Source organism: Vitreoscilla massiliensis, from assembly GCF_001457815.1.
Taxonomy (GTDB): domain Bacteria; phylum Pseudomonadota; class Gammaproteobacteria; order Burkholderiales; family Neisseriaceae; genus Vitreoscilla; species Vitreoscilla massiliensis.
Map to the genome: position 1 here is coordinate 1 of NZ_LN898220.1, position 115,343 is coordinate 115,343.

Consider the following 115,343-nt stretch of genomic DNA (forward strand, 5'->3'; position numbering starts at 1 on the left):
GCTGTTTCGTTGCTGTGTCAGCAGCGAAGAAGCCGAATCTTACGCACATTCCCCATAGCCGTCAACACCTAAAGGCAAAAAGATTAAAGGAATTTGACCACATATCTGATTTACAAAGGATTTTAAGGAGAAAGAATTTTAGAAAGCAAACGGACAACACCAAAATCCTCGCGGTAACACGGAAGAAATACTAAGAATATGAGGAAATATATTGGGGAAAAGTGAAATTGAAACCCAAAACAAGTAGATTAAGTACAAAACGGATACCTTAGATGTCACTCAATACCAGAAGTAATCCGTCTTAATACCAGAAGCAACCCACTTGAGCTTGATACAAATGAACACATAAGCGGCCTGTAAATCCCGAAGATTGATTTACAGGCCGCATCTCGATGTTTCATACATATATATATAGATATTCAGTTGCACATACAGAATACATACCAAACATCCATAACGTTTCTATCACCCATGTATCAATGAAGTGGCCTGTAAATACGGTTAGGACATTTACAGGCCGCATATTTATACACCCTGATTATAGGTACAAGTTCAAAGCAACAACTCATCCATAAACCCATCCTATTATGGAAACAGCGTGACTGACACTCATATTTCAATCTATTCAAACCAGCGCATCTGCGTCACAACCTTACCCCCTCAAATAGACACAAAACACAGACCAAATCATTCAGGAGTATTTTCACTACAGGCTCAGCACTCAGAGTCTGCTTTAACAATTTCACGACAGCACATCTACATCTATATGTACATGGTTTATACAATATAAGAACACACCCTACACGCCAACCTATCCAACCTCAAAATAACGCGAATCCAATAATAAAGCGGCCTGTAACAACTACAGGCCGCTTAAAACTGCTGTGACTAGCGATTCAATCAACGAAATCAGTATCTAGGATGGCTTACAAAACACGAGCACGGACGGCTTTGCCTTTGATTTTATTGTCTTGCAACATTTGCAAAGCCAAGCCAGCGGCGGAGCGTTTTACCGCCACAAAACTCCAAATATCGTGCACTTGAATTTTGCCCACATCATCGCCGCTGATTTGTTTGCTGGCAGTCAATGCACCAACGATGTCACCAGGACGCAGTTTGTTCTTTTTGCCGCTGTCCAATTGCAAAGTCGCCATTTTCGGTTTGGTTGGCTTGGTTTGCAAAACAGCAGCATCGGGCAGAGGCTGGGCTTCTATTTTCAAACCCAAGCCTTCTTCTAATGCAATCATGCGCAACGCATCGCTGTCGGCATACAAACTTAAGGCCACGCCTTGTTGACCAGCGCGGCCAGTACGACCGATGCGGTGGGTGTGGGTATCGGCATCGTGCGCCAATTGGTAATTGAATACCGCATCGACGCTGCTGATGTCCAAACCACGCGCCGCCACATCGGTGGCCACCAACACACAAGCGCTGCCATTGGCAAATTTCACCAAGGCTTGGTCACGCTCTTTCTGGTCCAAATCGCCGTGCAAGGCCAACACGCTGAAGCCATACGACGTCAACAAATCAGCCACTTCTTGGGTTTCACGCTTGGTGGTACAAAACACAATGCTGCTTTGACCTTGGTATTGCAATAACAACAAACGCAACGCCGCCATGCGCGCATGGTTATCGCTCACTTGAAAAAATTTTTGCTCTATGCTGCTGTTGTCATGTTGCTCTTCCACTTTGATGTGCACAGGCTTGTTCAACAAACGCGCGCTCAAAGCAGCAATGGAATCAGGATAAGTGGCACTGAACAACAAGGTTTGGCGTTTTAATGGCGCTTTGGCAATAACGCTATCAAGTTCAGTTTGAAAACCCATGTCGAGCATGCGGTCGGCTTCGTCCAACACCAAGCAACGCAAGTCGTCCAAATTCAAACGGCCTTGGTCCAAATGATCCATCACCCGACCCGGTGTGCCAACAATGATGTGGGCACCGTGTTCCAAAGACGCAATTTGTGGACGTATCGGTGCGCCGCCACACAAAGTCAAAATCTTGATGTTATGGATGCTGCGCGCCAATTTGCGCAATTCCGCCGACACTTGATCGGCCAATTCACGCGTCGGACACAATACCAAGCTTTGCACACGATAATACTTCACATCCAATTGTGCCAAGATGCCCAAACCAAAAGTCGCGGTTTTACCCGAGCCAGTCTTCGCCTGTGCAATCACGTCTTGACCAGCCAATATCGGCGGCAACGCCTGCGCTTGCACCGCCGTCATGGCGCTGTAGCCCAAATCATCCAAATTACTCAATAAAGCCTGCGGCAACGGCAGGCTTGAAAATGCATTGTTACTCATCACTAATATACCCTCTCCATTCAACATTGCTCTCAAACAACATCGAAACCAGATGATTCTAAAAAATTAAATTACCACAGTATATTCACACAATTAACCCAACATACCCACCTAAAAGCAAATCAAAATGACCATTTAAGCAGTTGATTTGGCGGCAATTTAATCGCATTAAAATACTCTGCAAGATTAAATATGTAGCGTGACAAAAAGATTGGTGACGGTATGATTGATATTACCAACACAAGAATGAATATTTTAAGAGCCAAACCCTTGCAAACAGAACAATGCACACTAAATGGCAATGTCACCACTTTTCAAATGAAATAACAGGATGACAATGAAAACAAAGCCCTGTAAGAACAGGGCTTTGTTTGTATTTTGGCGGAAGCGGTGAGATTCGAACTCACGGAGGGGTATAAGCCCTCGACGGTTTTCAAGACCGTTGCATTCAACCGCTCTGCCACGCTTCCGTCTTGAGAGCGTGAATAATACGTTAATAAGACAACCTTGACAAGACAAATCATCAGACAATATCACAAAAAATTTTAAGTTGCTTGAAACTGCATTCAATTTATATTGATTTACCATCAAGAAGCAAAGCCTCACCAAACACCACTAAGCATATTGGCTATTTACAATAAAAAGCTGACATTGTACATGTTCACGCCTTTTATGACGTGAAAATAGCAATGTGACTTCACCTATACCACCTATACCAAACTATCATTAAAATGTGTTATGGATTTTTCTTCCGCCAAAATATAAAAAAAGCCCTGTAAGAACACAGGGCTTTTTTTATATTTTGGCGGAAGCGGTGAGATTCGAACTCACGGAGGGGTATAAGCCCTCGACGGTTTTCAAGACCGTTGCATTCAACCGCTCTGCCACGCTTCCGTCTTGAGAGCGTGCATAATACGTTAACAAGCACGCGTTTGCAAACCATTTTTACAAATAATTGGCATTATTTTTGCCCTTCGGCGCGCTTAAATACCCAAGTATTTGAACTTGAATCGCTTTCCGAATATGCATAGCCCTCCGCATCAAACAGTTTTAATTGTTCAACATCGGTAATTTGCTGCTCGGCCGCGTATTTCACCATCAAACCGCGCGCGCGTTTGGCGTAAAAACTGATGACTTTGTACACGCCGTTCTTTTCATCTTGGAAGACGGGCGTGATGATGGGTGTGGCAATGTCGCGGGCTTGCACCGATTTGAAGTATTCTTGTGAGGCCAAATTCACCAATACTTCGGCAGAAGCGGCCTGTAAACGCTGGTTGATGCCTTCGGTAATCTTGTTGCCCCAGAATTGGTACAAATTGTCACCGCGCGGGTTTTTCAAAGCCTTGCCCATTTCCAAACGGTAGGGCTGCATCAAATCAAACGGGCGCAACAAGCCGTACAAACCCGACAAAATGCCCAAATGTGTTTGCAAATATTGCAATGCCTCGGCGCTCAAGTGGTAGGCATCCATGCCTTCGTACACATCACCTTTGAACAAAAACAGCGCTTGCTTGCCGCCATTGTCGACACTGATGGGCAATTGAAATAAACCATTGCGCTCGACATTCAGGCGCGCAATCTTATCGGAAACGCCCATCAAGTCAGCAATGCCTTGCGGCGACAATTGTTGTAATTCGTGCATCAAGAGGCGTGTGTCTTCGGGAAAGGCGATGGCGGTGTGCTCGCTCACAGGCACCGCTGTCGTTTCATCCAAATTTTTGGCAGGGGAAATCACAAAAAACACACTCATCTCAAACATCCTTCATCACTAATGGTGATTTCATTGTAATCAAAATAAATCGCTTTGCCCAAATGTATCTGCCGATACCCAGATAGTGTAAATAAATCAATGTTAAAGCCTGTTATCAAGCTAGACTATTGCACTGCACAAGAGAATAATGCAGTGTTTTACACGAAAGACAGACATGGCAGCGGCGCAAACGAGCCCATCGCAAGTGATGGGCTCTTATATTGCATTGGTATTGATTTGGGCGGCGACCCCTTTGGCTGTGGTGTGGAGCATCAGCGGCATCCATCCGATGTGGGGCTTGATCGGGCGCTATACCTTTTCATTATTATTGATGTTGCCTTTGCTGAAAATCTTGCAACAGTCTTTTCCTGTCAATCCGCTGGCCTTAAAAAGCTATGTCGCTGGCAGCATGAATTTGATTGGTGGCCAATTTTTCATGTATTTGGCCGCCAGTTATCTGTCCTCCAGCCTGATTGCCTTGATGTACGGCTTCGCGCCCTTGCTCGCTGGGGTAGTCGGCCACTCGATTTTGAAAACCCAAAAGCTCAAATGGTTTCAATGGCTGGGCATGGTCATCGCCTTGTGTGGCTTGGTGGTGGTCTTTTTGGGCCAGCAAAACTCGGGCTTTCACCTCATCGGCGTGGGCATGATGATGATTTCGCTGGTGTCGTATGTGTTTTCTATTTTTTGGGTGAAATCGATTAATGCGCCCGTGCCAGCGATGGCACAGGCCACCGGCTCGATTGCGGTGTCGTTCTTATTGTCGATGTTAATTGTGCCATTTGTGTGGCAACACTTCCCGACAGCCATCTCCAGCGCCAAAGCCCTCAGCGGTTTGGCATTTACCGTGGTCGCTTCATCGGTGGTGGCGATGCTGTGTTATTTCTCGCTGCTGCACCAATTGGCACCGTCTACCATCGCCCTCACCAATGTGATTACGCCCATTGTCGCCATGTGCTTGGGCGCACTGCTGAACCATGAACACATCAGCTTCACCGCCGTGTGTGGCATGGTCACCGTCATCAACGGCTTGTTATTGTATTTCGGGCAAGAGTTAATCGCTTTAATAATCAAACCGAAAACCGCCTAAACACCACCATAAGCTCACCAAAAAAGCGGCCTGTAAACGATTTACAGGCCGCTTTTAACATATAACACTCACTCTTTTCATTCATCTGCTGGTCTTGTTTAAACCAGTTAAGCCTCACACTCAAAGCGCGTATTTCCCACCGCGAAAGAAACTGGCAAGCTGAGAGTAGGAATCACAAGCACACGTGATGGTACCTGTTCAGCTATGCTCGCCAACCAATTGTTCAACACCGCTCAAACTCAAAGTCTTGCACAAGCGGCCTGTAACTCCACCCAAGCTTATTTCATCAAGAGAGGGTCATGTCTAAACAGCTTATTCAGCAGTTAGTGACAGCTTACAGGCCGCTTGTGGTTTAACTGCACCATTATTGTGGCAGCCAATAGAGTGCGCTTATGGCATCATCACTCTAAGTCGATGAGAAAAGTGGAGCAAGGAGAGCACAGTGGCAACACCGGTTTACGATTGTGATTTTGTCGTCATAGGTTCGGGCTTTGGTGGCAGCGTCGCCGCCATGCGTTTGGTCGAAAAAGGATTTAAAACCATGATTTTGGAACAAGGCCAACGCTTTACGCCCGACACCTTGCCCAAAACCACGGCCGAATTAACGCGCTGGTATTTCCTGCCCAAATTGGGTTTGAAAGGCTTTTTCAGCATGCGATTGTTTGGCCACATGTTGGTGTTGCACGGCAATGCAGTCGGCGGCGGCTCCATCACCTATGCCAGCACCTTGCTCGTTCCACCCACCTCGGTGTGGCAACAAGGCACGTGGGCACAGACCAAAGCATGGGACAACGTCATGCCCAAGCACTATGCCCAAGCCGAAAAAATGCTCGGTGTTGCCGTCAACCGCCAATTCGGTTACGCCGATGACACTTTGAAAAAAATGGCCGAGGCTTATGGCGTGGGCGACAGTTTCTACCCTACCCGCGTCGGCATTTATTTTGGCGACGACGATGAACACAGCCACCCACCCATCAATGGCGACCCTTATTTTCAAGGCATGGGCCCCAAGCGCGAGCCTTGTGTGGCCTGCGGTGGCTGCATCGTCGGCTGCCGCTACCGCGCCAAAAACACCCTGGACTACAATTATTTGTATTTTGCCGAACAACGTGGCGCCGACTTGCGCCCACAAAGCCGCGTCACCCGCATTCAGCCACTCAGCGACGATGGCCGTTTGGGCTATGCCATACACTATGTCGATGCCAATAAACGCCGCCACACCCTCACCACCCGTGGCTTGGTCTTGTCGGCCGGCACTTTGGGCACGATGAAATTGCTGTTTCAAATGCGCGATGCTGGTTTGCTGCCACATCTCTCGCCAGCCTTGGGCAAAAACGTCTACACCAATGCCGAATCCATTATCGGCGTGCGCTTTGCCGGCGCGCAGCAAGACTATTCGCAAGGCGTGGCCATAGGTTCGGGCATTTATCTGAATCCGCACACCCACATCGAAGCCACGCGCTACCCCAAAGGCTCAGACACCATGGGTTTCTTGCTGACTTTTATGCATCCACATTTGCAAGGACGGGTGCCGATGTTGACGTGGTTGCGCTATGTGTTCAGCAACACCCTCAAACACCCGCGTACCATGTTGCAAGCACTGCGCCCCAAAAACTTCGCGCAAGAATGCATGATTTTCCTGTGCATGCAGACGTTGGAACACACGCTGACCATGCGCTATGAACGCGGCCTGTTTGGCAAACGCTTAAAGACGCTGGGCCACAAAATCCCCGCCACCATCCCCGAAGCCAATGCCTTTGCCCAAGCTGCGGCCAAACTCACTGGAGGCATGGCGATGACGTGTTTGGTCGATGTGTTTTTGAACATCCCGATTACCGCCCACTGCATGGGCGGCTGTGCCATCGCCGCCACGCCTGAACACGGCGTCTGCGATGCCCAGCACCAAGTCTTTGGTTACCAGCATTTTTACATTTGTGATGGCTCCAACATTTCCGCCAATTTGGGCGTTAACCCCAGCTTAACCATTACCGCACTCGCCGAAGCGGCGATGAGTGAACTGCCAGCGGCGGATGCGTATCAGTGGTAAGCATCTACATGGCTATGGTTCTGTCAGCCTGTGCTGTATTGCTTTGTAAAGAATACCAGCGGCCTGTAAACCGATATCTCTGAATTTACAGGCCGCTTAATGTGTTCAATTTGCTCTATTACACAGCGCGTCCAAATAATGCGCATGCAAACACAACAACACACCATCACCATTAGCACACCCATAATATGCAGTGTATTTTTCTGCCATAAGGGTGGCTGTTCATGGCCATACAGTGCTGACTATCGGTGTTGGCATTGCACCGAAAGATAAAATGATAAGCGGCCTGTAAACATCCATCACGAGGTTTACAGGCCGCTTAAATAGCCAAAGTCGCGCAACAACACATTTCTTAGCCAATCAATTACCGTATCGCTGCCATAAGGCGTATTTCTCCATCATTGTGATAATGCTCCATATGGGCATCATATGCTTATCAGCACTGTGTCTGCACTACCTGTCTACGAAGTGTTTACAGTCAGTGTTTACAGTCAGTGTTTACAGTCAGTGTTTACAGTCAGTGTTTACAGTCAGTGTTTACAGCCAGTGTTTACAGTCAGTGTTTACAGCCAGTGTTTACAGCAAACGCAAACCGACTTTTTTGCAGATAAAGCAGCCTGTAAACCTTGTGATGGATCGTTACAAACCGCATTGATGTTATCCAGCCATTCAAACAACTTCATGCTCACGATGAAAGTGTGTTTCAGTATCCCTGCCCTATTTCCATCCCGTGTTTCTCTGTCACCTGCATGCACAATCAGCACCACAGGCGATATAATAAAGATAGTTACTTAAATAGAAAACAAAACACTGATTACAATGCGGCCTGTAAACACTAACGATAAGGTTTACAGGCCGCTTCTTGAGTTTGGAAATACTCAGCCTGCACTGACTGAGTATGCAATGCTTACAAGCAACGGTGTCTTAAGGCCGGCAGCTTGCTGCGCACCGATTGCACTTTTTGGGTATCGATGTCGGCGATGACCACGCCCTCGTGATTGGCCAATTCGTTGACGATATTGCCCCAAGGGTCGATGAGCATGGACTGACCCCAAGTTTGGCGGCCGTTTTCATGCACGCCACCTTGACCACAGGCCAGCACATAACATTGGTTTTCCACCGCACGGGCGCGCAGCAGCAATTCCCAATGCGCTTGGCCGGTGGTATGGGTAAACGCCGCTGGCAATAACATCACGTCAAACGGCAATTGCGCGCGGAAAAACTCGGGGAAACGCACATCGTAGCAAATGCCTTGCGCCACTTGGATGCCATCAATCTCCAATTTCGGCACTTCTAAGCCGGCCAGTATCGTGTCCGATTCTTGATACGACTCACCCAAACCTTGAAAGCCAAACAAATGCATTTTGTCGTAACGACCGATTAATTCACCGTCACGGTTGTAAGTGAGCATGGTGTTCAAGACTTTGTTGTCGTCGCCGCTTTGCAAAGGAATGGTGCCTCCGATGATGACCATGCCCAAACGCTTGGCGGTGGCCGCCAAAAAGTCTTGCAACACCCCTTGGCCAAAGGTTTCGGCAATGGCGAGTTTGTCGGTGTCTTTTTGCCCCATAATCGGCCAATACTCAGGCAACAGCGCCCACTGAGCACCTTGCGCGGCGGCTTGTTCCAACAAGCGCTCGGCCGTGGCCATATTGTGTTCTCGGTTGGTGCTGGACACCATTTGTATCGCTGCTACTTTGATGTGCATGCTCAAATCCTCAGTAGGTGGTGGTACTCGACTGTTCAGGCCGCTTTGAAGAGGCTATGATAACCGCCATTGTCTCTTTTGTGCAGCCCAACATCATGACCTTAGATTATCTGCAACAAGCCCGCCCCTATTCTGTGTATTTGCAACGCCAACTCGACAGCCAGCGCTTGAATCTGGATTTGCTGCAAACTTGGCTCAGCCGCCCCTTAAGCGCGGAGGATTTTGCCGCGTTTGCCCCTTGGCAAGAGATGATTGTGGCGCGCGATGAGGACAGCATGAGTCGGCAATTGCGCATCTTGCGCCGCCATGTGATGTGTCAAATCATGGTGCGCGATTTGTGCCACTTGGCGCCTTTGAGCGAGGTCACCACCAGCATTACCTTGTTTGCCGACTTCGCCGTCAATACGGCGCTGGCCTATGCCGAGCACCATTATGAGCACATGTATGGCAAGCCGATAGGCGGCTTCACTGGCAATGAGCAACACTTAACCGTGGTTGGCATGGGCAAGATGGGTGGCTATGAGCTGAATGTGTCGTCTGACATAGATTTGATTTTTGTGTTTCCCGAAGCGGGCGACACCGATGGCAAACGCTCGAAAAGCAATGTCGAATTTTTCACCAAAGTCGGCCAAAAAATCATTTCCTTGGTCGGCGATATCACTGCTGAAGGTCAAGTGTTCCGCGTTGACATGCGTTTGCGCCCTGATGGCGATGCGGGTGCTTTGGTATTGAGCGAGTCGGCATTAGAGCGCTATTTGATTACACAAGGGCGCGAATGGGAGCGCTATGCGTGGATCAAAGGCCGCGTCATCAGCCCAGGTCAAAACGACATAGCCAGCTTGGTGCGCCCGTTTGTGTACCGCAAATACTTGGATTTTGATGCTTACGAGGGCATGCGCTCTTTGCACAGCCAAATTCGCCAAGAAGTCAGCAAAAAAGGCATGCAAGACAACATCAAACTCGGCGCCGGCGGCATACGCGAGGTCGAATTCATCGCGCAGGTGTTCCAGCTCATCCGCGGCGGCCAATTGCGGCAATTGCAGCGCAAAGACACACAAGGCACGTTGGGCTTATTGGTGGAATTGCGCATCTTAGAAGCTAAGACCAGTGAACAATTGCTGGCCGCTTACCGCTTCTTGCGCGACACCGAACACCGTTTGCAATATTGGGACGACCAACAAACCCAAACCCTGCCCGACAGCCCTGAGCACCAATTGGTGTTGGCGCAAAGCATGGGTTTTGATGATTACGCTGGCTTTCAGGCCGTGTTACAACAACACCGCGACTTCGTCAATCAGGTCTTCAGCCAAGTGTTGGGCGACACCCCCAGCAATCCCGATGCGGAAATTGCCACCGAATACCACAGCATGTGGCAAGACGATGCCAACGACGAGGTCATGGCCGAACGTTTACAAGCGCATGGCTTTGCGGCCGAACCCATCATAGACAGACTGAACGCCATACGCCAAAGCAGCCGCTACCGCCATCTGAGCAATACTGCCCACACGCGTTTGAACAAATTGATGCCGTATTTGTTTGCCGCCGCCGCGGAAACCGACGATGCCACCAAAACCGTCATCCGCTTGATAGACTTTATCGACACCATTATCCGCCGTTCATCATATTTGGCCTTGCTGCATGAAAAGCCTGAAGCCTTAAAGCGTTTGGCCCATATCATCGGCAACAGCCAATGGCTGGCCTCGTATTTAAGCCGCCACCCCATCTTATTGGATGACTTGCTGGGCAGCCAATTGCAAGTCAAAGAATTCGACTGGCAAGCGTCCTGTAAACAGCTCAACGCCAATATGATCGCTTGCCACGGGGACGTTGAGGCACAAATGGACGCTTTGCGGCATTACCAACATTCGCAAGTTTTTCGCTTAGCTGTCCAAGACTTAGATGGCTTGTGGACGGTAGAAGCCATATCCGACGAGCTTTCGGCACTGGCCGACTGCGTGCTCAATACCACCTTATTGCAGCTGTGGAGCGGCCTGAAAAACACCCATACCGAGGTGCCCCAAATTGGCATCATCGGCTATGGCAAGCTCGGCGGCAAAGAGTTGGGCTATGCTTCTGATTTGGATATCGTTTTTATTTACAACGACTCACATCCAGACGCTGCCGCCAATTATTCCCGCCTCATCCGCAGACTGACCACATGGCTCTCCGCCACCACCGCCGCAGGCGGCCTGTACGATGTGGATTTGCGTTTGCGCCCCGATGGCGATGCCGGCCAAGCCTGTGTATCGGTCGAAGCATTCAGAAAATACCAATTGGAAAAAGCCTGGACGTGGGAACACCAATCGCTGACCCGCGCCCGTTTTGTATGCGGCGCAACAGAAGTCGCCACCGGTTTTGAAGAAGTGCGCCACACCATTTTGACCCAACAGCGTGACCCGCTTGCATTGCAAACCGAAATCATCGCCATGCGTGAAAAAATGCTCCCCACCCACCCGCCACGCGAAGACAGCGTCAAGTACGCCCGCGGTGGCATTGTCGATGTGGAATTCATCGTTCAGTATTTAATTTTAGCGCATTCGCATATTTTCCCACAATTGACACAAAATTATGGCAATATAGCACTCTTAGGAATTGCCGCTGATTTGGGTTTGATTGACTTAAATCTAGCTCGAAATTCACAGGAAGCGTATCGTTATTACCGTAAGGTACAGCATTTGAGTAATTTGAAAGACAATGCCAAGGTTGAAGTGAACAGCACTTTGCTTAAGCATTACGAATATGTGCAGCAATTGTGGCAATGTTGTTTTAATAGCTACCGTTAAATTAAAATACAGCCCATTGGTCCTCTTTTACCAAATGTCATATTAAAAGGCATTTATATTGCTCACATTTACAAAAAATAACAAATATTTTGTGAGAATGTAAATGAATCCAAAAAACCGTGGATTTACTTTAATTGAGTTGATGATAGTCATCGCAATTATTGGTATATTAGCTGCGATTGCTTTACCTATATACCAAGACTATATTGTTAAAACTCAGTTAAGTCGCGTTAATTATGAATTGAACAGTACCCGTAATACCATTGAAACCATTATCGCAAATGGCAATATTCCTACATTGATTCCATCTGAAGATGGACAAGTAATAGGTAACAGAAGAAAAGAATACATAGGGTTAGACCAAAACAACCCACAGTCTAATCTTATTTATAGCCTGAGCCTAGTAAACTCTTCTCCTGGCGTTGAAATCAGAGCCGTCATGGATAGAGATGCTGCTACTAATATCAAAAACACTGTTTTTATATATAGCAGATCAAGTACGGGGGAATGGCATTGTAAACTGGATGTTAGCGGGGCTGAATATTGGAAAGATTCTTATGCTCCTAATAGCTGCCCAGCCATACCATAAAGTTTACATTTAAAATTTGGCACACCAATTGCTGAAGCAATACTGTGCTACAAACAATTCGGCTTATACCTCTTAACCAATGTAAACCGGATAATTTATTTTAATAATTCAGGAGCTAACACATGAAAGCTTTACAAAAAGGTTTTACCTTAATTGAGTTGATGATTGTAATCGCAATTATCGGTATCTTGGCTGCCATTGCTTTACCTATGTACCAAGATTACATTTCTAAATCACAAATTACCCGTGTGGTTGGTGAACTGGCTGCTGCTAAAACTGGTATTGATGCCGCCTTATTTGACGGCAAAACTCCTGTTTTGGATGAAGGTACAACAGCCACAACTGAAGTAGGTATGGGCTTGCAAACCACTGGCGGTACTGTTCGCTCTAATTTAATTAATACTTTGGCTACTACATTTGCTGCAGGTACTGGTGCAGGTTCTGTAACTGCCACATTAGGCCGTAATGCCAATGCGGATATCCATACTGCAACTATCGCCCAAAACCGTGATGCTCAAGGTGTTTGGACTTGCCACATCCAAGCAGGTACTGCGACTGGCTGGAAAGACAAATTTATTCCTAATGGTTGCGAAAACTCTGCTGCACCTAACTAATTATATATTTAAGATGAAAACCTTCAATCTTAATTAAATAATAAAAGACCACCTTCTTGGTGGTCTTTTATTTATCACTTTTCAAATATATTTTAGCATGACCAGTTGAGTTTTCTTATGCAAACACATTGGCTCCAACGTAATTACCAGTTACCCAAATTATCCATTAATACTGTTTTTTGGTTTATTTGCTTACTCGCTCTTCCCAATATCTTATTTTGGATATTAGCTTATTATTTTGGTACTTCTCGCCCCATTCTCAATACAGATTACTATTTGGCTGTTTTGCTACTCATCATTCCAAATAAATTTTTTAAGTACTGTGGCATTCTCTTGTATCTGCTCTTCAGTATTTTTGATGGTTTAGCATTCACCATCCAAGTATTTCCCTTTTTGGATCTTGGAGCAATTCGCTATCTGTTACCATTTACTATGCTGGCACCTACCCGCTATCTTATACTGGGAACACTGTTATTTGTTACTATCATTTTTACAGCCATAGCTATGCTACGCATCTCTCACAAACAAAACATAATTTACTCTCTATTAGGTATCTTATTGTTTGCCATATTGTCATATGGGCTAAAAGAGAACAAATATGCGACTTACGCAGGTGGCATTATGGGCCGAGATAATTATTATTGGGTGCAAAGCCAAACGTATTTGTATACTAATACTACTGAGTCGGACTTTGCCGACTGGATGCATACCGAACCACAAATTAGTGCTTATCCAGTAAAAAAAGAGCGCGCAGCTAGCCACTTAACCACACCATATTCAAATAAAATTTTATATGTGGTATCAGAATCTTGGGGATACCCAAGAACCAAACATGCACAACAATTTATGCTAGAAAAAATTGCATCGCTACCCGATATAGAATATTTACAAGAAGGATATTTTGATTTCCCAGGGTCAACCGTTCAAGGAGAAATGAGGGAACTATGCGATTTCAATATAAAAAATGGTTATGCGTTTAACCAAATTCCAGCAGAAAAATTTTCTAATTGCATACCTGCTCAACTCAATAAAAACCATTACTATACTTACGCCATGCATGGAACCAGTGGACGATTATATGACAGATATAATTGGTATCCTAAAGCAGGATTTCAAACCACTTTCTTTGGGGAAAACTTTCCAACACTTAAACGCTGTGTTGCATTTAATGGCGTTTGCGATACAGAGCTATTTAAAATTGTCGCAGATACTTTTCAGCAAAGACAAAATGATAAAATATTTTTTTATTGGTTAACATTAACTTCACATTCCCCCTACCCTAAAGAAGATATCGTTAACCAGCGCTTTAATTGTCAACAGTTTAACATGCCTACTGATGGCGATATTTGTCGAAATGCACAATTACAAACTCAATTCTTAGATAATCTGGCACAATTAATGAGTATGCCACAAATGAAAGGTGTAGAAGTAATTATTGTAGGTGATCATATGCCACCAATTCTTACCAATGAGCCTATACACCCTTTCCTGAGATGGCAAGATGTCAGCTGGTTACATTTTAAAATTAAACCATAAATCATCAATCGAAAATAATCATGAATTCCATTTTATTTAAAAAAAAATTAAAGGCCTTTAGCCTACACTTACTGACATCTTTAATCATATTTGGATTGATTTTTATTTGGATACAACAATACCTGTATCCCTCCATCTATTTCACCATGGCAGGAGGAATACAAGGTGTACTTTTGGTTTTTTTTGTGGATGTTTTTCTCGGTCCATTATTAACATTCATGGTCTATAACCCTTTGAAGCAAAAAAAAGAAATTATCACTGATTTCAGCGTGATTATCATTGTACAACTAGCTGCACTCACTTATGGACTAAATATTGTTTACCAAGAACATCCCAAACTGGTGGTACTTTATCAATATGGCAATGCTATACTGATTAAACAAAGTGAATATGCCAGCAGTGATGAATTTAAAAATATTCCATTAGAAGAAATGCCTAAAATTGCTGGTATTCCATCAGTATCCTATCTAGTACATAATGGTAAACCTATTTTGGGTAACCCACTTCAAAATCCTAAATTACTAAACTCAGCTGATTCAGAAACACGAAAACATATCGAAAATTCCCAAAAAAATCAACTTTTCCTACAAGAATTAGAAGCCAAACATGGTAAAGGAATCACAATTGCTCTTATGGGGAAATATACTGGTGCATATGTACTATTAAGTAAAGACTTTAAATTAATTAGCACTTTTGGAGAACAGCCACTTAATTAATAAGCATGTTTATCATGCATTTTCTAAATACTACAACTTAATAAATTTGGAGTTTCCCCTAGACAACTAGATTAAATTAAAGTAAAAATTTCCATTTTAAAACAACTAGTAAGAATGAATTTAACCTAGTTATCTAGGACAGCCCCAAGTTTTAACATGGCCCGCCGAGTTTTAACCGATGATATTTGGCTGCAAATTCAAGATACCATGAAGTTTTATGGCTGTTACCGTTCCAAAAACAGCAAAAATATCATGGAGGCAATTTTGTGGAAACTTCGCACTGGGGCAACATGGCTAGATATTCCTGAAGATTTGTATCCTTGGCAAACGACTTACAATCGCTTTAATCGCTGGGCCATCAAGGGTTTATGGGACAAATTTTTTTTAAACTACGAGGCGTATTGGATACAAAACGGGTATTCATTGATGGAAGCTACGTCCGCGCTCATCAGCATGCGAGTGGAGCTAGGCGTGGTGAGGCTCGAGCAATTGGCCGCTCACGAGGTGGCACAACTACAAAAATACACTTGGCCGTCGATGCGAACGGACATCCGCTTGATTTTGAAATCACTGGGGGCGAAACCCACGACAGTCAAGTTGCACCGCAGCTGATAGCGTTGGTTCAAACTGGCCATTATTTGATTGCTGATAAGGGCTATGACTCTGAAAAAATAAGAGAATCTTCAAGAAAACATGGCATGATTCCAGTCATCCCTAGAAAATCCAACAGCATCAAAAGCAATCCAGAATTCAACCGTTATTTATACGGCTTACGCCATGTGGTTGAAAATGCATTTGCCGTTTGAAGCATTTCAGAGGTATTGCAACATGTTTTGACAAATTAGTCCGCAATTACAAGGCCTGCTACAACTGGCTTGTATCTTTATTTGGAGTAAGGCCAAATGAAAACACGCCCTAAGCTACTTGAATACGCGGTTTTCTGCCCACTGAATGTTTGCGAATCTATCTACCTTCAGTTGAAACTCACTTTGCATTTGTTCTCTTCGTTCATTTGGTAACTCATTCGTATCACTTAGAGGATAATACTTGAGCATAAAATTAGTGGATCATTACAGTTCAATGATATTCCTAAAGTGTACTTTGAACTATATTTAAAGTAATAAGAATGACCCATGGCTTGGCTCCAAAAGCTCATTATTCCATTAATGTGGTTGCTCCTGTCTGCAAAGTAAGAGCTATGATTGATGTGAAAATGACTAAAGTCACTTACATCTAGTGCATCATAGCTTTTGTAATTATCCTTATAAACAATGCAGACTGGCTATACTTGCTTTCGAGCAATATGCAGTAAGGATTTAAGTACCACTTTTTCTCATAGAATTACTCTAACCTCAAGTTAAATATTTTTAGTTGACTCAGACTCTCCAAAATATTAACGCATACAATATTATCTATTATCATATTAAATACCTTATAACTTTCGTAACAATTCAGTATTACCAAATTGCCAAAAATATGGCGCGAGAACAGGGCCGTAACTTTTGGATATATTCTCAATTTCACTACTACTATCCCATAAACTAAAATTCGGATACTGAATATACAGAAGTACAATAGCTAAACACATAACTAACATTTTTATAGTAAACTGTTTATGAATCCCCAAAATAGGCTGTGAAATAGATGGAAGTAAACTTAAACAATATGCAATCAATATACTATTTAAGAACTGTGTATGAGGATAAACCATAGACCCAGACAACATTGAATTAATTCCTATAGCAACTAATCCAGATATTGCTGTTGGTGGTAAGTTCCTACTTTGTATTAAAATAAGTATAAAAAGCCAAATACAGAACAAACTCAGAAGTAAGCCTAGTACACCATACTCTGTACACTATTGTAAAACCAAGTTATGTGGATGAAATACAAAAACATAGCTTATGTTATCGTGACTTCCAAATAAGTAATTTTTTTATTATTTCCCATGCTGTTTGAATTAATTGCCACCGCCCACTAGGGCGTGTTCTCATTTCAAATCTGAAATAAGCCACTCCTAAAACTTATGTTATAGAATGAAATATATGTTTATTTGATAAAAGTTTTAACATGGCCCGCCGAGTTTTAACCGATGATATTTGGCTGCAAATTCAAGATACCATGAAGTTTTATGGCTGCTACCGTTCCAAAAATAGCAAAAATATCATGGAGGCCATTTTGTGGAAACTTCGCACTGGAGCGACATGGCGAGATATTCCTGAAGATTTGTATCCTTGGCAAACGACTTACAATCGCTTTAATCGCTGGGCCATCAAGGGTTTATGGGACAAATTTTTTTTAAACTACGAGGCGTATTGGATACAGAACGGGTATTCATCGACGGAAGCTACGTCCGCGCTCATCAGCATGCGAGTGGAGCTAGGCGTGGTGAGGCTCGAGCAATTGGCCGCTCACGAGGTGGCACAACTACAAAAATACACTTGGCCGTCGATGCGAACGGACATCCGCTTGATTTTGAAATCACTGGGGGCGCAACCCACGACAGTCAAGTTGCACCGCAGCTGATCGCCTTGGTTCCAGCCGGCCATTATTTGGTCGCTGATAAGGGCTATGACTCTGAAAAGATAAGAGAATCTTCAAGAAAACATGGAATGATTCCCGTCATCCCTAGAAAATCCAACAGCACCAAAAGTAATCCGGAATTTAGCCGTTATTTATACGGCTTACGCTATGTGGTTGAAAATGCATTTGCCCGCTTGAAGCATTTCAGAGGTATTGCAACGCGTTTTGACAAATTAGCCCGCAATTACAAGGCCATGCTACGACTGGCTTGTATCTTTATTTGGTGTAAGGCCAAATGAGAACACGCCCTAGAATCATATCTTTGTAACTGATTCAACAATACAAAATTTTGTAAATATGAGAACAAACAGGTCAATATCACTGCAATGACGACACCTAACAATATAGGCTTACACCATCGCCAGCTTCGATACCAAAATATGGAAAACAACATTCCCGCAACGATAGAAATACAAACAGCCCTAGCCCCATTAAGTATGCTTCCACTCAAAATTAAACCCCATGCTAACCAACGTATAAATTCAAACCGCTTTGGAAGTTGTACTAAGGCAAGAATAAAGAATAAAGAGCAAAGGCAAAATGGCATCATCGTATTGTCGAATATTAATAAAACTACCAATCCAAGCCTTAGCTCCCAGCTCATCAGGAAAAAGAAACAGCAAAGTGCTTTCTATAGGTAGCCATAATACTGTCAACAAAGGCATAAATCCCAAAATAATCAAGTAAGTATTTTTATACCTACTTGATTGAAATACATACCCATAAACTACTATTGCATAAAATAACAATGCATAAACCAATAGAAAACTTAAGGCATTGATTGTTTTTGGTATAAAGAGTACATAAATGAGTGTTAATACATAGATTATCAACATATATTTAGCGGCTTTGACCGTTACTGCATTACTAAATTTCACCTCTGGTATTGATACACTAAAAGGCAAGAGTATTAACCAACAACTAATCGGCATTCTCCATTCATCATAAGGTAAACGACTCCAACCTATACCATACCCGCTAAACATTAAGAATGTTAAAACTAACAAAATGATCAAGGATAAGTTTGAAAAAGTAAAAAGCTGGAATCCCCTTTGGCAGTGTATCTCTTCCATATTTTCCCATTCCGAAATAACTTTACCAAACACCTACTTTAGCAAAATAAAAATTAATAAAATTGCTATGATTACCATTATGATTTGATTATATTGCAATTGTTTCTGCAAACCGTTTCTACTCTGATCATTTGAATGGCTCAATACCTCATTCACTTTCCTCGGCAAACTCGGCAAGATATTCGCCCAGTCTGGCATTTCTTTTTCCAGATTGCGTTTCAAGGCTTTCCAACCCATTTGTTCGTTCATCCAATTGACCAAGAACGGCTTTGCAGTCGCCCATAAATCGAGGTTGGGGTCGAGTTGGCGGCCTAGGCCTTCGATGTTAAGCAGGGTTTTTTGCAGTAACACCAGTTGTGGTTGGATTTCGACGTTAAAGCGGCGGCTGGTTTCAAACAAGCGCATCAAGATTAGGCCAAACGAAATTTGTGACAGTGGTCGATTGAATATCGGCTCACACACTGTGCGCACGGCCGACTCCAGTTCTTCTGCCCGTGTGTCCGCAGGCACCCAACCCGATTCAATGTGGGCAGTGGCCACACGGTGGTAATCGCGGTTGAAGAAGGCCAAGAAATTCACCGCCAAATAGCGTTTGTCGTACTCATCCAAAGTCCCGACGATGCCGAAATCCAAGGCGATATAACGGCCATCGTCGGCCACAAAAATATTGCCTGGGTGCATGTCGGCGTGAAAAAAGCCGTTTTTAAACACTTGGGTAAAGAAAATCTCCACACCGAAACGGGCGAGTTTCTTTAAATCAATGCCTTTGGCAATCAGGGTTTCGGTATCTGAAATTGGCGTACCGTCCATCCATTCCATGGTCATGACATTGCGGCTGCAATAGTCAAAATACACCTTGGGCACTATCAGCATGGCGCTGTTTTCAAACTGGCGACCCAACTGGCTGGCATTGGCCGCTTCATGCATCAAATCCAATTCGTCGTGCAGGTATTTATCAAACTCTTTCACCACTTCTCGCGGCTTGAGGCGCTTGCCATCGCGGAACAGTTTTTCTAACCACACAGCCCCCCAATGCATCAGCGCTAGGTCTTGTTCGATCACAGGCTTGATGTCGGGTCGCAATACTTTAATCGCGACTTTTTGGCCTTGCGTACCATCTTCATTGAACAAATGCGCTTGGTGCACTTGCGCAATCGAGGCGCTGGCGATTGGTTCACGCTCAAAATCAAAGTAAATTTGCTCTATCGGTTTGCCAAATGCTTTTTCCACTTGCGCGATGGCGATGCCACCATCAAACGCCGGCACGCGGTCTTGCAACTTGGCCAATTCACTGGCGTATTCAGGCCCCACGACATCTGGACGGGTCGATAACACCTGTCCCAATTTCACAAAAATAGGCCCCAAATGCTCCAAAGCCAAGCGCAAACGCACGGCATTACTGTATTCCAAAGTCTCTTTCGACTCAGGCAAACAACTCAGCAATTTACGCAACAAAGGATGGCGCAACTGGCCATCCAATAAATTGATCAATCCAAAATACCATACGGTATGCACTATCAAACGAAAGCGTTTTAACCACTTCATGCTAAATTCCGATATTTACAGGCCGGCCTGTAAGATTATTCAAGTCGTTGTAAACGCGCTTGTAAACGCGCCACATCATCACGCAAGGTCTCTATGGCCTCGCTGCGTTGTTGCCATTGTGCTTGTGACACCACTGGCGCATTGCTTTCTTGCATGTAGTCGCGCACTTCGCCCTCTACTCTTGCCACCATTTGCTGGGTGGTGCGCCACAAGGTTTTGCATTGATGGTCGAGATTGCTGGCAACCGTATTGCCAAACAAACGTGTGGCATCGACATAAGGCTCATAACGCAACTGCCCCAATACTGGCAACAATTGCATGGCCAAATCAGTATCGCCAGTAATGCTGACATCGCCCACGCCAAACGCCTCGCCTTGCAACATCTTGCTCCAAGTGCTGGCATGGATACTGATGTGGCATTCAGCGACCAAATCGGCTGGTATGGCTTCCACATAACCATCGTCACGGATGTGCATATCAGTGTGTATGCCCAACGCGGTCAAGCGGACGGTGCGGCCTGTAAACTTGCTTAAACCTTGTTTTAGCTCAGGCTGTTGCAGCAACAAATGATTGATGAGTGCATGACTGATCCACATCATTTTTCCTTTAAAATTGCCAATGCTGATGGCTGCTATGTATGGTTTTACCCATGCTGTCATCATTGGCGTCAAATTCTGGTAAGGCCAAACCCAAACGCTTGGCCTCATTGCCATAAAAATCGGCGCGACTCGGATGGCTGGCCTCTACCACATTGAATGTGCCGTGTATGGGATGCTGTATGCAATATTGTAGCGCTGCCAATGCGTGGCGTCGGTGGATGACATTCACCGGATGCTTGCCACCAGAGATGTGCTGACGGCCACTTAAGCGCCGTACTGGATGGCGCTCATCATCATACAGGCCGCCCAAGCGCAACACACTGACATGAGGCAAACCACTGCTTAACCAAATCTGTTCACATGCGGCGATGTCTCGTGCTGCGGCCGATTCAGGCGCAATTTCGCTGTGCTCATCACACTCCCGCGCTGCGCTGCCATAAACCGAGGTACTGGAAGTGTAAATCAGCTGCGACACTTGCAATTGCTGCGCTTGCTCACACAGACGCTGCATGTGTGCCACATAACCCATGCCGCTTGATGGCGGCAATAACACCACCCAACACGCTGCTTGCTGAAATCCTTGCGGCGCCGTTTCGGCAGTAAAATCCCATTCATGCCACGCATCAATGGAACGCGGACTGAGCGAGCTGGCACGCACATCCACACCTGCGGCCTGTAACTGCTGAGCAAGTGGCAGGCCCAAATACCCTGCCCCCGCAATCCACACACTATTTACTGGTTTTTCCATGCCGGATCGTGCCATTTTTGCGAGTATACCGGTGCGTAAGCACGCATTTTCTCCAACAAGCCTTGTGGACTACTGTCGACCACAAACAGGCTCAAATTGCTCGCTGGCATAAAGCCAGCAGCTATGGTTTGCTCTATCAGGCGCAATAAAGGCTGATAAAAACCCTCAATGTCCAACAAACCTATCGGCTTTTGCTGCAATTGCAACTGCGCCATCGACAAGACTTCAAACCATTCTTCAAACGTGCCCACACCACCCGGCATGGCAATATAGCCATCGGCCAAGGCAATCATTTTTTGTTTGCGCACCGTCATGTCGGGGGTTTCAATCAACTCGCTCAGGCCAGTATGCGCTTTTTCCATTTCGCGCAAAAAAGTCGGAATCACACCAGTCACATGACCACCCGCCGCCAATACCGCATCGGCCACCGTGCCCATCAAACCGACTTTACCGCCACCATACACCAAGCCCAATTGCTGCTCGGCCAACAACTGCCCCAATTCTTGGGCAGCATCGAAATACGCTTTGGATTCACCAAAATTAGAACCACAATACACTGCTATTTTTTGCATTACAAAACCGCCTTAGGATACGCACCAATAATCTTCAAAAACGCCGCTTCTTCCTGTAAATCGGTCAAAGCGCGGTGTACCGGCCCATCATCGGCATGGCCTTCCACATCAATAAAAAACACATATTCCCACAAGCCTGCCTTGGAGGGACGGCTTTCCAATTTGGTCATGGACACGCCGTTTTTCGACAGCGATTGCAACAATTCGTGCACCGTACCCACTTTATTCGGTGCCGATACAATCAGCGAAGTTTTGTCTAAGCCACTCGGCGTGGTCGTTTGATGACCCAATACCAGAAAGCGCGTGGTGTTATTCGGTTCATCTTCTATGTTGGATGCCAATTTGCACAGATTGAAACGCTCTGCCGCTGCTTGCGAGGCGATGGCCACCGCGTTCTCGTCTTCTGCCGCCAATTGCGCCGCACGCGCATTGCTGGCCACGGCGATGCGCGCCACATTCGCTGGCAAGTTTTTGTTTAGCCACTCATGGCATTGCGACAAGGCTTGCGCATGCGCATACACTTTGGTGATGCCATCTTGGTGCTCGACTTTGCGCAACAAATGGTGATGAATGCGCAACACCACTTCACCGCAGGCTTTCAGAGGCGAAGCCACCAATAAATCCAAGGTACGTCCTACCGCACCCTCGGTCGAATTCTCAATCGGCGCCACCACATAATCGGCTTGACGCGCCTCGACCAAGCGAAAGGCTTCGTCTATGGTGGCGCAAGGTTGGGTGTGGGCAGCGTGACCAAAATGCTTCATGGCTGCTTGTTGGGTGAACGTGCCTTCTGGACCCAAATAGGTGATGGTCAACGGTCGCTCTACCGCCAAACACTCACTCATGATTTCACGAAACAAGCGCGCCACCGCTTCATTCGACAACAAGCCTTGGTTCAAAGACTGAATACGGCGCAATACCTGCGCTTCACGCTCGGGACGGTAGACCACACCGCTGCCTTTTAATTCACCAATGGCGCGCGCATGTGCCGCGCGCTCATTGAGCAAGCCTAAAATGGTTTGGTCTATGTGGTCTATCGCTTCGCGATGCGGCGCTAACAAGTCGTCCGTACTCATGGGGCATCATCCGTATTAAAAGCGCTCATTTTAACCCAAATCCCATATAAAAAGCGGCCTGTAAGAGTTTACAGGCCGCTTTTACACCAACACTGAGCAAGTTTATGCTTAGAGTCGTTTAAATTTCAAAATGGTTTGCTGCTTATCGTCTTTTAACTGCAACTCACTGCCATTTATAGACCAAGACTGCACCTTTTCCATGTTTTGAATCACGCTGGTTTCCATCTGCATGGACACTGGATCACAGGCCATGCGCGTGGTGGCAATGCCATTGAAAATCAAATTACTGCCTTCGCTTTGGTAAACACCGAACAAACGGTTACAGCCCACATTGCCGCTGACTTTGTTGGTTTCTGCTTCAAATTGCAACAATTTGGCCGAGCCACCTGTCATCGGTACGGTTTGTGAGGCCACCTCAGTCAAGCGCCAGCTGCCCACCAAAGAGCGGTTGCCCTCTGCCGAACCTGAGCCCGCCGTACTGGCGCATGCGGCCAAACCCAAACTTGCCAAGACCATCCACAATGCTTTCATGTCTTCCCCTTCTGTTGAAATGTGACTTAATACGCTTCGCCGACTTTAACACCGTTGTGCACATCTTTAGGTGTTGCCAATACCGCCACACGTTGCTGCGCTTGTTGGAAGGCTTCGGTTTGCAATAAGGCTTCAAAGTCGGCCTGTAAACCTTGTCCCGCCACGCGTGCCCAACGCTCTGCCAATTTCGGTTGCGTACTGGCATCCCAAGTCCATTCTGACAACAATTCATCCACCAAATCGGGACGGTTGCAAATCAAAGCAATGTCACAACCGGCCTGTAAGGACAATTCGGTGCGCACAGTAATGCCACCCACGCCGCACGCGCCTTCCATGGTCAAATCGTCTGAGAAAATAATGCCATCAAAGCCGATTTTGTCGCGCAAGATGTTTTTCAACCAAAACGATGAAAAACCCGCTGGCTGATCATTCACTTGCGGATACACCACATGCGCCGGCATCACCGCGTCCATGCCCGCAGCACTCATGTGCACAAACGGCACGATGTCGTGTTGCCACAAGGCATCAAAATCACGTTTGTCTTCCGGCAGAACATGGTGGCTGTCGCCTTCGACAAAGCCATGACCAGGGAAATGTTTGCCACAGCTGTTCATGCCACCGCGTTTCAAGCCGCGTTGCAAAGCCAAGGCCAATTCACTGACTTCCACCGCATCGGCAGAAAAACTGCGGTTGCCGATAACGGCACACTGCTCCCAGTTCAAATCCAAAACAGGCGTGAACGACAAATCAATGCCGCATGCACGCAATTCTGCCGCCAACACCCAACCGATTTCCTCGGCCTGAGCCAATGCGGCATCTTTGCCTTGCTCTTGCCACACATCGTTCAATACCGCCATTGCAGGCAAGCGGGTAAAGCCTTGAATGAAGCGTTGCACCCGACCACCTTCGTGGTCAACCGCAATGACCAATTCAGGCGTGCGCAAGGCTTTGATTTCGGCCACCAAGGCTTTCAATTGCGCCACAGATTCAAAATTGCGACGAAACAATATCACCCCACCAATTTCAGGGCGCAACAAGCGTGCACGCTCGGCATCGGTCAGCTCAAAAGCGGCAACATCGGCCATCACTGGGCCACGGGCTAAAGTTTGCATAATTGTGTTCCTTAAAATAGCAACAGGCAGCGTTTTGGCGCTGCCTGTACACATCTGTTGATTATTTGATGCGCAGTGGCAAGAAGAAGGTATCTTGACCACGCATCACAAACAATGGCGCTGCTGTGGTGGCCTCGCTCAACGCTTGCTTCAACGATTTTTCATCGGTAATTGGGTTAGGCCCTGCGGAAATGATGACATCGCCACGGCGCAAGCCTGATGCAGCCGCCAAGCCTTTGGCATCCAACACCACCAAGCCGCCATTGACCTCGCGCTGTGCCGCTTCGGCAGCCGACATCGGCGCCAACAACAAACCCACTTCGGGCACGTTGATGCGGGCGCTGGTATCGGCATTATCGCCACCACTGGTTTCAGGTGTGGCAATCGCGCTCTCACCGGTTAACTCAGTCAATTCCACTGGCACCACCACTTCTTTGCCATCGCGCCACACTGTTAACTCAATCTTGGTACCAGGTTGCATGGCACCAATCAATACTGGCAAATCGCTGGAGCGCTGGATGGCCTCGCCATTGACTTTCAGCACGATATCACGCACTTGCAGTTTGGCATTGGCCGCAGGTCCATTTGGCAACACGCGCACCACCAAAGCACCACTTGGCTTGTCCATCTTGAACGATTTGGCCAAGTCGTAAGACACTTCTTGAATGATGACACCCAATTGTGCACGACGCACACGACCATATTTTTTCAGCTGTTCGGCAACATTGGTGGCCACATCAATCGGGATGGCAAACGAGATGCCCATAAAGCCACCTGAACGGCTGTAAATTTGCGAATTGATGCCGACCACTTCGCCTTTGAGGTTGAACAAAGGGCCACCCGAATTACCAGGATTGATGGCCACGTCGGTTTGAATAAACGGTGTGTAGTTTTCATTTGGTAAAGAACGGCCTTTGGCAGACACAATGCCAGCCGTCACGGTGTTATCAAAACCAAAGGGCGCACCAATGGCGGCCACCCACTCACCCACGCGCAAATCATCGGGCTGACCCACTTTGATGACGGGCAAATCTTTGGCTTCAATCTTCAACAAAGACACATCAGATTGCGTGTCCGAACCCACCAATTTGGCCTCAAATTCACGCTTGTCGGCCAGCACCACTTTGATGGTGTCGCTGCCGCTGACCACATGGGTATTGGTTAAAATATAACCATCGGCACTGATGATGAAACCAGAACCAAAGCTTGCGCCCTCGTCTTCTTCCTGATTGTCAGGATTGCTGGGCGTATTCGGGAAATTAGGTATCATGCGGCGGAAATACTCGAGCATCGGGTCTTCTTCGCCACTGGTGCCTTCATAGGCTTGGGTATTGCTGTCGGATTTGGTCGCTTGGATGCTGACAACAGTAGGACCTTGTTCATTCACCAATTTGGTAAAGTCGGGCAATAACATGGCCACTGAATCGCTGTCTGCGGGTTTCACCTCTTGAACGTATTCGGTGTTGTTGCGATCATCTTTTTTACTGAACCAGTCGGGTTTATCACAAGCACTCAAGCCAAAAGCAGTGATACACACGGTGGCCATTATCGTGATTTTATTCACTCAAAAATCCTTTTTTGACTACTTTGTCGTCCATCTAATGGTATGTGTTTACCAAGTCATCATCATAGTGGTAATACGGTGAAATTATGGCATTTTTACACCCAATTGCACACGCAAATTTACGCATTTATAAGGCTTTTGCCTTATATTCACATAAATCTTCGATGAGGCAATTGCTGCACTGCGGTTTTAACGCTTTACACGTATAACGACCGTGTAAAATCAGCCAATGGTGGGCATCCAATAAAAATTCTTTCGGGATGTATTTCACCAATTTGTCTTCCACCTCGCGCACGTTTTTGCCCTTGGCTATGCCAGTGCGATTGGAGACGCGGAAAATGTGCGTGTCTACTGCCATCGCAGGCTGTCTGAAAGCGGTGTTCAACACCACATTGGCGGTCTTGCGCCCCACGCCTGGCAAACTTTCCAACTCCGCCCGTGTTTGCGGCACTTCGCCGCCAAACGTGTTCAGCAAAGCCTCGCAGGTGGCGATCACATGGGCGGCTTTGGTGCGGTACAGGCCGATGGTTTTGATGGTGTCGCGGACTTTCTCTTCGCCCAATTCCAACATCGCTTGCGGGGTGGGCGCCAAGGCATACAACACCTTGGTGACTTTGTTCACCGCCACATCGGTGGTTTGCGCCGATAACAACACCGCAATCAACAATTGAAACGCACCGTCAAACTCCAATTCGGTGGAGGGATGTGGATTAGCGGCCTGTAAACGGCTGAAAATTTCATGGCGTTTGGATGAGTTCATTGCGCTTGCCTGCGTTGTTGGCGGTATTCCCACGGTGCTTGTGCCTTGCTGTTGCGCCACAAGCCTTGTTTGCTGTTGCGGGCACTGGCTTCTAAGCAGTGGTAATACTGATAGCCTTGTGAGGTTTGTTGGCGCTTGGCGATGGACGCGTATTGCCACGCCATGCCAGTCGCGATTTGGGTAGCATTGATGTCACGCCCTTGTTGCCACACAATCGCCACTTGGCGTTTGTAATTGTCGATGTCCACCACTTGCACGGTGACGGTTTGATTGTCGAGCAAGCGTTGCAATTGGCGTTGGCTGTCGCGACCACCCGCTTGCTCGGTTTCGGGAGCATCAATGTATGCCAAACGCACGCGTTGCTTTTGGCCGTTTTGGTCGCGCACTTGCAGTGTGTCGCCATCGCTGATGCGCAACACCTTGCCTTGGTATTGTTTCAAATTGTGTTTGGCATAGGCGCTAATGTCGTCAGGCTTATTGGCACAAGACGATGCTGCTGTCGCCGCCGTTTGGGTTTGACCACAAGCGGCCTGCGTCAGCAGCAAGCCGGTGATGAGGGTGCTTAAAAACAGTGTATTCACAGCTGAAACTTTGCTTCCGAGTGACAAAAATTAGAATTGGCTTTTTTTCCACAACACATCGCTGACACCTTCACGGCGATTCACTTCGCGCGCCAAGATAAACAACACATCGCTTAAGCGGTTCAGGTATTTTTGCACATTGCCCGACACCGCCACTGCAGCGTCTTGCAAGGCCACCACACTGCGCTCTGCGCGGCGGGCAACGGTACGCACCACATGCACTTGCGCGGCGGCAGCCGAACCGCCTGGCAAAATAAATTCGGTCAACGGCGTTAACTGTGCGTGCCATGTGGCGGCCGATTGTTCCAAGAATTGCAGGTAATTATCGTCAATCAAGCTCCAACCTGGCACCGCCAATTCAGAGCCCAAATCAAACAATTGGTGTTGAATCTTGGTCAAAACCTCACGGATGTCGGCCGGCACATTCATGGTCAATAACACGCCCAAATGGGCATTGAGCTCATCCACCTCGCCGATGGCGATGATGCGCAAGCTGGACTTGGGCACACGCGAGCCATCGCCCAAACCTGTGGTGCCACTGTCGCCAGTTTTGGTGATGATTTGAGTTAAACGGTATGGCATGGTATTCCCTTAAAACATTAAAAAAGCCGATGGTGCCGTTACAGCCCATCGGCTCCATCTTGATGAAGCGGCCTGTATTATTTGGCGCCTACGGTAATGATTTCTGCACGATCGGCATGGCCTAACACCAACACATCGGCAGGATGGCGGGCGAAAATCCCATTTTCCATCACCCCGGGGATGCGGTTGATTTCGTCTTCCAATTTCATCGGTTCCAAAATGCTCAAATCATGCACATCCAAAATTTCATGCCCACCACGGGTAATCACGCTTTCGCGCAATACGGGACGACCGCCCAATTTCACCAATTGTGAAGCCACCCACGAACGGGCAAACGGCACCACTTCAACTGGCAATGGGAATTTGCCCAATTTTGAAACGTATTTGCTTTCATCGGCCATACAAATGAATTGACGTGAAGCGTGAGCAACGATTTTTTCGCCCAACAACGCTGCACCGCCGCCTTTAATCATTTGCAAAGAGTGGTTCACTTCATCGGCACCGTCAAAATACACGGGCAATTTGCCCACATCGGCCAAAGCCACCACTTTGATGCCCAATTTTTCCAGCAATTCACGCGATTCCAACGAAGCCGCCACCACACCGCGCACGCGGTCTTTTTTTGCTGCCAATTCTTCAATAAACAACGCCACGGTCGAACCCGAACCCACGCCGATGTAATCATCGTTAGGTAAATAATCCAATGCTCGACGAGCCGCTTGTCGTTTTAATTCATTTTGAGTAGTCATATTGTCTTTCCTTCTTGTGGGGTGGGCGTTTGACTCTGTTCACAGTGTAAGGTTTTAGGCCGCGACAAGCAACACCACGGCTTGCGCTTCTATGCCTTCTTCGCGCCCCAAATAGCCCAATTTTTCATTGGTCTTGCCCTTGATGTTCACATCATGCACCGTGAGGCCCAAATCCGCGGCAATGTTTTCGCGCATCGCCAACAAATGCGGCTTCAATTTCGGCTGTTGGGCAATGATGGTGGTATCGACATTCACCACTTTCCAACCTTGCGCTTGCACGCTTTTGTACGCCTCGCGCAACAACACGCGACTGTCTGCGCCTTTAAACTCGCTGGCGGTATCGGGGAAATGGTGACCAATGTCGCCCAAAGCCGCCGCGCCCAATAAAGCATCGGTCAAGGCATGCAATAAGGCATCGGCATCGGAATGTCCCAACAAGCCTTTGTGATGATCTATGGTCACGCCGCCCAAGATTAAAGGTCGGCCCGCCACCAATTGGTGCACATCGTAACCTTGCCCCACTCGTATGTTCATTTGTTTTCCCACATCTTCTACAAATCACCGCTGTTCAATAACAGCTCGACCAAGGTCGCGTCTTGCGCCAAAGTCAGTTTCAAATTGCGCACATCGCCTTGCACCAATTGGGCAAACACGCCTTGCGCTTCCATTGCCGAGGCTTCATCGGTGATGTGTTGCAAATCCACTTGGTTTAATGCGGCCTGTAAGGCCGCCGCACGGAACATTTGTGGTGTTTGTGCTTGCCACAAACCACTGCGGTCTACCGTATGGTCTATGCGGCCTGTATGCGTTTGTTTCTTTAAAGTGTCGGCCACTGGCAAGGCCAAAATTGCGCCCACACAGTCAGCATCTGCCGCCGCCAATAAGCGCTCTAATGCCATTGTTGGCAAACAACAGCGCGCGGCATCGTGTACCAATAACCAATCTTGATCTTGCAACATCTGTCCGGCAGTTAAGGCGGCGATGCCATTGCGCACGCTTTCAGCGCGGCTGTCGCCACCGCAATACAACACTTGCAAACGCTCGCTTTGTGCCCATTCAGGCAAGGTCAAGGCACCAAAATAACCATCGTCGGGCGACAACACCACCGCCACACCCACCAAGGCCTCACACGCCAATAAGCGCTGCAGCGTGTGCATTAACACGCTTTGGCCGGCAATTTCGGTATATTGTTTCGGAATCTGCGCACCAAAACGGCTGCCCACGCCGGCAGCCGGTACCAAAGCAAAAAAACGTGCGCTCATGCTTGCGGCTCTTGCAATTGTTGACGGTACAAGCTGTCGCCACCGACGGCTTTGTCCAAGACTTTGACATAGGCCTCATGGGCGGCACTTTCTTCTGCATCCATGCCTATCACTTTGAAAGCCATGTTTACAGGCCGCTTGAATTGGCTTAAGGCTTGCGCCCCACTCTCACCTTCATCGGCATTCTTCACATCCAAGCTGAATTGACCGCGGGTCATGCCCAAATACACTTCGGCCAACAACTCACAGTCGATTAAGGCGCCATGCAACACACGCTTAGTTTTGTCCACGCCCAAGCGGTTACACAAGGCATCCAAATTGACTTTTTGACCGGGGTACAATTTGCGCGCCATCGCCACCGTATCGGTGACTTTGCTGACCACAGTATCGAGCTTGGGCATGCCGATGCGACTGAATTCCATGTCCAAGAAACCAACGTCAAACGCGGCATTGTGAATAATCAATTCGCTGTCGCGCAGAAATTCGGCGATGTCTTCGGCCACGCCAGCAAACTTGGGTTTGTCTGCCAACATGTCCAAGGTAATGCCATGCACCGCAATGGCTTCCTCAGCAATGTCTCGCTCAGGATGCACATACACATGCAAATACTTGCCGGTTAAACGGCGGTCTATCATTTCCAAACCGGCAAACTCAATCAAGCGATCGCCTTGATTGGCGTACAGGCCGGTGGTCTCGGTATCGAGCACGATTTGTCTTGCAGCCATGTTCGCGCCTTATTTCGCCGCTGACGCGGTGGCGGGAGCCGATGCCGCTTGCACATCGCTGGCAGCCGCATCTTCTTCCATCAAATCGTCAATGTTTTGCTGTGGCGCGGTTTCAAAACGCTTGCCATTGAGCAACAATTCATTGTTTTTCACCACCATCTCGCTGTCGACAATGCCGTTTTGCTGGGTTAAATAACCAGCGCTGGCCATATTGTTGATGGTAGAACGCACCAACATGCGCGCGGTATCGCGCACTTCATCCATGCTCGGTGGATTTTCCACATCTGGGTCTACTGAGAAGATGGAATCGGCTTGCGCCACGGCCAAGTTTTCCAACAACACTTGCGGCGCATTCACATGCACTTTGGCCTCGGTTTTGGCCATCAAGGCATTGAAGGTTTCCATATCAGCGGCCTGTAAACCTTTAAAACCAAATTCAGCGGTGAATTTCAATTGTCCATCGGGCATTTTCAAATCAAATTGGGAGATTTTAAACACCGGATTGTTGGTGAAAATCGGCAGACCTTCGGTTTTGGCCAATTTCAACAAGGCATCGCGGTATTGGGTTTCATCCAATTTGGTATTGCTCAAGCGGAAGAAACCATCGTTCATTTTCACCAAAGCCGCAGCGTGCAAATGTTCGGCACTGGCTTTGACATTCAACGGGCCATACACGTCTTTACCATAGTGCAATTGGTCAAAATGAATCAGCGCTTCGGCATTGGCAAAACCGTCTTTTTCATCGGTAGAGCGTTGCAAAGAGAAATTATTTACCGCGATGTTGTTCGGCGCCACCGTACCAGTTGGATTGATGAAGGCACCGATTTGCAAGTCCGACATCATATTGATGATGGAATTGAGTTTGATGTTGTAATCCACGCCTTCAGACCAAGCCATCATCGCTTTGGCCACTTTGAATTCGTTGCTGCCCACATTCAAACCAGAAGAATTTTGCTTGGAATTACCGGTGTAATCCAAGTTTTCCAAGGTCAACTGGCCTTTGTCCGCCAATTTGACATTGATGCCACCGCTGTGGCTTTTCACTTCATAACTGTCGTAGTTGTCGCTGTAATCCAGCTCGACATCCAAACCCTTCCAGTCTATGGCGATGCCCGACAATTCCTCATATTGGAATGCCGGCACTTGCAGTTTCATCACCCCACCACCGAACAGGTTCAAACGATTTTTCACCGTCAATGGCACTTGGCTGCGGAAGAAACGCTCCAAACTTTGCTTGGCGCGTGGACTGAACGCCACATCAGAGGTTGATACCGCTTTCACTGGCGTGATACCGCCAGCAAACGGGCCATGTTTGATGTGATTGGTAATGGTAAACGGCTCATTGATGATGGCTTTTAAATTGTCTGGCACATTGCCACCCAATTTTTGCACCAAATTCGGCCTGAAACGCAATACCGTGGTTTCGGTGGAATCAAACCAACCGCGTTCATAGTCGTATTTCACCACTTCCACCACCCCATTTTGCTCCAGCAAATGTTGGTGGCTGCGCATGGTTTTTTCAGTACGAATGCCAAACCAATAAGGCAATATCGCAAATACCAATACCACTACTGCCATAACCATCAGCAGCGGCATCATCCAGCGTTTTTTCATCATTTTCTACATCAAATATCAATATTTAAAGTAAGCGAAGCATACCATTTATTTGCATCTTTTGCTGCGCCTGCGCGTTAAGCCTTGTTAAGCATCGCAGATTTGTCATATATCTGCGCCACACTGTTGCTCACTTGAGATACCAAATCAAGCTGACCAATTTGATTGCTCTGATAACAATGTCGACGCAAAAACAGAGGATTTCCCAAGTGTCGATTTTATGCACTCTAATCCAAAACACCTACAAAATAAGTACTTACAGTAAGAATGATTTTCATCGGCTCTATTAATTAAGTACACTTTTGTTATTAATAGAGTTACACTCCAGCCTCAATAATGATAACGACGAAAGCAAAGACACATGCACAACGATTTTAAACCGCTGCAAATTCGTGGACGCGAGCTGATCCCCATCGTACAAGGTGGTATGGGTGTGGCCATCTCCGCTTCCAGTCTTTCCAGTGCGGTGGCTCGTGAAAACGGCGTGGGTACCATTGCCAGTGTTGACTTGCGCCATCTACATGAAGATTTGTTGGCCGATTCCAAAATCGACCCAACGGAAGAAAAATACGACCGTTTAAACCGCATCGCCTTAGACCGTGAAATCAAAACCGCGCTGAAAAATTCAGAAGGTCGCGGCATGATTGCGGTTAACGTGATGAAAGCCGTAAAAGACCACCAAGCCTTGGTAAAACAAGCATGTGAATCGGGCGCCCACGCCATCGTAATGGGTGCGGGTTTGCCATTGGATTTGCCAGAAATGGTGGAAGAACATCCAGAAGTGGCTTTGTTCCCGATTTTGTCTGAGTCTCGCGGTATCAATATTGTGTTGAAACGCTGGATGAAGAAAAACAAATTGCCTGATGCCATCGTGATTGAGCATCCTAATCACGCAGCGGGTCACTTAGGTGCCGCTACCGTAGCCGGTTTGAACGATGCGCGCTTTGAATTTGACCGCGTATTGGAAGAAACTTTTGAAGTGTTCAAAAAACTGGGCTTGGAACGTGAAAAAATTCCATTGATTTTGGCGGGTGGTATGGCCAATTTCGATAAAATTTCGACTGCCTTGAAACAATGGGGCGCATCGGCTGTGCAAGTGGGTACGGCTTTCGCGGTCACCCACGAAGGCGATGCCCACATCAACTTCAAAAACACCTTGGCCGGTGCAGAAGGCGAACAAATCGTTGAATTCATGTCGGTTGCCGGTTTGCCTGCACGCGGTGTGAACACACCGTTCTTGAAAAGCTATTTGAAACGTGAAGAAGCCTTGCAAGCCAATGCCAAAAACGACCCTCGTCGTTGCACCCAAGGCATTAACTGTTTGACCCAATGCGGCTTGCGCGATGGCTTGGATAAAATTGGTCAATTCTGTATCGACTTGAAATTGGCAGCGGCTTTCCGTGGCGAAGTCAACAAAGGCCTGTTCTTCCGTGGTAAAGACCCATTGCCGTTTGGCAACCAAATTCGTTCTGTTAAAGACACCATTGAATATTTGTTAACCGGACAAAGCATTTTGGCCAAATAAGCGGCCTGTAAACGCAAAAGCCTCCCACTGGGAGGCTTTTTTCATTTATGCTGTGAGACATACACTCTAAATGCGAATCTACCGCCATGCTGCTGCGCTATGAATACCCCCTGCCCATAGTATCCAAATGTTTCATTGTCATCCTTCGTTTGGCCGCATTGGGCATACTCGCTTTGAGCTTGCACTTTGGACTGCATCCAGAAGCCTATTCTGCTATTGATGCCAACAACATTGTCCAAAGAGCACAACGCCTGTGTCTGTTGCTGCTGTGGGCATGGGGTCTGGCATGGCTTGTACCGCAAATCATTTTCAAGGCGCGCTTGGGTGTGAATCTCAACCACGTGCATTACGGCATGGAAACCTTGTATCTGGTTTTGGGTTTTGGGATCACTGTCTACGCTATCGCACAATGGCAAGCAACACTGTGGAACAGTGGCTATGCACTCGCTTGCTTCCTGTGTGCTTGGTTGTTATGGCAATATGCCAGCCAATTTAACCAACACAAGCATCCAGACTCAGAGCCACCAAGCTACAATTTTCTGCCACTGACATTTTTTACCGGCTTGGTTTTGGTTAAGTTATTGCTAGGCTTCTAGGCTGAAACAATACCTACAGAACACAAGCGGCCTGTAAGCATCAGCAAGGCAACAACAGTACCGTCACACTCGCTCAAGCTATGGGTGTGCCATCCTCACGGTTTCCCAGCAAGTGCTGGCCATGCAACTGGATTACTCACCGCCAATATGATGGAAATGACACGGCACACACAGGCAAAACAAAGCCCCGTTACCGGGGCTTTTACAATGTCTTATTCGGCCGCTGGCGCCGCACCTTTCGGATTGTCATGGCTGATGCTGACTGCACGAGCAGGCACGACGGTAGAAATGGCGTGTTTGTACACCATTTGGGTCACAGAAGTGTTACGTAGCAACACCACATATTGGTCGAAAGACTCAACCTGACCCTGTAATTTAATGCCATTTACCAAGTAAATTGACACCGGCACGTGCTCTTTGCGCAGTGCGTTTAAGAAAGGATCTTGTAACAGTTGTCCTTTATTATTATTCATGCTTTAAACTCCATGTTTTTATTGTGATAAGCATCTGTTTGTAAGCCGTAAACAGATGGAATGCATTATCCTAACACACTATGACTTAACATTCTTCTTCACACTCACTTTAACCTTGCGTTTTAGTTGCTTTTTCTCTTCTTTTTTGGCAATGCGATTACTTAATTTTGCACGGCGCAAAGGTTGGGCTGAAATTTGTTCGCGCTTCTCTTCAAATGGGTTCTCTGAAGACTTGTATTGCACCCGCAAAGGCGTGCCTTCGAGGTTAAATGCTTTACGGAAAGTCTGTATCAAATAACGAGTGTAACTGTCTTTAATATTGTGTAAAGCATTGCCATGTATGACGATAATCGGTGGATTCACACCACCTTGGTGGGCATAACGCATTTTCGGGCGTATCAAACCTGCGCGTGGCGGTTGTTGACGTTCCAAAGCCGATTGCAATACACGGGTGATTTTCGGCGTCGGCATTTTGATCATGGCGGCATTGTAAGCTTGGTGGATGGAGCCAAACAATTCATCTATGCCTTTGTGTTTTAAGGCAGAAATGTAATGGAATTTGGCAAAATCCAAGAAATACAGCTTGCGGGCAATGTCTTTTTTGATTTGCTCTTTGCGTTCAGGCGTGACTGCATCCCACTTGTTAATCGCCACCACCAAAGCACGACCTGCTTCTAAGGCAAAGCCAGCCACAGTCGCATCTTGATCGGCAATGTCTTGATTTGCATCTAAGACCAAAACTGCAACATTCGCCGCTTCCACCGCTTGCATGGACTTGATGACCGAGAATTTCTCTATCGCTTCGTCCACTTTACCGCGGCGGCGCACACCGGCAGTATCGATGATGGTATACGGTTTGCCATCGCGCTCGAAATCGATGTGGATGGAATCACGCGTGGTGCCTGCTTGGTCAAACGCAATCACACGCTCTTCGCCCAAAATCGCATTCACCAACGTCGATTTGCCCACATTCGGGCGGCCAATGACGGCAAACACGGGATGGTCAGTGGCCACTTCATCGGCCACCGCATCGGGGAATTCGCTCAAGACCGCATCAATCAAATCCCACACGCCATCACCATGGGCAGAGGAAATCACATACGGCTCAGCGGTTAAACCCAATTCATAGAATTCGGCCGATACCACGGCACGGTTGGCGCCCTCACCTTTGTTGACGGCCAAAAATACAGGCCGGCCACTCATGCGCAATTTTTGTGCAATCAATTTGTCTTGCGGGGTCACACCGACGCGCGCATCAACCAAAAACACCACTGCATCGGCTTCGTCTACCGCTTGCAAGGTTTGCTTGGCCATTTCAAACAAAATACCACTGTCGACCACGGGTTCAAAACCACCGGTATCCACCACCAAATAAGGCTTTTCACCGACACGACCATGACCATAATGGCGGTCACGCGTCAAACCAGGCAAATCGGCCACCAACGCATCTTTGCTGCGGGTCAGGCGATTGAATAAAGTGGATTTGCCGACATTCGGTCGGCCGACCAACACGATAGTTGGTTTCATAATGTTTCCTTCACGGGAAAGGCAGAAAGTCACATACATGACGGCTGCCCATGGTTTTCACCATGAGGCAGCCGTGCGCGATGCTAATTTATTGTTCTGCCTTAAATTTCAATAATTCGTAATTGGGCGATTTGTCTTTGTCCAAGCTTTTTAAGGCTTCAGCATAAGCCGCTTTGGCTTGGGTTTTATCACCTTTGGCTGCCAAGATATCGCCTTTGGTTTCCAACATCATCGGTTTCAATTCCGCTGGTACATTGGCATCAGCAAATTTCAAGGCCGCATCGTATTGCTGTTGCTGCAATTTCACGATGGCCAAACGTTGGTTGCTCAAGGCTTGAATAAAGGTATCAGGGTTATTTTTTTGTACCCACAACAAGTGTTTTTCAGCTTGATCGTATTTCTTGTCGTCAAAAGCCTGCGCTGCTGCCATCAACGTGGCTTCGGCCGCCCCAAAAGACTTACCATGCTTCTCTTGCAAAGTCTTTAAATCGGCCAAGGCGCTGGCATCGTGTTTGCTGCTTTTTTCGACGAATTGGTAGGCCAATGCCGCCGCTTCTTCATCTTGGCTTTTGGCATAAGACTTACTTAAGGTATAGCCCAAGTATGCCAAGGCAGCGACAATCAATAAAACAAATAACCACTTACCACCTTTGCTCCAAAAGTGTTTGAAGTTATCAATGTCTTGTTGTTCTTCAACATTATAAGCCATGTTATTGCGCCATCCATTGTTGTAATTGTTGCAGCAAGTCGCCACAAGCGGCCTGTAACTGCCCTTTGTCACCGCGCAAGTCTTTCAAACTCACACTTTGTTGGGCCAACTCTTCTTCACCGATGATGACGGCAAAACGCGCACCGCTGCCATCGGCTTTTTTCATTTGTGCTTTCAGGCTTTGGCTGCCCGAGTATTGCGATACTTTCAGGCCGGCTTGACGCAATTGCGTCGCCACAGTCAAAGCCTGTTGCATTGTGCCTGCACCTTGGTACATCACAAACACATCCAAATCAGCTGCCACATCCAATTGACCCGATTGTTGCACCAGCAATAACAAGCGCTCTATGCCCATGGCAAAACCAATGGCAGGCGCTTCTTTACCGCCCAATTCTTCAATCAAACCATCGTAGCGACCACCACCACAAATCGTGCCCTGCGAGCCCAATTCATTGGTCACCCACTCAAACACGGTTTTGTTGTAATAATCCAAGCCGCGCACCAAACGTGGGTTTTCCACATAGGCGATGCCGACAGCATCGAGCAAAGCTTTGAAAGTTTGGTGGTGCGACAACGATTCTTCACCCAAGAAATCAATCAAGCGCGGCGCATTGTTGGCAATGTCTTGTAAGTCGGGATTTTTGGTATCCAACACACGCAAAGGATTGGTGTGCATGCGGCGTTTGCTGTCTTCGTCCAACTGGGCTTCGTGTTGCTGCAAATACGCCACCAGTGCCTCACGGTGGGCTGCGCGTTCAGACGACACACCCAAGGTATTGATTTCCAATTCCACTTTATCCAAGATGCCCAATTGCTTCCACAAATCCGCTGTCATCACAATCATTTCAGCATCAACGTCAGGTTGGCTGTAGCCCAAAGCCTCACAACCGACTTGATGGAATTGGCGATAACGGCCTTTTTGTGGTTTTTCATGGCGGAACATCGGGCCCATATACCACAGCTTCATGGGGCCGTTGTAGAGCAAATTGTGTTCAACCACGGCGCGCAAGCACGAAGCTGTGCCTTCAGGGCGCAAACTCAATGATTCACCATAATCATCGAAAGTGTACATTTCCTTGCCCACCACATCGGTTTCCTCTCCGATAGAACGCACAAACAATCCTGTGGGTTCAATAATGGGGGTACGAATGAATTGATACGCGTATTGCTCTGCCCATGTGCTGATTTTTTGCTCGAATGCCAACCAGAAAGCCGAAGTAATTGGCCAATCTTTTTGTGTGACTGGCAGCAAATCATTCATGCCTTTAACAGCTTGAACCTTTTTTCCCATAATCTTCTTAAATCTTAACGAGTTTGAATTGGAATCACGCGATTTTGACGGCGTTTGGCACCGTTCTCACCGTAATTCGCTTCGACATATTCTTCTACGATGGCAATGAATTCTTGCGCCATATGGTCGCCTTTCAGCGTGACCTTGCGCTCGCCATCGACATACACGGGGGCAATCGGCGTTTCACCTGTACCCGGTAAGCTGATGCCGATATCGGCCAATTTGCTTTCACCAGGTCCGTTCACCACACAACCCATTACCGCCACATTCAAGCTTTCCACACCCGGGTATTTCAAACGCCATACTGCCATTTGCTCACGCAAGAAATGCTGAATGTCGCGCGCCAATTCTTGGAACACGGTACTGGTGGTACGGCCACAACCCGGACACGCGGTCACCAAAGGGGTGAAATTGCGCAAACCCATGGTCTGCAACAATTCTTGCGCCACCACCACTTCTTGGGTACGCGGCGCACCCGGCTCTGGCGTCAAGGAAATGCGAATGGTATCGCCTATGCCTTGTTGCAATAACACCGCCAAAGCAGCGCTGGAAGCGACGATGCCTTTGCTGCCCATACCGGCTTCGGTCAAACCCAAATGCAATGGGTAATCGCAACGCTGCGCCAAGTCTGAATACACTTCAATCAAATCTTGCACATTGCTGACTTTACACGACAAGATGATTTTGTTTTTCGGCAAACCCAAGTCTATGGCTTTTTGCGCCGATGTTAAGGCTGAGGTAATCAAAGCCTCTTTCATCACCGCATCCGCAGGCGCGGGCTCAGCCAAAGCCAAATTGGCGTCCATCATTTTTTTGGCCAAGCTTTGGTCCAAAGAACCCCAGTTCACGCCTATGCGCACCGCTTTGTCATGCAAAGCCGCTTGCTCTATCATGTAGGCAAATTTTTCATCGCCTTTAACGCCTTTACCAACATTGCCCGGATTGATGCGGTATTTGGCCAAAGCTTTGGCACAATCTTGGTAATCACGCAGCAAACGTTCACCATTGAAATGGAAATCACCTACCAGCGGGGTATTGCACCCCATGTCATCCAAGCGCTGGCGGATTTCAGCCACTTTACAGGCCGCTTCTGGGCTGTTGACGGTAATGCGCACCACTTCCGAGCCAGCATCGGCCAAGGCTTTGACTTGCAAAGCGGTGCCTTCGGCATCGGCCGTATCGGTATTGGTCATCGACTGTACCAAAACAGGGTGGTCAGAACCGACAAAAACATGACCTATTTGTACCTGTTGGGTTTGGCGACGTTTGATTTCACTCATGGTTGTGGCACCGTTAAGGCTGCGGTTTTGCCATCGACAAAATGGTTTTTAATGTCTATGACTTGACCATTGAAACTGATTTCTGAACCTGTGGCATAACCGATGCGTACTTGATACGGCGCTTTACCCTTAAATTGGTGGGTAGAGTTGGAAGCCACAATGCCACTGTGCAATGGTGTGCCATCGGCATCGGTCACGATCAAATTAGAACGGTAACGAATTTTGATTTGAATGCTGCCATCCGCCGCTACCGCACTGGCTGCGGCAGGAGCACTGGCTCCCACTGACGCACTGGCGGTGGCTGCTGTGGTCGCAGAAGCTTTCATAGGTACCACTTGCACATTGTCGGTCGCCAATTGCGGTTGTGCCACATCACCCACTTCCAAAGTGGATTTTTCTTGTTGACGTGTTTGTTCACTGGATTTGGATTGCCACAAATACACCGCACCCACTACTGCAGCCACCACGACCACCAACGGCAACCATTTTGGAAAACTTTTGCTTTTCTTTTGGTCTTGGAAATTCAAGCTGTCACGAGTTTCAGCCACTGGCGCGGCAGGAGCCGCAGTCACTTGACTAGGAAACACCTCATTCAAAAATGGGGTAATTTGTTCGGCATCCAAACCCAAAAACCGACCATAGGTTTTGATAAAACCTTTAACAAAAATCGGTTCAGGCAAACCTTTGTAATCACCACTTTCCAAACTTTCAATTTGTTTGGCTGAAAATTTCAAACGTTCAGCCACTTCACCGATGGCAATGTTTTTTTCGGTGCGTTTGGCTTTCAATAAGGCGCCAAGCTCTTTTGCAGCTTGATTGATAGCGCTCTCTTCTGACATGTTAGTGTCCTGTGGTCATTTGTTTAAGTTCTTCGGAATACGGGAAATTCGCACGCAATTGCATTTCATATTCTGCGGCTGCTTGCATTTGCCCCATGCGTTGTGAAATTTGCCAACCCAACAATAAATCGTCTGCCGACAATTGATTCACTTGGCTTTGGTAAATTCTAAAATAGCTGTCTGCTGAAGAGGCTTGCCCTTCATTCATTTTCAAACGCGCCAATTCTTTATTGGCTGCAACAAATTGTGGATTGGCCGCAATCGCTTGCTTTAGCAAGGCCTCACCTTGAGAGTACTGACCCAATCTTGCCGTACAAATGCCTTTGTTGTAATACGCGACAAAAGGGCTGGGATAAGTCGGATCACTCAAGGCAATGTCAAAACGCCCTAAAGACTCAGACACCCGTCCTAGTGAATTGCACAAATACCAGCCATAATTGTTATTGACCTCGGCACTTTGCGGGTTGATGGACAAGGCACGTTGATAACTTTCTTCAGCCTTATTAGTCATTTTCAAATAATGGTAAATTTCCGCTCGGGTCAGCCAAGCATTTAGATTTCTACCATCGGTAGCCAAGGCTTGTTCAATTGCTTCAATCGCTGCGCGATAATCTTGAGCATTCATGTACTCAATGGCCAATTGGGTCTTTATTCGCGATAAACTCTCTGCTTTTTCGGCCCGAGTCGGCTCTTTCAGCTTATCAGAAGAACATGCAGATAAGAGCAGCACACCCATGGTCAAGATTGAAACAATTTTTACCTTCATGACTGTCCCTTCTCCAAATAAATTTGTTCCCATTTGGCTTGGCGTTTGGTTTTGTCTTGCACTTGGCCAGCCAATTGTCCACATGCGGCATCGATGTCGTCACCACGTGTTTTGCGTACAGTAACAATAAATCCCGCTTGCATCAAAATATCTTTGAACACATTGATGCGCGCGTTAGTAGAACGCTCATATCCTGAGTTAGGAAATGGATTGAATGGAATCAAATTGAATTTACATGGCACATCTTTGACCAACTCCACCAACTCACGTGCGTGTTGTGGATGGTCATTCACACCATTGAGCATCACATATTCAAACGTGACAAAGTCGCGCGGCGCTTTCACCAAATAGCGTTGGCACGCCGCCATCAATTCTTTCAATGGATATTTTTTATTCAGCGGCACGATTTCATCGCGGATGCGGTCATTAGAAGCATGTAAAGACACAGCTAAGGCCACTGGTGCCACTTCTTTCAACCGGTCCATCTGCGGCACCATGCCGGAAGTTGAAACGGTTACACGGCGGCGCGACAGACCATAACCATGATCATCAAGCATGATATTGAGGGCAGTGACCATATTGTCAAAATTGGCCAAAGGCTCACCCATGCCCATCATCACCACATTGGAAATCACCCGTTCGTTTTTCGGCGTCACGCCCATGGCTTTGTTTGCCCACCACAATTGACCGATGATCTCGGCCGTGGACAAATTGCGATTAAAGCCTTGGCGGCCGGTAGAACAGAACGTGCATTCCAAGGCACAACCAACTTGAGAAGAAATACACAAAGTACCGCGTTCCGCTTCGGGGATAAACACGGTTTCGACACCGTTACCGGTGCCCACATCCAGCAACCATTTGCGGGTTCCGTCTTTGGAATGCTGCGATGTCATCAATTCAGGCACCACCAATTGTGCTTGATCATTGAGTTTCGCCCGCAACGATTTGGCCAAGTCGGTCATGTCGTCAAACGATGACGCACCGCTTTGGTGCATCCACCGCATCACTTGTTTGGCGCGAAATGGTTTCTCACCCATTTCTTCAAAATGGGCGGTGAGTTGAGGCAAATCATAATTCAATAAATTGGTGGTCATAACTTCATTTCAGGCCGCTTGTATGCATACACAAACGGCACATACTTACAAATTAACGTGAAACAACATCTTCAGGTTTGAAGAAGTAAGCGATTTCAATCGCAGCATTTTCCAAGCTGTCTGAACCGTGTACCGCATTGGCATCGATAGATTCAGCGAAGTCAGCACGGATGGTGCCAGCAGCAGCTTCTTTAGGGTTGGTAGCACCCATCAATTCGCGGTTTTTCAATACAGCGTTTTCGCCTTCCAAAACTTGGATCATTACAGGACCAGAAGTCATGAATGCCACCAAATCACCGAAGAAAGGACGTTCTTTGTGAACTGCATAGAAACCTTCAGCATCTTCTTTGCTCAATTGTTTCATTTTTGCTGCAACGATTTTCAAACCTGCTTTTTCAAAACGTGAGTAGATTTCACCGATAACGTTTTTTGCAACAGCATCAGGTTTGATGATAGAGATTGTTTTTTCAATTGCCATGTTTAAAGCTCCGTAAAAAATTTTCCAAGCAATCCGCTATTTTAGCAAGGTTTAAGCACTTGCTGTAGGCATTTTGCTTATGTTGTGTGTCAATTTTTGTTATTACCCAAGCTCAAGTGGGGTAAAGACAAATAAGAAGTGGATTCCATTTCCACCATTCGACTGACAGTGCGCTTGAATTCTTCCGCAAACGAGCCTTCCACATAAATATCGGCAGCTTCAACTTGCGATGTAGCGCACAGCTTGACACGGTAGTCGTAAAACACATCGATGAGCCAAGTCAAACGTCTGGCCTCATTGCGTTGCAAGGCCGACAGCTGAGTGATGTTCGACACAAACACCATTTGGTAATGCTGTGCCAAATACAGATAATCGGCTTGTGAGCGCGGCCCGAAACACAAGGTTTCAAATTCAAACCAAATCGCCCGTGACGTGTGCGCCTTGGCCTGTAATGGCCTGTCCCACACCGTAATCTCATTGACTAAGCGCTCTTGACCCGAAGTCATCTTGTCAAACAAGTCTGCCAGCTGTTGCTCATGCTCAGCATTGTTCGGCACCAGAAATACTGGTGCTTGCGTTAAGGTGCGCAGACGGTGGTCTTCACCACCATCCACATTCAACACCTGCAAATTGTTTTCGATTAAAGCAATGGTCGGCAAGAAACTGCTGCGGTTTTGGCCTTCAAAATACAGGTTTTTCGGTTCGTAATTGGAAGTGGCCACCATCACCACACCACGGCTGAACAAGCCTTCCAACAAACGCCCCAATATCATCGCATCGGCAATGTCACTGACGTGAAATTCATCAAAACACAATACCCGCACTTCGCGCGCCAACTCGGCCGCCACCATGTCGACAGGATTTTCTTCTGACTTCAAGGCGGTCAAGCGCTGGTGTATCTCCGCCATAAACGCATGAAAATGCACACGGCGCTTGCGTTTGTACGGCAAGCAACCGTAAAACGCATCCATCAAAAAGCTTTTGCCACGACCCACACCGCCCCACAAATACAAGCCTTTCGGCGATTGAGGTGAACGGATGCTGCGTCCCAAAAACCGATTGCGCTTTTGCTTAAACGCCATCAATTCGCCCCACAAGCGGTCTAAATAACCAATGGCAAGTTCTTGAGCAGGGTCCGCAATGAAACCAGGCGCTTGTTTCGCCTGCGCATACCACGTTACAGGCCGCTCACCTTGAAATGGAGGTGGCGCAAATGAAGAAGGAGTTTGGGTTTGGGTCATAACATGTGTTTTCAATAAATTGCCTAGATTGTACCCTGCAAAAAAAAAGCACCGCAAGTTTGCGGTGCTTTTATGGATACTGACTCAGTCAGCTACATTTTGCAAAGCTTGATCAACACGCTCGCGCAACTCTTTACCTGGTTTAAAGTGAGGTACATATTTTTCAGGTACTTCCACTTTATCGCCCGTTTTAGGGTTACGACCAACGCGCGCTGGGCGGTGGTTCAAATCGAAACTACCGAAGCCGCGAATCTCGATGCGTTGGCCTTTGGCCAATGAACGTGTCATGGTGTCAACTAACACCTTAACACTGTGCTCCACATCTTTGGCGACCAATTGAGTCCCCTTTTGGGCAGCAACTAGCTCTGCCAAGCGTAACATCAACTCAGATTTGGTCATGCACTTGCCTCTTACTCTTGCTCACCAGATAATTTGGCTTTCAACAAGTCGCCCAAGCTGGTAGTACCGGCATTGGCGCTGTTGCCAGCAACAGATTTCAACGCTTCAGATTCGTCTTTGGCGTCTTTGGCTTTGATAGACAAGTTGATGTTGCGGTTTTTGCGGTCTACGTTCACGATAACCGCTTCAACTTCGTCACCCTCTTTCAAGTGGTTGCGAATGTCTTCAACGCGATCGCGTGAAACTTCAGAAGCACGCAAGTAACCTTCTACATCATTACCCAAGTCGATCACAGCGCCTTTAGCGTCCAAAGATTTCACAGAACCTTTAACCAAAGCACCTTTGTCGTTCATGGCCAAGTAGTTGTTGAATGGATCGCCTTCCAATTGTTTGATGCCCAATGAAATGCGTTCTTTTTCAACGTCGATTGCCAATACAACGGCTTCAACTTCGTCGCCTTTTTTGTATTTGCGAACCGCTTCTTCGCCTTGTTCAGACCAAGACAAATCAGACAAGTGAACCAAACCATCGATGCCGCCAGCCAAACCTACAAACACACCGAAATCGGTGATAGATTTGATTGCGCCAGACAATTTGTCGCCTTTTTGGAAGTTTGCAGCAAACTCATCCCAAGGATTAGGCATGCATTGTTTCATGCCCAAAGAGATGCGACGACGGTCTTCGTCGATGTCCAAGATCATCACTTCTACTTCGTCGCCCAATTGAACCACTTTGCTTGGGTGTACGTTTTTGTTAGTCCAGTCCATTTCAGACACGTGAACCAAACCTTCGATGCCTTGTTCGATTTCAACGAATGAACCGTAATCGGTCAAGTTGGTCACTTTACCGAACAAGCGAGTACCTTGTGGGTAACGACGAGCCAAGCCATCCCATGGATCTTCGCCCAATTGTTTCAAGCCCAAAGACACACGGCTCTTCTCTTGATCGAATTTCAATACTTTGGCTTCGACTTCTTGACCCACTTCCAAAACTTCTGAAGGGTGTTTCACACGGCGCCATGCCAAGTCGGTGATGTGCAACAAGCCATCGATGCCGCCCAAGTCAACGAATGCACCGTAATCGGTAATGTTTTTAACGATACCTTTGATGATAGAACCTTCTTGCAAGTTTTCCAACAATGCTTTGCGTTCTTCACCCAAAGTTGCTTCCAACACCGCACGGCGAGAAACCACAACGTTGTTGCGTTTTTTGTCCAATTTGATGACTTTGAACTCGATCTCTTTACCTTCGTAAGGAGTGGTGTCTTTTACAGGACGGGTATCAACCAAAGAACCTGGCAAGAATGCACGGATGCTGTTGATCATCACAGTCAAGCCACCTTTGACTTTACCGTTGATCACGCCAGACAAGATGTCGCCATTTTCCATTGCTTCTTCCAAAGCAACCCAATCAGCAGCACGTTTGGCTTTTTCACGTGACAATTTGGTTTCACCGAAACCGTTTTCAACAGATTCGATGGTCACAGTTACGAAATCGCCAACTTTGACTTCAACTTCACCTTGGCTGTTCTTGAATTCGTTCACATCAATCAAAGATTCTGATTTCAGGCCGGCATTCACAGTCACGAAGTTACCGTCAATGGCAACGACTTCAGCGGTGATTACTTCACCTACGCCCATTTCCTGTAATGCAAAGCTTTCTTCAAGCAGTTGGGCAAAATTTTCCATACTCATAAATTCTCACAAATACACCGCCAAGGTGTGCGGGGGTCTGATTAATCACAGTCTACTTGCCCTGGCCAAGTAAACGATACAATTCATATTGTTACAACATAATGCATTTTTCAATTCAAACAATTGAATTAAAAAATGGAATTGCCGATTATATCTGAAAATCAGCTTTGTCGATACCAATCCAAAACTTTTTTTACCGCATTTTCAATGCTTAACTCGGTGGTATCGAGCAAATGCGCGTCTGGCAACTGTTTTAATGGGGCGACAGCACGCTGCGTATCGTTCAAATCGCGCTGTTTGATGTCGGCAACAATCGCCGCATAAGCCTCTGAATCCAAATCAATATGCAATTGCAAAGCACGGCGACGGGCACGCTCTTCGGCAGTGGCGGTTAAGAACACTTTCAATTTGGCATCGGGAAACACCACACTGCCCATGTCGCGACCATCGGCCACCAAGCCTTTGTTGCGAGCAAAGTCACGCTGGCGCTGCAATAAGGCCGCACGCACCGCTGGCCACTTCGCTACTTGTGACGCGCCCATGCCGATTTCTTCTTGGCGGATGCGCACGCTCACGTCTTCGCCCTGCAATAAAATCTGCCCAGCCACAAATTCCACTGGCAATTGCGCCGCAATGGCGGCCACTGCTGCCTCATCATCCCAAGCCACGCTTTGTTGTTGTGCGGCCAAGGCGGTCAAACGGTACAAAGCACCGGAATCCAAATAATCCATGTCCAAGGCTGCGGCCACGCGCGCCGCTACCGTGCCTTTGCCCGAAGCGCTGGGGCCATCTATTGCAATCACCGCTGTCATCTTGCGTCCTTAAAACTGCAAAAAGCGTGATTATAATCCACTTATTTCATAGGCGTCCTGTAAACCATCAATACAAGCGCGCACAGACTGGCTGCTATCGCCCTTTCAGGAACAGCGGAACTTGTTTACACTCTAGGCAGATTTATTTACAAGCCGCTTTATTTCAATTGAGTTGATGATGAAAGATTTTATTTTCTTACCCGCAAGCACCATCCAAGCCAGCCGCGTGCGTTTGCCCGGCTCCAAAAGCATTTCCAACCGCACCTTATTACTGGCGGCCTTAGCAGACAATGTGTGCGTGTTGCACGATGTTTTGGATTCAGACGACACCCAACGCATGCTCGAAGCCTTGCAGGTATTGGGTGTTGCCATCAGCTCTCCGCAAGCGGGCACGCATCAAGTCCAAGGGGTTACAGGCCGCTTTCCTACTACCGAAGCCAAATTGTTCTTGGGCAATGCTGGTACGGCGTTTCGCCCTTTGACCGCCGCTTTGGCGGTGATGCAAGGCCATTACCACTTGTCTGGCGTGGCGCGCATGCACGAGCGTCCGATAGGCGATTTGGTCGATGCCTTGCGTTTGGCCGGTGCCGACATCAGCTACGAACAAAACAGCGGCTATCCGCCCTTACAAATCGCCCCGTGGCAAGACAATGGCGTGCGCCGTGTTCAAGTCAAAGGCAATGTCTCCAGCCAATTCTTAACCGCCTTGTTAATGGCTTTGCCGCTTACCGGCAATGCTTACGACATCGAAGTGGTGGGCGAATTGATTTCCAAGCCTTACATCGACATCACCTTAAAACTGATGGCGCAATTTGGCGTGCAAGTGGCGCATGAAAACCACCAAGTATTCCATCTGCCTGCAGGCGTGGTTTACCACGCACCGGCGACTTTGCATGTGGAAGGCGATGCCTCCAGCGCCTCGTATTTCTTGGCCGCTGGCTTGATTTCAGGTCAGAAAATCACCGTTGAAGGTGTGGGAAAAAACAGCATCCAAGGCGATGTGGCTTTTGTGGACGCATTGGTGCAATGTGGCGCCCAAGTCAGCTATGGCGACAACAGCATCACCGTGTGGCGCGACGCCAAACAAGCGATTCAAGCATTTGATTTCGATGCCAACCACATCCCCGATGCGGCCATGACTTTGGCCATCGTTGCCGTCGCTTCAGGCCAGCCTTGCAGCATACGCAACATCGAAAGCTGGCGCGTCAAAGAAACCGACCGTTTAAGCGCCATGACCACAGAATTGCGCAAATTGGGCGTACTCGTGACCGAAGGCCAAGACTACATCAGCATCCATGCGCAAGCGCCACTCAAACCGAATGTGCGCATCGACACTTACGATGACCACCGCATGGCCATGTGTTTCTCCTTAATCGCTTTACTGGACACGCCCATCATCATCATCGAACCTGAGTGTGTGAATAAGACATTTCCGACTTATTTTAAAGAATTCGCCAAATTGTGCGTTTAATTGTCACCATGCTGCATTAAAATCAAGGCCGTAATATTCACATTGCTTAAGGGGTGAACCATGTTCCACGGAAGTTGCTTGTGCGGTGCGGTGAAATACACCATCAATCTGGAACAACTCGATGACATCACCTTGTGCCATTGCCACAATTGCCAAAAAGCCAGTGGCTCGGCCTTTAATGCGGTCACGCCAGTGGCGGCCGAATTCATGCAGGTGGAAGACGAGCAAGGCGTGCTCAAACAATACGAATCCAGCCCTGGCGTAGAACGCAATTTTTGTGGCAACTGCGGCTCGCCAGTGTTCAGCTTCCGCCCGGCCTTGCAACAATACCGCGTGCGCATTGGCAGCTTGGACGACAGCGTCAACATCAAACCGGCTCAACACATTTTCTACTCCTACCGTGTGCCGTGGTTAAGCATCAACGACATCGCCCCCAAATACCCTGAGGGTTTGTAAACACCATTTGTTGAATATGTGCTTGATGCTCATGCATTAAAAAGCGGCCTGTAACTGTTTACAGGCCGCTTTTTAATGGGTTCTTACCGCATTGTTGTGCAGCAACACATTGCAGGTTCTCACATACGGCACCCTACTTTAAAACCAACGCAGCCATTTTCAATGCCAAGCAAACATCACCAACACCCACCTTAGCGGTATTGAATGCAGACACAAGTTTGTTTAAACACAGGCCAGTTCAGCCATCAATAAAAGCGGCCTGTAAGGTTTACAGGCCGCTTATTACACCCTCAAACACTCAAATTGCGTATTCCACTTCGTATTTGGGCAAGTTCAAAATGCGGTCCAAGATGCGCTGCTCGATGTGGGCGACTTCGGTCAATTGCGTGCGCGGATAAGGCAAACGGATGGGAATGTCCAAATCGACATGGCCTTGCTCTATCAACACCACTCGCTCGGCCGTCAACACCGCTTCGTTGATGTCGTGCGTGACCAGCACCACGGTAAAGCCGTATTGCTGCCACAGTTTGGTAATCAATTGCTGCATTTCCAAGCGGGTTAAGGCATCCAAAGCGCCCAAAGGCTCATCCAATAACAACACTTTCGGTTGGTGGATTAAGGCGCGCGCCAAGGCCACGCGCTGTTTTTGACCGCCAGACAAACTGCTAGGCCAATCGTGGGCGCGTTCGGCCAAGCCAACATCGGCCAAAGCCTTGTAGGCACGCGGCTTCCAATCACCATCCAAACCCAAGCCGACGTTTTCCAACACACTCTTCCACGGCAACAAACGCGCATCTTGGAACATCAAGCGCGTGGCCGCTTGGCGTTCGACGTCGCTGTGTTCAAACGACACAATTTGCCCTTCGCTTACTTCGTCCAATTGCGCCAACAAGCGCAACAGGGTCGATTTGCCGCAGCCACTGCGGCCAACGATGGCGACAAATTCGCCGGCAGCAATGTCCAAATGGATGCCTTGAATGATGTGGCGCGGGCCAAATGCCTTGTGCACATTGACCAAACGCAGTGGGTAAGCTTGTTGTGTGCTCATTTCGACACTCCTTTGCTGCTGTAAGCGGGGTTCCACCGCAATAAGCGTTGCTCCAATACTCGGGCAATCCAATCGGCCACAAAACCCAAGGCCGCGTACACCAAAATGGTGAAGATAATCACATCGGCCTGAAAGAATTCACGCGCGTGCATGGCCAAATAACCGATGCCGCTGGAAGCCGAGATGGTTTCCGCCACGATTAAGGTCAGCCACATGATGCCGAGTGAAAAACGCAAACCCACCAACACACTCGGCAATGCACCAGGCAAAATCACCTCTTTAAACAAGCGCCAACCGCTTAAACCATAGCTTTGCGCCATTTCTATCAACGACGCATCAACATTGCGGATGCCATGAAAGGTGTTCAGGTAAATCGGGAAAAACGTGCCCAAAGCCACCAAAAACACTTTGGCGGTTTCGTCTATGCCAAACCACAAAATCACCAAGGGGATTAAGGCCAGATGGGGGATATTGCGTAGCATTTGCAAAGTGGTGTCCAATAAGGTGCGCAGCAGCGGCGACAAGCCAGTGGCCACGCCCAAGCTCAAACCAATAAGCCCTCCGAACAGCAAACCCGCACCGGCACGGGCGGCACTGATGCCCAAATGCCCCCACAATTCGCCCGAGGCCAACAAGCCCCAACCCGCTTGCACCACTGCCCACGGTGAGGAAATATTGCGCAAGTATTGTTCAGGCAACAACTGCCACGTCGAGACCGCTTGCCACACCAACAGTAATACAGTGGGCAATAGCCACGGCAAGATGGCTTGCACACCACGCTGCTTCAATAGGTTTACAGGCCGCTTGTGTTCGGTGCGCACACCGGTCAAAACATTGTGTTTGGTTTCAGCCATGACAATCTCCTTAACTGGCGCTGACGAGGCGCTTGGCGCGGTAGCTGTGCGCCACCACATCGCCAACAGCCTCTTGTTGATGGCGCTGCGGTATCTCGGTTTTGGCCACATCCAATAATGGAAACACCAATTCCGCCACGCGGTAAGCCTCTTCCAAATGCGGATAGCCCGAGAAGATGAATGTGTCTATGCCCAAATCGGCATATTCTTGAATACGTGCTGCCACCGTTGCAGGGTCACCGACCAAAGCCGTACCGGCACCACCACGGGTTAAACCCACGCCTGCCCACAGATTCGGGCTCACTTCCAATTTGCTGCGGTCGCCGCCGTGCAAAGCCGTCATGCGCTGTTGTCCGACTGAGTCGTGGCTTTTGAACGCTTCCAAGGCTTGGGCAATGGTGTCGTCATCGACATATTGGATTAACTCATTGGCCGCCGCCCATGCTGCCTCATTGGTTTCGCGCACAATCACATGCAAACGGATACCAAAACGCAGTTTGCGCCCATGTTTGGCAGCCTCGGCCTGTACATCGGCGAGTTTTTCCTTCACCGCTTGCGGCGGTTCGCCCCAAGTCAGGTACAAATCCACTTGCTCACCGGCAAGCCTGTGCGCGGGCGCGGATGAACCGCCAAAATACAAAGGTGGACGCGGTTGTTGCAAAGGCAGATAGTCCAAACGCGCCTTGTCAACGTGGATGTGTTGGCCATGCAACGTCACTTCTTCGCCTTCGAGCAAACGCGTCCATACTTGGGTGAACTCATCGGCTGCGGCATAGCGGTCTTCGTGGTTTAGATACACGCCTTCTGCTGCCAACTCGTCCGGCTTGCCGCCCGTGACCAAATTGAACAAGGCACGGCCATTGGACAAGCGGTCTAAGGTCGCCGCTTGACGCGCCGCCACCGTAGGCGACACCACGCTCGGGCGTATCGCCACCAAGAATTTCAAGCGTTGGGTCAACGGAATCAATGAGGCCGCCACCAAAGCCGCATCATCGCAAGAGCGGCCTGTAGGGATGAGCACCCCCCCATAACCCAAGCGGTCGGCAGCGGTGGCAATTTGTGCCAAATAGTCGTGGTCAACCACGCGAGCGCCTTTGCTACTGCCCAAATAGCGTGATTCGCCTTGTGTTGGTAAAAACCAAAAAATGTTCAAAGCCATGATTTCGTCCTTAATTTGCTTGTTGTATTTGCGTGTTTTATTTTTTCGGAGGCGCTTGCCACACTATGTCTTGTACTTGTACGTGTTTCGGTATCAGCTTCAATTCGTAAAACGCATCCGCCACTTTTTGCTGTTCGGCCACCACCGCTGGCGTGATGTAACTGGCACCGTATTCGCGCCGCTTCACGCCTTCGATGGCTATGTCTTCGGGCAGACCTATCAACTTGGCGGTGATTTTGCCAAAACCGTCCAAATCGGCCTTGATGGCCTCGTCGGCGCGATTCACTTGCGCCACCACGGTTTGAATCAACTCAGGATGCTCAGCCGCAAATTCTTTGCGCGCCAAATAAAACGAATAGCTGGGTTTCAAACCCTCGGTATTGAACAAGGTGCGGGCGCCCAATTGCTTCTCGGCGGCGGCGCGATAAGGCTCCCACACCACCCACGCATCGACATTGCCTTGTTCAAACGCGGCGCGTGCATCCGATGGCTGCAAATAAATCGGCTGGATGTCGCTGTAAGCAATGCCGTATTTCTTCAAGGCTTGCACCAAGGTGTAATGCGCGCTTGAGCCTTTGGTCACGGCGATGCGTTTGCCTTTCAATTGTTTTGGGTCGGTAATGGTGGAATTTTTCGGCAACAACAGGCCTTCCGAATTGGGCGAAGCGGTTTCATGCGCCACATACACCAAGCCTGAGCTGGCGGCTTGGGCAAACACCGGTGGCGCTTCGCCGGTGGTGGCAAAATCCAAATTGCCGGTATTCAAGGCTTCTAACATCGGCGGGCCAGATGGAAACTCCACCCATTTGACGCTGATTTTTTGCGGCGCCAACGCTTGTTCCAAGAATTTTTGGTCTTTCAAAAACACCAAAGAGCCGGATTTTTGGTGGCCAATGCGAATTTCAGACAGCGCATTGTTGGGCTTCGTCGCAGCGGTGGTTTTGCCGACGCTGTTGTTGTCGGCGCAAGCGGTCAGCGCGAGGGTGATGCTGAGGGTTAAAGCTGCTGGGCGTAATAAATTTGCAATGTTCATGCTCATGTGTCCTGATGTGGGTACGGTTTTAGGCGCTGTAAGCGACTTCTGCGTGGCTGTGGCTGACATAAGAGCGACGACATCGCAGGGCATGAACCAATTGCGCAGCGGCTTGATCTAGGCGCTCGCGCAAATCAGCGTCTAACACAGCCTGCTCGGCATGGGTTTGAATTTGGCTGTCGGTGGCAAAAACACCGCTGAGAATTTCTTGCGCTTTTAAAGCGCTCAGAACCGGCTTTAAGGCATAGTCCAGCGCCAATAAATGCGCCAAACTGCCACCGCTGGCGACGGGCAACACCGTTTTGTGCGCCAATGCGTCTTGTGGCAACACATCCAAGATGGTTTTTAACACACCTGAAAACGAGGCTTTGTATACCGGTGTGGCGATGATAAGACCATCTGCTTGCGCCACAGCGGCCTGTAAAGCCACGACACTTGGATGCTGAAAATCACCTGTTAACAGTGCGGGCAGATGCAATTGCTGCACAGAAAAATGCTGGATTTGGATGGCATCGGCGGCCAAGCGTTGGCTGAGGTAGCCGATCAAACTGCTGGATTTAGAAAAGGCTTTAGGGCTGCCTGCCAAGGTCACAATGTGCATCTGTCCGCTCCGTGGATTGATGCTGCACTGTAGCAAGAAAAAATTTATTTAAAAAAGAATATAAAACTATTTTTTAATTCCATAAAAGTATATCAATTCGGTTTTAAACGTTTTAACAATTGTTATTTGCCCTTGCTGCCCACATAATGACTGTTCTCAAACAGGACACGAGCAGGCACATGACAGCAATCTTAATCATCTTGGGCATTATTTTATTGATTGTGGGCATTTTGGGCATCATCTACCCCGCCTTACCGGGCTTGCCCTTGATGTTTTTGGGCGCGCTGTCCATCGCTTATGCCAACGATTTCAGCTATATGGCATGGGGCATTTTGGGTACGATTTTGGTGATTGCGGTGTTGGGCTCTTTATTGGACTATGTCGCCGGCACTTTGGGCGCGAAGTTTACTGGCGCGAGCAAACAAGCGATTTGGGGCAGCGTTATCGGTACGGTGGTGGGGGCGATTTTGTCGTTCACCGGCATGTTTTTTGCCATTTTCTTGGGCCCATTGGTGGGCGCGGCCATTGGTGAATACATTGCCAAACGCGATTTGTTAAAAGCCGGCAAAGTGGGCATAGGCACGTTTATGGGCTTTATTGCTGGCGTGATTGCCAAGATAGGCTGTGCCTTTATCATCGTGTTGACGGTATTGATGGCACATGTGTTGCCGTGGTTGCAACAGCTGTTTTAATAAGCCAGTTTAACATTCAATAGCTCATCAACATGGGCATTCAAACAGACTTACAGGCCGCATCTGCATATCATCAATGTGCACCACAAACTGATGCCCCCATGCTACAAGCGGCCTGTAACAAAAAACAGGCAGCTTAACGCTGCCTGTGGTGTGTTTGCCATTCCCATTCATTTGCTCATAAGGCCATCCCTTTGCAACCATTAATCAGCAGCATACCTATGCTTTGAGCGCAGTCCACCGTATTGGACTTACAGGCCGCATCTACAAAACATTCACAATAAATTGCCATCCATGCTAAAAAGCGGCCTGTAACAAAAAAACAAGCAGCTTAACGCTGCCTGTGGTGTATTTACAATTCCAACTCATCTGCCAATAAAGCCATCAATTGGCGGCCATTAATCAGCTGCATGGCGATGCCTTGGGCAAAGTCCACCGCGTCGGGGGTGAAATGGCCAGACGTGATGACGTAACCACCGTCCACTCCTTCCGCCGCAATCACGCCGTACAATTCGCGCACCACTTTCACGCCCACGCGTTGCGCTTGCCAATGTTTGCACTGCACCAAATAAGTGCAATCGTCGCGCTTCACGATGACATCAATGCCGCCGTCGGCATGGTCGCCACCTTGTGCCTCCACTTCAAAACCATGGCGGCGAAACAATTCTGCCACCAGCGCCTCAAAATCCTGCCAGGTCAATTGGTCAAAACCTTTGCTGCTTTGACGCTGCATGCGTCTGAACACGCTGTCGCCGCGCCAACGCTGCCACATGCCCAATAAGCCAAACAACAGGATTAACACTGGCCACGCGAACTGCAACACAAACGCGACCCAAGTTGCGGCAATGCCCAAACCACGGCTTAATACATGCGTTTGTGCCGCAGTCAAAGCCTCTAGCCACAACCACAAACCATGCAACATCACCGTACCGAACACAGCCAATACCAGTGCCAACCAAAAACGTTGTGCCGCCACTTGGCGGCACAGAGCAGCCAACCAAGTGGTTGGCTTTAACCACGACATATACTTCCTAACTTGCTGCTGCTAATAATTCTTGTACCACCGCGGGCACGCCGCTGCTGGCCACTTCGGCGCGAATTTGCACATGCTCAGCCATGGGCTTGGCCGCTGGGTCTATGTAGTAAATCGGAATGTCCAACGGCGCATAATCCAGCAGACCAGCCGCTGGATACACTTGCATCGAAGTGCCGACCACCAGCACCACATCGGCAGTGGCGATCACGCGTATCGCCACCTCTATCATCGGCACGGCCTCACCAAACCAGACAATGAACGGCCGCATCGCATAACCTTGCGGGTCGGTGTCATCCAACTGTTGGTCGCCTTGCCAAGCAATCACATAGTCTTCGTTGACACTGCTGCGCACCTTGGTCAGTTCGCCGTGCAGGTGCAATACCTGCGTGCTGCCCGCACGTTCGTGCAAATCATCGACGTTTTGGGTGATGATGTGCACATCGTAAGCCTGTTCCAACGCAACCAAGGCCAGATGCGCGGCATTGGGATGGACTTGCTGCAATTGCGCACGGCGCTGGTTGTAAAAATTCAATACCAATTGCGGATTGCGGGCAAAGGCTTCGGGCGTGGCCACTTCTTCAACGCGATGCCCTTCCCACAAACCACCGGCATCGCGAAACGTCAACAAACCGCTCTCGGCGCTGATGCCAGCGCCAGTTAACACCACGACTTTTGGACGCGTTGCCATTAAGCGCCGTGCTCCGCCTTAAATTGCAACACTGCCGCTTCCAATTTAGGCAAAGCGGCCTGTAAATCCTCATCGCTCAATAATAAGCTCGGCGCAAAACGCACCACATTGGTGCCGGCATTCAAAATCATCAAGCCGTGTTGCAAGGCCACTTTAACAAATTCACCGGCTTTGTCATGGTAGGCATCGGCCAAGACCGCACCGATGAGCAAGCCCAAACCGCGCACTTCAGCAAACACGCCGTGTTGTGCACCGATTTGGCGCAATGCGGCCTGTAAACGCTCACCTTGAGCCTGCACATGGGCCAAAGTATCGGGATGGTTGATGATGTCAAACGCGGCATTGCCCACAGCAGCGGCCAAAGGATTGCCACCGAAGGTGCTGCCATGCGTACCCGGAGCGAAGCTTGGCGCTACTTTATCAGTGGTCAACATCGCACCGATGGGGAAACCGCCGCCCAAGGCTTTGGCTGAAGACACGATGTCTGGCACCACATCAAAATGCTCGTGCGCAAACAATTTGCCCGTACGGCCCATGCCGGTTTGCACTTCATCCAAGACCAGCAAAACATGGTGCTCGTCACACAAGCGACGTGCGGTCTGTAAGAATGCAGCGCTCGCTGGCAACACACCGCTCTCGCCTTGCACCGGCTCTATCACCACCGCACAGGTTTTGTCACTGATGGCCGCGGCCAAAGCGTCAACATCGTTAAACGGAATGTGTTTGATGCCCGCTGGCAATGGCGCGAAGCCTTTTTGGTATTTGGGCTGACCACCGACGCTGACGGTGAACAAAGTGCGACCATGAAAGCCATTCACACAGGCAATGATTTCATTTTTTTCAGCACCAAAATGGTCATATGCATATTTCCGTGCTAATTTAAACGCTGCTTCATTCGCTTCGGCACCAGAATTGCAGAAGAACACTTTGTCGGCAAACGTGTGTGCCACCAAACGCTGCGCCAATTGTTGCGCCGGCGCGGTGGTATAGATATTGGAAATGTGCCACAACTTGGCCGCCTGCTCGCTCAATGCGGCCTGTAAAGCCGGATGGCAATGGCCCAAAGCGTTGACCGCAATGCCGCCCGCCAAATCCAAGTATTCGCGACCTTCGGTATCCCAAACATGGCTGCCTTGAGCGCGATCAGGGACAACGGGAGCAAAAGCAAAATTAGGGGTTAAGTAGTTTTCCATTTGGTAATCGTCTGTGCTGAGCAAAAGCCGTATTGTAGGCGCTTGTATCTGGTTTGACCATGCAACTTTTTGAAAAGTGTAACACAATTAATTGCGGTTTCAAGCAAAATATGATTTTCAAGCCAAGCAACTGTTAGTGTAAATATTGTTTGATTTACAAAAATAAACACTTAGTCAGATTTTGCCTCGGTACAATACCGCCGAGAATGAATCACTACCTTCTGTCCTTATTAAATTGAGTCAAGATACGAAAAAGGAACGCTTATGTTAAACGTGCTGTGTCGCAAACCCATTTGGTACGCTGGTATTTGCCTGAGTATCGGTTTGGGTTTTGCCTTGCCTGCACACGCCGATGACATCGACGTGATAGGCGAATTTATCCAAGAACAAAACTTGGCCAAGCCTGAGGCCACGCCTCAAGCACAATTACAAGAGTTCACCAGTGACGTCCAACAATTGGGCCCAGCGCTGAATTCACAATCGGCATTGATCATGGATGCCAATTCTGGCAAACCGATTTACCAAAAAAATGTCAACAGCGTGCGCTCCATCGCCTCCATCAGCAAATTGATGAGCGCCATGGTGTTGCTCGATGCGGGTTTGGACAAAAACGAACGCATCACCATTACCGATGCGGAAATCGACCGCTTAAAAGGCACTGGCAGTCGCTTGTCGATAGGCACGACCATGAGCCGCGAAGAGTTGCTACACATCGGCTTAATGAGCAGTGAAAACCGCGCCATTCATGCCTTGGCACGCACTTACCCAGGCGGCATGCCTGCGTTTGTATCGGCGATGAACCGCAAAGCACAGCAATTGGGCATGAACAACAGCCGTTTTGTTGAACCAACTGGCTTGAGCCCACAAAACGTGTCTACCGCCAATGACTTGGCCAAAATGGTACAAGCAGCAGCGCAATACCCACAAATTCGCTATTTCTCTACCCACAACAGCGCCACTGTTTACACCAGCAATGGCAAAACCCAGCAATACAAAAACTCCAATGCCTTGGTGCGTGAAGGCTCTTGGCCCATCATCGTGCAAAAAACCGGCTACATCCGTGAAGCTGGCCGTTCTATGGTGGTAGAAACCCAAGTTCAAGGCCGCCCTGTCATCATGGTGTTGTTGAACTCACCCAGCTCAGCCACCCGTGTCAACGATGCGCGCAGCTTGGGCTATTGGTTGCAAGGACAACGTCCAGCGTAATCAGCATCGCCAACACAGCAAAAGCCATCTCATAGAGATGGCTTTTTGTGTTACAGGCCGCCTAATCAGCAGCTCAAGTCTGTTTACAGACCGCTTGCTGTGCATATTCAACATAAAAACAGCCTGTAACAATGCCTGTTGCCATCCAACCAATGGGCATTACAGGCCGCTTATTTCAATGATGGTGCACTGCAGCCGCATCATCGTTTTTGACAGGAATGAATGGCGCGCCCAATTCAGCAGCAGCGTGGCCGTTGATTTTCTGGCCAGACACGTCTGTCCACAACAAGCGTCCGTTTTCACACTGTTGTTCCAATTTGAAATACAGCTTGTCCGTGCCGGCAGGAATGGCGGCGGCATAGGCTTTGAACACAAATTCATCGTATTCATCGTCGCCCAAGCGCCCTTGCCATGTCAGCTCGTTCACGCCTTGTTTGAGCGGTGTGCCGTAATAATCGTAGGTTTGTGCGTACGCACCTTCGCTTTTGTTGATGCGCCAACCGGCTTTAGGCTGTGGCTTCACCGCAATAATGCCTTCAGGGATGTGGATTTTGATGGCGGTGGTGGCGCTGCTCTCACAACCATGTGGTACGGCAATCACCGCTTTAAACGATTGACCACGGCTGACGCTGTCAGGCGACAACATACCAACATGCGCCTGTGCTTGTGCCGCGCACAACAAGACCGCCGCACCGATTGCTAAAATGATTTTCATGATGATGTTTCTTTTTTTTGACGGCGCATTATGCCCAGTTTTGCGGGGCAAGACACTGCGACAAATTGTCGCAGTCAGCTCACGTCGTCAAGAAAATCAGCAAGGGCAAAGTCAACAGGCTTAACAAGGTTTGCAAGCTGATGATGCTGGCCATCAGCGGCGCATCGCCTTTTAATACCTTGGTCAAAATATAAGACGCAGATGCCGTCGGCAGACCAAAGAAAATGACCAACACTTGGGTAGCCACCACACTTAAGCCAAACCATTGACACATGCCCCACGCGAGCAGCGGAATGCACAACAAACGCCAAGCGCTGTTCAATAGCACCAAACGCCATTGCGCGCGCACTTGGGTAAATTGCAAGGCCGCACCCACACACAGCAAACCCATGGTCAAGCTGCAAGTGGCCAACAGTTTTAACAATTGCTCCAAGCCTTGCCACAAGGGAATGTGCAACACATTGACCAAGATGCCGGCGATACAAGAGCTGACCAAGGGATTTTTCAACACCGATGTCAACACATTGCCCAAACGCAATTGCTCTTGCGGCAGCAAGGCCACGATGGACAACACATTGACCAAGGGTATGCACACCGCCAAAATCACCGCCAGCATTTGTGCACCGCTGGCCGCCGCCAAGGCCGACACCACCGCCAAGCCGATGTAAGTATTGAAGCGCACCGCGCTTTGCACATACACGCCAAACCGCGCCGGTGGCAGCTTCCGATGCCAGCGCAAACCGTACATCACCACCATCACCAGCGCAATCACGCTCAGCATGGTCCAAATCACATTGGACAAATGCAGCCAATCGGCTCGCGCCAAAGCCAGAGAAGAAAACAATAAGGCGGGAAAAAAGACGTAATAATTGAGTTTTTCGGCGCCGCTCCAAAAATCGTTCGCCAATACCCGTCGCTGCTGCAACAGATAACCGCTCACAATCAAGGCAATAGAAGGAAATAACGCCAATAAGATATGCTGCATCAAAGGTTCACCAATAAGCACGGCCCAGACAGCGCAACATGCCCTACCCACGACCAGAAGCCGCCTAGCTTAGCACAGACCAGAGAAGCCAACACAGACAAACATGCCAAGAGCAAGCACAAATACATTTACAGGCCGCTTATGCATTAATAGCAATGCGCACAAACGCAAATCAATAGAGAATGACAACTGAAACAATAAATATTAAGAGAGGGAAAACTGAGAACAGCAAATGGTGGCCAGAGGCGGGATCGAACCGCCGACACACGGATTTTCAATCCGTTGCTCTACCGACTGAGCTATCTGGCCATGATGTGTCTATAACACGTTTGAACTCTGTAAATACAGAGGTAAAAAAATACCGCCTTGTAGCGGTGCTTAAGTGGTGGCCAGAGGCGGGATCGAACCGCCGACACACGGATTTTCAATCCGTTGCTCTACCGACTGAGCTATCTGGCCGCGCTTAAGAGATGCGTATTAAAACATTAATATGAAAGTGACGCAAGCACTTTCCGCCATTTCCACCACGCTATCTGAAAACACCTTGTTTTTACATGCGATTTAATCGGCTTGCTTGCATGCACTTATGGCCTTACAGGCCGCTTAGATGGATTTATCAGCCTTCGACAATTGCGCCGCCACTTCGGCAATGATTAATTGACTGCTGATAACAGGACTGGCCTCGGTTTCGGCGGTTTGTGGCCGTTGGTGCGCGGCTTTGAAAGCATCAGATTCACGCCACACCTGAAAATCGGCCAAGCTGTCCCAATACATGTTCACACTCATTTCATCACAATCTTCTAACTCGGCCACCAATACCTCAACCTTGTGAAAACCTGCAAAAGCCAACAGTGCTTGCGAACGGGTAAAGCGCGGCGCCATCTCCTTGCCCTTGCCTTTGTGTACGCGAATTCGATTGGTGACCACCATCATATTGAATACTCCTTTATTTTGCCCAAAGCCTTGCTCAGCTTGAGCCGAGCGCATGGATACAGTATGCCACGCGTTTAAAACCACAGACACTTGCTTGACAAATCTTGACCCTTCTTGAATAATATTAATGATAATCGTTATCAAAATCATTAACTATCAAAATAACGACATCCAACAATAATAAACAACCCAGCGGGACACCACCTTGTTCGTGGTTTTATGCACTGATTCAGGAAAGTTGAACTATGATACGCTCGCTCCGCCCCATCGTAAGCTGTGTTTACAGCGCTTTGGCCATTTTGTCTTCCGCTGCAGCGATCGCCGCCGACAGCGACGAAGTCGACACGCCCTTGCCGCCGATTTATGTCGAAGCGCAGCAAGGCGACAGCAGCAATGCCTCCACCCAAGTACTCAAACGCCAAGACTTGGACAAGGCCGGCGCCGAAGACCTCAAAACCTTGCTGCGCTATGAACCGGGGGTAGAAGTTGAGTCGCAATCCGGCCTTACCAATGGCAATTTCAACATCCGTGGCATTGCTGAAGACCGCGTGTGGGTAATGGTCGATGGTTTGAACCTGCCCGATGCGTTCAAAGACAGCTTTTGGTATGGCGGCGGTGGCGCACGCGGCAAAAATGGCATGACGTTTGGTCAAAATTTGGTCGAACCCGATACCATCAACACGGTCAGCGTGGTCAAAGGCCCGTTTGAAGCGCAATACTCCAATGAAGCCATAGGCGGCGCTGTCAACATGCGCACTTACGACCCCGAAGACCTGATTGCTGAAGGCAACAACTACGGTGCCTTATTCAAAAGCGGCTATAACAGCGGCAATCAAGGCTGGGCCGCCACCGTCGGTGGCGCAGCGCGCAATGACTTGGCGTCTGGTTTGATCATGTACACCCACCGCGATTATGCCGAGGTGCAAACCGCCGGCACGCAAGCGAACGAACAAGACAACCGCAGCAACAATGTCTTGTTCAAAGGCAAGCTGGACTTGGGCGAGCACCAACTCAGCGCCACCGGCGAATACTTCAAACGCGATGGCCATTCCAAAGACTTGCTCAGCCTCAACAGTTTTGACGACACCAATAGCGAACGCGTGCGTGGCAGCTTGGCATACCAATACTTGCCCGACAATACCACCGCCTTACAAGCGATTAAGGCCGGTTACGACTACCAAGATTTGCAATCGGACATGTTGCAAACCGAAGCCAGCCGCAGTGCTCTCAATCGCCATTTACAAGGCTATAACCAAACCCAACACCGCGCTTACGCACAAGGTTTGTGGCAGTTTGATGCAGGTATCGAACACAATGTATTGGCCGGCATAGACTACCGCCGTGTCGAAACGTCTACCGACAGACACAGCGTCAATTACGACCTCAGCAGCGGTGCGCAAATTGGCGCGGCCGACGATTTGCTGTATTACCCCGCCAATACCAAAAACGTGTGGAGCGCCTTTATTCAAGACCGCATGGTGTTTGATAACGGCGTGTCTTTAACCCCAGCCCTGCGCTACAGCCACGAAAAAGCCACGCCCAACCGCGCCGATTTTGCGCGCTTGAAAAATCAAGCCAATGTGGATTTTGACGACATGATTGCGGGCGCAAGCTACAGCAAGCTGTTGCCAAGTTTAAAACTGAATGTGCCGCTGAATGACAGCCATCAGTTATTTGCCGCCTACGCCCGCGGCTTTAAAGCGCCGCAATACGATGCCCAAGGAGCAGCCTCACACAGCGTGCTCAATGGCATGATTCAGTATTACAACGTGCCCAATTTCGATTTAAAACCGGAAGAATCCGACAATTTTGAATTCGGCTGGCAACACGACAGCGCCAACACCCACGCCAAAATCACCGGTTTTTACAACCGCTACAAAAACTTCATAGCAGAAAGCCAAACCGTGCGCACCCTCTATCCTACAGGCCGGCCTATGCCTATGGTGATGGAATTGAGCTCGGTCAACTTGGACAAAGTTGTGACGTATGGCCTCGAAGCGCGCGGCCAATACGATTTTGCCCCATATTGGAATGTCAACGGCAGCCTGTTCTGGATGCGCGGCATCAACAAAGAAGACGACAGCCACATGAACAGCGAATTGCCAATGAAGCTGCGCTTGGGCGTGGCTTACGCCAATGAAACTTGGGGAGCAAACGCCGATTGGACGCTGAGCCGAGCCAAAACCGAATACGCCACTGCCGACAAAGCCACGCCGAAAACACCAGGCTATGGCTTGCTGGATGTGGGCGCATTTTGGAAACTCAACAAAAATGCCAAGCTCACCCTCAATGCCTACAATGTGTTGGACAAGAAATACTGGTTGCCCGCCGACATGTTGTGGCTGAACACCACTGGCCAACTCGACAAACAAGACAGTTACACCCAAATGGGCCGCGCCATCAGCGCCGGCATCAACATCACGTTCTAAACCAACTGGGTTCGCAAGCCCATACCCACCACAACACCAGCTTTACAGGCCGCATTCCCTTATATAAGCGGCCTGTAAACCCAATACAGGAAACCAGCATGACGACCTTATGGCAACAATACCAAACCCTCAAAGCCGAACAAGCCTATTTGTTCCAATACGATGCCGCGCGTGAACTGGGCGTGAGCGAAGGGGCGCTGCTTGCCAGCGCGCCCGATTCGATTTATTTGGGCAGCGATTTTGTCGGCATTTTTAACCGCTTACAAGCGCTGCAACAAGTACAATTGGTGGTACGCAATCAGTGCGCCGTGCATGAAAAAATCACCCGCATCACGCCGTTAAAGCTGAATGAAAAAGTCGGTTTGGCCATAGATGTCGGTGGTTTTGACGTGCGTCTGTTTCCACAAAAGTGGCAACATGTGTTTGCCCACGACTTTGTCACCCACGGCAAAACCATGCGCTCGATTCAATTTTACGGCGCGCACGGTTTTGCCTTACAGAAAGTGTATTTGCACAGCAGCGACGACGATGCGCTGTGGCAAGCCATCATCGACGATTTCAAGCAGGCGCAAAAACCGACTTTTCTGCCGCAAGTGCAACCGACTGCCGCGCCAACCATAGACTTAAGCCCCAGCGACATACTGGCTTTTCAACAGCGCTGGCGCAATATGAGCAATATCCACCATTTCTTTGGCCTATTAGAAGAATTCAAGCTGTCGCGCCAACAAGCGTTTGCCTCGGCTCCGCGCGGTTATGCCTTCCAAGTCGACAACACTTGTGTCGAAAAAGCCTATGCAGCGGCGACGGCATCCGCAGTACCATTGATTACCTTTGTCGGCAATCACGGCATCATTCAAATTCAAACTGGTACGGTTAAGAATGTGTCGCGCCAACGCGGCTGGTTGAATATTTTTGACCAAAAACACAATGGCTTCACCTTGCATTTGGATGACAGCAAAATCGCCTCCACTTGGTTGTTGCTGCGCCCTACCCGCGATGGCATTGTCAGTTGCTTGGAATGTTTGGACGCATTTGGCCACACCGTATTGACCGTATTTGGACAACGGGTTGAAGGCGAAGCCGAGTTAAGCAGTTGGCGCGAGGTGTTACAGGCCGCTACGGGCAAGACGATTAACGATGAGGTGATGGCATGAGAATCACACGACACAGCCTGATTCTGGGCAGTCTCTTGGGCATGAGTCTGGGCATGGCACAAGCGGCCGAGCGCATTGTGGTGCTCAGCAGCGACATCGCCGACATCATGGTGGCCTTAAAAGCCGAAAACTTGGTGGTCGGTCGCGACAGCTTGAGCAAGGCGCCAACGCTTGCACAAGCCAAGAACATCGGCATGTTTCGCAATCTGACTGCCGAACCCATCGTCGCCTTAAAGCCAACCGTGGTCTTGGGCAGTTATATGGTCAACCCGGCCAGTATTTATGGCCAATTAAAGCGCCAACAAATCAAAGCGCTGAATGTGATTCCGCAGCAAAGCGAACAATCATTCGCCAAAGGCATCGTGGAAGTGGGAAAATACGCCGGTAAATCTCCCCAAGCTGGGGCCTTGGCACAAACATGGTTGCGACAAATGCAGGCGCGCGCCAAAACCGGCAAGCGCTATGTGTTCACTTACGATGGCCAAATGGTGGCGGGCAAAAACACCGTCGCCGATACCTTGATACGGTTGGCAGGTGGCGTAAACGCCGCCGCCCACATCGACGGCATGAAACCGATTGCCCGCGAAACATGGCTGACCTTAAAACCCGATGTGGTCGTCATCGCGCAACACAGCTTGCCCGCCGTCGGTGGCAGTGTCGCCGCGTTCAAACAGCGGCCTGAAATCGCTGCCTCTGCTGCCGCACGCAGCAATAAGGTAGTGGCCATGAGTGCTGGTGAGGCCTTCAGCTTGGATTTGAACAGCCCAAAAACCGTGGACAAACTGCATGCGCTCGCTCGTTAAATCTGTACCGTATGGCCGTCTCGCTGCCCCCCAAGCCTTGTTGTGGCTCTTGGGCAGCGCGCTGCTGATTTGGTTGTGTTTGGGCGTCGGTTTGGGCGAGTGGCAACGCCCCGACCAAATCGACCCCATGATTTGGGACTTGCGTTGGCCGCGCGTGTTGGTGGCCTTATTGGTGGGCATGTCTTTGGCCGTGGCCGGCGCCGCCATGCAAGCCTTGTTTGCCAACCCTTTGGCCGACCCCAGTCTCATCGGCACTTCTAGCGGTGCGGCTTTGGGTGTGGTCATTGTGTTGGCGTTTGGTTTGGGCGGCTTGGGTGTGTCTTTGGCGGCTTTCTTGGGCGCGATGGCCGTGTGTCTATTGGTCTTGTCTGTGCACCATTTGCTCGGTTCAGGCCGCTTAGGCTTGCTGATTATTGGCTTTGCCATCAGCTCGTTTTGCCTTGCCATTGTCAGCCTGATTTTGTTTGTGTCGGATGACATGGTGTTGCGCAGCGCCACCAATTGGTTGGCTGGCAACCTCGGTGCGGCCGGTTACACCCCCATCCATTACGCCGCCGCCATCATGGTTGTGGGCTTGCTTTTGCTCATCGCCAAAGCCCGCGATTTGGATGTGTTATTGCTCGGCGATGAAACCGCCCGCTCCATGGGCATACATGTGCAGCGTTCGCGCTTGCTCATTGTCGTCGCCACCGCCATGTTAACCGGTGCGGCCGTGTCTTTGTCCGGCGTCATCGGCTTTATCGGCATGATGGTGCCCAATGTCATCGCCACTGTCTGGGGCGGCACCCGCGCCAGCATCATGTGGCGCTCAGCCGGCATCGGTGCACTGTTTTTGCTGCTGGTTGACACCGTCGCCCGCCACATTGTTTACCCAATAGACTTGCCCGTCGGCATCGTGATTTCGCTGTTGGGCGCGCCATTTTTCTTGTGGTTATTCGTGAAAGGCATGCGCACATGAACGATTTATTTCACTTAAGCGGCCTGCAAGTGGCGTATGGCGCGCGCGTGATTTTGGACATAGCCGATTTGCACATCCGCAACCACGCCACCACCGCCATCATCGGCCCCAATGGCGCCGGCAAATCGACGCTGCTCAAAGCCTTATTGGGCGGCCATCCTTGTCGCCAATTACACTGTTTAGGACAAGATGCCGCCCAAGTGTTGCAACTAGGTAAAATCGCGTGGGTAGGCCAACACGAAACCTTTGCCACACCGTTAACCGTCTTGGAATATGTGTTATTGGGGCGTTACCCGCATCTGGGCTGGCTCTCACGCCTCAGCGCCCGCGACATCACCTATGCCGAAACCCTATTGGCCGAATTTGAATTGGCCGCGTTCGCAGGCAAACGCTTGCAAGCCTTGTCTGGTGGGGAAAAACAACGCGCCGCACTGGTGCGCGCACTGATGCAAGACACCAACATCTTGCTGCTGGACGAGCCCAACAACCACCTCGACATCAAGCACCAACACCAATTGATGCAACACTTACAGCGCTACCAACGCCACAAAGACGTCAGCTCCGTCATCGTCTTACACGACTTGGCCTTGGCAGCAAACTACTGCGAGGAAGTCATCTTGCTCGCGCAAGGCCAAGTCATCGCCCAAGGCCAACCACATGAAGTGATGACGGCCGAACATTTGTTGCGCGCCTACCAATGGCCGATTACGCCTGAGCAACGCAATGGGGCGTGGTATTTTGATACGTTTCAAGCGGCGGTTTAGACAGCGCATTTGTATCGTTTTGTCGCCTTAATAAGCCTTATTTTGATTGCTTAAACAGTTACAGGCCGCTTCATGCGGCCTGTAACTGTTGAATCTGTGCCGTATTGCTCTACCACGTTCATATGCACCCTAAACGCGTATTACAGCCTTATCAAACTCACTCGCTTACTTGAATCATCTGTACAAAGACTTACAGTCCGCATTAAGCGGCCTGTAAGTTCTCAATCACATTCAACTGACCATATTACGACCAGTGTATGCTTGTCTGTGCTATTTGCCCTCAGGCAAGGCATAAGCCACCAAGGAGTCGCCCATTTTGGTGCCAAAGGAGCCATGTCCGCCGGCCATGATGAGCACGTATTGTTTGCCATCGACGGCATACGTCATCGGTGTGGCTTGGCCGCCTGCGGGCAAGCGTCCTTCCCACAATAATTCACCATTGCCCACATTGTAAGCGCGCAGGTAATTGTCTTGTGTGCCGGCGACAAACATCACATTGCCCGCAGTCGACATCACACCGCCCAAGCCAGGTACGCCGATTTTCACTTTCGGCAATTGGAACAACTTAGGCAAGCTGTCGCGAATGGTACCGATGCGTTTTTTCCACACCACTTGGTTGCTTTGCAAATCGACACCGGCCACGTAACCCCAAGCAGGTTGTTTGCATGGCAAGCCCAATGGTGACAAGAATGGATTCATTTCCACGCCATAAGGCACGCCATACATCGGTTGCAAACCGGTTTCTTTGCCCTCGCCTTGCGGGATGCGTTCGCGATTCGGGTCTTGTGGTATGAGTTTCGATACAAATGGCAAGCCAATTGGGTTCATCAAACCGATTTGACGGTCTGGGTTCACCGACATGCCGCCCCATTCAAACACGCCCAAATTGCCGGGGAACACTAAGGTGCCGTTTTCTGAAGGTGGGGTGTAAATGCCGTCGTAATTCAATTGTTTGAACATGACACGGCACACCAATTGGTCAAACATGCTGCCGCCCCACATGTCTTTGTCTTGCAGTTTGTCGGCGGGCGCCAGATTCAAATCCGAAAATGGTTGGGTAGCAGAATAATGCTCGCCTTTGGTTTGTGGGCCTCGTTTTACTGTTTGTGGTACGGGTTTTTCGGTAATCGGCACGATGGCTTTACCGGTATGGCGGTCAAGCACAAACACATTGCCGGTTTTGGTCAGCACATAAATCGCTGGCACTTTGTCGCCATTCGGACGGGTAATGTCTATCAGTGATGGTTGAGATGGCACGTCCATGTCCCACAAATCGTGGTGGGTGGTTTGGAAATGCCATTGCAACTTACCCGTACTGCCGTTCAAGGCCACGATGGAGTTGGCAAAACGCTCTTTCAACTCGCTGCGGTCGCCGCCCCAAATGTCGGGCGTGCCCACACCGGTTGGCACATACACGGTGTCGCTGGCCTCATCGTAAGCCAACGGTGCCCATGCGTTCGGTGAATTGTGCACAAATTTGCCTTGTTCACCCGGCATTTGATTTGGGTCTTCGGCACCGGTATCAAACACCCAGCGCAAGGCGCCAGAATTGACATCGTAAGCACGAATCACACCTGAAGGCTCATGATTGGAATGGTTGTCGGTGACCGAACCGCCAATAATGATGCTGCTGGCTGTGACCACTGGCGGTGAGGTCGGGTTATAACCGCCGCGGTAAGGATTGGGCATATTGGCTTGCAAATTCACTTCGCCATTGTTGCCAAAATCGCTACACGCTTTGCCCGTATCGGCGTTCACCGCAATCAAGCGACCATCGTTCACCGGCAAGATGACTTTGCGTGGACACACTTGTGATGGTGTAGTGGTGGCGGTATTGGCTGTGACCATGGTCGCGGCGTGGGCATCATCGTGATAAGACACACCACGGCAAGTCAAATGCTGGAAGGTTTTGGTTTGTGACAATTTTGGATCGAAACGCCACAAGCGTTTGCCGGTTTTGGCATCCAAGGCATCCAAGAATTGGTGGGTGGTACAGATGTAGACAATGTTGCCGACTTTAATCGGTGTCACTTGGTTGGTGGTTTCGCCCGAATCATGTGCGGTTTTAAAGTCTCCAGAATGGTAAGTCCAGGCTTCTTGTAGCTTGTGCACGTTTTGTTCGTTGATTTGTGTCAACGGCGAATAGCGCGCGCCGCCTTGAGTACGGGCATAAGCTGGCCAGTCTTCATTGACAATGCCAGCGGTTTGCGCTGGAGTTGGCTGCGCACGGCTGATTGAGCCATTGATTTCTTGCGGGTCGTTAAACCAGCTGTATACCAACACTGCCAATACTGCCACCATGGCTGTGGCGATGACGGCTTTGGGCTTGCCTGCGGCGTCTAAATGGCGGCCTGTAAACGGCAAAATCAGCCACAAACCGAGCAAGAACCACACATCAACACGCGGTGCCAAGGCCCAAAAATCGCTGCCCGATTCCCATAAGCCCCACACCAAAGTGGCGATTAAAATGGCGGCGTATAGCCACAAACTGCTGCTGCGGTTTTTGGCATACAACACGGTGGCAATGGTCAAGACCACGCCCACAATGAGGTAATACCAAGAGCCACCCAACCCGATTAACCAAGCGCCACCAATCAGCAAATACAGACTGGTTAACGCCATAATGATTAAGTAAATCACCTTAGGCCATGTTCGCGGCGTCGTTTTCATGGTGAATTCACTCCTTCAAAAAATTGAAATGAAAAACAATTTTGCGGTGACAACGGCGGTGTGACTCAGCTTCGTCCTAGGCTTAGGAACCAACCTATCCAGTCACACAGCACTGTCAACAAAATCATCTCGGCCAGCCAGCCTCACACTGATTGTGTGACGGCATGCCAGCCTGTTTTTATTGCTGAATAAACCCTCAGGATGGCGACCACCACATTTACAGGCCGCACATCATTGAGGTTAAAACGTCTTGCGCAAACCCAAACCGATGCTGTAAGTGCTGGCTTTTTGCCCCACAGTATCGCCTTGGGCATTCAGCACATAAGCCTCGGGCTTGCGTATCCAGCCCAAAGACGTCATGGCGATGGTGGATTTGCTGAAGGCGTAATCGCTGCCGATGATGACTTGGTCGTACGAGGTATTGCTGACTTTGCGCTGTCCTGTAGCCAAGGTTTCGTCCCAGCCATGTGCGTACGAAGCGCGTGGGGTAAAACGCCCCCATTTGTATGAGGCCGACACCACGGCTTCATGGGTTTTGACGGTGGGGCTTAAGGTTTTGCTGGCGGTGGCAAATTTCTTCGCCCACAAGCCTTGGAAACCATCGGTGTATTGGTAGCCCACGCCGACATAAGTCTTTTTGTCGTCATAGCCTGCCAACAACCGCCACAATTTGGCATCGCGTACCTCGCCCGTGTCCACGCTTTGGTGTTTGTACAGGCCGGCCGCACCTTTCACATACCACGCCTGTCGTTGGTAACCACCAGCAACAATGGTGGCTTGGTTGTACACCGTGGCAGCGTCGCCCGCATCGGTATCCATGCTGTCGGCCAATTGGTGGGTGATGTTGAAATCAAAGCCGTGGCGGTGTGGCATGTCATAGCGCACTGCTTGCCAACGCTTATCGGCACGCATGAAGATTTTCAAGCCTTTCGGGTCGTTGGCATCGCCTTTGGACTCACCACGCCCTACCAATAATTTTTGGTTTTGCACGCCAAACATGCCATCGCTCAGATAACCGACCCGCAACGTGCCCAAATCCTCATTTTGAATGCCGACAAACGTGTCATAGCTGTTCCAGCCTTTCATCTGACCCTCGCGGTCGCCATTCAAGGAAATGGCGCTTTCCACTTGCCAAATCAAATCGGTGCCATCGCCCAAAGCCTCGCTGCTTTTCAGGCCGATTTTGGACAAATAGTCTTCCATTTGTGTGACCGAACCCGCAGCGTCGTGTTGCTTGGTATAGGCCACGCCACCTTTTAATTGACCGTACAAAGTCACCTCAGCAACAGCTGGCAGGCTCACACACAACACACTGACACCCCAGCCCCAACGTGGCACTAACATGGTTTTCTTTCTTTAGGCGAGTTTCAACAAAACAGCCATCTTCGGCACCGTAGCGACACGAAGATGGCATTCGATAGGGTCACGGTCTGTGACAGACCTGTGTGCAAGCCATAGGTTTAATCGCCGCAGTAAAAACACCGACACGCGGCCCGAACCATTGCACACAGAGGCACAAGCACAGTGCCAAATACAAGCATCCCGTACACACGGGCAACACAGCTGCGGCTCAAGGTGCATCAACAGTAGCTTTACTACACACACTCTGCACTACCACAAGCAAACCACTGCTGACACCGCACGCATAATACTCTAATTTTAATTAACATTAAAATAAAATTTCGATTTTACGCGAGGTATTGCAATGACATTCCAATAATTAAACTATACGTGCACGCTTAAACTTAAAGCGGCCTGTAAACTCAACTAGGCATTAATTCATCATTATCAATATATTAACGCGCCGCTCAATTTTTACACCATCCCATAAGTCACTAACACCCTGATTTGATACACACTGTGGCAAACGCAAAACAGGCTGCATTCTCTGCAGCCTGTAGTTTTATTACAAAATGAACTGTTACACATGGTTGGGCGTGATTTTGGCCTCGCGTATGGGCAAATGAATCAGCGCCGCCACCGCCGCCAACACCATGTCGGCATACCACATCCAGCGGTAATCACCGAATTCCACCATGGACACGCCGCCCAAATACGCGCCCAAGAAGCCACCGATTTGATGTGAAAACAGGGTTAAACCAAACAAAGTCGCTAAATAGCGAATGCCAAACAGCTTACCAACCAAAGTGGCGGTAGGCGGCACGGTTGCCAAGAAGGTAAAACCGATGCCGATGGCAAACACATAAAATACCCACGGCTCGCGCGGCATATTGATGAACCACAGCACAAACACCACCCGTATCGCATACATCCAAAACAAGATGTATTTGCTGCGGTAGCGCGACACCCAGCGTCCAGCCAACAAGCTGCCCGCCACATTGGCCAAACCGATAATTGCCAACGACCAACCGGCGACTTTGGCATTCAGGCCGCATATCGCCACCTCGCCCGGCAGATGCGTCACCAGAAAGGCCACATGGAAACCACAGGTAAAAAAGCCCAAATGCAATAACAAATAATCGCGGTTTTGTAAGGCATTGATGACGGTCTGTTTCAAGCCTATGCCGCTGTTGTCTTGCGCCAATGCCGAGGGCGCGGATTTCGGTTTGGTCGCTGCAAAAATCAACGGTATTGTGCTCAAGGTAATCGCCGCCACCACCCACAAAGACTGCATCCAGCCAACGGTTTTAATCAATACCTGTATCAACGGTGAAAACACCACTTGCCCAAACGAGCCACCCGCATTCAAGATGCCGGTGGCATTGCCGCGCATTTGCGGAGTAATGTGTTGCGCCACCGCGCCCATCAACACCGAAAAACTGCCTATGCCCGAACCGATTGCCGACAACACCCCCAAACTCACCATCAAACCAAAAGAGTTGGTCCACAACGGTACCAGTACCAAACCACTGATTAAGATGGCCATGCCCAACAGCAAAATCGGCCGCGAGCCATAGCGGTCGGCCAAAGCACCGGCGATGGGTTGGATGGTACCCCATAAAAACTGCCCTACGGCCAAGGCCAAGCTGATGGAAGCGATGTTGACGCTGGTGGATTGGCTGATGGGCTGGATGTACAAACCCAAGGAATTGCGCACGCCCATGGTAATCATCAAGATGATGGCGCCGGCGCACACCATCAGCCACAAAGACCGATGCGATTGTGTGGTGGTAGACATGACTTCTCCGCTGTCTGGTTTTATCGTTGGTATCAGTACACTGACCTGGATAAGCGGCCTGTAAGCTTACAGGCCGCTTGCACCTTATGTACTGCACAACATGGTAAACTATAACAGCACTGTAACAGTCAAGAGGAAAGTCATGAATTTGGCCAAAGTTTCTGCGCTCACCCAAGTGAGCCCACGCATGTTGCGCTATTACGAACAACTGGGTTTGCTGACTCCGAAACGCTGCGACAACAATTACCGCAGCTACAGCGACCACGACATCGAATGCATTACCAAGATTAAAATTCTCAATGATGCGGGGATGAATTTAAAAGCCATCCATTGGCTGCTGCCGTGTTTTGATTTGAATAGCCAATCGTTCAAGCTGTGCCGCATTGCCAATGAATTGGTCGAACAAGAATTGCTGCTCATTGCCGATAAATTACAGCAATTACAGCAATCTCAAGCCTTATTGCAGTCTTTTTTGGCCAAAAGCCAACAATTACAGGCCGAGGCAGGGACACCATAAGCCCTCGCTATCATCATCAACATCCCATGATGCTCACAATAAGCGGCCTGTAAACACTGTCAGGCCGCTGATGCGGCACTTGCCATCATCGACAAGTGGCAGCGCCATCTAACTGCTTTCAAAATCAACTGTTTTCTCAAAATGCTGAGCAAGTGCACAAATTATGCTTTTCCCCTTTTTTATCAATCATGCACATCAAAATAGCTGATTTACTTGCCATTCTGTTCAAATACATCAATTCGTGGCATGATGAGCCATGACATATTTATTCCAATAGATTAATCAAATTGTCATTAATTATTGATTAATTAATGCTGTTTACATGGATTGAGACATGGTTTTTCCACTCAATAAAACCGCCTCTGTGTGGAAAATTTGCCTGATTTTGGCTTTGGGCGCTTTTTCCATGGGCAATGCCAAATACTCCATCATTCAATTGATGCCGATGATTGCGGCCGATTTCCAAGTACCGCTGCGCGAAATTCAAAAAGCCGTGGTGGCCTACTTTTGGGGAGGTATCCTCGGCGCGCCCTTGTTTGCTATTGTCTGCCGCAATTGGAACAAACACCACACTTTGGTGTTTTTGAGCATTTGGTGTTTTTTAGGCAATTTAAGCAGCTCTTTCGCTACCAATGCCGAAGTATTGCTGTGTTTGCGCTTTTTAAGCGGTATGCCACATGGTGCATTTTTGGCGTTTGCCGTGTTGAGCATGGCGCAAGCGTCGAACAAGGCCCAAGTGGGACGCTATGTAGGCGTGGTATTGTTAGGAGTATCCATTGCCACGGTGTTTGCAGCACCCTTCAATGCGTGGATAGGCGAAACCCAGTCTTGGCAAAGCGCGTTTCGCTTTGTGGCCTTGTGCGACATTCTCATCGCCTTATTGGTACATGACTTTCTGCCGCAAGAGCGCAGCAAACCCGCTCCTGTCAGCGTGCGGCAATTGTTACTCAGCTTACACAGCAAGCCGGTATGGCTATTGTTGTTGATGGAAGGCTTGATTACCGCGTGCGTGACCACAGTGTGGTCTTTCAGCGTGTTGATACTGTCTACCCATTCCACCACACCGAGCAATTTGGAATTCATCGCCACCATGGTGTTGGCCATAGGCTTTTTGTGCGGTCAAGTGTTGGGCATCTACATCGCCAATGGCAATACGCACAAGTCCATAGGCTGGTCTTGCTTGGCGACTTTGGCCAGCAGCGTGTTGATTTGGGTGTTTTTAGACAATTACCGCATCGCCTTAATCGGCGTGTTTTTGCTGAACAGCACCTTGCTCATCAATATTTTGATTCAAGTGCATTTATTGCACATCGTCAGCCACAGCCGCTATTTGGTGTTTTGTTTGCTCAATGGCGCACTGTTCATCGGCAATTTTGCCGGTTCTTTGGGTGCGTATGGGGTATTGCAATGGACGGGGAAAAACCATTCGGTGTTGATTTTGGGCATGGTGTTTGCCTTCTTGGCCGTCATTGCATGGCTGTGTTTGAACCAAATTAACCTCAAATCCCGCAGCTTAAAACAACCAGCCACTTAAGTAGCACCAAAATTTATTGTTTGAATTCAAACCAATGTGGAAACCAAATGCATGCATAGACTCTCTTAATACCCTTGCATAAATATTCCTTATCAAAAAGGCATTTCAGAAAACAAGCATCTGGAATAATATGTCATCTTGAAAGTGACAGTGATTCTTGATTACACAGGAAAAAACGGTACACTACACACGATTATTCACACAATTTAAGCCTTCAAACCTCTACCGAAGCATTACATTGTGCCGAATTGTTAAATTGGAATTTCTATGCCCACTGCCGCTTTTTCTACCGATGCCAATGTTTCACCCATGCGCTGCATGTTGGTGTTGATGGTGGGTGCGTTCGCGATGGGCAATGCCAAATTTTCCATCATTCCCTTGGTGCCCACCATTGCCGCCGATTTGCACAGCACGCCCAGCGAAATTTTGCACGCAGTATTTGCCTATTTTTGGGGCGGTTTGATAGCCGCACCGATTATGGCCGTGGTGTTCCGCAACTGGAGCAAGCCGCGCATCTTAACCTGGCTCAGCATCTGGTGTTTTCTGGGTAATTTGCTGACCTCGTTTGCCACCAACGCCGACATGTTGTATTGGCTGCGCTGGTTCAGCGGCATTCCGCATGCGGCGTTTTTGGCCTTCTCTACCTTGCTTATCGCCGAAGTGGCGCCTGCCAATCAGCGCGGCCGTTATTTGGGTTTGAGCTTGGTCGGTATTTCCCTGTCCACCTTATTTGTGGTGCCTTTCAATACTTGGGTGGGCATAGACTATGGTTGGCAAATCTCGTTTCGCTTTGTCGCCTTGCTCGATTTGTTGATTTTCTTGCTGATACACGACTTGCTGCCGCAAAGCAGTACTCCACCGGTACCGCAATCGGTGCCACAGCAATTACAAGCCTTAAAAAGTCCACGCTTGTGGCTGTTGTTTGCCGTGGCCTTGTGCATCCTCATCAGCACCACCGCAGCTTGGACTTACAGCATCGCCTGGTTTAACCAACACCCACACCCTACCCTTAATTTGCGCGTCATCGTGTTAATCATCTTGGGTGTTGGCTTCATCATCGGCCAAATTGCAGGAGGTTGGGCGGCCGACCACAAAATCGACCGCTACATCGGCCTGAACACCTTGTACACATTGTTTGCCGTGGTGTTTGCCTTATCGTGTTTGTTTGATTTTCGCTTGGGCTTATTGGGTGTGCTGTTCATCAGCATCGCCTTTTCCCTCGTCAATGTGATGATGCAAATCCGCTTATTGGAATACCCACCTGCCGCCTTGTACATGGTCTTGTGTGTGTTCAATGCTTGCATACAAATGGGCAATTTTATCGGCTCATTGCTGGCCAAAGCCGCACCGAGTTTTTCCCAACCGACGCTGCATCTGACCCTGATTTTGAGCATCATGCCGCTCATCGCCGCTGTTTTGTGGTATTGGATCATCAAGCATCCAAAGGCCGAGCACGCCAACGAAGCGGCTTAGACTTACAGGCCGCCTCCATAGCGCTCAAACCATTGCAATACTTGTTGCTGATAATAAGGCTCGTTCAAAGCGGCAATGTGCCGCCCTTCTGGCACCGTCACAAATCGTTTGGGTTGCCCTGCCTTGGCAAACAAACGCTCGCCATGCGCATATGGAATCACCTCATCGGCCGTACCATGCAGCATCAACAGCGGAATCGGACTGATGGCGGCAATATAACGGTGGGCGCTGAGCTGGTCGTTCACCACCACACTGGCGCCGGCCAATTTGTCATTGGCGATGGCATCGTAGCCATAAAAAGTCGAATCCACCACCATCGCGCGGATGCCCTCGCGGTTGCCACGTCCGATGGCAGCAATGGCCTTATTGCCACCGATAGACTGCGCCAACACAAATAAGCGCGTCGCATCGACTTCCGGCATGGCGCGTACATGGTTTAAAGCCGCATCGGCATCGGCCACGATACCAGCAAAACCGACCTTGCCCGCAGAGGTGCCAAAGCCACGGTAATCAAAAGTAAACACGTTATAACCGTTTTCAGGCAACCAATGCACCAACGCATAATGGCTGGACACATTCTGCGCATTACCATGAAAATGCACCACCGTGCCCTTGGCCTGCTTGGGAGTGGCATGCAAACGCGAAGGCACAAACCAACCATGCAAACGCGTGCCATCGCCGCTTTGAAAATAAATGTCTTGAAACGGCTGTTGATAGCGCGTTGGCGTGTTGCCATAATCCACCGCATCGGGATAGTAAAACATTTTTTGCGCACACGAACTGAGCACCACTCCCACCGCCACCATGCCCAACACACTGCACAGCCATTTGTTCAGCGTTTTCATCATCGCCCACCTCCTTGCCCTCATTGTAGAGCAAGCGAGCCAAACTCAGGGGCGAACTGCTGTTACAGCGGCAGCAAGCGCTACCTCAAGTTAAAAAAGCGGCCTGTAAATCGTTACAGGCCGCTTTTAGCATGGATTGATTTCAAAATAGGGATTTAAAACACCGTTTTTAAACCCACGCCGACGCCATAAATGCTTTGTTTTTCTGCGCCCCAATCACCATTGTCCGCCACCGTGTACGCCATCGGTTTGCGTATCCAGCCCGCAGTCATGAGGCCGGTGGTGGTTTTGGAAAACGCATAATCGGCGCCAACAATGACTTGGTCGTAAGAAGTATTGTCAACCTTACCCACATCCTCGCGCTGCTCATCCCAACCATGTGCATACGCCACCCGCGGCGTTACCCGTCCCCACTGATGCGATGCGGTGACTATGGCTTCACGGGTAGTACTGGCAGGGCTCACAGGCTTGCCAGTACTGGCCATGCCCCGCCCCCACAAACCTTTAAACCCATCCATGTATTGGAAACCTACGCCGAGCATGGTTTTTTTGTTATCAAACCCGGCCAACACGCGGTATAAGTGCGCGTCTTCAATATCGCCTTGTTCGACAAACTGGTGTTTGTACACGCCAGCCGCCCCTTTGGCATACCAAGGCCCTTGTTGGTAAGCGAGCGCCAACACTGTGGCCTGATTGAGCGTGGTTTCGGCATCAAAGACTTCGGTTTGACTGCTGTCCGCCAATTGGTGGGTAATGTTGAAATCAACACCATGAATGCGAGGCGCATCGTAACGCACACCGCTTAAGCGTTTTTCTGCGCGGGTGAAGATTTTCATGCCTTTGGGATCGTTAAGGTCGGTATTCGACTCCCACGGATCGACTTGCATTTTCTGATTCGGTACTCCGAGCATGCCATCGGCGACGTAACCCAGTTTGAGCGTGCCCCACTCTGGGTTTTTCACGCCGACAAAGGTATCAAACGAATTCCAACGGTTTTGCCCGCCACTGCTGTCACCAGCAATAGAAATGGCGTTTTCCACTTGCCACACCACTTCGGCGTTGTCGCCGAGTTTTTCTGAACCTTTAAAGCCCAATTTAGAACGGTAGTCTTCGATTTTGGTGAGCGAGCCGCCATCGCTGTTGTGATTGCTGCCTATACCGCCTTTGATTTGGCCGTAAATCACCACATCGGCGTGCGCGCTTGCCAGACATGCGCACAAGCCCATGCCTAAAATGTATTTGAATTGCATGTGTTATCCTCAATGCCAAACTTACAGGCCGCCTCAAGCGGCCTGTAAACCCAACATGAATCTAAAAAGAAGGCACGTTGCCCAGAAACGGTTTACAAATCAATGCTGGTCAAGTCTTTACCGATCACCACATTGCCTGTGTAAAACTGTTTCACGCCCTCTTCCCACATTTTGTCGCTAATCAATGGGTCATCGCCCGGCACATAATGCGTCAACACCAGATTTTTCACGCCCGCAGCCTGAGCCAAACGGCCCAATTCATCGGTATTGGTGTGTGAACCTTTAAAATGCTGGTATTGCTGTTCCGCCGACTGGCTGTCGCCGGCCAATTTTTTCGCCAAACGACGGATGCCGTCTTCATATTGCACCTCATGCACCAAATAATCCGCGCCTTTAGCAAACTTCACCATTTCTTCGTTGTAAGCCGAATCGCCTGAGAACACCACCGTCTTGCCATTGAATTCAAATTTGAAACTGTAAGTCTCATCAAAAGGTGGATGGATGGATTTGATGGCAGTCACTTTGATGCCATCTTGCTTGAACACTGGGTTTAATTGCTGAATTTCGTGCACTGCGATCAATTTGCGCGGATCGGCACGGTCTTCATCGGCCATGCGTGTGTTGATGTCGATTTCATTCGATTTGAAATAGGCTTCGGTCATGTTTTTCATGCCAGTAGGGCCATACACTTGTACCGGCTTTTTCAAACCACCGGTGACCCAAGCGTTGTAAAACAAATTGCCGTATTCCAAAGTGTGGTCGGAATGCATGTGGGTAATGAACACATAATCCAAGTCTTGCAAGCGGTAACCGGCTTTGACCATTTGCACCGACACGCCGTAACCGGCATCGACGACAAATTTCTTGCCATTAATCACCAATAAATTGGCAGGATTGGCACGCTTCACGCCCACCCGTGGGCCGCCTTGTGTGCCCAACAACACCAAACGGTTGTCTTGTGCTGACGTATTTTGAGCAGCTTGCACGCTGTGAGTGGCGGCCGTGTTCACGTTTTCAGCCCCAGCCATACTGGTCAACGCCAAGCCCAAAGCCAAAGTCATGCTGATGGACATTGTTTTTAATTTCATCGTTTACTCTTCTGTTGTGTGTATTGTTATGAGCGGGCGAATATAAACGAGTTTTGCACAGACGCCACTATTAAAACCCGTATAACTCCTATCCGTAAAAGTGGTAGATAAAAGCAAAATCAAACAGATACTATGGTTTTGTGCACAAAAAAGCGGCCTGTAAATCTTTACAGGCCGCTTTTATATTTCAATAGGCTAAGCTGCTGCCAATTGTATGTCTGATTGCATATTGATATTGCTGGTAATGGCAGTTCCATCTGTATTGCCCATCGCCGCCATGGCATTGGTCATTTGGGTAACGGCATTGACATCGCTGGCTTTGAGGATTTGCCCATCAGCAAATTCCCAATTGACGATTACTTGGGCTTCAGCATCAGCACCATTTTTAAACTGGCCAATAATAGTAACTTTGTCAGTACTGTTATTTTTTTGAATAATGAGATTTTGGTCATCTCTAACAAAAGTAACTTCAGATAAATTCACATCCCTAAAATACATATGATTTTCGGCCGTGTAATCCACAATATCATCGTTACCCCAAGTCCCGGACATCACATATGTATCCGCACCTGTACCACCCACCAAAACATCATCACCAGCAAGTCCATTTAAAACATCATTTCCATAACTACCATACAACATATCAGATACTGCAGTACCTATCACATCATCATTACCATTGCTACCTGAAATCTTGGCAGGACCACCCAGGGGACCTCTCTCTTCCACTCTGTTGATGCCTTCATAAATCGCTTTTATATGGTCAGATTTAAAAACTTGACCATCAGCAAATTCCCAATTAACAATCGAATTATCCTTCCATCCGCCATCACCATTCAACTGCCCTCTAATGGTCAGCCAAGGTTGAACATCAATGGGATCATATGGATTAATAATCAAGTCACTAGAACCTAAATTCTCAAAACGCATGTCTTCTAAATTGGCATTTTTAAAATAAATGTGATTGTTTGCACCAGAATCATAAATATCATTGGAATTATGATAATAATCTTCCCAAGTTTCAAAACCAAAGTCATCGTTGATGACATAAGTATCGACACCTAAACCTCCAACTAATGCATCATGCCCATCGCCACCTTTAATCACATTGTTATCAGCATTCCCCAAAATATAATCATTACCAGAAGTACCTATGATTTCATCACTATTATTATTCGCAAAAATCCAATTGTCATTGACAGCCAAATTTTGTATAGCACTAGTCTCCAGCACCAAACCATCGGCAAATTCCCAGTGAGTCACTGTACCATCGAGATTTTGTAATCCACCAAAATCATCCTGATTATAAAAATTCTCAATGGTTATACTGTCATCGGAGTATTTCCGTGTAATCAATAAATCATCAATATACGCATTTGTGGTGACATTGTATCTTTTCACAAATTGGACACTGGCCAAATCTGCTATTTTTACATCCCGAAAAAAGATATGGTTACTGTCTGTGCTGTCCTTAATAATGTCTTGTCCCCATTGCCCTACATAAACATAGGTATCTGCTCCGTCCCCGCCACGCAAAATATCATCCCCACTGCCACTGCGTAAAATATCATTACCTGCATAAGCATAAATCTCATCTCCCCCACTGCCCGCTACCAAATCATCAAAATCAGCACTTCCAAAAATATTTTGTCCCATTATTCACCTCAAAAATATAAATTAAAGTTATTGCACTTTTAGAGTAATATAAAAACTCTTCGCCTTCAAATGAATTTTATTCTTATGCGTATTATCATAATTACAATTATGTTGAATGCTTTAACAACTTTATTTTGGATAGAAAAGTGGCCTGTAAATATTTACAGGCCACATCCATTAAACCATTAAGCGAAAAGTAAAATGCTCGAAACTAAATTGAAGCAATTGTTAAAGCATTATTAGGTGTAGGTGAAATCCATTCTGCAGCATTGCGTATTTCACTTCCATCACTTGCCATGCCTTGTATCATTTGATTGACCATGGCTTGGTTGATGGTAGTGCCATCTCCCAATACAATAGATCCAGAGGTGGTTGAACTGAAAAGAGTATTGTAATTATCAATAGTGACGGAATTACCACCATCAATTCCTATGGTCAAACTAAGATTGTTGCGACTGTAAAATAAATTTTGAAAACCCAATAAATGTGCAAAAACTACCGTGTCGTTACCCGCAGAGGCAACGATATTGTCAACACCTTCATTTAGATTAAAGTAAAAAGTATCATCACCGTCACCACCATTCAGAACATCATCACCAGTGCCACCGATGAGGGTGTCCGTGCCAGCACCTCCCCCTAAGCTATCATTGCCTGCACCACCCTCTAAACGGTCATCACCACCCCAGCCACTCAAGCTATCATTGCCCACTTCACCATACAGGGTATCATTGTAATACGAGGACCCTGCCAAGCTGTCATTCCCATTACCGCCATACATTGTTACGGGCACACCAAATACATACATTGCACCATCGTACATCCACATTTGGTCGTTGGCATCACTGCCATGCAACACCAAGTTTTGTGACAGTTGTGCCCAAGTCACGGTTTGATCTTTGAAAATAAATTTTGCTGGCATATAATGTAACGGGTTCTCATCGTAGATTGGATCTCTTTGAAATGTAATCGAATCAGTACCATTGTAACCATACATGGTTAAACTACCCCAAGATGTCGTGAATTTAACATCGGCAAAATTGACATCTTTCATTTCTATGGTATTGCTACCAGAACGATCAACCACCACATCTTGGCCATGGCCATTGTAAAATATATAGGTATTGTTTTCTCCTGAGGCCTTTATATAATCATTGCCCACCCCACCAATTAAAGTACTGTTGCTGGTATCAACATTTATAGAATCATTTCCAGCACCACCAATGATTCGGTCTCCATTACCATAGCTAATGCTTAATGTATCATCACCATCACCACCATTTAAGATAACGCCTCCCAGTGATTCAGCCCAGATATTGTCATCCCCTGCCAAACCATTAATGGTCCAATTCTTTATAGCCGCATTATTGTTATAAAGTTCGTCTGAAGCCGCAGTACCATTCCAAATCAACCGAGTATTACCAAAAATCAAATCATCATAAGTAATATTTTTATCTTGAAATTTAAATGAAACCAGCTCACTGTTACTATTAAAGAAATAATTCTGTAGAAGTACTTTACTCATACTGGAACCAACAGCCTTGACAAGTAAATCGTTACCTTCACGGATAAATTCCACAGTATTACTAACAGCATCATAAAAATTAATGGAAGAATTTTGCTCGCTACTCAGCTGTACAATATCAAGAATTTTTGTCTGTGTTTCGCCTGAGAACACCAAATATTGCATGCCATTATCAAAGGAAAAAGATTTATGGCTAGCAGACGTGTTGACATCAAAATATTGCTTAACAAGCACTTGGTCTGTGGTATTACCGTAGGCAAACACACGTAAATCATTACCAACACGGTCAAAAACTGCATTACTGCTGTTGGCACCAGCAAAAACCAAACTATCATACGACAATGTATCATCTGTATCAGTGACAGAATCTTTCCCATGACCTTGGGCAAACAAATAGGTATCTGCATCATCTCCCGTACCGCCATATAGACTGTCAGCACCAATACCACCATCTAAAATATCATTACCAGCATCACCATTAATCCCATCACTACCTAGACCACCTAAAATAGTGTCATTGCCACCACCACCACGAAGAATATCATTACCTGCTAGACCACCAATGGTTTCGGCCGAAGCAGTACCAGACAATAAATCATTACCACTGGTACCTGTAATAGTTAATGGGACAGTTGTCAAAACTTTGTCCGCAAATTTAAATACCATATTGAGATTTGGCATCTCCGCATCAAAATACTGTCTAACCAGTACTTCATCACCTGCATTACCATAACCTGAAATTAATAAGTCATTGCCAATTCGTCTAAATATAGCCGTTGTACTATTCATATTTAAAAATTCTAAGCTGTCTTTAGCTGTAGTATCGTCGGTATCAATAACAGTATCTCGACCATGACCTTTGGCAAAAATATAACGGTCGATATCATTGCCGGTTCCTCCATACAACAGATCATCTCCTACGCCACCATTAATGATGTCATTACCGGCCTCACCTTTTATTTCATCATTGCCGTTCCCACCCAAAATACTATCGTTACCAGCGCCTGCACTAATTAAATCATTTCCATCCAAGCCATAAATCGTTTCAGCAGATGCACTGCCGTTCAAAACATCATTAGCATTGGTTCCCTTAATAATCAAAGATACTGATGTCAACGTTTTATCTGCAAATTGAAACACTTTATTTGAGGCGAAAGCCGAAGTATCAAAATATTGATGTACCAAGACTTCATCATTGACGCCACCATAACCCCAAATACGCAAATCATTACCAACACGGTTAAAAATAGCAGCAGTACTGTTGATATTCAGGAACACTAAGGTATCTTTGGCTGTATTATCATCGGTATCAATCACCGTATCTTTACCATGCCCTACAGAAAAGATATAACGATCTATATCGTTGCCGGCACCACCATACAAAACATCATTGCCCTCCCCGCCGTTAATGGTGTCATTACCAGCATCGCCATTAATGCCATCATTACCAGCACCTCCAAAAATAACATCATCTCCTGTACCAGCTCTGATGACATCATTGCCTACAGTACCATTTAATGTTTCAGAAGCACTGCTACCATTGATATAGTTTATTGCCATCTGATTCTCCTAAATTTCACTTGTTTTGGTATATTTACTGCTGCATTAAAATGTACTTTCTAGCTTAATATGATTTGCAAATACATTTTCTAAATCATTAGATTCAAGCTAAAATTTTTAATGTTTTTGCATTGTGGCTTAATGTTTTTATAATGGTATCCCTGTACAAATTAAGCCGTTTGATCATGTCAAAATAATGATGTAATGCATATCAAACAGCTCACTCCATCATATCAAAAAATATGAAAATTCCCATAACTTTCATTATGATATAGATATTTATATCTCTTCATAAATAGAAAGGCAATATTATGAAACCAACAAAAAAAACATTACTGCTTCATTTTCTAGCAGTGGCTGCTTGCTTAATACCTCAATGGGCTTATGCTAATAATACTGTTACTAATGGTGTTGATGCGTATTTAGTCACAAGAACTTGGGCACCTAATGAGCGTTATAATGCCACTCACTTTTTAATGGTCCCACTGCATTATGCCTATCAAACTCAAGACAAACAGTTGATACAAAAATTTGATGCCCAAATGGCGATACTCACTCAATCCAATCTAGAAAGCATGGATTTAAGTGATAGCTCACAGCGCTTGCGTTTATTGCAATACTTATATTTATTAAGCCAATATGCCGTCTTGTCCGGAAACAAACAGCCTGAGCTCAGTACTTACTTATTACAAAATATGCGTAAAATTTGGACTGAAATGCCCGCATGGCAATGGCAGCGCAAACCTTTCAATAATATGAAAGAGCGGATTCAATGGAAACTTAATGTGGGAAAAGATGTGGGATTTAAACGTGCCATCATTGATGAAGAGTTTTTTACATTTGCAGTTGCTGCAGATTTGAGCAAAATTTATAAAAACAATCCCGTATTAAAAGACATTAACCAAACAAGTTTACAAGTATTTCAACAACGTAGTAGTTTTGATTCATCTGGGAGATGGTTGTTTGATAAAGGTAGTTGGGACACTCATCCTGATTTTGCTTACGCAGGTTACACCGATACACAACATATTGAAGACAAGAAACCCATACAAAATACTGTAATGGATTCCTCACATTTTTTGCGCATGCCCTTGATTTTAAAATCACTGCAAGACAGCTATCAAACCGGCTCCGTACCATATGCCTTCTATCAGAAAACCAGAATGGGGCTTGAAAAACAGTTTTTTGATAAGGTTTTAGTCAATAAGAATAACAATATCAGCCTGACCAACTTCATGGATGGACGCAATGGTGTGTACCGTTGGAATCATAAGTCTTTAGGTCAAGAAAATGAAGGCTATGATGCCTATGAATTAACCTCCTCTTTCGGTATGGGTTGGTGGGTATTTTTACCAAATAGCCGCATCAATAATTTGTACCACCAATATCACCAACAAATCACCACCAATGACATCAATCAAAAAAAATGTGATCGCCTATCAGAAGTGATCATCCAAAAGCAAAATATTATTAACCGCAAGACTTTGAACCAATGTATGTATTGGTATAACACCATTATGACTGATGCCATTACCAATAAATAACAATGTTTTCTTAAATTGAATTTAAGTTTGACTTTCGATATGTTTATGTAATATAAAAGCGGCCTCTAACGATTTACAGGCCGCTTTTATATACAAACAGATTAAGCTGCTGCCAATTGTATGTCTGTTTGTGTATTGATATTGCTGGCAATGGCCGTTCCATCTGTATTGCCCATTGCCGCCATAGCATTGGTCATTTGGGTAACGGCATTGACATCGCTGGCTTTGAAGATTTGTCCATCAGCAAATTCCCAATTCACAATGACTTGTGCAGCCGTATCGGTGCCATTTTTAAATTGACCCATGATGCGAATTTGTTCGCTGCTATTGAGTTTGTGAATCAACAAGTCTTCACCATCGCGCACGAATGCCACATCTTTTGCATTCACATCTCGAAAATACATGTGGTTGTCGGCATTGAAATCCATGATGTGGTCTTGCCCCCAATTGCCATTAAACACATAAGTGTCCGCTCCCACACCACCCACCAATACATCATCTCCCGCGCCACCGTTCAATACATCGTTACCGTATTGTCCGAATAAGATTTCGTGGTGCTCAGTACCATATATTTCATCGTTCCCATTGCTGCCCACTAGTCTGCCATCGTCCCAAATATTGTCATCATTGCCTTGACCAGTTTTAAAAAGCATTTTGGTCAAAACTTCAATATGTGAAGATTTCAGTATCTGACCATCGGCAAACTCCCAGTTGACCACAGACTTGCCATCCCAATCATTGTAATTGTCATACTGCCCATAAATGGTAACAGCTTGTCTGCCTTCAAAACCCTTAGTAGAAAGCACATGCAAATCTTCAGCATTGAGATTGCCACGCATAAACACCACATCGGACAGTAAACTACGATTAAAGTAAATGTGATTATTGGCTTGTCCATCGATAATCTTTATGGTTTCAGATTCGGTAGCTGGGGCTGAAAACAATGTTGAAACCACATAAGTATCTGCACCGCTCCCTCCTATCAAGGTATCGCTGCCACCTCCACCAAAAATCACATCATTGCGGGCATTACCATATATGGCTTCAGACGCTGTACTACCATGAATTTCTTCTTGATTATTCACATTATTGATACGGGTTTGATATAGATTTTGATAATGAGAATTCTCAAGTAACCTATGAATTTGCTGAGCATTCAACACCAAGCCATCCGCAAACTCCCAATGGCTGATAACATTGTCAGTCAATAAAAAGTCTTGCCAGTTTTCATCCAACCACCGAAATTGATTGCTGATGGTAATGTGTTCATCTGTACCTATTTTGCGTATCAGCAAATCCATACCCACTTGCTCAAATTTTAAATCTGCCAATGTCACATCTCTAAAGAATATGTGGTTCTCGCTACCGCCATCCGTGATGACATCTTGCCCCCAGTCACCCGCATACACATAGGTATCAGCCCCCTCTCCGCCGATTAAGACATCATTGCCCAAACCACCACGCAATACATCATTACCGCCATAGCCATAAATCGTATCATTGCCGACACTGCCGGTTAAATCATCCTCAAATTCACTGCCAAAAATATTTTGTACCATGACATTTCCTCAATTAAAGTGATTGCACCACTTTAGTATAGAATAATTGCTTCATGATTCTCAATGTAATTCAACTCCTTAACGGTAACCGAGACACTTATCCAACACAAAAAAGCGGCCTGTAAACATTTACAGGCCGCTTTTAAACTAGGCAATACAACCACAGCATTTACGCAGATGGTTGACGCAATTCCTTAGGCAACACAAATACAATGCTTTCTTCCACGCCATTCAATTCCTCTATGCTGCCGTGACCCCAAGCTTGGATTTGGGCGATGACTTCTTGTACCAATAATTCTGGTGCAGAAGCGCCGGCGGTGACGCCAACATGGTTTTTGCCGGCAAACCATTCTTCTTTAAGGAAGCTGGCGTTGTCGACCATATAGGCATCGACGCCGCGCAAAGCCGCCACTTCGCGCAAGCGGTTGCTGTTAGACGAATTTGGCGAACCCACCACAATCACGATGTCGCAATCGGCAGCGAGTTTTTTCACGGCTTCTTGGCGGTTGGTGGTGGCGTAGCAAATGTCTTCTTTGTTTGGGCTCTTGATGTGTGGGAAACGCGCTTTTAAGGCTTCGATGATGTCGAAGGTTTCATCGACAGACAGCGTGGTTTGGCTGACATGGGCGAGTTTTTCCACATCGTCCACCACCAGTTTGGCCACGTCTTCCACCACTTCCACCAACAACATGCCGCCTTCGCGCACCTGTCCCATCGTGCCTTCGACTTCGGGATGGCCTTTGTGGCCTATCATGATGATTTGGTAGCCGTCTTCGTTTAAGCGCTGCACTTGTTTGTGCACTTTGGTCACCAATGGGCAAGTGGCGTCAAAAATACGAAAACCGCGACGGATGGCCTCTTCTTGTACCGCCAAAGACACGCCGTGCGCCGAGTAAATCAAGGTTGAGCCTTCGGGCACATCAGACAATTCTTCAATGAAAATCGCGCCTTTGTTGCGCAAATCATCGACCACAAATTTGTTGTGCACCACTTCATGGCGCACATAAATCGGCGCGCCGTATTCTTCCAAGGCACGTTCAACAATGCTGATGGCGCGGTCTACTCCGGCACAAAAGCCGCGTGGGTTGGCAAGTAAAATCGGTTGTGGCATGTCTGTGTCCTTAAACTGAAACTTTTTTGTTTTGTTTGTCTTTTTTCGCTTGCGCAAAACCGTCGATGACCAACATCACCGCACCGACGCAGATAAAGCTGTCGGCAATGTTAAACGCGGGGTAGTAATACGGCTCCACATAAAACAGCAAAAAGTCGATGACATGGCCATGCACAAAGCGATCGACCACATTGCCCAACGCACCACCAATAATCGCCGCCGCGCCCCAATTGCCCCAGCAGGCAAACTGGCCTTTGCGGATAGACCACAATAGCCAGCCACTGATGATAAAGGCCAAGGCCGAGAAAAACACCACTTGCCAGCCGCCAGCATTGGCCAAAAAGCTGAACGCCGCACCAGGATTATAGACATGGGTCAAATCAAAGAAATTCGGTATCACATTGAGGCGGGTTGCGCCCAAGAAATAGCCTTGTGCGTCGTAAACCGGTGCAGGGATGTTTTTAATCACCAACCATTTGGTCAATTGGTCGAGCAAAATCGCCACCACCGAAACAATCAGGTATTTGCCCAGCGAAACGGGCGCTTTTTCATTGTGCATAGCAAAAGAACTTTCATCAAAACGGGCGTATTGTCGCACACCTGCGGCGAATTGAGGGACTGGGTTTAAGAATTAATGGCTTACAAATGGGGCGGCCCTACACGATTGCAATGTGTCACGCAGCAAAATAGTGCTTAAGCTGTTTACAGACCGCATACAAGCGGCCTGTAAACCTTAAGAAAACACCCCTGTCGACAAATAGCGGTCGGCGCGGTCACAAATAATGCACACAATCACAGCATCAGGGTTTGCTTGCGCGATTTGCAAGGCTGCCCATGCTGCGCCTCCTGACGATACACCAGCGGCGATGCCTTCGTGCGTGGCCAAGGCGCGCATGGTGGCTTCGGCATCGCTTTGCGCCACATCCATGATGACGTCCACGCGTGAGGCGTCGAAAATTTTCGGTAGGTATTCTTGTGGCCAGCGGCGTATGCCCGGGATGCTAGAGCCTTCGGCCGGTTGCAAACCGATGATTTGGATGGCTGGATTTTGCTGTTTTAAGTATTTGGACACGCCCATAATCGTGCCTGTCGTGCCCATGGAGCTGACAAAATGGGTGATTTTGCCGTGGGTTTGTTGCCACAATTCTGGGCCAGTGGTCAGATAATGTGCTTCCAGATTGTCGGGATTGGCAAATTGATCGAGCACAATGCCTTTGCCCTCGGCCTGTAATTGCAAGGCCAAGTCGCGTGCGCCTTCCATGCCTTGTTCTTTGCTCACTTCTATCAATTCGGCGCCGTACACGCGCATCGCGTCTTTGCGCTCTTGGCTCATGTTGCTTGGCATGATGAGCTGCATTTTGTAGCCGCGCATCGCCGCCACCATCGCCAAGGCGATGCCGGTATTGCCCGAAGTCGCTTCGATTAAGGTGTCACCCGGCTTGATGTCGCCGCGCTTTTCCGCTTGCATGATCATGTTGTAAGCGGGACGGTCTTTCACCGAGCCGGCGGGATTGTTGCCTTCGAGTTTGGCCAATACCGTACCGTGGCTGGGCTGGCTTAAACGCTGCAAACGCACCAAAGGCGTGCCGCCAACAAAATGGTCTAATAAATATTCGTCTGCTTGAAACACGGTGTTTTGTGCCATGTGTGGTTCTCTTCTGCTCAAAAAGCGGCTTCTTACCGCCAGAAGCCGCTATTGTAACGCCAAGCTGCGTTAAGTTCGGTTTATGCTGATTGCAAACACATGCGCAAAAACGCCAAGCTGCGTTGCCATGCCACCTCGGCCGCGCCTTGGTTGTAAGCGCCGCGCTGATCACAATTGAAACCATGGTGAGCGGGATAGACATACACCACCACTTCGTCGCCATACCGTTCGCGCAAGCGCTCTATGCCCGCCAGCGGCGTGGTGGCATCGTCATCGGAAAAATGGGCCAATACCGGTGCCACCGGTTTATCAGCCAATTCGGTTTCTGCGACCATGCCGCCGCCGTAATAGCAAATCGCCGCCCACAAGCTCTGCGCATGTTGCGCCGCGCGCCAAGTATTGAGCCCGCCCCAACAAAATCCCATCATACCGACTTTGCTCACGCCCTCATGGTCGTAAGCCCAATCGATGCAGGCTTGAATGTCACCGGCTATAGCGGCCTGTAAACCGTCTTCCGCCTGTTGCTTCAGTGCTTTGCCATGTTCAACGTCAGCGGCGCTGTAGCCCATGTTGACGTTTTTTTCGAGGCGGTCAAACAATTGCGGCGCGATGGCCACATAGCCCTCGTCAGCCAAACGCTGACACACATCTTGGATATGGCTGTTAACCCCAAAAATTTCCATCGCTACGATAACCGCAGCTTTGGCCGGCGTTTCAGGCCGCGCCACATACACATCCAGTTCAAAACCGTTGCTGTTGATGGTTAACCATTGTGTTGACATTTGCATTCCTTCGTCTTGTTTTCCCATCAATAACCCAAATTGGCCGTCAATTCAAGTCTGTTCAAACATATACGGTCGTTATGCATCGCTGTCATTGCACACCCTCTTTAGCAAAGCGGCCTGCAAACCCATCAAAACACATTTATTACATAAATTTCTTTCAAAACAGAAATAAATGTATTAAAATAAACCCAACTTGTTCAAACGGCCATGGCCAGCACATCAGTATCGCCACACTCGCCCTGCCTGTCTTTGTTAGGAGCATCACATGAAACGTCGCCATCCACAAAAGCATTTCTCCCGCAGATGCATCGTCCCCGCGACCCGTCTGAAACCAAGCTTAGACGATTATCCATTTTTCAAGGTCTTCCTGACGTTTACCCTTGCACCAGCCATAGTCGGTTTGTTCATCATGCTGATATTCATGTTTTCCGGCAATCCAGCAGCGGCCATTTTGTTCGGCTTTATCGCCATGCTTTACGCCCAATCGATGTATTGCATTCCAGCCTTAGTTGTCGGCATCATCATCAGCGCCTGTCGTTGGGGAAAAAACTGGGCCGATATTTATAAAGCCACCGCAGTGGGCGGGTTGTGTGCAGGCATACCTACGGTATTTCACACCTCAACATCGCTCGCTTTGAGCGCCACCCTCGTTGCCTCGGTGACATGCATGTTGCTGGCCTACCTCGTTTTGCCCGCAGATGAGGATGGTGACATTCCCGTTTATGAGCCCGAGGAACCCGACTACTGGGCCGTTGAAATCCCAGCCAGCATGGTCAAAACCACAACACACGCCCGCGGCGTGTATTACTTAAAAGATTTGCCCACACACGCACTCATCAAACGCAAGCCACAAGACTGATGGGCACACCACTGCTTTAATGTATGTCTGCAGAGTGGGCTGCATCCTGCCTGTCCTAGCCCTAAGCAGCTCAATGCGGCCTGTAAACTTGATTCCCATAAGGGGGTGCAAAATGAAGCTCTATTTACAGCAATTGCTGCTGCGTTTGCTCATCAGCGCGGCAGTGGGCGTGATGTCAGCACCGATTTTAAACATCATCTTCGAAGATTTGCGCAAACCCGATTTCACCACCCATCCAACGCCTTATCGCTATCATCAGCCAGACCCCACTTGGTTAAGCAGGGCCCTAGATTGGATTCCCTCACCCTTTTCCGATACTGGCATAGGCATCAGCATGGCTTGCGTCGGCATTTATGTGCTGGCATGGATGCTGAATGTGCGCTTGTTCAAAGTGTTTGTGATTGTGGCCAGCCTGTATTCCCTGCCAATTTCAATCCTGGCCTTAGACATTACTTTCAGCACGGTTCTGCTCTTTCTGCCTTATCTGACTTTGTTTGCGTTCACACTGTATTTGATCAAATGGCATTTGAGCAGTCCGGTATCAGAATCTCAATCCCAGACAGATGAGCAACAAGCCCATGACACATTGTCCTAATTCACAGGCTGCATCAAGCGGCCTGTAAGCCAAGCTCAGGAATCAAGCCATGAACAAACAATTACCCACTGCCCATGCGGAACAAACGCAAACATTGCCTGACAACACACCACCATTTCGCCCCCAATACCCCACAATTAAAGTGCTGATAGGTTTCAGCTTGGCCCCCGTATTCGCCACCTTGATGATTACGCTGTTAATGGTCATCTTCACTTTAACACTGGAAATCTTCATCTACTTCCCCATGGCGGTTTACTTTGCAATGATGGTGTATGGCATACCTGCATTCATCACCGGCGCCATCATCAGCGCCAATCGTTGGCATAAAGACGGGAGTGGCATGATGAAAGCCACCCTCACCGGCATGTTGTGCAGCAGCTGGCCCATCCTCTTGGGCAACATCTCTTTTTTACTGTTGGGCATGGCCTTTGTTGCGGCGGTGACCAGCCACATTTTAGCCCACATCGTATTGCCTCAACCCGCCTTGACCCAAGCACCTGCCGCTCCTCCATCCATACCTAACCCGGAGACACCCGCATTGACATCGGAACTGGCCGCAGACGAAGCCTCTGCCATACCGACCGCAACAGCTCCCACAGACAGCGTTTACTATTTAAAAGACTTGCCGCGCTTTCGGCAATCACAGCAACAATCTGAATAAAAGACATTACAAGACCAGCAAACCTAGCAAACCTCATTCCTGCTACATGCCACCAAACACTTACAGGCCGCATTAAGCGGCCTGTAAACAGAATGGAGCATCCCAATATCGGTTTAAATCATCGCAGCATACAAACACAATACCGCCGCCACAGCGAGCCCAAAGCCGAGCCAGTTAACCTTGTTCAAACGCTCTTTCCAGAACACTGTCCCAATGAGCATGGCCAAGGCCAGCACGCCGATGTTCACGCCCGCAAACACCACACTTGGGGTTTCATGCATCGCTTGGTGGGCCTTGATGTAGAAATAAATATTGGCAAAATTGAGCACCCCCAAGACCACACCACAGCGCAAGCTAAAACCATCCCATTCGGTTTTGCGTTGCAACAAATAACCCCAAATCAACACCGCCGAACAAGCGAATGCCATCAGCAAGGCCAATGAAAACTGGGTACCGGTCTTGGCAATTTGTTTGAACAAGATGTCGCACAAGCCATAACCCACCCACACCAACAGCAACAGCAAACCACTGGTTTGGGTTAACACGTGTTGGTTTTTTTGCGCTTGCGGACGCCATATCAAGGCCACCACACCCAACAAGGCCAAGCCCAAACCTACCGCCTTAAGACCGGCGATGTGTTCGCCAAAAAATGTCGCCGCCGCGATTAAAGGCAGACACACCGACAAACGCTGCGCCGCATCGGCGCGCACCATGCCCGCTTGCGACACCGCATGTACCATCATCACAAACACCAGCGGCAATAACACCCCTAGCAACAGTAAAATGCCCCATGGCATTTCAACCAAATTTTGTGTCTCCACGCTGGGTCGCAATAACACCACAACCGCGGCAATGGCCACCAAGTAATTCACTGCCACCGCTTGAGCGGCCTGTAAACCACGCGGACGTGCCCATTTGAACAACACCGACACCATCACACTGCACAACACACACAACACCAAAGCCATCATTCTGCTTGTTCATCCTTAAATTCTAAATTCAATTCCGGCGCCAGCGCGCCTGCATCCATCTCGGCTTCGTCCACACTGAGGCTGTGCATTTTCGCCAACCACACTTTGCGCTTGCGCTGCGTGCACAAGCGCACCACTTCGCGTTTTTGCGCATCGCTGAACTTGAGCCAATACAAACGCTCTTCGCGCGAGCGGAAACAGCCTTTGCAATAACCGCGGTTATTGCTGATGCACACCCCCACACATGGGCTGGGGATGTCGAAAAACTCCAGTTGTTCCATGATGGTGCACCTCTGCACAAGCGGCCTGTAAACGGCCATTGTAGCCATTTTCCAACCCGCTCGCAGCAGTAACGCATTCAGCCACAATAAAAAACGCTGCTGTGGCATGCCACAACAGCGTCGATATCAAGTTTACAGGCCGCTTATAACAACACGCGTTCTATACCACCATTGGCTGCTTTGGCGACGAACTCGTTTTGCCATTGTTCGCCCAACACATGTTTGGCCATTTCAATCACGATGTAGTCGGCATCGACATTGGCATCGTCTTTGTAACGGCTCAAACCTTGCAAACACGCCGGACAAGAAGTGAGGATTTTCACCGGCTCGCCTTGTAGCAAGGCCGCTTTGCCTTTTTCAATTTCTTCTTGCTTGCGGAAACGCACTTGCGTGGCAATGTCAGGACGGTTAACCGCAAACGTACCGGCTTCACCGCAACAACGGTCAGACAAAGGCACGTTTTGTCCCATCAATTCCGACGCCAATTTGGCTGGCTGCATGGTTTTAATCGGCGTGTGACAAGGGTCGTGGTACAAATACTGCTGACCCTTAACACCATCCAATTTCATGCCTTTTTCAAGCAAGAATTCGTGAATGTCGATGATGCGACAGCCGGGGAAAATTTCCTCGAAGCGGTATTCTTGCAATTGGTCGTAACACGTGCCACAGCTCACCACCACGGTTTTGATGTCCAAATAGTTCAAGGTATTGGACATGCGGTGGAAGAGCACGCGGTTATCGGTGGTGATTTCCTGTGCTTTCTCGATGTTGCCCGCGCCTTTTTGTGGGTAACCACAGCACAAATAGCCCGGTGGCAACACGGTTTGCACACCGACATGCCACAACATCGCTTGCGTGGCCAAACCCACTTGGCTGAACAAACGCTCAGAACCACAGCCAGGGAAGTAGAACACCGCTTCCGTGTCTTCGTGCAATTGTGGATTGCGGATAATCGGCACGGTTTTGTTGTCTTCGATGTTGAGCAAAGCGCGCGCGGTTTTAATCGGCACATTGCGTGGCAACGGACGATTGATGAAATGCACCACTTGTTCTTGCACCGTCGGCTGCTGCGTGGTTGCGTCTGGCTGTTTCTTCTGTTTCTTCAATTTGCCGAAACTGAATTTTTTCGCCATTTCATAAGCGGCGTTTTGCGCCTTAAAGCCCATGTTGACCACGCCCACACGCAAGGCTTTCACCGTGGCTGGGTCTTTGGCATTCAAGAAGGCCATGCCGATGGCTGCGGTTGGATTGAATTTCTTCTTGCCTTGTTTGCGCAAGAAATCACGCATGTCCACGGTCACATCACCAAAGTCGATGTTTACAGGACACGGTTTTTCACAGCGGTGGCACACGGTACAGTGGTCGGCAACATTGTTGAATTCTTCAAAATGCTTCAGCGACACGCCGCGACGGGTTTGTTCTTCATACAAGAACGCCTCGGTGAGCAAGCCCACGCCCAAAATCTTATTGCGCGGGCTGTAAAGCAAATTCGCACGCGGCACATGGGTGGTACACACCGGTTTACATTTACCACAGCGCAAACAGTCTTTCACCGAGTGGGCAATCTTACCGATGTCTGATTGCTCCATGATGAGGGACTCAACGCCGAGCAACTCAAACGATGGCGTGTAAGCCATGCGCAAATCGGCACCACGCATCAATTTACCGCGGTTAAAGCGGCCTTCAGGGTCGACTTTGGCTTTGTAATCCCAGAACGGCTGCATTTCTTCGTCGGTCAGGTATTCCAATTTGGTGATGCCTATGCCGTGTTCACCCGAAATCACCCCATTCAAATCGCGGGCGATTTTCATGATGCGGTCGACGGCATTGTGCGCCACTTGCAGCATGTCGTAATCGTCGGAATTGACTGGAATATTGGTGTGGACGTTGCCGTCGCCGGCATGCATGTGCAAGGCCACGAACACGCGTGAGCGCACCACTTTGCCGTGGATTTTGCCCAATTGCTCCATGATTTTCTTGTCGATATGGCCGCTGAATATCTCGCCCAAATGGCGCATCAAATCGCGTTTCACCGACACGCGCAATTTGAAATCGCGCATGGCAATAAAGCAAGATTTGTTCACATCGGCACTGCTGTCTTCCAACACACTGTCACCAAAGCGGGCGATGTAGTCGGACAAAGGTGCATCCAAATTGTCCAGCAACCACTGCCAACGCTCACCGATGGACTCAACGTGTTTCAAGGCATAGCCGCCACGCTCGCCGAGCAATTCCTTGCTTGGCAAGTCTTCGCCCATTTTGTCCACTGGCAATTTTTCATGGCGTAAATACGCTTCTAAGGCGCGCACCAAGGCCAATTTGTTTTGAATCGACAATTCAATATTGATGCGTTCGATGCTGTCTGAATACTCACCCAAACGCTCCAACGGTATCACCACGTCTTCGTTAATCTTGAAGGCATTGGTGTGTTTGGCAATCGCTGCCGTGCGCGAACGGTCTAACCAGAAGGTCTTGCGCGCTTCTGGCGACACGGCGATAAAGCCTTCACCATCACGGGCATTGGCAAAACGCACAATGTGTGCCGCCGCTTCTTGCACCGCATTTTCGTCATCAGACACGATGTCGGCGAGCAAGACCATTTTCGGACGGCCTTTACCGGCCGCTTTGGTGGCATAACCGACCGCACGCACATAGCGCCAGTCCAAATGCTCCAAACCCGCCAGCTTGACGCTGTCGTGACCCAACAAATAATCGCGAATTTCCACAATCGCTGGCGTCGCATTCGCCACCGTACCAAAGAATTCCAAACACACGGTGCGTGTGTGTTTCGGCATGGTGTGCAATACAAACGCCACGCTGGTGATGATGCCGTCCGTGCCCTCTTTTTGCACCCCCGGTACGCCCGACAAGAATTTGTCGGTCACGTCTTTGCCCAAACCCACTTTGCGGAATTTGTGCCCTGGGATGCTTAAGCGCTCGGTAGAGACGATGGTTTTGCCGTCGTCTTTTAAGGTATGCACATCAAACTCAGCAATTTCTTGGTCGTGAATTTTGCCCATATTGTGGTTCACGCGCTCAATCAACAACCACTGCCCTTGCGGATTGACCATCTTCCAATAGGCCAAGTTGTCCAAGGCCGTGCCCCACAACACTGCTTTTTTACCGCCCGCATTCATCGCCACATTACCGCCCACGCACGAAGCATCTGCAGAAGTTGGGTCGACGGCGAACACAAAGCCCGCTGCGGTGGCCGCTTCTTCCACGCGGCGTGTCACCACACCGGCGCCACAATGGATGACAGGGTGTTTGCCTTCCAAACCGGGCAAATCCACCATTTGCACACCCATGTGTAAATCCAATTTTTCGGTATTGATGACCGCACTCATGGCATCCAGTGGAATGGCGCCACCGGTATAACCCGTACCACCGCCACGCGGGATGATGGTCAAATCCAATTCGATTAAGGATTTCACCAACGGTGCGATTTCGGCTTCTGAATCGGGGTTAATCACCACGAATGGGTATTCCACCCGCCAGTCAGTGGCATCGGTCACGTGCGACACACGTGCCAAGCCATCAAACATGATGTTGTGTTTTTTGGTGATACGGCTTAAGCGCTGCACGATTTGCTCGCGCTTCACGCGGGTTTTTTCAAACGAGGCATCGAAATCATCGACCGCTTGCGTGGCCAAACGCAGCAATTCGGCCACTTTTTGGTTGTCGTCACGGCGTTTTTGGATTTCGTTTAAACGGTGGCGCATTTCGCGCACCAAGGCTTCTTGACGGTGTTTGTGTTCCAGCAAGTCGTCAACCAAATAGGGATTGCGCATTACCGCCCAAATGTCGCCCAAAACTTCAAACAACATGATGGCGGAACGGCCGGTACGACGTTGCGAACGCAAGTCTTCCAAGATGTCCCAAGCCGATTGACCAATCAAACGGATGATGATTTCTTTATCTGAATAAGATGTGTAGTTGTACGGAATTTCGCGAATGCGCGCGTTAGCAGTCATTGGGGTTCCATTAACGATTTTTGTTATTTGCCGCCAGAAAATTGTTGCAAAGCGACAATTTGATAGTTTAACCGATAGACCCCGTCCTGAAAACCCAAAACAGGCAGTATTGTCATTTGGATGTCATTTAAAGCCAAATATTTAAAGAATCCAACAAAATCATGTGTTTTTGACAAGACTGTTATGTGTTTTTGACAGGCGTAATTGGGTTCTAGAGCCTCCATACCCACTTCGTCTTTTCGGCGATAACAAATCGGTTTTTGAGGGCGATAATAGGCATGTTTATGCCCAAATGACGGTGACACTGTTTACATCATCATAAATCAAATAAGCGGCCTGTAAACTTACAGGCCGCTTATTGATTGCATTGCCATCAAGCAAACCACTTGATGTTCAATGCCTGCTTACCACATATAACTCATGCCGCCACCGATGATGTGGTTGTCTTGGCTGTCAAACGAAGCACTGCCTTTGAACACCCAGTTACCATTGCTGGAGGCCACCGACATGCCGATGGAAAGCGCGTTTTCACCACGGTAATTGGCCGCGCCCATGCCTATCGACTTCTGTCCCGCGTTCATCACTTGCGGAATATTGGCCAAGGCCGCCGCTCCAGCAATACCGGCACGGCTGTTGCGATCGACATTGTTGATATTGCGGCCCAATTGGTTGATGCTGTGGCCTATCTTGCTGGTCACACTGTTCAATTGTCCCACATTCACCGCATCGGTCGCTTCTACCCCAGCGGTCACATTGGTGATTTGACGCTCATGGCCGGCGCTGCCGACAGACACCGAGTTTTCACGGTTGGCAACCGAACCCTCTCCCAAAGCCACTGAATTTTTGGCCTTGGCTTGGGCATTATTGCCCAAGGCAGTGCTGTTGTCAGCCGAAGCCACCGCACCTGAACCTCCGGCCAAAGAATTGTCACCTGTCGGTGTAGGCGCCACCAAGCTGCCGCCTTGGCTCACTTGGAACATGCCACTGGCACCATTGGTAATGTCGGTAACATTATTGGTGATGGTGGTGATGTCATTGTGGATATTGGTCAAATCTTGCGTTAAGCCACCGGTAACCTGATCTATCTTCTGATCAGTATAGTCTTTGGCTTCCGACAAGGCGCCATCCAATTGGCCTTTGTTCACCGCATCGGCCGCAGCAACGCCATTGCCCACATTGTGTATCACCGTTCCACCACCCGTGACCACTTGATTGCCATGAGCATCGGTCGTGGTTTGCGCCTTGTCGCCTGCCAAAGTCAAGTTGCCTTTGCTCGCATCGTCATACGCTACCGCATTATCAGGCAATTTACCGATTTGGCTTTCAATATTGGTAATCTTGGTTTCAACATGGCTTACACGGTTGTCAATCAGGCTAATATTGCTGCTGTTTTGACTGGTGCGCACATCCAAATTGGCCAAAGCACCGCCAATATTGTTAAAGACGCTGCCATCACCAAACACATATTGTGGCGCACTGATAGAACCATTGGCATTGACCACCGCATTGCCGCCAAACGCATCGGCCACCGACGCACTCACGGCATACAACTGGCTGCCATTGATGGCATCACGGGATAATGCATTCACAGAACCGGCCTGTAAATTCGTTAACAGCGTGCCCTTGCTGCCCGCCAAAGTCACGCGGTCTTTTTGAGCGTCATCGTATTTCACCGCCACATCCGACAAACCGATGGTGTCTTTAATCGCCGCATCCAATTGGCCTTTGTTAACGGCATCACCGTCTGCCATAGCATCGCCGACATTGCTCACCCGCGTACCGGCCGCATTCAAACCAGCATCGGTCAAACTCGGGCCATTGCTGCCTATGCTCAAGCCTTTGCTGGTGATGGCGGTATTGCCTATGCTCAAACTGTTGCTGATGCTCACATCGGCGGCCAAATCAAAGCTGAAATTACCATTGATTTGGCTGATGACCACATTGCCATCGTCGCTGGCAAAATCCAACACCGCATTCTTGCCAACTTTTAATGGGGTATTACCGTTGGCACTGACACTGAACACGCCACCATCCAAATTATTGGTGATATTGGTGATGTCGCCTTGGATATTGCTGATGTCGCTGGTGTTTTTCGTCACGTTCTCATTGGTCGCAAATAATTGCTTGCCTGTCACCGCATCGCTAGACGACGCATTCAAATCAGCATCGCTGACATTGGTCAACTTAGTGCCACTCGCACCAGCCAAACTAATGACGTCTTTGCTGTTGCTGTCGTATTGCACCGCATTTTTAATGGTGTCATTCAGATTGTTTTCGGTAATCACCGTCTCACCATTAATGGTGATTTTATCGCCACCAATAACAGTAGTATTGCCACCTTCATTGATGGTGATGCTATCCCCAGTGGTAATGCCGCCGGTAATGTTCAAGTCTTTGGCCAAAGCAAAGTCAAAACCACCTTTACCATCGTGATCCACTATCACATTGGTGTCAGCTGAGCGATAATCCAACATCGTGCCTTTAGCCACTTGGAAGACCTTTGCTCCATTAGCAGCCACACTGAACGCACCATCGCTCAAGGTTTGATTGATGGTATTGATATCGGTCGTGTTGGTGCTGACACGGTTATCCAAATTAGTGATATCGCCTGTAATACTGGTAATGTCACCTTGGATATTGCTGATGTCCGTGGTATTCGTACTGACGCGATTGTCCAAATTAGTAATGTCGCCGTTAATACTGGTGATATCGCCTTTAATATTGGTGATGTCGCTGGTGTTTTTCGCCACGTTCTCATTGGTCGCAAACAATTGCTTGCCTGTGACCGCATCGCTAGACGACGCATCCAACTGAGCATCACTTAAATTGGTCAATTTCGTGCCGCTCGCACCGGCCAAACTAATGACATCTTTGCTGTCACTGTCGTATTGCACCGCATTTTTCACCGTGGCATTGAGGCTGTTTTCGGTAATCACCGTATCGCCATTGATGGTGATTTTGTCGCCACCAATCACGGTAGTCTTACCACTTTCATTGATGGTGATGCTATCCCCAGTGGTAATGCCGCCGGTAATATTCAAGTCTTTGGCCAAAGCAAAGTCAAAGCCGCCTTTGCCATCGTGATCCACGATCACATTGGTGTCAGCCGAACGGTAATCCAAGGTTGTGCCTTTGGCCACTTGGAAACCTGCACCACCATTGGCGCTCACACTGAACGCACCATCGCTCAAGGTTTGATTGATGGTATTGATGTCGGTCGTGTTGGTGCTGACGCGATTGTCCAAATTGGTAATGTCACCGTTAATCGTGGTGATATCGCCTTGAATGCTGGTGATGTCACCTTGAATATTGGTGATATCGCTGGTGTTTTTCGCCACATTCTCATTGGTCGCAAACAATTGCTTGCCTGTGACCGCATCGCTAGACGACGCATCCAACTGAGCATCACTTAAATTGGTCAATTTCGTTCCACCGCTACCGGCCAAGCTGATGACATCTTTGCTGTCACTGTCGTATTGCACCGCATTTTTTACCGTGGCATTAAGGCTGTTTTCGGTAACCACCGTGTCACCATTGATGGTGATTTTGTCGCCGCCGATGACGGTGGTCTTGCCACCTTCATTGATGGTGATGCTATCCCCAGTAGTAATGCCGCCTGTAATGTTCAAGTCTTTGGCCAAAGCGAAACTAAAGCCACCTTTATCATCATGGTTTACCAATACATTGCCGTCTTTGGTGCGGTAATCCAAAGTTGTGCCTTTGGCCACTTGGAAGGCCGTACCACCATTGGCACTCACACTGAACGCACCATCGTTCAAGGTCTGGTTGATGGTATTGATATCAGTAGTGTTCGTACTAACACGGTTATCCAAATTGGTGATATCGCCGTTAATACTGATAATGTCACCTTGGATATTGCTGATGTCCGTGGTATTCGTACTGATGCGATTGTCCAAGTTGGTAATATCACCCTGAATATTGGTGATATCACTGGTATTTTTCGCCACGTTCTCATTGGTCGCAAACAATTGTTTGCCTGTCACCGCATCGCTGGAATTCACATCCAAACCAGCATCACGCAAGTTGGTCAACTTGGTCCCACCGCTACCGGCCAAGCTGATGACATCTTTGCTATCACTGTCGTATTGCACCGCATTTTTGATGGTGTCATTCAGATTGTTTTCGGTAATCACCGTATCGCCATTGATGGTGATTTTGTCGCCGCCGATGACGGTAGTCTTACCACCTTCATTGATGGTGATGCTGTCGCCAGTGGTAATGCCGCCGGTAATGTTCAAGTCTTTGGCCAAAGCGAAACTAAAACCACCTTTGTCATCATGGTTTACCAATACATTGCCGTCTTTTGTGCGGTAATCCAAAGTCGTGCCTTTGGCCACTTGGAAACCTGCACCTCCATTGGCGCTCACACTGAATGCACCATCGTTCAAAGTTTTGTTGATGGTGTTGATGTCGGTCGTGTTGGTACTGACACGGTTATCCAAATTGGTAATGTCGCCATTAATGCTGGTGATATTACCTTGAATATTGCTGATATCAGTGGTGTTCGTACTGACACGATTATCCAAGTTGGTAATGTCACCATTAATGCTGGTGATATCACCTTGAATGGTGGTGATGTCCGTCGTGTTTTGGGTCACACGTTTGTCTAAGTTGCTAATGTCACCGTTAATGGTAGTGATGTCATCTTGAATATCGACAATATCGGCAGTGTTCTTGACCACTCGGCCATCTAAATCCAGCAAAGCACTGCCGACATTATCGAATTGGCCACCACTGGCAAACGCATAGTTGGGCGCAGTCACTTTGCCATCACTGTCCACATCTGCCCCGCCACCCAATGCCGCTGCAGTAGATTTGGCCAAACCATGCAATTGACTGCCATTAATGGCATCCCAAGAGTCTTCATCGACTTTGCCTTTGGCGAGCTCGGTGATACGCACTTTATCGCCGCGGTTTTGGCCAAGTAAACTAATTTTATTGGTTTTGACACCCGCACCATCGGTATCGTATTGAACCGCCACATCGGCCAATTCTTTTAATTGCGCCACATTGACCGCATCGGTGTCATTGGTGCCTGCTGCTAAACCGATGATTTGACGTGTGACACCCGCATCATTACCGATAGACAAAGCGGCTGCCGTGCTTTTCCAATCGGGGCTTGCTTTCGGAAGAATGCTGATGGCAGGATTATAACCAACGGCACCTGCTGAACGGTCTGCCACCGCTCCGGTTCCCAAGGCGATGCTGCCTTTGATTCTCGCTTCAGAATTCGCACCCACTGCTACGGCATCATCCGCCGCCACCCATGATTTGTTGCCCACGGCCACGGTATTGTTTAACGCCACTTGTGAAGACGCACTCTTGCCATCACGGTTACGGATTGTACCGGCACTGTCTAGGTAAAAGCCTGAGCCTGCTGAGACGCCCATGGCCACGTTGTCTGAGCCTTGTACATAAGCACCTGCCAACGTGCCGGAATACGCATTGCGATTCCCCGTGCTTTTGAAGCCGCTATTGATACCCAAGTACGCATTGTAGTCTCCACTGCCATTCCGGCCTGAACTCTCGCCCACGTACACATTATGATCGCCCTCACTGGCAGCGCCGGCCCAATCACCAAATGCACTGTTGCCGCTGCCTTTGCTCTGATAAAACACCGTTTTACCAATGCCAATATTGGAGTCACCGGTACTGCCAAGGCCGGCATTTTGCGTACCAATAAAGGTATTCCATCTGCCTGTGGTTTGACTGCCGGCTTCTGAGCCTATGAAGATGGCACCCGTGCTGCCGCTGCTTCCGGGAGTCATGCCTATGCCCGCATTGCTACCAATGGCAATGGTGTTTTTTACCGATGCCTCAGCACCAACACCAATGGCAATGGCACTGTCTGCCCTCGTGGTAGCGAAATGGCCTATCGCAATTGAAGAAAGTGAATTGGCATCCACACTGGCATTATTACCTACGGCAATGGCATTGGTTGACATTGCTTGGCTTTTCGATCCTATGGCCATGCTTTGCCAGCCTCTGGCATTGGCCTCTGTGCCCAAAGCCAAGGCATCGCTGGCACCTTTGACACTGGAGCGGTCCCCAATTGCAATTGAAGAAGTTGAATTGGCATCCACACTGGCACTGTTACCGACAGCAATGGCATTGGTCGTCATGGCTTGGGCTTTCAAACCCATGGCCACACTGTGCAAACCTCTGGCATTGGCCTCTGCGCCCAATGCCACGGCCGCGTAAGCCCCTTTAACGGTGGCATGATCGCCTATCGCAATTGAAGAAGTCGAATTGGCATCCACATTGGCACTGTTACCGACAGCAATGGCATTGGTCGCCAAAACTTGGCTTTGTAAACCTATGGCCACACCTTGCAAACCTCTGGCATTGGCCTCCGCGCCCAATGCCAAGGCATTGTTTCCGGCCGCTTGTGCTTTCTGTCCCAAAGCTAAGGCTTGATTGCCTGCCGCATTGGCCTCATTGCCTATGGTCGTGGCATTGTCGCCTGTCGCTTTGGAGTTATAACCGAGCACAATGGATTTGGACCCTGCCGTATCGGTCAATGAGGTGCCGCCGCCGATGCGAATGCTGTTATTGCCCGCACGGTCTCCCACGCCGATGACACCGCCATTCACATCCAAGCGCCCGCCCAAAGTTAAGTGTTTAGAACCCGAAGCATTGGCATCGCCATAGAACAACACACGGTTGGTTTGGCTGTCTTTGTCGGTGGCCACACACGTCATGGTTGGTGGACCACCAACCGCACTTTGTGTGGGCAAAGCCCAAGTTGCACCACTGCCCCATTTCACGGTGGTGCTGCTGCTGATGCCCAAACCTTGATTGTAATTACCGGCGATGGTGGTTTGATTGGCATCGATAACCCAAGTACAGCCCGCATCGGTGCCATCATTGATGAAGATGCCAGACGCAGCATAGGCAGTTTGTGAAGCCACACCCAAGCTCGCCAAGAGCAGCAAAGTACCAATTTGATTGAAACGCACCAGCTTCAATGGTTTTTCAATATCCGTCACCAAGTCGCCCACCACACTGTTGCCACTGCCATTCTTGGTGTGTACCAATTCAGAAGCCGCAACATACGTTCCTTTTTCTGCACTCCAAACCGTCTTGTAAATTTTATTCATGTGATGCCATCCCATTCATACAGAGGTTAAATGTTAGAATGGCCACTTGCATGGTGCTTAAGCGGCCTGTAAATATAACTTATAAATAGAATGAGTATACTTTGTTCAAACTCTAAAACATTGACCTAGGTCGATACTCTAAAACCAATTATGCACTTGAATATAAAGTAAAAATAAAGCCATATAAAAATCAAAATATGCACATATATATTGCACAAAAAGGATGATGGGGCTTTTAAATGCCAACCCAAATCCAACCCATCGCTCATCGATAATGTCTTTATAAACAGCACATTGCTTTGACTTTGCTGTCAGTCCTAGTCACCCTCCATAAAAAAAAGCCAGCTTACGCTGGCTTAAGATGCTGCGACACTACAGGAATGGGTCAGGCAATGCTCAAACAGCATGCTCAGATGCGGCCTGTAAACAGGCAATGAACTTCAAACACGCGGGCGTGAGCTCTTCTTCTTTGCGTTTTGAATAGCCAACGGGAATGTCGTCGCCGATTTCGGGAAACGGCAGCTTGGCCAGCAGGTTTAAATTCACCAATTGCTCCGCCACCACGCTGGACATACAGCCAATGAAATTGCTTTGTGCAATCACATTCATATTGGTCAAAATCGACACCGATTCCACCAAATTGCTTGGCTCGCCCACGCCTTGCTCATTGAAATATTGCAAAATATTGCCGCGCATGGTGGCGCTGCCCAAAGGCAAAATCCACGGATAGTCCATCAAATCGGCCAATTGCAATGCAGGGCGCTGCAACAATTCATGTTGGTGCGCCACCACCAAAGACAGCTTTTCACAGTAAAGCGAATGGTGTTCGAGCTTGTGGGTTTGGTAAAACTTGGAATCCATGCTCGGCAAACGCCCCACCACCAAGTCCAATTCACCTTTGAGCAAGGCCGGAAACAATTCTTCCACCGTACCGACTTTGATGGTGATGAGGATATTCGGGTGTTGCTGTTTGAGTTGGATGATGGCTTTGGGCAACAATTCCGCGCTGGCAGACAGCAGCGTCCCAACCACGATGTGGCCCAAATTACCATGGTGAAAACTGTTGATTTCATCGGTAAGATAACGCAATTCCGAAAACAGACTTTTGACCCGTTGCCCCAATACCAAGGCCACTTCGGTCGGTTGCATGCCATTTTTAGAACGGTTAAACAGCTGAACTTTAAGCTGGCTTTCCAACTCTTTAATCGCCTTGGTCACCGCCGGCTGGCTTAAATGCAATTGTTCGGCCGCATGGATGATGGAATGCGACTGCAACACCCGCTCAAAAATCACCAACGGCCGCAGTTTCAAACGGTTGAGCGCATAATCGTTCATGCTGTATTTGTGCGGTTGTGTGTTTTTCATTCCATCATCCCCTCTGCATTGCTTGCTTTATATGGCAAAGAAATGCGCGGCATTGCCTCCCAAGATTTTCTGTTTGGCAGCGGCCTGTAAGCTGCTGTTTTCAATCAACGAGCCTATCTGTTGCTCGCCCAATGGGAATGGCGCATCCGAGCCCAACATCACTTTGTCTTCGCCCATTTTTTTCACCAAGAACAACAAGGCATCGGGATCGAACACGGCGGAGTCTACCCACAAACGGTTCAAATACGACGATGGCAAGTTCGGGCAGTCTTCACGCACAATATCACGGTGCGTCCACGCATTGTCAACTCGGCCGATTAAATACGGCAAGCTGCCGCCACCATGGGCAAAGCAAATCTTCAAGTCTGGCGACAAGCGTTCCATCGCACCCGACAAAATCAACGACAAAGCGCCCAATTGCGTTTCCGCTGGCATGGACACCAACCATTTGAGCATCCATTTTTCCATGCGCACATCGCCCATCATGTCCCAAGGATGCACCAATACCGGCATGTTTTCTGCCGCACAGTGGTTTAAAAATTCCAAAATGCCTTCGTCGTTCAGACTTTTATCGCCCACATGGTTGCCAATTTGCACGCCCACATGGCCGTTTTGTTTGACACGGCTGACTTCTTTACAGGCCGCATCTATGTCTTGCAAAGGCACTTGCGCCAAGACTTTCAAACGCTTGGGATCGGCAGCACAAAACTCGGTGCCCAAGTCATTCATGCGTTGGTTCCAAGCGGCGGCTTTGGCTATGGGCTCGGCATAGGCAAACATCACCGGCGTGGCACACACCACTTGCACATCCAAGCCTTGCTGATCCAAGGTTTCCAAGCGTGCTTTGCCATCCCACAAGGCATCGTACACAGGACGGAACGGCTTTTCATCAATGTAGATGTCGCCAAAACGCGCATCTGCCCCTATTTTCAACCACGGTGCGGTGGCGCGATTCAAGGCCGCCGCTTCCGCTTGGCTGAGCTTGGGGAAAAAATGGGAGTGTATGTCTATGATCATGTTAATTTCCTTATCGGAACCGATGCGCGCCGCGCATCGGCTCTGGCTTTACGCGTAGGCAGGGTTGTGAACTTCAGCAAAACGCTGCAACCATTCACCCGCTTTGCGACCTGGATGGACTTCCCCACATTGCGGGCAAGTGCGCTCAGCATCGGATTTGTCGTAAAACAATTTGAATGCGGATGGCAAATCGGCCACCAAGTCGTCGACATGGTCGCCCACACTGCCCACCAAAGTCGCACAATTGGCGCAATACCAATTGAAGTGGTCTTTTTGGTCTTGGGCGCGCGGTTTTTCCACCAAGAAGCACAAACCACCGGCTTCAGGCCGCTGTGGTGAATGGTTCAAATACGCTGGCAATAAAAAGATGTCCCCTTCTGCCAAACGGATTTGCTCAAACTGACCACGGTCCCACACATTCAAATAGGCATTGCCTTTGATTTGGTAAAAGATTTCTTCGGTTGGATTGCAATGAAAATCGGTGCGTTTGTTCGGCCCACCCACCATATTGATGATGTAATCGCCATCGGGAAACAAGGCGGTGTTACACACCGGTGGGGTCAATTTGTCTTGGTTTTGTTCCGACCATTGCAGCAAATTAAACGCGGGTCCATATTTCAATTCCATATTCTTCTCCTCTGATGTCGCTCAGCCTTATTTGTTGTTCAGTGGCTTATAGGCGATGGCTTTGATTTCAATGCGCAATAAGGCATTTGGCAATTGGTGCACGGCCACGGTGGTACGGGTCGGACCGTCGAAATCGAAATACTCGCCATACACTTGGTTGTAGCGGGCAAAATCGTTCATATCAACCAAATACGCGCACATTTCCACCACATCGCTTAAGTCCGCACCTTCATGCGCCAAGATGTCGCGGATGTTTTCAATCACCGCACGGGTTTGCACCTCGATGTCCAACGTGGTCGCGCCCATGGCATCGACTTCGGCACCGGCGATGCTGTTGTCAGGCAAACGTGAACTGGTGCCAGACACGAACAAGAAATCACCCGCACGTTTGATGTGGGGAAAACGGCCGCGTGGCGTGGCTTTGCCAGCCACCACAGTTGCTTGAGTCATGTGTCTCTCCTTACGCTAGGCTGCGCACGCTGACCGTGCCCAAGCCCAAGATGGTGGTTTCGTAAACAGTGTCTTTTTGCATCGCTTGCGCCGCGGTCGCTGCGCCCGCCATGATGATGGAGCCGGCGGGCAAGACTTGGCCTTTTTCAGCCAACAATTGCGACACCTGCACCAAACAACGCAATGGATCACCCAAAATGGCCGCGGTCGAACCGGCTTGCACCAAGCGCCCGTTTTCGGTCATGTTGACACCGCAATTGCTGATGTCGGTGCTTACAGGCCGCATTGCGCCCAACACAAAGCCTGCTGATGACGTGTTGTCTGCCACCACATCTTCCAAGGTGAATTTAAACGCTTGGTAACGTGAGTCGATGATTTCCATCGCCGGGCACACGCCTTCAATCGCATCCAAAGCCTCGGCCAAATTCATGGCACGGTCGATCGGTTTACGGGTAATGAAGGCCACTTCAGGCTCGATGCGTGGGTGGATAAAGCGCTCCAAATCCACCGCACCGCCTTCTTCCAATTGCATCGCATCGGTGATGACACCCCAAATCAAATGGTCTACGCCCATTTGCTTCATTTTCTCGCGGCTGGTGAAGCCGAGCTTCACCCCCACGCGCTGCTCACCACGCGCCTCACGCAAGGCCACACCCAACTCTTGTATGGCGTAAGCGGCCTGTAAATCAAACGGCGTGTCGGTGCGCAAAGAAGCAGTCGATTGCTTGTTCAACACACAATCGTCCAAGCGTTTGGCAATATCGTTTAAATTCATGCCACTTGTTCCTTTTGTTTCAATAAGTCCAAGGCGATGTCGACGATCATGTCTTCCTGACCACCGACCATTTTGCGGCGTCCCACTTCCAACAAGATTTCCACTGCTGGAATGTTGTAACGGGCAGCTGCGCGCTCGGCGTGCAATAAGAAGCTGGAGTACACACCGGCATAACCCAAAGACAAGGTTTCACGGTCTACGCGCACCGGACGGGTTTGCAATGGGCGCACAATGTCGTCGGCCGCATCCATCAAGGCCAATAAATCACAGCCGTGATCCCAGCCCATGCGTTCGGCAGCGGCGATGAACACTTCCAATGGCGTATTGCCCGCACCCGCGCCTTGACCTGCCAACGAGGCATCAATGCGGTGTACGCCTTCTTCTACCGCCACGATGGCATTGGCCACACCCAAAGCCAAGTTGTGGTGAGCGTGTATGCCCAAGGTAGTGCTGCTGTTCAATTCGGCTTTCAAAGCACGCACACGGTCACGCACACCGTCCATCAACAAAGCGCCGCCTGAGTCGGTCAGGTAAATCGTGGTCGCACCATACGATTCCATTTTTTTGGCTTCTTTGGCCAAGTTTTCCGGCGTGGTCATGTGCGACATCATCAAGAAGCCGACAGTGTCCATACCCAATTCGCGTGCATAGGCAATGTGCTGTGCCGATACATCGGCCTCGGTACTGTGGGTAGCAACACGCACCACGCGCGCACCGGCAGCATAAGCCTCTTTCAAATCGTGTATCGTTCCGATGCCCGGCAAAATCAAGGTGGCGATTTTGGCGTTTTGTACCGATTCGGCCGCAGCGGCAATCCACTCGATGTCGGTATGAGCGCCAAAGCCGTAGTTAAAACTGGAACCGGCCAAACCATCACCGTGCGCCACTTCAATCGAGGCCACACCGGCTTTATCCAAAGCCGAGCTGATTTGTTTCACTTGTTCTATCGAATATTGGTGACTCACTGAGTGCGAACCATCGCGCAAAGTCACGTCAGAAATGTACAGTTGTGCCATTATTTTGCTCCCGCAGTGTTTAAGTTTTGCGCCACCACCTCAGCACAGGCCAAAGCCGCTGAAGTCATGATGTCCAAATTGCCAGCATACGCAGGCAGGTAATCGGCTGCACCTTCTACTTCGATGAAAACGGTGACTTTCAGGCCGCCTTCTTGTTGCAACTCCGGCCATTGTTTCAAAGCCGCACCTGACAACTCTTCAAACTGCACTTCTTGTTTCAAACGGTAACCCGGTACATAAGCCTGCACTTTGGCAGCCATGGCGGCCACAGAGGCGCGGATTTCGTCTTCTTTGCCGCGACGGGTCAAACAGAACACAGTGTCGCGCATCATCAATGGTGGCTCAGCCGGATTCAAAATGATGATGGCCTTGCCTGATTTGGCCTTACCCACGGTTTTCAACGCCAAAGAGGTGGTTTCGGTAAACTCGTCGATGTTGGCGCGCGTACCTGGACCTGCCGAACGGCTGGAAATCGACGCCACGATTTCGGCATACAACACTTCCGTCACCGCACTGATGGCCGCCACCATAGGAATGGTCGCTTGGCCACCACAGGTCACCATATTGATGTTGGGGGCATTTTCATGCTCGTGCAAATTCACCACCGGCACCACATACGGGCCGATTGCAGCAGGCGTTAAGTCAATCACGCGGATACCGTGTTGTTGCAACACCTCATTGTGCTTGATGTGCGCGCCAGCAGAAGTGGCATCAAACACGATTTTGATTTCATTGAAGTTGGGCAAGGCCAATAAGCCATCTATGCCTTCGTGCGTGGTTGGCACACCCAAATCGCTGGCGCGTTTCAAGCCATCGGATTTGGCATCAATGCCCACCATCGCGCCCATGCGCAAATTGGTGTCGCTTTTTTTCAAGATTTTCTTCATCAAATCGGTGCCAATATTGCCCGAACCGATGATGGCAGCAGCTATTTTTTCCATATTTTTCTCCATAAGTTCTCGTCTAGGCTTAAACAAATGCGGCGCTTACCGAACCCAAGCCTTGAATTTGTGCTTCGTACACACCCACTTCATTCACACTCACCATCGCACCCAAAGCACCGGTCAATATCAATTCACCGGCCTGTAAAGGCGTACCCATTTTCACCATGGTGTTGGCCAACCACACCGCCGCAATCAAAGGATTGCCCAAGCACAAAGCGCCTGTGCCGTTGGAAACCACTTCACCTTTGTGGGTGAGCACCATGCCACACTGTCTGAAATCCAAGGCTTTGGCTTTTACAGGCCGGCTGCCCACCACCACCGCACCGCAAGAAGCGTTGTCGGCAACGGTGTCTACCAAGCGGATGTCCCAATTGCGCACACGGCTGCCAACGATTTCAATGGCAGGCAAGACATAGTCTATGGCGTTCAAGATGTCCACCACGGTGTGGCGTTCATGCTTTAAGTCTTGCTTCAATACCAAGGCAATTTCGGCTTCCACACGCGGTTGCAAGATGCTGCTCAAGGCCACGTCTTCGCCATCGGCATAAATCATGTCATCGAACAAACAGCCAAAATCAGGTTGGTCTACGCCCAATTGGGTTTGCACCACTTTGGAGGTCAAGCCGATTTTGTGACCAACGATGCGGCGGCCTTGCGCCACTTCACGCTGGGTATTGAGCAATTGGATTTGGTAAGCCTCTTCCAAACTGAAGCCCGCATCGCCAGCCAATTCACGAATTGGGTCGCAAACACTGCTGTTTTGCTTGGCTTGCCACAATTGCTCTGCGGCTTGGGCGATAAGATGGTTTTTAGACATACGACTTCCTTTTCCTTAATTTTTCTGTAATTCATTGCTGACAACAGGCTCTTGATTCACTACCGAGGTGTCTCTGCTTTTCACCCACAAGGCCAAAGCCGATATCAACACTGGCACACCCAAGAACATGAACACTTGCGACAGACTCAGGTTCCAAGCGAAGATTTGTGCCTCGAAGAAGGCGCCAAAAATCGCTCCCATGCGGCCTATACCATGCATCCAAGACACCCCTGCCGCACGACCTTGTACTGGGTAGAACAAGGCAGTCAAAGCTGGCAATGATGACTGTGCACCCACCAAACCCGCACCGGCCAAGAAGATGATGACGCCGAACAAGATGATGTCGCTGGCAAACCAACCGGTGATGACCATCAAAATAGCGGAGATGAAATACACCACCATCAAGGCCTTATTCGCTTGGAATTTGTCCATGGCCCAACCGATGACCGCGGTACCGAACACCCCACCGAATGGGAAGATGGCGGCAATCAAGCTGTATTGTTCGGTGGTAAAACCGGCTTGTTTGAGCAACACAGGCATCCAACTGGTCAACAAATAAAACACCAACAAACTCATGAAGCAGCACAACCACAACATTGCCGTGCTTAAGAAATACGGCTTAGAGATGATCAAGGCCACGCCCGCATTGTTATTGCCTTTGAGTTCTGGCAACACCAACTCGGTTTTGGAGAAATCAATGCTGCTGTCTATGCTGCTGACAATTTTCTGCGCCGACGCTTGGCGACCACGGGTAAGCAAGAATTGGATGGACTCAGGCAAAGCAAACAACAATACCGCTGCCAACACCAATGGAAACACGCCACAATACATCAACATGTGTTCCCAACCGGCGGCAGGAATGATTTTCGCTGCCAACAAGCCGCCCAAGGTAATGCCCAGTGGAAACGCACAGAACATCAAATTCACCATGGTGGCACGGCGGTGAGCCGGCATGTATTCCGCTACCAAAGTGGCAATGTTAGGCATGGCTGCGCCCAAACCCAAACCGGTAATGAAACGGTAAATCGCCAATTCGGTGGTGTTGGTGGCAAAACCAGAAATCACCGTGAACAAGCCAAACAACACCGTGCTGGCAATCACCACCCATTTGCGGCCAAAGCGGTCAGCCAAAGGCCCCGCCACCAAAGCGCCGATGGCCATACCGACCAAAGAGCCACTGAGCACCGGCTTTAAGGCCGGCTTGTCTATGCCCCAGTCTTGCAATAAAGACGGTGCAATAAAGCCTATCGCGCCCGAATCCAAACCGTCGGCCAAGATGATCAACACGCCCAAGACAAACACCAGCCATTGTTTGCCCGACAGCGGCCGACCATCCAGATACTGTTGTACATTCAGTTGTTGCATGATTTCTCCTTCGCATTTTTGATATTGTTGTAATGCACTGAATTGTGGTTAGGTTGACATCAGTATTTCACACTGACGTTGGTGATTTCGGAGAAGAAGTCGAGCGAGTATTGACCGCCTTCACGACCGATACCAGAGGCCTTCACCCCGCCAAATGGCGTGCGCAAATCGCGCGCAAACCACGTATTCACCCACACAATACCGGTGTGAATTTGGCCGGCCACACGGTGTGAACGCGCCACATTGGTGGTCCACAATGAGCACACCAAACCGTATTTGCTGTCGTTGACGCGCTTAATCACTTCAGCATCGTCGTCAAACGGAGAGATGTGGCACACAGGGCCAAAGATTTCTTCTTGGATGATGCGGGCATCGTCGTTCAGGCCGGTCCAAATGGTTGGCAACACAAATGCGCCGCCGTCTTTGTCATCACCAAACTCAGGAATGCGGTTGCCCGTCACCACGGTCGCGCCCTCTTCTACGGCGATTTTGAAATAAGACGCCACTTTTTCACGGTGTTTGTGCGAAATCAACGGGCCAACTTCGGTGTCGGCGCCATCGGGTGCGCCCAAGACCAAAGATTCGGCTTTGGCTTTTAAAGCGGCCACGAATTTGTCGAAAATCGAGCGGTGGACGTACACGCGTTCGGTACACATGCACACTTGCCCAGTATTGAAGAAGCTAGAACGTGCCACACCGGCAACCGCGGCATCGAAATCGGCATCGGCAAACACCACTGCTGCGTTTTTGCCGCCCAATTCAAACGACACTTCTTTCACGCCATCGGCAACGGTTTTCATAATAGATGCGCCAGTACGCGATTCACCGGTGAACGATACTGCGTCGATGTCTTTGTTTTGGGTCAGGTATTCGCCTTCGCGGCCATA

97 protein-coding genes, 4 tRNA genes and 2 pseudogenes (1 of these 103 running past the window's edge) are annotated in these 115,343 nt (G+C 48.7%); 27 read left to right on the top strand and 76 right to left on the bottom strand.

Annotation, left to right across the window (positions count from 1 at the left end):
* Positions 1–926: 926 nt before the first annotated feature.
* From dbpA to yaaA, 4 genes are all read right to left on the bottom strand, one after another.
* Positions 927–2,309 carry an ATP-dependent RNA helicase DbpA gene (dbpA, locus tag BN3003_RS08805; protein WP_058356296.1) on the bottom strand — a complete coding sequence of 461 codons (1,383 nt, stop codon included), beginning with the start codon at positions 2,307–2,309 and terminating at the stop codon, positions 927–929.
* Positions 2,310–2,688: 379 nt separating this feature from the next.
* Positions 2,689–2,779, bottom strand: a tRNA-Ser gene (locus tag BN3003_RS08810).
* Between the two features lie 333 nt (positions 2,780–3,112).
* A tRNA-Ser gene (locus tag BN3003_RS08815) sits at positions 3,113–3,203 on the bottom strand.
* Between the two features lie 67 nt (positions 3,204–3,270).
* A complete protein-coding gene (yaaA, locus tag BN3003_RS08820) occupies positions 3,271–4,053 on the bottom strand; it encodes a peroxide stress protein YaaA (protein ID WP_058356781.1) in 783 nt (260 codons plus the stop codon).
* 181 nt (positions 4,054–4,234) lie between these two features.
* Between yaaA and BN3003_RS08825 the strand changes: the two genes are divergently transcribed.
* The gene (locus tag BN3003_RS08825) at positions 4,235–5,149 is read left to right on the top strand and encodes a DMT family transporter (RefSeq protein ID WP_058356297.1); all 915 of its coding nucleotides are present in this window, start codon (positions 4,235–4,237) and stop codon (positions 5,147–5,149) included.
* 442 nt (positions 5,150–5,591) lie between these two features.
* On the top strand, positions 5,592–7,196 hold the full coding sequence (locus BN3003_RS08830) for a GMC family oxidoreductase (protein WP_058356298.1): 1,605 nt from the start codon (positions 5,592–5,594) through the stop codon (positions 7,194–7,196).
* A gap of 907 nt (positions 7,197–8,103) precedes the next feature.
* On the opposite strand, the gene BN3003_RS08835 is transcribed toward BN3003_RS08830, so the two are convergent.
* On the bottom strand, positions 8,104–8,904 hold the full coding sequence (locus BN3003_RS08835; protein WP_058356299.1) for a carbon-nitrogen hydrolase family protein: 801 nt from the start codon (positions 8,902–8,904) through the stop codon (positions 8,104–8,106).
* 95 nt (positions 8,905–8,999) lie between these two features.
* On the opposite strand from BN3003_RS08835, the gene glnE reads away from it, so the two are divergent.
* The 6 genes and pseudogenes from glnE to BN3003_RS08870 all read left to right on the top strand — a co-directional run bounded on the left by glnE (position 9,000) and on the right by BN3003_RS08870 (position 16,048).
* The gene (gene glnE / locus BN3003_RS08840) at positions 9,000–11,687 is read left to right on the top strand and encodes a bifunctional [glutamate--ammonia ligase]-adenylyl-L-tyrosine phosphorylase/[glutamate--ammonia-ligase] adenylyltransferase (protein WP_058356782.1); all 2,688 of its coding nucleotides are present in this window, start codon (positions 9,000–9,002) and stop codon (positions 11,685–11,687) included.
* Positions 11,688–11,790: 103 nt separating this feature from the next.
* Positions 11,791–12,276 (top strand): prepilin-type N-terminal cleavage/methylation domain-containing protein, encoded by a 486-nt coding sequence (locus tag BN3003_RS19125; protein WP_082625643.1) that lies wholly within the window; start codon positions 11,791–11,793, stop codon positions 12,274–12,276.
* Positions 12,277–12,398: 122 nt separating this feature from the next.
* Entirely contained in the window at positions 12,399–12,890 is a 492-nt protein-coding gene (locus BN3003_RS08850) for a pilin (protein ID WP_058356301.1), read from the top strand.
* A gap of 117 nt (positions 12,891–13,007) precedes the next feature.
* Positions 13,008–14,426: a sulfatase-like hydrolase/transferase gene (locus tag BN3003_RS18685; RefSeq protein ID WP_058356302.1), complete on the top strand. Its 1,419-nt coding sequence runs from the start codon at positions 13,008–13,010 to the stop codon at positions 14,424–14,426.
* Positions 14,427–14,446: 20 nt separating this feature from the next.
* On the top strand, positions 14,447–15,142 hold the full coding sequence (locus BN3003_RS08860) for a hypothetical protein (RefSeq protein ID WP_058356303.1): 696 nt from the start codon (positions 14,447–14,449) through the stop codon (positions 15,140–15,142).
* 156 nt (positions 15,143–15,298) lie between these two features.
* A pseudogene (locus BN3003_RS08870) lies at positions 15,299–16,048 on the top strand (IS5 family transposase).
* Between the two features lie 220 nt (positions 16,049–16,268).
* Here BN3003_RS08870 and BN3003_RS19130 read toward each other — a convergent pair.
* Positions 16,269–16,424 (bottom strand): annotated as a pseudogene (locus BN3003_RS19130) (IS1595 family transposase); the annotation flags it as partial.
* A 788-nt stretch (positions 16,425–17,212) separates the two neighbouring features.
* Between BN3003_RS19130 and BN3003_RS18450 the strand changes: the two are divergent.
* Positions 17,213–17,964 (top strand): IS5 family transposase gene (locus BN3003_RS18450; RefSeq protein ID WP_407701100.1). Its coding sequence is split into 2 segments (ribosomal slippage): positions 17,213–17,422 and positions 17,425–17,964, totalling 750 coding nucleotides; the frame shifts between segments, so codons are not numbered across the junction.
* Positions 17,965–18,207: 243 nt separating this feature from the next.
* Here the strand turns inward: BN3003_RS18450 and BN3003_RS08880 are convergent.
* The 17 genes from BN3003_RS08880 to BN3003_RS08960 all read right to left on the bottom strand — a co-directional run bounded on the left by BN3003_RS08880 (position 18,208) and on the right by BN3003_RS08960 (position 32,821).
* Positions 18,208–18,798, bottom strand: a complete 591-nt coding sequence (locus BN3003_RS08880; RefSeq protein WP_058356305.1) for a hypothetical protein — start codon at positions 18,796–18,798, stop codon at positions 18,208–18,210.
* Between the two features lie 33 nt (positions 18,799–18,831).
* Complete coding sequence (gene ubiB, locus BN3003_RS08885; protein WP_058356306.1) at positions 18,832–20,343, bottom strand: ubiquinone biosynthesis regulatory protein kinase UbiB; 1,512 nt, start codon at positions 20,341–20,343, stop codon at positions 18,832–18,834.
* Between the two features lie 35 nt (positions 20,344–20,378).
* Positions 20,379–20,939 (bottom strand): ubiquinone biosynthesis accessory factor UbiJ, encoded by a 561-nt coding sequence (locus tag BN3003_RS08890; protein WP_058356307.1) that lies wholly within the window; start codon positions 20,937–20,939, stop codon positions 20,379–20,381.
* A 10-nt stretch (positions 20,940–20,949) separates the two neighbouring features.
* Positions 20,950–21,690 (bottom strand): Rossmann-fold NAD(P)-binding domain-containing protein, encoded by a 741-nt coding sequence (locus tag BN3003_RS08895; RefSeq protein ID WP_058356308.1) that lies wholly within the window; start codon positions 21,688–21,690, stop codon positions 20,950–20,952.
* Positions 21,675–22,262 carry an LOG family protein gene (locus BN3003_RS08900; protein WP_058356309.1) on the bottom strand — a complete coding sequence of 196 codons (588 nt, stop codon included), beginning with the start codon at positions 22,260–22,262 and terminating at the stop codon, positions 21,675–21,677. The genes BN3003_RS08895 and BN3003_RS08900 overlap by 16 nt, the downstream gene beginning before the upstream one ends.
* Complete coding sequence (gene pheA / locus BN3003_RS08905) at positions 22,262–23,338, bottom strand: prephenate dehydratase (RefSeq protein WP_058356310.1); 1,077 nt, start codon at positions 23,336–23,338, stop codon at positions 22,262–22,264. The genes BN3003_RS08900 and pheA overlap by 1 nt, the downstream gene beginning before the upstream one ends.
* 108 nt (positions 23,339–23,446) lie before the next feature.
* Complete coding sequence (locus tag BN3003_RS08910; protein WP_058356311.1) at positions 23,447–23,869, bottom strand: META domain-containing protein; 423 nt, start codon at positions 23,867–23,869, stop codon at positions 23,447–23,449.
* Positions 23,870–23,895: 26 nt separating this feature from the next.
* Entirely contained in the window at positions 23,896–24,981 is a 1,086-nt protein-coding gene (gene nagZ / locus BN3003_RS08915) for a beta-N-acetylhexosaminidase (protein WP_058356312.1), read from the bottom strand.
* 61 nt (positions 24,982–25,042) lie between these two features.
* On the bottom strand, positions 25,043–26,527 hold the full coding sequence (locus BN3003_RS08920) for a DegQ family serine endoprotease (protein WP_108721520.1): 1,485 nt from the start codon (positions 26,525–26,527) through the stop codon (positions 25,043–25,045).
* Positions 26,528–26,672: 145 nt separating this feature from the next.
* Complete coding sequence (nth, locus tag BN3003_RS08925; RefSeq protein ID WP_058356314.1) at positions 26,673–27,305, bottom strand: endonuclease III; 633 nt, start codon at positions 27,303–27,305, stop codon at positions 26,673–26,675.
* The gene (locus BN3003_RS08930) at positions 27,302–27,886 is read right to left on the bottom strand and encodes a thermonuclease family protein (protein ID WP_058356315.1); all 585 of its coding nucleotides are present in this window, start codon (positions 27,884–27,886) and stop codon (positions 27,302–27,304) included. The genes nth and BN3003_RS08930 overlap by 4 nt, the downstream gene beginning before the upstream one ends.
* 30 nt (positions 27,887–27,916) lie before the next feature.
* Positions 27,917–28,468: a cob(I)yrinic acid a,c-diamide adenosyltransferase gene (locus tag BN3003_RS08935; protein ID WP_058356316.1), complete on the bottom strand. Its 552-nt coding sequence runs from the start codon at positions 28,466–28,468 to the stop codon at positions 27,917–27,919.
* A gap of 77 nt (positions 28,469–28,545) precedes the next feature.
* On the bottom strand, positions 28,546–29,217 hold the full coding sequence (gene rpiA, locus BN3003_RS08940; protein WP_058356317.1) for a ribose-5-phosphate isomerase RpiA: 672 nt from the start codon (positions 29,215–29,217) through the stop codon (positions 28,546–28,548).
* Positions 29,218–29,271: 54 nt separating this feature from the next.
* Positions 29,272–29,751 carry a 2-C-methyl-D-erythritol 2,4-cyclodiphosphate synthase gene (gene ispF / locus BN3003_RS08945; RefSeq protein ID WP_058356318.1) on the bottom strand — a complete coding sequence of 160 codons (480 nt, stop codon included), beginning with the start codon at positions 29,749–29,751 and terminating at the stop codon, positions 29,272–29,274.
* Between the two features lie 17 nt (positions 29,752–29,768).
* Positions 29,769–30,479 (bottom strand): 2-C-methyl-D-erythritol 4-phosphate cytidylyltransferase, encoded by a 711-nt coding sequence (gene ispD / locus BN3003_RS08950; RefSeq protein ID WP_058356319.1) that lies wholly within the window; start codon positions 30,477–30,479, stop codon positions 29,769–29,771.
* Positions 30,476–31,204: a DNA polymerase III subunit epsilon gene (gene dnaQ / locus BN3003_RS08955; protein WP_058356320.1), complete on the bottom strand. Its 729-nt coding sequence runs from the start codon at positions 31,202–31,204 to the stop codon at positions 30,476–30,478. The genes ispD and dnaQ overlap by 4 nt, the downstream gene beginning before the upstream one ends.
* 9 nt (positions 31,205–31,213) lie before the next feature.
* Complete coding sequence (locus BN3003_RS08960; protein ID WP_058356321.1) at positions 31,214–32,821, bottom strand: YdgA family protein; 1,608 nt, start codon at positions 32,819–32,821, stop codon at positions 31,214–31,216.
* Between the two features lie 358 nt (positions 32,822–33,179).
* On the opposite strand from BN3003_RS08960, the gene BN3003_RS08965 reads away from it, so the two are divergent.
* Positions 33,180–34,343, top strand: a complete 1,164-nt coding sequence (locus BN3003_RS08965; RefSeq protein ID WP_058356322.1) for an NAD(P)H-dependent flavin oxidoreductase — start codon at positions 33,180–33,182, stop codon at positions 34,341–34,343.
* A gap of 86 nt (positions 34,344–34,429) precedes the next feature.
* Complete coding sequence (locus BN3003_RS08970; protein WP_058356323.1) at positions 34,430–34,939, top strand: hypothetical protein; 510 nt, start codon at positions 34,430–34,432, stop codon at positions 34,937–34,939.
* Between the two features lie 212 nt (positions 34,940–35,151).
* Here the strand turns inward: BN3003_RS08970 and hfq are convergent, their stop codons facing one another.
* The 13 genes from hfq to cmk all read right to left on the bottom strand — a co-directional run bounded on the left by hfq (position 35,152) and on the right by cmk (position 47,542).
* Positions 35,152–35,412, bottom strand: coding sequence for an RNA chaperone Hfq (hfq, locus tag BN3003_RS08975; protein WP_058356324.1), 261 nt, complete (start codon positions 35,410–35,412; stop codon positions 35,152–35,154).
* 78 nt (positions 35,413–35,490) lie between these two features.
* Positions 35,491–36,939: a ribosome biogenesis GTPase Der gene (gene der, locus BN3003_RS08980; RefSeq protein ID WP_058356325.1), complete on the bottom strand. Its 1,449-nt coding sequence runs from the start codon at positions 36,937–36,939 to the stop codon at positions 35,491–35,493.
* Positions 36,940–37,027: 88 nt separating this feature from the next.
* The gene (locus BN3003_RS08985; protein ID WP_058356326.1) at positions 37,028–37,648 is read right to left on the bottom strand and encodes a YfgM family protein; all 621 of its coding nucleotides are present in this window, start codon (positions 37,646–37,648) and stop codon (positions 37,028–37,030) included.
* 1 nt (position 37,649) lies between these two features.
* Positions 37,650–38,939, bottom strand: a complete 1,290-nt coding sequence (hisS, locus tag BN3003_RS08990) for a histidine--tRNA ligase (protein WP_058356327.1) — start codon at positions 38,937–38,939, stop codon at positions 37,650–37,652.
* A gap of 14 nt (positions 38,940–38,953) precedes the next feature.
* Positions 38,954–40,219: a flavodoxin-dependent (E)-4-hydroxy-3-methylbut-2-enyl-diphosphate synthase gene (gene ispG / locus BN3003_RS08995; RefSeq protein ID WP_058356328.1), complete on the bottom strand. Its 1,266-nt coding sequence runs from the start codon at positions 40,217–40,219 to the stop codon at positions 38,954–38,956.
* The gene (locus tag BN3003_RS09000) at positions 40,216–41,058 is read right to left on the bottom strand and encodes a helix-turn-helix domain-containing protein (protein WP_058356329.1); all 843 of its coding nucleotides are present in this window, start codon (positions 41,056–41,058) and stop codon (positions 40,216–40,218) included. The genes ispG and BN3003_RS09000 overlap by 4 nt, the downstream gene beginning before the upstream one ends.
* A 1-nt stretch (position 41,059) precedes the next feature.
* A complete protein-coding gene (gene pilW / locus BN3003_RS09005; protein ID WP_058356330.1) occupies positions 41,060–41,824 on the bottom strand; it encodes a type IV pilus biogenesis/stability protein PilW in 765 nt (254 codons plus the stop codon).
* Entirely contained in the window at positions 41,821–42,918 is a 1,098-nt protein-coding gene (gene rlmN / locus BN3003_RS09010) for a dual-specificity RNA methyltransferase RlmN (RefSeq protein WP_058356331.1), read from the bottom strand. The genes pilW and rlmN overlap by 4 nt, the downstream gene beginning before the upstream one ends.
* Before the next feature lie 52 nt (positions 42,919–42,970).
* On the bottom strand, positions 42,971–43,396 hold the full coding sequence (gene ndk, locus BN3003_RS09015; RefSeq protein ID WP_058356332.1) for a nucleoside-diphosphate kinase: 426 nt from the start codon (positions 43,394–43,396) through the stop codon (positions 42,971–42,973).
* Between the two features lie 89 nt (positions 43,397–43,485).
* Positions 43,486–44,637, bottom strand: a complete 1,152-nt coding sequence (gene zapE, locus BN3003_RS09020) for a cell division protein ZapE (RefSeq protein ID WP_058356333.1) — start codon at positions 44,635–44,637, stop codon at positions 43,486–43,488.
* A gap of 84 nt (positions 44,638–44,721) precedes the next feature.
* Positions 44,722–45,036, bottom strand: a complete 315-nt coding sequence (locus BN3003_RS09025; RefSeq protein ID WP_058356334.1) for an integration host factor subunit beta — start codon at positions 45,034–45,036, stop codon at positions 44,722–44,724.
* An 11-nt stretch (positions 45,037–45,047) separates the two neighbouring features.
* Positions 45,048–46,730: a 30S ribosomal protein S1 gene (gene rpsA / locus BN3003_RS09030; RefSeq protein ID WP_058356335.1), complete on the bottom strand. Its 1,683-nt coding sequence runs from the start codon at positions 46,728–46,730 to the stop codon at positions 45,048–45,050.
* A 161-nt stretch (positions 46,731–46,891) separates the two neighbouring features.
* Positions 46,892–47,542 carry a (d)CMP kinase gene (gene cmk, locus BN3003_RS09035; RefSeq protein WP_058356336.1) on the bottom strand — a complete coding sequence of 217 codons (651 nt, stop codon included), beginning with the start codon at positions 47,540–47,542 and terminating at the stop codon, positions 46,892–46,894.
* Between the two features lie 178 nt (positions 47,543–47,720).
* Here cmk and aroA point away from each other — a divergent pair, with 178 nt between their 5' ends.
* Complete coding sequence (aroA, locus tag BN3003_RS09040) at positions 47,721–49,013, top strand: 3-phosphoshikimate 1-carboxyvinyltransferase (protein ID WP_058356337.1); 1,293 nt, start codon at positions 47,721–47,723, stop codon at positions 49,011–49,013.
* Between the two features lie 60 nt (positions 49,014–49,073).
* Positions 49,074–49,469, top strand: a complete 396-nt coding sequence (locus BN3003_RS09045) for a GFA family protein (protein WP_058356338.1) — start codon at positions 49,074–49,076, stop codon at positions 49,467–49,469.
* 298 nt (positions 49,470–49,767) lie between these two features.
* Here BN3003_RS09045 and BN3003_RS09050 read toward each other — a convergent pair whose 3' ends face one another.
* The 5 genes from BN3003_RS09050 to ssuE are packed head-to-tail and all read right to left on the bottom strand — an operon-like array spanning position 49,768 to position 54,164.
* Positions 49,768–50,517 (bottom strand): ATP-binding cassette domain-containing protein, encoded by a 750-nt coding sequence (locus BN3003_RS09050; protein WP_058356339.1) that lies wholly within the window; start codon positions 50,515–50,517, stop codon positions 49,768–49,770.
* The gene (locus tag BN3003_RS09055) at positions 50,514–51,371 is read right to left on the bottom strand and encodes an ABC transporter permease subunit (RefSeq protein WP_058356340.1); all 858 of its coding nucleotides are present in this window, start codon (positions 51,369–51,371) and stop codon (positions 50,514–50,516) included. Before BN3003_RS09055 ends, BN3003_RS09050 begins: the two co-directional genes overlap by 4 nt.
* 10 nt (positions 51,372–51,381) lie before the next feature.
* A complete protein-coding gene (ssuD, locus tag BN3003_RS09060) occupies positions 51,382–52,530 on the bottom strand; it encodes an FMNH2-dependent alkanesulfonate monooxygenase (protein ID WP_058356341.1) in 1,149 nt (382 codons plus the stop codon).
* A gap of 37 nt (positions 52,531–52,567) precedes the next feature.
* A complete protein-coding gene (locus BN3003_RS09065; RefSeq protein ID WP_058356342.1) occupies positions 52,568–53,563 on the bottom strand; it encodes a sulfonate ABC transporter substrate-binding protein in 996 nt (331 codons plus the stop codon).
* 28 nt (positions 53,564–53,591) lie between these two features.
* Complete coding sequence (gene ssuE / locus BN3003_RS09070) at positions 53,592–54,164, bottom strand: NADPH-dependent FMN reductase (protein WP_058356343.1); 573 nt, start codon at positions 54,162–54,164, stop codon at positions 53,592–53,594.
* Positions 54,165–54,343: 179 nt separating this feature from the next.
* Here ssuE and BN3003_RS09075 point away from each other — a divergent pair, with 179 nt between their 5' ends.
* Complete coding sequence (locus BN3003_RS09075; protein WP_058356344.1) at positions 54,344–54,856, top strand: DUF456 domain-containing protein; 513 nt, start codon at positions 54,344–54,346, stop codon at positions 54,854–54,856.
* Positions 54,857–55,208: 352 nt separating this feature from the next.
* On the opposite strand, the gene BN3003_RS09080 is transcribed toward BN3003_RS09075, so the two are convergent.
* The 3 genes from BN3003_RS09080 to BN3003_RS09090 are packed head-to-tail and all read right to left on the bottom strand — an operon-like array spanning position 55,209 to position 57,773.
* Positions 55,209–55,880, bottom strand: coding sequence for a restriction endonuclease (locus BN3003_RS09080; protein WP_058356345.1), 672 nt, complete (start codon positions 55,878–55,880; stop codon positions 55,209–55,211).
* A 7-nt stretch (positions 55,881–55,887) separates the two neighbouring features.
* Entirely contained in the window at positions 55,888–56,580 is a 693-nt protein-coding gene (locus tag BN3003_RS09085; protein WP_058356346.1) for a Sir2 family NAD-dependent protein deacetylase, read from the bottom strand.
* Positions 56,580–57,773 (bottom strand): acetylornithine/succinyldiaminopimelate transaminase, encoded by a 1,194-nt coding sequence (locus BN3003_RS09090; RefSeq protein ID WP_058356347.1) that lies wholly within the window; start codon positions 57,771–57,773, stop codon positions 56,580–56,582. Before BN3003_RS09090 ends, BN3003_RS09085 begins: the two co-directional genes overlap by 1 nt.
* Positions 57,774–58,037: 264 nt before the next feature.
* On the opposite strand from BN3003_RS09090, the gene BN3003_RS09095 reads away from it, so the two are divergent.
* Positions 58,038–58,979: a D-alanyl-D-alanine carboxypeptidase family protein gene (locus tag BN3003_RS09095; RefSeq protein ID WP_058356348.1), complete on the top strand. Its 942-nt coding sequence runs from the start codon at positions 58,038–58,040 to the stop codon at positions 58,977–58,979.
* Positions 58,980–59,154: 175 nt separating this feature from the next.
* Here the strand turns inward: BN3003_RS09095 and BN3003_RS09100 are convergent, their stop codons facing one another.
* The 5 genes from BN3003_RS09100 to BN3003_RS09120 all read right to left on the bottom strand — a co-directional run bounded on the left by BN3003_RS09100 (position 59,155) and on the right by BN3003_RS09120 (position 61,612).
* The gene (locus tag BN3003_RS09100; RefSeq protein ID WP_058356349.1) at positions 59,155–59,694 is read right to left on the bottom strand and encodes a YcnI family copper-binding membrane protein; all 540 of its coding nucleotides are present in this window, start codon (positions 59,692–59,694) and stop codon (positions 59,155–59,157) included.
* Between the two features lie 79 nt (positions 59,695–59,773).
* On the bottom strand, positions 59,774–60,679 hold the full coding sequence (locus tag BN3003_RS09105) for an AEC family transporter (protein ID WP_058356350.1): 906 nt from the start codon (positions 60,677–60,679) through the stop codon (positions 59,774–59,776).
* 233 nt (positions 60,680–60,912) lie between these two features.
* Positions 60,913–60,988: transfer RNA gene (locus tag BN3003_RS09110), tRNA-Phe, on the bottom strand.
* Between the two features lie 74 nt (positions 60,989–61,062).
* A tRNA-Phe gene (locus tag BN3003_RS09115) sits at positions 61,063–61,138 on the bottom strand.
* Positions 61,139–61,282: 144 nt separating this feature from the next.
* Positions 61,283–61,612, bottom strand: coding sequence for a heme oxygenase (locus tag BN3003_RS09120; protein ID WP_058356351.1), 330 nt, complete (start codon positions 61,610–61,612; stop codon positions 61,283–61,285).
* Between the two features lie 245 nt (positions 61,613–61,857).
* On the opposite strand from BN3003_RS09120, the gene BN3003_RS09125 reads away from it, so the two are divergent.
* The 5 genes from BN3003_RS09125 (at position 61,858) to BN3003_RS09145 (ending at position 67,720) form a co-directional block, all read left to right on the top strand.
* Positions 61,858–64,041, top strand: coding sequence for a TonB-dependent hemoglobin/transferrin/lactoferrin family receptor (locus tag BN3003_RS09125; RefSeq protein WP_058356352.1), 2,184 nt, complete (start codon positions 61,858–61,860; stop codon positions 64,039–64,041).
* A gap of 98 nt (positions 64,042–64,139) precedes the next feature.
* Positions 64,140–65,195, top strand: a complete 1,056-nt coding sequence (locus BN3003_RS09130) for a hemin-degrading factor (protein ID WP_058356353.1) — start codon at positions 64,140–64,142, stop codon at positions 65,193–65,195.
* Positions 65,192–65,998 (top strand): heme/hemin ABC transporter substrate-binding protein, encoded by an 807-nt coding sequence (locus BN3003_RS09135; RefSeq protein ID WP_199822574.1) that lies wholly within the window; start codon positions 65,192–65,194, stop codon positions 65,996–65,998. The genes BN3003_RS09130 and BN3003_RS09135 overlap by 4 nt, the downstream gene beginning before the upstream one ends.
* Entirely contained in the window at positions 65,982–66,956 is a 975-nt protein-coding gene (locus tag BN3003_RS09140) for a FecCD family ABC transporter permease (protein ID WP_058356354.1), read from the top strand. Before BN3003_RS09135 ends, BN3003_RS09140 begins: the two co-directional genes overlap by 17 nt.
* The gene (locus BN3003_RS09145; protein ID WP_058356355.1) at positions 66,953–67,720 is read left to right on the top strand and encodes an ABC transporter ATP-binding protein; all 768 of its coding nucleotides are present in this window, start codon (positions 66,953–66,955) and stop codon (positions 67,718–67,720) included. The genes BN3003_RS09140 and BN3003_RS09145 overlap by 4 nt, the downstream gene beginning before the upstream one ends.
* 270 nt (positions 67,721–67,990) lie before the next feature.
* Here the strand turns inward: BN3003_RS09145 and BN3003_RS09150 are convergent, their stop codons facing one another.
* The 3 genes from BN3003_RS09150 to BN3003_RS09160 form a co-directional block, all read right to left on the bottom strand.
* Complete coding sequence (locus BN3003_RS09150; RefSeq protein WP_058356356.1) at positions 67,991–70,390, bottom strand: glucose/quinate/shikimate family membrane-bound PQQ-dependent dehydrogenase; 2,400 nt, start codon at positions 70,388–70,390, stop codon at positions 67,991–67,993.
* 240 nt (positions 70,391–70,630) lie between these two features.
* Positions 70,631–71,734 (bottom strand): porin, encoded by a 1,104-nt coding sequence (locus BN3003_RS09155; RefSeq protein ID WP_058356357.1) that lies wholly within the window; start codon positions 71,732–71,734, stop codon positions 70,631–70,633.
* Between the two features lie 577 nt (positions 71,735–72,311).
* On the bottom strand, positions 72,312–73,529 hold the full coding sequence (locus tag BN3003_RS09160) for an MFS transporter (protein WP_058356358.1): 1,218 nt from the start codon (positions 73,527–73,529) through the stop codon (positions 72,312–72,314).
* A gap of 142 nt (positions 73,530–73,671) precedes the next feature.
* Here BN3003_RS09160 and BN3003_RS09165 point away from each other — a divergent pair, with 142 nt between their 5' ends.
* From BN3003_RS09165 to BN3003_RS09175, 3 genes are all read left to right on the top strand, one after another.
* Positions 73,672–74,046, top strand: a complete 375-nt coding sequence (locus tag BN3003_RS09165; protein WP_058356359.1) for a MerR family transcriptional regulator — start codon at positions 73,672–73,674, stop codon at positions 74,044–74,046.
* Between the two features lie 334 nt (positions 74,047–74,380).
* A complete protein-coding gene (locus BN3003_RS09170) occupies positions 74,381–75,580 on the top strand; it encodes an MFS transporter (RefSeq protein ID WP_058356360.1) in 1,200 nt (399 codons plus the stop codon).
* 267 nt (positions 75,581–75,847) lie between these two features.
* Positions 75,848–77,053, top strand: coding sequence for an MFS transporter (locus BN3003_RS09175; protein ID WP_058356361.1), 1,206 nt, complete (start codon positions 75,848–75,850; stop codon positions 77,051–77,053).
* A 2-nt stretch (positions 77,054–77,055) separates the two neighbouring features.
* Here the strand turns inward: BN3003_RS09175 and BN3003_RS09180 are convergent, their stop codons facing one another.
* The 5 genes from BN3003_RS09180 to BN3003_RS09200 form a co-directional block, all read right to left on the bottom strand.
* Positions 77,056–77,901, bottom strand: coding sequence for an alpha/beta hydrolase (locus BN3003_RS09180; RefSeq protein ID WP_199822575.1), 846 nt, complete (start codon positions 77,899–77,901; stop codon positions 77,056–77,058).
* Between the two features lie 152 nt (positions 77,902–78,053).
* Positions 78,054–79,148 (bottom strand): porin, encoded by a 1,095-nt coding sequence (locus BN3003_RS09185; RefSeq protein ID WP_058356362.1) that lies wholly within the window; start codon positions 79,146–79,148, stop codon positions 78,054–78,056.
* 92 nt (positions 79,149–79,240) lie between these two features.
* The gene (locus BN3003_RS09190) at positions 79,241–80,236 is read right to left on the bottom strand and encodes an MBL fold metallo-hydrolase (RefSeq protein ID WP_058356363.1); all 996 of its coding nucleotides are present in this window, start codon (positions 80,234–80,236) and stop codon (positions 79,241–79,243) included.
* 195 nt (positions 80,237–80,431) lie between these two features.
* Positions 80,432–81,892: a calcium-binding protein gene (locus BN3003_RS09195; RefSeq protein ID WP_058356364.1), complete on the bottom strand. Its 1,461-nt coding sequence runs from the start codon at positions 81,890–81,892 to the stop codon at positions 80,432–80,434.
* 211 nt (positions 81,893–82,103) lie between these two features.
* The gene (locus BN3003_RS09200; protein WP_058356365.1) at positions 82,104–84,974 is read right to left on the bottom strand and encodes a calcium-binding protein; all 2,871 of its coding nucleotides are present in this window, start codon (positions 84,972–84,974) and stop codon (positions 82,104–82,106) included.
* A 311-nt stretch (positions 84,975–85,285) separates the two neighbouring features.
* On the opposite strand from BN3003_RS09200, the gene BN3003_RS09205 reads away from it, so the two are divergent.
* Complete coding sequence (locus BN3003_RS09205; RefSeq protein WP_082625623.1) at positions 85,286–86,518, top strand: hypothetical protein; 1,233 nt, start codon at positions 85,286–85,288, stop codon at positions 86,516–86,518.
* 101 nt (positions 86,519–86,619) lie between these two features.
* Here the strand turns inward: BN3003_RS09205 and BN3003_RS09210 are convergent, their stop codons facing one another.
* From BN3003_RS09210 to BN3003_RS09230, 5 genes are all read right to left on the bottom strand, one after another.
* Positions 86,620–88,077, bottom strand: coding sequence for a calcium-binding protein (locus BN3003_RS09210; protein WP_058356367.1), 1,458 nt, complete (start codon positions 88,075–88,077; stop codon positions 86,620–86,622).
* A 169-nt stretch (positions 88,078–88,246) separates the two neighbouring features.
* A complete protein-coding gene (gene ispH / locus BN3003_RS09215; RefSeq protein WP_058356368.1) occupies positions 88,247–89,188 on the bottom strand; it encodes a 4-hydroxy-3-methylbut-2-enyl diphosphate reductase in 942 nt (313 codons plus the stop codon).
* A gap of 10 nt (positions 89,189–89,198) precedes the next feature.
* Complete coding sequence (gene lspA / locus BN3003_RS09220) at positions 89,199–89,747, bottom strand: signal peptidase II (protein ID WP_058356369.1); 549 nt, start codon at positions 89,745–89,747, stop codon at positions 89,199–89,201.
* A gap of 174 nt (positions 89,748–89,921) precedes the next feature.
* Positions 89,922–90,833, bottom strand: a complete 912-nt coding sequence (gene cysM, locus BN3003_RS09225) for a cysteine synthase CysM (protein ID WP_058356370.1) — start codon at positions 90,831–90,833, stop codon at positions 89,922–89,924.
* Between the two features lie 80 nt (positions 90,834–90,913).
* Positions 90,914–91,615: a dienelactone hydrolase family protein gene (locus BN3003_RS09230; protein WP_058356371.1), complete on the bottom strand. Its 702-nt coding sequence runs from the start codon at positions 91,613–91,615 to the stop codon at positions 90,914–90,916.
* 268 nt (positions 91,616–91,883) lie between these two features.
* On the opposite strand from BN3003_RS09230, the gene BN3003_RS09235 reads away from it, so the two are divergent.
* The 3 genes from BN3003_RS09235 to BN3003_RS09245 all read left to right on the top strand — a co-directional run bounded on the left by BN3003_RS09235 (position 91,884) and on the right by BN3003_RS09245 (position 93,733).
* Complete coding sequence (locus tag BN3003_RS09235) at positions 91,884–92,477, top strand: hypothetical protein (RefSeq protein WP_058356372.1); 594 nt, start codon at positions 91,884–91,886, stop codon at positions 92,475–92,477.
* A 112-nt stretch (positions 92,478–92,589) separates the two neighbouring features.
* The gene (locus tag BN3003_RS09240) at positions 92,590–93,072 is read left to right on the top strand and encodes a hypothetical protein (RefSeq protein WP_058356373.1); all 483 of its coding nucleotides are present in this window, start codon (positions 92,590–92,592) and stop codon (positions 93,070–93,072) included.
* Between the two features lie 49 nt (positions 93,073–93,121).
* Positions 93,122–93,733, top strand: a complete 612-nt coding sequence (locus BN3003_RS09245; RefSeq protein WP_058356374.1) for a hypothetical protein — start codon at positions 93,122–93,124, stop codon at positions 93,731–93,733.
* A 113-nt stretch (positions 93,734–93,846) separates the two neighbouring features.
* Here BN3003_RS09245 and BN3003_RS09250 read toward each other — a convergent pair whose 3' ends face one another.
* The 14 genes from BN3003_RS09250 to BN3003_RS09320 form a co-directional block, all read right to left on the bottom strand.
* Positions 93,847–94,704: an EamA family transporter gene (locus BN3003_RS09250; protein WP_058356375.1), complete on the bottom strand. Its 858-nt coding sequence runs from the start codon at positions 94,702–94,704 to the stop codon at positions 93,847–93,849.
* The gene (locus tag BN3003_RS09255) at positions 94,701–94,985 is read right to left on the bottom strand and encodes a DUF1289 domain-containing protein (RefSeq protein WP_058356785.1); all 285 of its coding nucleotides are present in this window, start codon (positions 94,983–94,985) and stop codon (positions 94,701–94,703) included. The genes BN3003_RS09250 and BN3003_RS09255 overlap by 4 nt, the downstream gene beginning before the upstream one ends.
* Before the next feature lie 143 nt (positions 94,986–95,128).
* Complete coding sequence (locus BN3003_RS09260; protein WP_058356376.1) at positions 95,129–98,959, bottom strand: DUF3683 domain-containing protein; 3,831 nt, start codon at positions 98,957–98,959, stop codon at positions 95,129–95,131.
* A 404-nt stretch (positions 98,960–99,363) separates the two neighbouring features.
* The gene (locus BN3003_RS09270; RefSeq protein WP_058356378.1) at positions 99,364–106,080 is read right to left on the bottom strand and encodes a YadA-like family protein; all 6,717 of its coding nucleotides are present in this window, start codon (positions 106,078–106,080) and stop codon (positions 99,364–99,366) included.
* A 396-nt stretch (positions 106,081–106,476) separates the two neighbouring features.
* The gene (locus tag BN3003_RS09275; protein WP_058356379.1) at positions 106,477–107,445 is read right to left on the bottom strand and encodes a LysR substrate-binding domain-containing protein; all 969 of its coding nucleotides are present in this window, start codon (positions 107,443–107,445) and stop codon (positions 106,477–106,479) included.
* Positions 107,446–107,472: 27 nt separating this feature from the next.
* The gene (locus tag BN3003_RS09280) at positions 107,473–108,462 is read right to left on the bottom strand and encodes an amidohydrolase family protein (RefSeq protein ID WP_058356380.1); all 990 of its coding nucleotides are present in this window, start codon (positions 108,460–108,462) and stop codon (positions 107,473–107,475) included.
* A 48-nt stretch (positions 108,463–108,510) separates the two neighbouring features.
* Complete coding sequence (gene nbaC / locus BN3003_RS09285; RefSeq protein ID WP_058356381.1) at positions 108,511–109,089, bottom strand: 3-hydroxyanthranilate 3,4-dioxygenase; 579 nt, start codon at positions 109,087–109,089, stop codon at positions 108,511–108,513.
* A gap of 27 nt (positions 109,090–109,116) precedes the next feature.
* Entirely contained in the window at positions 109,117–109,539 is a 423-nt protein-coding gene (locus tag BN3003_RS09290; protein WP_058356382.1) for a RidA family protein, read from the bottom strand.
* A 10-nt stretch (positions 109,540–109,549) separates the two neighbouring features.
* Positions 109,550–110,314, bottom strand: coding sequence for a 2-keto-4-pentenoate hydratase (locus tag BN3003_RS09295; RefSeq protein ID WP_058356383.1), 765 nt, complete (start codon positions 110,312–110,314; stop codon positions 109,550–109,552).
* A complete protein-coding gene (dmpG, locus tag BN3003_RS09300) occupies positions 110,311–111,330 on the bottom strand; it encodes a 4-hydroxy-2-oxovalerate aldolase (RefSeq protein WP_058356384.1) in 1,020 nt (339 codons plus the stop codon). Before dmpG ends, BN3003_RS09295 begins: the two co-directional genes overlap by 4 nt.
* A complete protein-coding gene (locus BN3003_RS09305) occupies positions 111,330–112,271 on the bottom strand; it encodes an acetaldehyde dehydrogenase (acetylating) (RefSeq protein ID WP_199822576.1) in 942 nt (313 codons plus the stop codon). The genes dmpG and BN3003_RS09305 overlap by 1 nt, the downstream gene beginning before the upstream one ends.
* A gap of 28 nt (positions 112,272–112,299) precedes the next feature.
* Entirely contained in the window at positions 112,300–113,091 is a 792-nt protein-coding gene (locus BN3003_RS09310; protein WP_058356386.1) for a 2-keto-4-pentenoate hydratase, read from the bottom strand.
* A gap of 15 nt (positions 113,092–113,106) precedes the next feature.
* On the bottom strand, positions 113,107–114,456 hold the full coding sequence (locus tag BN3003_RS09315) for an MFS transporter (RefSeq protein ID WP_058356387.1): 1,350 nt from the start codon (positions 114,454–114,456) through the stop codon (positions 113,107–113,109).
* 59 nt (positions 114,457–114,515) lie between these two features.
* On the bottom strand, positions 114,516–115,343 hold the 3' portion of the coding sequence (locus tag BN3003_RS09320; RefSeq protein WP_058356388.1) for a 2-hydroxymuconic semialdehyde dehydrogenase. 627 nt of this gene lie beyond the right edge of the window; 828 of the gene's 1,455 nt are visible here — the last part of the coding sequence; its start codon lies beyond the right edge, outside the window; the stop codon is at positions 114,516–114,518.

Coding starts and splice junctions, on each gene's coding strand:
- dbpA (WP_058356296.1), bottom strand. CDS start 2,309: ATGAGTAACAATGCATTTTCAAGCCTGCCGTTGCCGCAGGCTTTATTG.
- BN3003_RS08825 (WP_058356297.1), top strand. CDS start 4,235: ATGGCAGCGGCGCAAACGAGCCCATCGCAAGTGATGGGCTCTTATATT.
- BN3003_RS08835 (WP_058356299.1), bottom strand. CDS start 8,904: ATGCACATCAAAGTAGCAGCGATACAAATGGTGTCCAGCACCAACCGA.
- glnE (WP_058356782.1), top strand. CDS start 9,000: ATGACCTTAGATTATCTGCAACAAGCCCGCCCCTATTCTGTGTATTTG.
- BN3003_RS19125 (WP_082625643.1), top strand. CDS start 11,791: ATGAATCCAAAAAACCGTGGATTTACTTTAATTGAGTTGATGATAGTC.
- BN3003_RS08850 (WP_058356301.1), top strand. CDS start 12,399: ATGAAAGCTTTACAAAAAGGTTTTACCTTAATTGAGTTGATGATTGTA.
- BN3003_RS18685 (WP_058356302.1), top strand. CDS start 13,008: ATGCAAACACATTGGCTCCAACGTAATTACCAGTTACCCAAATTATCC.
- BN3003_RS08860 (WP_058356303.1), top strand. CDS start 14,447: ATGAATTCCATTTTATTTAAAAAAAAATTAAAGGCCTTTAGCCTACAC.
- BN3003_RS08880 (WP_058356305.1), bottom strand. CDS start 18,798: ATGGAAGAGATACACTGCCAAAGGGGATTCCAGCTTTTTACTTTTTCA.
- ubiB (WP_058356306.1), bottom strand. CDS start 20,343: ATGAAGTGGTTAAAACGCTTTCGTTTGATAGTGCATACCGTATGGTAT.
- BN3003_RS08890 (WP_058356307.1), bottom strand. CDS start 20,939: ATGTGGATCAGTCATGCACTCATCAATCATTTGTTGCTGCAACAGCCT.
- BN3003_RS08895 (WP_058356308.1), bottom strand. CDS start 21,690: ATGGAAAAACCAGTAAATAGTGTGTGGATTGCGGGGGCAGGGTATTTG.
- BN3003_RS08900 (WP_058356309.1), bottom strand. CDS start 22,262: ATGCAAAAAATAGCAGTGTATTGTGGTTCTAATTTTGGTGAATCCAAA.
- pheA (WP_058356310.1), bottom strand. CDS start 23,338: ATGAGTACGGACGACTTGTTAGCGCCGCATCGCGAAGCGATAGACCAC.
- BN3003_RS08910 (WP_058356311.1), bottom strand. CDS start 23,869: ATGAAAGCATTGTGGATGGTCTTGGCAAGTTTGGGTTTGGCCGCATGC.
- nagZ (WP_058356312.1), bottom strand. CDS start 24,981: ATGCAAACTTTAGCCCGTGGCCCAGTGATGGCCGATGTTGCCGCTTTT.
- BN3003_RS08920 (WP_108721520.1), bottom strand. CDS start 26,527: ATGGCCACCGTGTGTATCACTGCTTTTGGCTTGAGTGCTTGTGATAAA.
- nth (WP_058356314.1), bottom strand. CDS start 27,305: ATGAACTCATCCAAACGCCATGAAATTTTCAGCCGTTTACAGGCCGCT.
- BN3003_RS08935 (WP_058356316.1), bottom strand. CDS start 28,468: ATGCCATACCGTTTAACTCAAATCATCACCAAAACTGGCGACAGTGGC.
- rpiA (WP_058356317.1), bottom strand. CDS start 29,217: ATGACTACTCAAAATGAATTAAAACGACAAGCGGCTCGTCGAGCATTG.
- ispF (WP_058356318.1), bottom strand. CDS start 29,751: ATGAACATACGAGTGGGGCAAGGTTACGATGTGCACCAATTGGTGGCG.
- ispD (WP_058356319.1), bottom strand. CDS start 30,479: ATGAGCGCACGTTTTTTTGCTTTGGTACCGGCTGCCGGCGTGGGCAGC.
- dnaQ (WP_058356320.1), bottom strand. CDS start 31,204: ATGGCTGCAAGACAAATCGTGCTCGATACCGAGACCACCGGCCTGTAC.
- BN3003_RS08960 (WP_058356321.1), bottom strand. CDS start 32,821: ATGATGAAAAAACGCTGGATGATGCCGCTGCTGATGGTTATGGCAGTA.
- BN3003_RS08965 (WP_058356322.1), top strand. CDS start 33,180: ATGCACAACGATTTTAAACCGCTGCAAATTCGTGGACGCGAGCTGATC.
- BN3003_RS08970 (WP_058356323.1), top strand. CDS start 34,430: ATGCTGCTGCGCTATGAATACCCCCTGCCCATAGTATCCAAATGTTTC.
- hfq (WP_058356324.1), bottom strand. CDS start 35,412: ATGAATAATAATAAAGGACAACTGTTACAAGATCCTTTCTTAAACGCA.
- der (WP_058356325.1), bottom strand. CDS start 36,939: ATGAAACCAACTATCGTGTTGGTCGGCCGACCGAATGTCGGCAAATCC.
- BN3003_RS08985 (WP_058356326.1), bottom strand. CDS start 37,648: ATGGCTTATAATGTTGAAGAACAACAAGACATTGATAACTTCAAACAC.
- hisS (WP_058356327.1), bottom strand. CDS start 38,939: ATGGGAAAAAAGGTTCAAGCTGTTAAAGGCATGAATGATTTGCTGCCA.
- ispG (WP_058356328.1), bottom strand. CDS start 40,219: ATGAGTGAAATCAAACGTCGCCAAACCCAACAGGTACAAATAGGTCAT.
- BN3003_RS09000 (WP_058356329.1), bottom strand. CDS start 41,058: ATGTCAGAAGAGAGCGCTATCAATCAAGCTGCAAAAGAGCTTGGCGCC.
- pilW (WP_058356330.1), bottom strand. CDS start 41,824: ATGAAGGTAAAAATTGTTTCAATCTTGACCATGGGTGTGCTGCTCTTA.
- rlmN (WP_058356331.1), bottom strand. CDS start 42,918: ATGACCACCAATTTATTGAATTATGATTTGCCTCAACTCACCGCCCAT.
- ndk (WP_058356332.1), bottom strand. CDS start 43,396: ATGGCAATTGAAAAAACAATCTCTATCATCAAACCTGATGCTGTTGCA.
- zapE (WP_058356333.1), bottom strand. CDS start 44,637: ATGACCCAAACCCAAACTCCTTCTTCATTTGCGCCACCTCCATTTCAA.
- BN3003_RS09025 (WP_058356334.1), bottom strand. CDS start 45,036: ATGACCAAATCTGAGTTGATGTTACGCTTGGCAGAGCTAGTTGCTGCC.
- rpsA (WP_058356335.1), bottom strand. CDS start 46,730: ATGAGTATGGAAAATTTTGCCCAACTGCTTGAAGAAAGCTTTGCATTA.
- cmk (WP_058356336.1), bottom strand. CDS start 47,542: ATGACAGCGGTGATTGCAATAGATGGCCCCAGCGCTTCGGGCAAAGGC.
- aroA (WP_058356337.1), top strand. CDS start 47,721: ATGAAAGATTTTATTTTCTTACCCGCAAGCACCATCCAAGCCAGCCGC.
- BN3003_RS09045 (WP_058356338.1), top strand. CDS start 49,074: ATGTTCCACGGAAGTTGCTTGTGCGGTGCGGTGAAATACACCATCAAT.
- BN3003_RS09050 (WP_058356339.1), bottom strand. CDS start 50,517: ATGAGCACACAACAAGCTTACCCACTGCGTTTGGTCAATGTGCACAAG.
- BN3003_RS09055 (WP_058356340.1), bottom strand. CDS start 51,371: ATGGCTGAAACCAAACACAATGTTTTGACCGGTGTGCGCACCGAACAC.
- ssuD (WP_058356341.1), bottom strand. CDS start 52,530: ATGGCTTTGAACATTTTTTGGTTTTTACCAACACAAGGCGAATCACGC.
- BN3003_RS09065 (WP_058356342.1), bottom strand. CDS start 53,563: ATGAACATTGCAAATTTATTACGCCCAGCAGCTTTAACCCTCAGCATC.
- ssuE (WP_058356343.1), bottom strand. CDS start 54,164: ATGCACATTGTGACCTTGGCAGGCAGCCCTAAAGCCTTTTCTAAATCC.
- BN3003_RS09075 (WP_058356344.1), top strand. CDS start 54,344: ATGACAGCAATCTTAATCATCTTGGGCATTATTTTATTGATTGTGGGC.
- BN3003_RS09080 (WP_058356345.1), bottom strand. CDS start 55,880: ATGTCGTGGTTAAAGCCAACCACTTGGTTGGCTGCTCTGTGCCGCCAA.
- BN3003_RS09085 (WP_058356346.1), bottom strand. CDS start 56,580: ATGGCAACGCGTCCAAAAGTCGTGGTGTTAACTGGCGCTGGCATCAGC.
- BN3003_RS09090 (WP_058356347.1), bottom strand. CDS start 57,773: ATGGAAAACTACTTAACCCCTAATTTTGCTTTTGCTCCCGTTGTCCCT.
- BN3003_RS09095 (WP_058356348.1), top strand. CDS start 58,038: ATGTTAAACGTGCTGTGTCGCAAACCCATTTGGTACGCTGGTATTTGC.
- BN3003_RS09100 (WP_058356349.1), bottom strand. CDS start 59,694: ATGAAAATCATTTTAGCAATCGGTGCGGCGGTCTTGTTGTGCGCGGCA.
- BN3003_RS09105 (WP_058356350.1), bottom strand. CDS start 60,679: ATGCAGCATATCTTATTGGCGTTATTTCCTTCTATTGCCTTGATTGTG.
- BN3003_RS09120 (WP_058356351.1), bottom strand. CDS start 61,612: ATGATGGTGGTCACCAATCGAATTCGCGTACACAAAGGCAAGGGCAAG.
- BN3003_RS09125 (WP_058356352.1), top strand. CDS start 61,858: ATGATACGCTCGCTCCGCCCCATCGTAAGCTGTGTTTACAGCGCTTTG.
- BN3003_RS09130 (WP_058356353.1), top strand. CDS start 64,140: ATGACGACCTTATGGCAACAATACCAAACCCTCAAAGCCGAACAAGCC.
- BN3003_RS09135 (WP_199822574.1), top strand. CDS start 65,192: ATGAGAATCACACGACACAGCCTGATTCTGGGCAGTCTCTTGGGCATG.
- BN3003_RS09140 (WP_058356354.1), top strand. CDS start 65,982: ATGCGCTCGCTCGTTAAATCTGTACCGTATGGCCGTCTCGCTGCCCCC.
- BN3003_RS09145 (WP_058356355.1), top strand. CDS start 66,953: ATGAACGATTTATTTCACTTAAGCGGCCTGCAAGTGGCGTATGGCGCG.
- BN3003_RS09150 (WP_058356356.1), bottom strand. CDS start 70,390: ATGAAAACGACGCCGCGAACATGGCCTAAGGTGATTTACTTAATCATT.
- BN3003_RS09155 (WP_058356357.1), bottom strand. CDS start 71,734: ATGTTAGTGCCACGTTGGGGCTGGGGTGTCAGTGTGTTGTGTGTGAGC.
- BN3003_RS09160 (WP_058356358.1), bottom strand. CDS start 73,529: ATGTCTACCACCACACAATCGCATCGGTCTTTGTGGCTGATGGTGTGC.
- BN3003_RS09165 (WP_058356359.1), top strand. CDS start 73,672: ATGAATTTGGCCAAAGTTTCTGCGCTCACCCAAGTGAGCCCACGCATG.
- BN3003_RS09170 (WP_058356360.1), top strand. CDS start 74,381: ATGGTTTTTCCACTCAATAAAACCGCCTCTGTGTGGAAAATTTGCCTG.
- BN3003_RS09175 (WP_058356361.1), top strand. CDS start 75,848: ATGCCCACTGCCGCTTTTTCTACCGATGCCAATGTTTCACCCATGCGC.
- BN3003_RS09180 (WP_199822575.1), bottom strand. CDS start 77,901: ATGATGAAAACGCTGAACAAATGGCTGTGCAGTGTGTTGGGCATGGTG.
- BN3003_RS09185 (WP_058356362.1), bottom strand. CDS start 79,148: ATGCAATTCAAATACATTTTAGGCATGGGCTTGTGCGCATGTCTGGCA.
- BN3003_RS09190 (WP_058356363.1), bottom strand. CDS start 80,236: ATGAAATTAAAAACAATGTCCATCAGCATGACTTTGGCTTTGGGCTTG.
- BN3003_RS09195 (WP_058356364.1), bottom strand. CDS start 81,892: ATGGGACAAAATATTTTTGGAAGTGCTGATTTTGATGATTTGGTAGCG.
- BN3003_RS09200 (WP_058356365.1), bottom strand. CDS start 84,974: ATGGCAATAAACTATATCAATGGTAGCAGTGCTTCTGAAACATTAAAT.
- BN3003_RS09205 (WP_082625623.1), top strand. CDS start 85,286: ATGAAACCAACAAAAAAAACATTACTGCTTCATTTTCTAGCAGTGGCT.
- BN3003_RS09210 (WP_058356367.1), bottom strand. CDS start 88,077: ATGGTACAAAATATTTTTGGCAGTGAATTTGAGGATGATTTAACCGGC.
- ispH (WP_058356368.1), bottom strand. CDS start 89,188: ATGCCACAACCGATTTTACTTGCCAACCCACGCGGCTTTTGTGCCGGA.
- lspA (WP_058356369.1), bottom strand. CDS start 89,747: ATGCACAATGAAAAAGCGCCCGTTTCGCTGGGCAAATACCTGATTGTT.
- cysM (WP_058356370.1), bottom strand. CDS start 90,833: ATGGCACAAAACACCGTGTTTCAAGCAGACGAATATTTATTAGACCAT.
- BN3003_RS09230 (WP_058356371.1), bottom strand. CDS start 91,615: ATGTCAACACAATGGTTAACCATCAACAGCAACGGTTTTGAACTGGAT.
- BN3003_RS09235 (WP_058356372.1), top strand. CDS start 91,884: ATGAAACGTCGCCATCCACAAAAGCATTTCTCCCGCAGATGCATCGTC.
- BN3003_RS09240 (WP_058356373.1), top strand. CDS start 92,590: ATGAAGCTCTATTTACAGCAATTGCTGCTGCGTTTGCTCATCAGCGCG.
- BN3003_RS09245 (WP_058356374.1), top strand. CDS start 93,122: ATGAACAAACAATTACCCACTGCCCATGCGGAACAAACGCAAACATTG.
- BN3003_RS09250 (WP_058356375.1), bottom strand. CDS start 94,704: ATGATGGCTTTGGTGTTGTGTGTGTTGTGCAGTGTGATGGTGTCGGTG.
- BN3003_RS09255 (WP_058356785.1), bottom strand. CDS start 94,985: ATGGAACAACTGGAGTTTTTCGACATCCCCAGCCCATGTGTGGGGGTG.
- BN3003_RS09260 (WP_058356376.1), bottom strand. CDS start 98,959: ATGACTGCTAACGCGCGCATTCGCGAAATTCCGTACAACTACACATCT.
- BN3003_RS09270 (WP_058356378.1), bottom strand. CDS start 106,080: ATGAATAAAATTTACAAGACGGTTTGGAGTGCAGAAAAAGGAACGTAT.
- BN3003_RS09275 (WP_058356379.1), bottom strand. CDS start 107,445: ATGAAAAACACACAACCGCACAAATACAGCATGAACGATTATGCGCTC.
- BN3003_RS09280 (WP_058356380.1), bottom strand. CDS start 108,462: ATGATCATAGACATACACTCCCATTTTTTCCCCAAGCTCAGCCAAGCG.
- nbaC (WP_058356381.1), bottom strand. CDS start 109,089: ATGGAATTGAAATATGGACCCGCGTTTAATTTGCTGCAATGGTCGGAA.
- BN3003_RS09290 (WP_058356382.1), bottom strand. CDS start 109,539: ATGACTCAAGCAACTGTGGTGGCTGGCAAAGCCACGCCACGCGGCCGT.
- BN3003_RS09295 (WP_058356383.1), bottom strand. CDS start 110,314: ATGAATTTAAACGATATTGCCAAACGCTTGGACGATTGTGTGTTGAAC.
- dmpG (WP_058356384.1), bottom strand. CDS start 111,330: ATGGCACAACTGTACATTTCTGACGTGACTTTGCGCGATGGTTCGCAC.
- BN3003_RS09305 (WP_199822576.1), bottom strand. CDS start 112,271: ATGGAAAAAATAGCTGCTGCCATCATCGGTTCGGGCAATATTGGCACC.
- BN3003_RS09310 (WP_058356386.1), bottom strand. CDS start 113,091: ATGTCTAAAAACCATCTTATCGCCCAAGCCGCAGAGCAATTGTGGCAA.
- BN3003_RS09315 (WP_058356387.1), bottom strand. CDS start 114,456: ATGCAACAACTGAATGTACAACAGTATCTGGATGGTCGGCCGCTGTCG.